A 115,343-nucleotide genomic window follows, 5' to 3' on the forward strand; every position below is an offset into this window, starting at 1 on the left:
TTACAAGGCCGACCAGATGGAATACCAGCAGAACAGTTCACTCGCTTCCAACGGACTTGCTGTGATCCAGCGTAATCCTTCCGAAATAAAAGGCGGGTTCTCTTTTCAGGCGAAAGTACTTGCACACAAACCCATCAGCAGTAAGCTCCGGCTCGGAACCGGAATTCAATACAGTTACCGTTCCTCCCAGGTTAAAATGGGTAAGGTGGTGGATTCCACTTTTGCCCTGTATAATATTGGTCAGGACAGGATCCTCTCTGCTCTGGCGTATGCCGGAGGGACCGCCAACAAAGGAAAAGACTTTACCAATAGTTACCATTATCTCGAAGTGCCCCTTGAGTTGTCCTGGAATATCGACCGCAGGAAGCACTGGTACTTCAATAACGGCGTTTCACTCGGATACCTGGTGAAATCTGATGCCCTGCTGTATGACAAAGACGGTGGCGTGTATTACAGGGATAATGATGCCCTTAACCGCTGGCAGGCCGGATTCTTCAGCAGCATTCAGTATAACATCAATCCAAAGTCTGATATGCAGGTTGCACTGGGTCCGAGTATTCAGTACCAGCTGACGCCGGTTGACCTGACGACTGACCGCAAACACCTGCTTCACCTGGGCTTTTCCGCCAGGCTGCAATGGGTGCGTCAATCCCGCGGTGCGATGAAGTGAAGATTGCGCAGCACACCTGCATATTTCGCACGCTTCAGCGGCGAATGGCGGAACATTTTGCGGAACGCATCTTCTCCCAGTTGTTCCCAGTCTTCGGCAGCCATCGAGAATAAACCTGGTATCGCAGAAAACCCGGGCTCCGTTGCCGGCTGCGAGAAACGATTCCAGGGACAAACATCCTGGCAGGTATCGCATCCGAACATCCAGTTGTCAAATTTGCCCTGCTGCTCTTCGGGAATCAGTTGCGACTTCAGTTCAATGGTAAAATAGGAGATGCATTTATCTCCTGCGACCGTGCCGTCGGGTAAAATGGCACCGGTTGGACAAGCATCGATACAGCGGGTGCAGGTGCCGCAATAGTCCCGCGCAAAAGGAGCATCGTAATCCAGCTCCAGGTCGGTGATCAGTGTGGCGATAAAGAAAAATGATCCCGAGGTCTTGTTGATCAGGTTGCCATTCTTTCCCATCCAGCCCAGGCCGCTTTCTCTTGCCCATGCACGCTCCAGTACCGGTGCCGAATCCACGAACCCGCGTCCCTGCACATCACCAGCCAGTTCACGGATCCTGAACAGCAGCTGATTCAGCTTTTCCCGGATCAGTTCATGATAATCGTTGCCATAGGCATACTTGGAGATCTTTGGTAAGCCTTCCGGCTGTTTCTCCACAGGAAAATAATTCATCAGCACGGTGATCACTGATTTCGCACCAGGGACCAGCTTGCCCGGGTCAACCCGCATGTCAAAATGGTTGGCCATATAACTCATCATGCCATGATATCCTTTGTTCAACCATGCTTCCAGGTGCCGTTCGTCTTCTTCCAGGCGTTTGGATGCAGAAATTCCGCAATACATAAAGCCCAGCTCATAAGCCATCTTTTTGATATGATTACTTAGCGTAGGCATTACCGTTGAAAAATGTTGTATGTTATGGAATTTCAATTATTTTAGTCCCCAAACCTTATACTATGTATCCTCCTTGCAAACCGCATTACCGGCACCTTTTGCCTCCCCTTATCGCTGCAATTTACCTCCATCAGCAGCAATAAAAGCCGTTAATATTTATCTGCAACCCAACTAAACTGTTGATATATGAACCTTATCAGACTTGGTCTGTGCGGGCTTTGCCTGATGGCGGGTATTATTTCCCGGGCCCAGGATAAGCCGTCCTACAAATTCGGAAAAGTATCGCCTGCTGACTTCAAAATGAAAGCGCCTGCTTTTGACACCGGCGCACACGCCATTATCGTCGGTGATGTCGGCACCTGCCGGATCGTGGGCGGCGACAAGGGTGAATTTGAACTTGAATTTGAAAGAAAGATCAGGGCCTATATCCTCGACATCAATGGGGTGGACCTCGGCAAATTTGTGATCGAATACTATATCGGCAGTGACGATAAGGAAGAGGTCAGCAATATCAGGGGATATACCTATAACCTGGAAGGCGGTAAAGTAGTGGAAACCAAATTGGAAAGCAGCCAGGTGTTCACTGAAAAAGCCACAAAAAAATGGACACTCAAAAAGTTCACGATGCCCCAGTTGAAAGCGGGTTCACTTTTTGAACTTTCTTATACGGTTTCGTCCCCGTATATCCGGAATTTCCGGCCATGGGAATTCCAGAGCAATTACCCCAGTCTCTGGAGCGAGTACAACACGGAAATTCCCGAATATTTCGACTTTGTTTTCCTGAGCCAGGGATACTTGCCGTTCCATATCAACAAGAATGAATCCACAGGTCGTACGTGGATGCTGAGTAATGCCGCTGGTACCGGCGCCAGGAGTTCCTTTTCAGTTTCCGGAATAGCCAACCAGAAGCGCTGGGTGATGAAAGACATCCCCTCGATCAGGGAAGAAAGTTATACGACGACAATCGAAAACCATCGCTGCAAAGTCGATTTTCAACTGTCATCGATCAATTATCCCAACCAGGTTGCGCAACCGATATTATCCACCTGGACAAAAGTATCAGAAGAATTGATGGAAAGCGAACATTTCGGTCAGCCGCTGGATCGTAACAATGGCTGGATGGATGATATCGTTAAAACGGCGGTTGGAAATGCTGTTGATCCCATTGAGAAAGCCAAAAGGATTTATGCCTGGGTAAGAGATAATTTTACCTGCACCTATCATGCGGGATTTTACCTGACCAATGCCGGCTTTAAAGATATTGTAAAAACCAAATCCGGGAATGTGGCAGATATTAACCTGTTGCTGATTGCCCTGTTACGCCACGAAAAAATAGAAAGCTACCCGGTCATCCTGAGTACCCGTTCACATGGCTATACCAATGCGGTGTATCCCCTGATGGACAGGTATAATTATGTCGCCTGCGGTGTAATTATCGGGGATAAGGATTTTCTGCTGGATGCCAGCGAACCGGATCTCGGCTTTGGTAAATTACCCGTACAGTGTTACAACGGACACGCGCGTGTGGTCACCAAAGATCCCGCTTCTATCGAACTGGACCCCAACGCCATAGTGGAAAGGAGCCTTACCATGGTAGTCATGCAGCAGGAAGGTAAAGTCATTTCCGGCCGGGTGCAGGCTGATATGGGTTATTTTGAATCACTGCGCAAACGGGGTACTATCCGGGAAAAAGGAAAAGAGACATTTTTTGACGGAATCAGGAAGGAATACGGCTCAGAATACACCCTGCAAAACCTGACAATCGATTCGCTGAAGATATTGGACGAACCGATGAAGGTCAGCTACGATTTCCAATACAGTCCTGAAGACCAGGACGTGTTATACATCAACCCCATCATGGTTGATGCGATGAAGGAAAACCCCTTCAAATCGGCTGACAGGCATTATCCTGTGGAAATACCCTTCTGCATTGATGATAACTACGTACTGAACTTTACCATCCCGGATGGTTACAAAGTGGATGAATTACCCAAGAGTACCAAGGTTGCCTTTAATGAAGATGAAGGGTTATTTGAATACCTGATCAGCGCGGATGCGACCACCATCCAGATGCGCTGCCGGATACAGCTCCGCAAGGCTGTGTTCATGCCGGATGAATACAATGACCTCAGGGAATTCTTTGCTTATGTGGTAAAGAAACAGTCAGAACAGATCGTGTTGAAAAAGAAATAATCTCATGAAAAATATTCTGTTAATTCTTGCGGTGTTCATTGGAAGTGTCAGTTCAGTGCTGGCAGGTGGCGGAGAACCGAACTATTCGATAGTGAACATTCCGAAAGAGCTGCTTAAAAATGCGAGCGCGGTGATCCGCCTGGAAGAGGAAGCGGTTGTAGTCAGTTCCTATAACCGGTATAAGCATAGTATGAAGCGGGTGGTGACGATCCTGAATGAAGCAGCAGACGATGAGGCCGCAGTCTGGCTTTCATACAGCAAATCTGGATCTGTGGATCACCTCGAAGGAGCTTTGTACGATGCGCTTGGCAACAAAATCCGGTCATTGAAAAAAAGTGAAATCGAGGACCGCGCTTCTTCCGGCGGGGGTGTGATGTATAGTGACTCACGGTACAAACACCATAATTTTCACTATAAAGTGTACCCATATACCGTCGAGTATGAGTACGAGCAGACTTCTGACGTTACGATGATTCTTCCTCATTGGAATCCTTATACCAACAAGGGCATAAGTATTGAACGTAATAAATACAGCATAACAGTTGATAAAGACATTGTACTTTACAGGAAGCAGCTGAACTGGAAACAGGAACCTCAGCGGACTGAGAACAGTAAGCAGGTTACTTATACATGGCAATTGAACAACCAGCCGGCATTTATTAAAGAATATTATTCCCCGGCCATAGAAGAAATCGCTCCTGTTGCATTTTTTACCCTGGGAAAATTTAATTTCGGATCTTTTGATGGGTCTTTTAGCAGCTGGGAAAGTTTTGGTGTTTTTATGAGCACGATGTGGGAAGGACTTGATGTGCTGCCGGAAGAAATAAAAAAACAGGTTCATCTGATTACCGATGGCTTGCCATCAGATGAGGCCAAATCCAGGGCATTGTACAGCTTCCTTCAAAAAAATACGCATTATGTTTTTGTAAAACTGGGCATAGGTGGATGGCGTCCGCATCCGGCATCCTATGTTGTTTCCAATGGCTACGGTGATTGCAAGGCGCTGACCAATTATATGGTGGCGTTGTTGAAGGAAGCCGGCGTGAAAGCCTATCCCGCACTGGTGGTAGGGAACTATGACGAACGGAAGCAGTTGCTTGACTTTCCCAACCCATACTTCAATCACGTGATCTGTGCGGTTCCGTTGAAGGGAGATACGCTCTGGCTCGAATGTACCAGCCAGACTGACCCAGCGGGCTATAATGGCTATTTTACCGGCAACAAGCATGCCCTGCTGTTTGCTGCTGGCGGTGGAAAACTGGTGACCACCACCTTTTACGACAAGCAGGTGAACCAGCAGTACCGGAACATTGATGCTGTTGTAGGTGCCGAAGGCGGACTTGAACTTACATCGGTAACACGCTATACCGGGCAAACTGCCGGCCGTCCGCAATATGTGATGACGAACAAATCAAAAGAGGACCAATTAAAATACCTGAAAGAAAACCTCGATCTCCCCAGTTACGATGTTGTCGATTACTCCTACGTGGATGAACAGCAGAAGAACCTGTCGATCAGGGAACAACTCCGGTTAAAACTGGTGCACTATGCGCAGCTGACTGGAAAGCGGCTGTTCGTGACGCCCAATATCATGAACAAATGGGATCAGAAGCTTATCGCTGATACCGCAAGGAAATATGGGCTGGAACTTGATGATGACATTACTGAAACCGATACGGTTAAAATTACCGTGCCGTCAGGTTATCAGCTGGAAGCAACTGTGAAGCCCACTGTCGTATCCACCCCGTTCGGCGCGTACAAGGCCGAAGCCACGATGGCTGGAAACGTCATCACCTATACCCGACGTTTAACATTGAACAGGGGCCGGTTCGAAGCAAAGCAATACAATGAGCTCGCAGCTTTTTATGAACAGCTGTACAAATATGACAGGGCAAGGGTCGTGCTGGTGAAAAGCGACTAGGCGGCTTTTGTGCAATGCGGGCCCTGCGTGAAAAAATAGCCTCAAAAAAACAGCGTGAAACGCTTCGCAGGCTTACGGAATGTTCGCCTCGATCAATTCCCGGATCTCTTCGAAGATTATCCTCTTCTGGTCCGGTGCATTACCCCGCGTGAATACCACAGCCGCATAGCCTTTCGACAGGTTGATCCATGGCCAGGTTCCGGATACACCCGGACAATTTACAAGCGTGCCGTTGCCCTGTGCATCTTTTTCCTGCAACCAGCAACCCAGGCCGAATGAATTGCCCTGCGAAAGGGGGGAAGTGTATACGATTTTTGCATCGCCGGTTTGGACTTTCAGTATTTCGCTCACTGATTTTTCACTCAGCACCTGCTTGCCGTTGGCCATTCCCCTGTTGGCCAGCATGCTGAGAAATTTGATATAGTCGTCTGCGCATGACCTCGCACCCACGGTTGGGTTCTCTGCATAGATATCCTCGCTCATAAAAGTAGTGCGCTTCAACCCGAGGTTTTTGCTGATCCTGTCTTTAAACAGACGGTCATAATCTTTCTTGCCAATAATCTCCACCACGCGGGCAGCAATGGAAGGAGCAAAGGTTCCATAATAAAACTGGGTACCCTGTTTGGCCTGCAACGCACGATCCTTCGCAAGCGCATTCATTTCCACTTCCAGTGATTCGAATTTTTTCTTCTTCAGCAGGTTTTTAACGGTAGATTGATCCGTTTCTATGCCGGTTGTATGGGAAAGGCATTGCCTGATCGTGATATAGCCCTTGCTGTAGCTGACAAAGGAAGGCAGCCAGTTGCTCAGTTTGTCATCCAGCGCAATCTTGCCTTCCTCCACATAGGTCATCACAAGTGCAGCAGTCAGCCACTGACTGGCTTCCCCTACAGGTTCCTGTGAATTGGCCTTCAGATCACCGAATTCCTTCCGGTAAACATCCTTTCCATCTTTCTGAACGATGACCACGAAATCATTTCCCAGGTCTTTTTGGTATTTTTGAAGTCCCTCAGTAATTGCCGGTATGTCTACCATCGGTGCCTTGGTTTGAGCAGAGCCGGCAAGCACTGGCAGCAACAACAGGAACAGGAATCGCATCTTCAACAGGATAGCGTGCATAGAGGATATTTGCTGCTAAAATAAGTATCTGACCCTGAAATATTTACAGGTTAAGGTTAAAAAAACTGCAATGCCGTCATACCGGCCATGATTTTGCTGTCATGCTGACCGTATTTCAGCCAATGGTGTAAGCTTTGCAGTCTGGATGCAGGAGAAATTCAGACTATGAACCTTAATAATTTTACAGTTAAAGCCGCTGAGGTGGTTCAGCAATCCCAGCAGATTGCTTTCAATCACCAGCATGCGAATATCGAAACGGAGCACTTCCTGAAGGCGTTGCTTGACCAGGACGATTCTCCTGTTGAATACCTGCTTAAAAAGAATGCGGTCAACATCAGCCAGGTGGAAACACAGCTGGACCAGTTGTTGGCAAAACTGCCCAAAGCGCAGGGGAGCGAGCCGGCCCAGTCGATCAGCCGGGATGCGAACAATGTCGTATTGCGGGCGGGGTCAGCGCTGAAGTCATTCGGTGATGAATTTGTTACGCCGGAACATTTACTGCTTGCCATTGAGCAGGGCAATGATGCTACGGCTAAATTGCTGAAGGATGCCGGACTCACAGAGAAAGGCCTGATCAGCGCGATTAAAGAATTACGCAAGGGTGGCAATATTACTTCCCAGACCCAGGAAACCCAGTTCAATACCCTGAACAAATATGCGAAGAACCTGAACGAACTCGCCCGGAATGGAAAACTCGATCCGGTGATCGGGCGGGATGAAGAGATCCGGAGAACCCTGCATATCCTCAGCCGCCGGAGCAAGAACAACCCCATTCTCGTGGGTGAACCAGGGGTGGGTAAAACCGCGATTGCAGAAGGACTGGCCATGCGCATCGTGAATGGCGACGTTCCGGAGAACCTGAAAAGCAAAATCATTTTCGCGCTGGATATGGGTCAGCTCATTGCAGGCGCGAAATATAAAGGTGAGTTCGAAGAACGGTTGAAAGGGGTGGTGAACGAAGTTGCCAAAAGCGACGGCGAACTCATTCTTTTTATTGACGAAATCCATACCCTGATCGGTGCGGGTGGTGGAGAGGGCGCTATGGATGCTGCCAATATCCTGAAGCCTGCACTCGCCCGGGGTGAACTGCGGGCGATCGGTGCCACCACGCTGAACGAATACCAGAAATATTTCGAAAAAGACAAGGCGCTGGAAAGAAGGTTTCAGAAAGTGATGATCGACGAGCCGAGCGTGGAAGACGCGATCTCAATTCTGCGTGGTATCAAAGACCGTTATGAAACCCACCACCATGTGCGCATCAAAGACGAAGCAATTATTGCGGCAGTTGAATTGTCGCACCGCTATATTACCGACCGTTTCCTGCCGGACAAGGCGATCGATCTGATCGACGAAAGCGCCGCCAAACTGCGCCTGGAGATGAATTCCATGCCTGAGGAACTCGACAAGCTTGAGCGCCAGATCCGCCAGCTGGAAATTGAACGGGAAGCAATCAAACGCGAGAACGATGATGAGAAGCTGCGTGACCTGAATATAGAGATTGGCAACCGCAGCGTAGAACGCGATACCCTCAAGGCTAAATGGATGCAGGAAAAAGAATTGGTGGAGAAAGTACAGACCGCCAAAGCATCTATTGAAAACCTCAAACTGGAAGCAGAGAAAGCTGAGCGGAATGGTGAATATGGCCGTGTCGCTGAGATCCGCTACGGCAAGATCAAGGAAGAAGAAAAAGCCATCGCTGCTTATTCCGATGAACTCGAAGCATTCAGCAACAACAGCAATCGCCTCATGAAAGAGGAAGTGGATGCTGAAGATATTGCTGAATCTGTAGCGAAAGCAACCGGTATCCCGGTATCGAAAATGCTGCAGAGTGAAAAGGAAAAACTGCTGCACCTGGAAGATCACCTGCATGAAAGGGTGGTTGGCCAGGAAGAAGCCATTACTGCTGTTGCGGATGCGATCCGCAGAAGCCGGGCAGGGTTGAGTGATCCGCGTAAGCCGATTGGATCATTTATTTTCCTGGGTACAACCGGTGTGGGTAAAACGGAACTTGCCAAAGCATTGGCGGAGTACCTGTTTGATGACGAACACCTGATGACCAGGATCGATATGAGCGAATACCAGGAAAAGCATACGGTATCAAGACTGGTCGGTGCCCCTCCCGGTTATGTGGGCTATGATGAAGGCGGTCAGCTGACGGAAGCCGTAAGGCGCAAACCCTATAGCGTGGTGTTGCTGGATGAGATAGAAAAAGCACACCCTGATGTATGGAACATCATGCTGCAGGTGCTGGACGACGGCCGGCTTACCGATAACAAAGGAAGGGTGGTGGATTTCAAGAACACGATCATCATCATGACCAGCAATATCGGTAGCCATATCATCCAGGCAAACTTTGAAGATGTTGATGAAAAGAACATCAACGAGGTGGTGGGACGCACCAAACAGGAAGTGATGTCGCTGCTGCGTGAAACCATCCGCCCGGAGTTTCTGAACCGTGTTGACGAGATCATCATGTTCCAGCCGCTGCTGCGCAATGATATCCGCAAGATTATCCGCATTCAGTTGCAGCAACTGCAGGACCTTGTGGCGAAGAATGGTATCGACCTGCAGTTCAGCGATTACGCGATAGATTATCTTGCTGAAAATGGTTTTGATCCTGTATTTGGCGCAAGGCCACTGAAAAGACTGATCCAGAAAGAGATCGTCAATCAATTGAGCAAGCGTATCCTGATGGGTGATATCGACAAACAGAAAAGAGTACTGGTGGATGTGTTCGACGGCGTGGTCGTTTTCCGGAATGAGTAGTAAATTGTACCATGTGTTATTACAATCGCCTGATCGTTCCGCAGGAACAGGTTTTTGACCTGGATGGTATTCCGGTTGCCTGGGAAGAAGGCAGCCTGGTATCCCGTCCCCTGCAAAGTGGGTTTGAATACAGCGACTGGCCGATCATTATATGGTCTTCCAAAAGAAATATCCCGGTGGGCATTCGTGCACACTGGGAATTTTTTGCGCCCTGGCTGAAAAACCGGCAGGCGATAGAAGCCAGCCGGCAGCAATACACCACGCTGAATGCAGTGGGAGAAAATCTGTTCACCTCGAAACTGTACAAAGATGCCGTGGTGAGGCGCAGGTGCCTGATCCCTTCCAGCGGATTTTACGAATGGCGGCATTTCAAAGGCGAAGGGCAGAAGAAGGAACAGGCTTATCCCTATTTTGTTTCGGTGCGGGAAACTCCCGTTTTTTTTATGGCGGGTCTTTGCCAGGGCTGGACTGACACGGAAACAGGCGAATACCTGATCGGCTTTGCCATAGTTACAACCAAAGCAAACCGCCTGATGGAGTATGTACACAACAAGAAAAAGCGGATGCCGCTGATCCTGCCGCCTGCACTGGCGGGAGAATGGCTCAATCCGTCTACTGCTGAGGACAAGGTGAAAGAACTGACCGCTTTCCAGTATCCTGAATCCCAAATGCAGGCCTATACGCTCGTTAAAGATTTTCGCCAACAACTGGATCCGCTTCAGCAATTCACCTATTCGGAACTCCCGGAAATTGTTTTATGAACAAAGTGGTGTTTACAGTTACCATCGAGAAGTTCGATGCCCAGGGAGAAAAGACCGGTTGGACGTATTTTACGATTCCCGCGGAAAAGGCAAACCGGCTCAAACCCGGCACAAAAACTTCTTTTCGCATTAAAGGCTACCTGGATGCCGTTGAAATCCAGGCCATGGCCATCCTGCCAATGGGCGGTGGCGATTTTATCCTGCCCCTGAAGGCTGACCTCCGAAAACAACTGGGAAAGCGGAAAGGTGACAAGCTGCGTGTGGCACTGGAGGCTGACGATGAGCCCTTTAGGATGAATTCCGATTTCCTGGACTGCCTCGCCGATGCACCGGCCGCGCAGGCCACTTTTGAAAAGATGCCGGGGAGCCACCAGCGGTATTACAGCAAATGGATTGATGCTGCTAAAACAGAAGTCACCCGTACAAAAAGGATTGCGATGGCTGTATCTGCACTGGAAAAAGGGTGGGATTTTGGCAAAATGCTGCGGGTTCAGGCCGGCCGTGAACAATCCTGACCCGATTTTGTTAAACTGGGTATGAATGCGAACAAAATTGAGATCATTGAACCCCGTACCGTATGGATGGGCAATGATTCCGCACCTGTAAGCCTGGTCATGTATGGCGACTACGAAAGTGAAGCCTGTGCCAAAGCCCAGGTGATCGTCGATCAGTTACTCAAAACCTTTGGCAACCAGGTAAAATTCCAGTACCGCCATTTTCCCCTTACCCGGATTCACCAGCATGCCCATAAAGCCGCTGAGGCCGCAGTAGCTGCGGTTCAGGAGGGCAAATTCTGGGAAATGCACCACCTGTTGTTCGAAAACCGTAAAAGGCTGGGATCCATCAGCCTGAAGGAATATGCTTCAGAAGCAGGGGTGAAGGACAAGAATTTTATTCCCAAACTGGTGGACTCGGTTTACGGGTGGACCGTCAGGGCTGACCTCCTCGAAGGAGTCGAAAAAGGTGTGCGGGATGTTCCGGCGCTGTTTATCAACGATCAGTTGTATAGCGGGAACTTCAGCAAACCGGCGCTGACCAGGGCCATCCAGGAGGCTGCACCGGCCAAAAAGAAGCGGGCTTAACCTATAACGGAAGGGCAAAACCAAAAAGCGTACCTTTGTACGCTTATTTTTTGGCCTATGTTATTGTTTAAAGAGTTCACTTTCGATTCCGCCCATTTTCTCCCCAATGTGCCCGAAGGCCACAAATGCAGGGAAATGCATGGCCATACCTACCGCCTCAAAGTCTGGCTGGAGGGACCCCTGCATCCCGAGCTGCAGTGGGTAATGGATTTTGCTGAACTCAAGAAAGTAGTAAAACCAGTAGTCGAAAGGCTTGACCACAAATGCCTGAACAATATCGAAGGGCTGACCAATCCTACCTGCGAACGCATCGCTGTGTATATCTGGGATGCCATCAAACCGTTTCTTCCCCTGCTGGTGAAAGTAGAGCTTCATGAAACACCGACTTCCGGTGTGATTTATCATGGCAATTAATCATCATATCACCTTGTCATATGGTTAAATTGGGTAAATTGACAGACATTTTTTTACCATTAACCATGTGATTATGAGTAACCTTCCGGAAGAACAAAAATCTACATTCGACCAGGCAGCAGACAAGGTAGAAGAGACCTGGGACAAGGTGGAAGATAAAGCTGAAGCGCTGTGGAAATCCTTTCAGGCCAAGACAGGTTTCAGTGATGAAAAGATTGAGGAGCTGAAGTCCAAGGCCTCTCACAAAATCGATGAACTCAAAGCGGAAATGTCTACCTGGGACGATGAAGCCCTGGAAAAATGGGAAGAATTAAAAGCCAGGGCAGGCGGCTGGTGGGCGAAGGTGAAAGACAGATTTGATGGCGACGATGAGCCACCCGGGGAGAAGACGCCACCCGTAGCCTGATCATTCTGCTGCGCAGCTGCTCCACACTGTGGAGAAAATCCTTCAAAGCGTTTATGCACAACCGTTGGCATAATCTTTTGAAGGATTTTTTTATGAATATCAGGTATGCTTTTAGGTTATAAAATAAAAATTCAATTATTTCGTTTCAAGGAATTGTATCCTGTTAAAAACCAAAAGGTTTATGAAGTCTAATATCCTTGTTGCCAGTATACTGGCAGTACCCATGATGTGTGCCGTAGCCTCCTGTGGAAGCGCGTTCTCCGAACAGCGTGACAGTCGGCCGCCTGTTGACACCACCGATAAAGAAAGTACTGCAGCTGCCGTTACGGCCGAACCCCCAGCTTTGCCTGCCGTACCGGATTCCGCCGAATATTTCGCAAAAACAAAATATGTTGCCAATGGAGACACCACTGGCAAATGGCCTGTGCAAACCTCCCTGCCGGTAGCCGGTGCGATCCTTCCCTACAAGCGGATCATCGCCTATTACGGCAACCTGTACAGTACCAGGATGGGTATCCTGGGGGAATATGCCCCTTCCGTAATGCGTGCCAAACTGCAGGATGAAGTGAAACGTTGGGAAGTAGCTGATCCGAATACGCCGGTACAACCAGCCCTGCACTATATCGCGGTAACTGCCCAGGGTAGTCCCGGCAAAGGTGGTAAATACCGTCTTCGTATGCCATTCAACCAGATCGATTCTGTACTCAATATGGCAAAGCCGCTTAACGCTATCGTATTCCTCGATATCCAGGTTGGACTGAGTACATTGCAGGATGAAATTCCCCTGTTGGAGAAATACCTCGCGATGCCGAATGTGCACCTGGGGATTGACCCGGAATTCTCGATGAAAGGAGGAGATGTTCCCGGCAAGCGGATTGGCACTTTTGATGCAGCCGATGTGAACTATGCTTCAGGTTACCTGGCTGACCTTGTGAAAAAACATAACCTTCCTGCCAAAATTCTCGTGGTTCACCGTTTTACCAAGGCGATGGTGACCAATTCGAAGGACATCAAAGTGCGCCCTGAAGTACAGACCGTGATGCATATGGATGGCTGGGGAGCACCTGCCAGGAAGATCAATACTTATCGCCAGTTTATTTACAAAGAACCAGTTGAGTTCACCGGTTTCAAACTGTTTTACAAGAATGACCTGAAAGAGACGCCCGGGCGAATGATGACTCCTGATGAACTGGTGAAACTGAAGCCAATGCCGATGTACATCCAGTACCAATAGATTGTCGTAAACTATAACATTTACTTCGTTTGACCCCTGTAGTTGCCGGTAAGGCGATTCCGGGGGTCTTTTTATTATGCTGCATCTTCCTGCTTGTTCATAAAGTCTTTAATCGCCGAATGGTACACTGATTTTCCCTCACGCACCGGGTAGGCTGCCTTTTTCACAGGGTCGTTGATGATTGACTGTGCGTAGGCCACCGCTTCACTGAATTTGCTTTTATACTTCAGTTGTTCTTCGCTGGGTACTACACCCGACATATCGGGGTATTTACTGACAAATGTTTTCCCCCTGATGGTGCGGATGACGATCTCCTTCCCAATGTGTCCGCTAAGATTCTTTAGCAAAATACTTTTGGATCTGGCCATTTTTAGGTCAAAAATAGGTCTTTTGGTTCATAAAGTATATTTTTATCCTGCGTTAATCCTACGTTATTCTTACGTTTAGTGTGTTCTTTAGGTTCGCAAATGGTCCCCGAAGGCTTTGGGAATAGTCTTCAGACCGTTTACGTGCACGGAAAAGGAATGCCGAAGGCAACTGCTTTGAATCGGGGTTGAACAGGTTTGACTTATGGTTGACCGGAGAAGTGTTGCCGTGTGCTCAGGACACGCCCAGGTAATGCAACACGATATAGGCCAGGATGATCAGGATGAGGATCAGGACGAGCGCGATATAGACAATGGGATTGTCTTTCCACCGTCTTTTCTCCCGGCGTTGCTTTTTTTGTTCGAGGTGTTTTTTAAGGTCGGCATTGAGCTGTTTGACATAGTCATGCAGGGCTGTCTTGTCGTCAAATGCCTGAAGTCCTTCCATGGCGTCAGCAGCGAACGGATTTTCCTCCAGCCACTCTTCCACCAGGTGCTGATCCTGCTGTGACAGCACGCCATTGAGATAATCCATCAACAACTGGTTGTCGATGTCTTTATTGCTATGGGATAATATGTTGAGCAGGTCCCTGTTCATGATTTCTTTGCCATTTGCTGCAGCCTGCGCTGGATAAGCTGTTTCAGGTTGCGCTTACCATTCTGGATAAAACTTTTTACCTGCGGAAGGCTATAGCCGGTTCGCGCTGCGATCTGCTGGTAAGTGTTTTTCTCCAGGTAAAATAAAGTTACGCATTGCTGCTGTTCCTGGTTCAAGTCTTGCAGACCTTCATGCATCCATTCGAGCAGCTGGTCTTTCTCCCGGGCGTGGTTAAGGTTTTCTTCTTCGGCTGCCAGTTGTATGTGTTCAGTGATTTCAACTGGAAACCGGTTCTTATCACGGAACTGCATCAGGCAATGGTTGCGCGCGATCATATAAAGCCATGACTTGATATAATCTACTTTGTATTTTTCCAGTTCCGTGATCGCTTTCAGGAAGATCTGTTGCACGGCGTCACGTGCGGCATCCTCCTGTTTCAGGTACTTCATGCAAACCCCCAGCAACAGCAACGTATACCTTTCCAGCAAGATGCCCAGCCAATCTTTGTTGCGATCGGCATAGTACCGCTGAAGCAGTTCCTGGTCGGTGATATGCGCATACCTTTTGTTGTTCACGCGATCAAGTTATGTATTTTTACCTGAGATGCACCAACACTGCATTTTCCATAAAACTATTCATGAATACCGAAAATTTGCTGATCCCTACGGTAGCTGTTTGCGCAGTGCGTACGGAAGCTGATCACCGCAGCGAAATGTCGAGCCAGCTATTGCTGGGAGAGCAGGTGTTTCTGCTCGATGAGCTGCCCGGCTGGCTGAAGGTGCGCAGTGTGCATGATGGCTATGAAGGCTGGTGCCAGGCGATCCAGCTGGCTGCTTTAACAGGTGATACACCCGCCATCGCGGGATATTACAGCGGTCATACCGGCTTCGCTAACGTCAACGGTCAACCGATGCAGGTTTTTATGGGGACGCCGGTGTATGAAGGCCCGGTCAAAGCGGGTGTTTATGACATCAGGTTCACCGGTCTTGGTTTCGGATATGGAAACACACCCAGTCTGCCTGTCCTGGTGGAAGCCATTGCTTTCCGGTACCTGAATACCTCCTATTGCTGGGGAGGAAGGACACCGGCGGGCATCGATTGCAGCGGATTTGCACAAATGGTTTACCGGCAACTCGGTGTGCACCTGTTACGCGATGCCTGGATGCAGGCAGGGCAGGGGGAGGAGATCGGTTTCCTGCCGGAAGCCCGTTGCGGTGACCTTGCTTTTTTTGATGAACCGGATGGCCGCATTACGCATGTGGGGATTTTGCTTAATGACCATGAGATCATTCATGCGAGCGGAAAGGTGAGGGTGGATGATATCGACCACCAGGGTATAATCAGCCGTGACCAGGGCAGACGCACCCATCGGTTGCGCCTGCTCCGGAGGATCACTGCGGATTAAACTTTATTACCGAAATTTTCCTTGTACGAGTTGATACCATCCTGGATGATCTGCAGGGCTGTGGCTTTGTCCTGGAATTCATTCACGATCACTTCCTTTTTCTCCAGGTGTTTGTATTCTTCAAAGAAATGCCGCAATTCGTCAAAGAAGTGGCGGGGCAGTTCTTCAATGTTGTTGTAATAATTGACACTGGGATCGTGGGCAGCAACGGCGATGATCTTGTCATCGGCATCACCGCTGTCGATCATGCGCATCACGCCGATCACCTTGGCTTCCATAAGGCAAAGCGCCTGAACCGGCTGTGAAGTGATCACCAGGATATCCAGAGGATCCTTGTCGTCGCCGTAGGTGCGGGGAATAAAGCCATAGTTACACGGATAATAAAAAGAAGAATAGATGATGCGGTCCAGTTTTAGCAGGCCGCTGTCTTTGTCGATCTCGTATTTTGCTCTTGAACCCTGGGGGATCTCGATAATGGCAGTTACGATACGCGGAGCCTGTTCGCCGGTGGAAACGCCGTGCCAGGGATGTGCTACAGTCAGCATGTGATGATTCAGTTTAATGAATGTCTTTCAGGTCCACCAGCCATTCTCCCTGAATGCGGACGATCTTCAGCGTGGTGGGACTGTTTTTGTATGAATTGGAATAGGTAAAACTTACTGTGGAGTCGTTGATGTTTTCGATTTTGGAAGGGAGGATATTTGCTTCCTGGTAGCTGACCCTTTCAGCAGCTGACAGGTTGCGGTATTTTGCTTTCCAGGTTTCGAAAACCATCAGGTTGGCGGAATCTTTCAGCAGGTAGAATTCTGCCTTGGGAATATTGCCATCGAGAGAGGCGCGGATAAATTCCCTTCCGGCATCCTGGGCATCTTCTGCCCTGGAATAACCTTCACTTCCGCAGGAGGCTACTACCATTGCGCCCATAAGGGCAAGGAAAGATAATTTCATGGTTGCAAACTTAAATAAAAAAGGCGTCAGGATAGTCCTGACGCCCCGGTCTTTCCGGCAAGGCATCATTAATGCTGCTGCTCTCTTTCTTTTTCGCGGTCGTAAGCCCTGATGATGGCTTTCACCAGGCGGTGACGAACCACATCTTCTTCGTCCAGCGCGATGTGAGAGATGCCATCGACATGCTGGAGGATTCGCACGGCCTTTTCCAGGCCGCTTTTCTGGTTTTTCGGCAAATCCACCTGAGTAAGGTCGCCTGTGATGATGGCCTTCGCATTGGCCCCGATCCTGGTCAGAAACATCTTTAACTGAAGATCAGTGGCATTCTGCGCTTCGTCCAGAATGATGAACGCATTGTCAAGCGTCCGGCCGCGCATGTAGGCCAAAGGCGCAATTTCAATGGTACGGTTGCTCATGTAGTAACCGAGCTTGTCTGCTGGTATCATATCATCCAGCGCATCGTATAATGGGCGTAAGTAAGGGTCAATTTTTTCTTTCAGGTCGCCCGGAAGAAAGCCGAGACTTTCACCTGCTTCCACTGCCGGACGGGTCAGAATGATCTTCTTCACCAGTTTGTTCTTCAATGCACGGACTGCCAGTGCAACTGCCGTATAGGTTTTACCGGTACCGGCGGGACCGATAGCAAAAAGGATATCATTCTTATCCACTCCGCTTACCATGCGTTTCTGATTGGCCGTACGGGCACGGACAGTCTTGCCATTGGGTCCGAACACCAGTATGTCATTCGGATTCCTGTCAACAAAATTGTCAACCGTTTCGGCATCATCGCCGCCAAGGATCTGCTCAAAATAGTTTTCGCTCATATGACCGTTCCTTTCCAGGTACTGTACGATGAGGTTGATTTTCTCTTTTGCAGTATCCACTTGCTCCGGTGCCCCGCTCAACTTGATCTGCGTACCGCGGGAGAGAATTTTTAACAGAGGGAATTTTTTCTTCAGTATATCCAGCTTGCCGTTATTCACCCCAAAGAATTCAATGGGGTTTACGGTTTCGAGATTGATGATTTTTTCTGTCAATTCGCTTCGATTTAATTTTCCAGGGGTATAACCAAATATAACTTAACAGACCCCTATAAAACAAAGTTACTTATACACAGGTTGTGGATATTGTTAATGTTACAGGAAGCCTTTACAGCCTGGCATTCCACAGTTGCAGCGCCTGTTTCCGTCATGATGTGTTTCACCATAGTCGCAGGTGATCTCCTCATTTCTGCGGATAAATTTCAGGGCATACAATTCCACCTTATACTGATAACAACGGAGATATGCATTAGGTTGACAGGAGTGATTGACATAGCGCAACACATTCGCGTGTTTACTGGCATCAAGTGACCATCCGTTGCCTGACTCCACCATCGTGATCTTGTGTTGCTGCTGTACACGTTTACGCCCTTCACGGGCCGTAATCAGTTCGCCGCCGAGTTCGCCGATTTTTTTTCGCGCAGGGATTGTTTCTCCGGCAAAGCAACCGGTACCATCGATGGTGCTGTGTTGCTGATAAAGCCGGAACAAAAGTTTGCCTTCCTGTATTGATGTTTTTTTAGCCAAACAGATCAGAGGACAGGTAGCGGTCGCCGCGGTCGCAGATGATGCAGACGATCGTACCGCTTTTCATTTCTTTTGATAATTCCACCGCTGCATGAACAGCACCGCCACTGCTCATGCCGCTGAATATTGCTTCTTCCCGCGCAAGCCGCACAGCCATGCGCCGTGCATCGGATTCATCCAGTTCGATCACGCGGTCAACCCGCTTCCTGTCAAAGATCCGGGGAAGGTAGGCTTCGGGCCATTTGCGGATTCCGGGTATGCGTGATCCGTCAGTCGGCTGGCAACCGACAATCTGAATGTCAGGATTTTTTTCCTTGAGAAAGCGGGATACGCCCATGATGGTTCCGGTGGTACCCATGGCCGATACAAAATGCGTTACGCCGCCTGCAGTATCGTTCCAGATCTCTGGGCCGGTAGTGTGGTAATGCATCATGTAGTTGTCAGGATTTGCAAACTGGTTCAGCATGAGATAGCCTCCCTTTGCCACCTGTTCATTGGCATAGTCAATGGCGCCTTCCATCGACTTCTCCTTTGGAGTGAGAATTACTTTGGCACCGAATGCCTCCATGCCCAGTACCCGTTCCCGCGTAGCGTCCTCCGGCATCACCAGTTCAATCTCCACACCATAAAGGCTGGCGATCATAGCCAGTGCAATGCCGGTATTACCACTGGTTGCTTCTATCAGTTTGATACCAGGTTTCAGTTCGCCGCGATCGAAAGCACCTTTGATCATGCCATATGCCGCACGATCCTTGACGCTGCCGCCGGGATTATTCCCTTCGAGCTTCGCCAGGATGGTTACAGCGGGATTGACGATTACATGCTTTAACGTAACGAGGGGCGTATTGCCAACAAGGTCCAGGATTCCAGCCATACAGGGTAGTAATTGCTTGCAGGATGGAAAGATATTACAGAAATCTTAATAAACTATCGTAGTAGGATTGTTGAGCTCTTCCGTGATCATTTCGCCCAGTAATTTTTCCTGCTGCTGTACCCAGGCCGGAAGTGGCTGCGGGATGATCACCCAATCATTATCCTGTTTCCGCATCCTGAACATTACCCGGTTTCCGCGGTCATCTACCACATCAATCGAAAAAAGGGTTTCCTGCAGTACCGTCATCTTACGGAAATTGAATTCACGCAACCGGCCTTCTGCTTTAATCAAACGGGTGAATTGGATATTCTTTACAAATTGGATCTGCATATGATTTCAGTAAACGTTAACAAAATGATCACGATATACCTGCAATTCCCGTGCTATTTCCTGATAATAAATCGCTAAAACGCAGAAAGTTTTTAACATTTGCGGGATGTACAGTAAAACGGCCCTTTCTGAACAGAAGAGCAGATTTTTTACTGCCCTCGGCAGGTATATGTCCCCGGTCCCCTCTGCTGGCGGCGACCCGGTAAACTGGATGAATTACCGTACAAAATTACGACATCTTCACATCCGCATGGAACTATTTCCCCGCAACTGCAGGATCAGTTTTGTGCTCTCGGGAAAAGACGAATCTGAACGGCTTACCCATTATGCCATGCTGGAGAGTTTTTTACCGGTATGGGAGGAAACCTGCGGCAGCGGATGGACCTGGCTGCGCCATGACCTCACCCCGGAAGGCGCACCGTGCTGCAGGATCTTCCGGTTGCTGGAGAATGTTTCTGTTATGGACGACCGGCACTGGCCGGAAATGATCAGTTTCTTCAAGCAGCACCTCCAGGAACTGGACGCATTCTGGCAGGAAGTAAAAGACTTTTTCCCGCTGGGCAACTGAGCCCTCCGTTTTACTTAACCCTTTTCCATAATTCGGTCAGGGGAAGGTTGATTTCCCTGCCCATTTTCTGTTCGCCGCGATAAGTCACTATTTTCAGGCTGGAAGCACCTTTGGGAAAAACCAGCGGTTCTGAATAAACAGGGTAAAACTGGTCGGGATAGAATTCATCAAAACTGTAATGTATCTGCAGGTTATCCACTTCCGTGGCAAGGCTTACCTGCAGGGTGCTGTCTGCAATCTTTTTAACAGTTACAATGGGGTCATACATGCTGCGGCTATAGTTGGTACCAGCAAAGCCGGAACGCGCAAAATGCGCTTCTGTGCGGGTCACAAAATCCTTCCAGTCTTTTTGTGCCGGCATGCTCCAGACGGATTCGGCCACAGCCCAGCCCCGTGGCCAGAGCATATACTCCGCATGGCGTACAGTATGCAGTCTTTCGCTCCACAGGTTGGCTTGTCCACCGAGAATATAGGCGGAATCAACACCTGCCGGAACCGGATTGAAGGCATAGGATTTTTTCAGGCGCAGCATGGAATACGTCGGGGGTTCGGCCAGCGGATCGCCCTGGTACAGGTCCACATACGTATAGGTGGATGGAGACATTACCACGGGATGCTTCAGTTTTGCTGCCTCAATGCCTCCTTTTTCACCCTGCCAGCTCATCACTGCTGCTCCGGGTGCAATACCGCCCTGGAGAATCTCATCCCATCCGATCATTTTTTTGCCTTTGGAGGCGATGATCCTGGCTACCCGCTTTACAAAATAGCTTTGTACTTCATCCATGTTCTTCAGTTTCTCCTTCACCATCAGCGCTTTGATCGCATCGGATTTCTCCCAGAAACCCTTGTAGGTTTCATCACCGCCCATATGGATGTATTCGTAAGGAAACAATGCTGCCACCTCTGTGAAGATCTTGTCCAGCACTTCGTACACTTTTTCATTGGCAGGGCAGAGGTTATTGTCTTCCAGTCCGTAAAAGTGTCCGCCTCCGGGCCAGATCATAAACCGGTTGCCCGCATTTACCTGGTAGTATCCCGGTGTGCATACCAGTTCGGGGTAAGCAGCGATCAGTGCCATGCTGTGACCCGGTATATCGATTTCGGGCAGGATGGTCACAAACCGGTCCTGCGCGTAGCGGATAATCTCTTTAATATCTTCCTGGGTATAGTAGCCGCCGTAATCTTTTGCCTCTGTTGAATCAGGCTTGGTGAATTCACCCCAGCGGCCTGTGCGTTGCGGACGGTAGGCGCCTACTTCCACCAGGCGTGGCAGGCTTTTGATCTCTATCCGCCAGCCCTGGTCATCCGTCAGGTGCAGGTGGAGCCGGTTGTACTTGTACTTCACCATATTGTCGATGAAATCCTTTACCTGCTGTTTGGTGAAGAAATGCCGGGCGACGTCCAGCATCAGACCGCGATAACCAAACCTTGGTCGGTCTGTAACAGATGCATAGGGTATGATCCAGCTGATGCCATTCTGGATGGTCTTGCTTTCAATTTGCGGCGGCAGCAGTTGCAACAGGGTCTGACAGCCATAAAATAATCCTGCTGCGGTATTCGCCTGGATCAGTATGCCTTTTTCGTTTACAGTTAACCGGTAACCTTCCGCAGCGAGTGCTGTATCTTTTCTGGCGTTGAGCCGGAAACTAATCTGTGTATTTGCGGTGCTGCCTTTTTCGGGAACAAATTCACTGGAATATCCGGTGGCTGCCTGCAACCTGGCGGATAACTGTGCGGCAATGGGAACTGCGGCACCTTCTGCACTGATCAGAACGGGATTGCGCAGCGTCAGCTGTCCGCTGCCGGCTGCATAGTGCGCGGGCAGCGGGATCAATGCAGGTGAATTGCCGGATGACTGGGAACGGGTAGCGATCGAGAGGGCCATCATGCCCATCAGACAGAGGAATCTTAACATTTGTCTTCGTTTGGTCCTGATGCCTGAAAATAAGGATTTTGTTATTTTAGGGGCATATACCGATACATGAAACTATTATTCTTACCGCTGCTTTTCCTGATTACAACTGTACAGGCACAGGATTGTGCACTTCAGAAAGGCACTGATGATTTTTCCGGGCAACCCAAACTGTTTACCGGTTTTATGGAGTTGCAGGACGTTCAGTTGAATATTGAAGCAAATGCAAAAGAAATCGATTACTTTTTTGTGATCCAGAATTCAGCAGCGAACTGCATCGGAGAGGCGTCTGAAGCGTTGTTTGTTTTCGAAGGCGGAAAACAGAAGATGACGCTGCGCAATACGGGCGGCGATAATTGCAACGGGTATTTTCATATCCTGATGAAAGGCGGCATGTATACACCAACACCCCTGCAGCGATTATCTGCAAAGAAGGTGGTATCCATTACGTTCTCCGACAGGAATGACAAGAAGACTGTTGTTGCGCTGAGCACAGATCAGCAGGAGTTGCTGATGAAGGTGAGCGCCTGTATAGCGCGTGATGCCAAAACACTGGTGAAATAAAAAAAGCCCCCGGAAGGAGGCTTTTCTATGATATTCCGGTACTGATCAGTAACGGTAGTGTTCCGGTTTGAATGGTCCGTTCTGCGGAATTCCCAGGTATTCAGCCTGCTCGTTAGTGAGTTCTTCCAGCACCACGCCGATCTTCGCAAGGTGAAGGCGGGCTACCTTTTCGTCAAGGTGCTTCGGCAGTACATAAACCTTGTTTTCATACTGCGCGTGGTTGCTCCACAGTTCAATCTGTGCCAGTGTCTGGTTGGTGAAGGAATTGCTCATAACAAAGCTGGGGTGGCCGGTAGCGCAACCCAGGTTAACGAGACGGCCTTCAGCCAGCAGGATGATGTCTTTTCCATCTACATTGTAGATGTCAACCTGTGGCTTGATCGTGTCTTTCGTGTTGCCATAGTTTGTGTTCAGCCAGGCTACATCAATCTCGATATCGAAGTGCCCGATATTGCAGACGATCGTTTTGTCCTTCATGAGTTTGAAGTGTGCTCCGGTAATCAGGTCGCGGCAGCCGGAAGCAGTGACTACGATGTCCGCTTCTTTCACAGCATCGATCATTTTCTTCACTTCGAATCCATCCATTGCAGCCTGCAGGGCGCAAATGGGATCGATTTCGGTAACAATTACGCGGCAGCCGGCGCCGGCCAGTGATGCTGCGGAACCTTTGCCTACATCGCCATAGCCACCCACAACAGCAACTTTACCGGCAAGCATCACATCTGTTGCACGACGGATGGCATCCACGAGGGATTCCTTGCAACCATATTTGTTGTCGAATTTGCTCTTGGTAACAGAGTCGTTCACGTTAATGGCAGGAATGGGCAGTGTGCCTTTCGCCATACGCTCATAGAGGCGGTGAACACCGGTAGTGGTCTCTTCACTGAGTCCGCGGATATGGCGGATCAGTTCAGGGTATTTGTCAAAAACAATATTGGTCAGGTCACCGCCATCGTCCAGGATCATGTTCAAAGGACGATCAGCGCCACCGAAGAAAAGCGTTTGCTCGATACACCAGTCAGCTTCTTCCAGGGTCTGTCCTTTCCAGGCGAAAACCCCAATGCCGGCAGCGGCAATGGCAGCGGCGGCATGATCTTGCGTAGAGAAAATATTGCAGGAGCTCCATTTTACTTCTGCACCGAGGGCAACCAGGGTCTCGATCAGCACGGCAGTCTGGATGGTCATGTGCAGGCAGCCGGCAACCCTCGCACCTTTCAGCGGCTGGCTGGCGCCATATTCAGCACGGAGTGCCATCAAACCGGGCATTTCTGCTTCTGCTAAACGGATCTCTTTCCTTCCCCATGCCGCGAGGCTGATATCCTGCACTTTATATTGCAGCGAAAAATCAATATTCGACTTGGCAACAGTTGACATATTTTTTCAATTGGTGAGCGGCAAAAGTACGACAATTCTTCCTTTCTGCTATGGCTTACCCAGTTTTGTAACAATCTCTTCTATTCAGGGGACAAAGGGGGTTCGGGTGAGGTATTCATACGGACAAGGTTGTTGTTTAAGGAGTTGTGTAACGGTCTTATCAATGGGCAGGCTGATCTGCTCCGGTTCAAAATCTTCCCAGTTGATAAAACGGAAAGTTTCGGTTTCGCCGGTAGCTTCGTAACGCTCCAGTTCCCGGGTGTCAAAGTCAAAAGGACGCTCCCTTAAGGGTGCTTTGATAGGCTCAAGCGCCCGCGCAAAATAGTAAATGGAGATAATCTGTTCCGAGGTGCGGAACGCACTCATCTGAAAGTAGTCGGTAGTATAAATATGATCCAGTACCTGTACGTTCAACCCCATTTCTTCCATGAACTCACGCTTCAGGCAATCTCTCGTTCCTTCTCCGAATTCCAGTCCGCCGCCTGGGAACTTGGTATAGTAGTTTCCACGGATCTTTTCATCGCTCACCAGCACCTGCTTTTGTTCATTGAGTAGAATGCCGTAGACGCGGATCGTAAACATGAAGGATAGATTAGAAGAGTTTTTTCCGGAGGAAGAACCAGCCGATCACCAGGGAGATGACCATTGACAGGAACACCGGAATATAGAAGGCATAGGGTGAATTTGCAAACGGTATCGGCACGTTCATGCCGTAAATGGATGCCACCAGTACCGGGAAGGTCAGTACGATCGTGATCACCGACAGCCTTTTCAGTACTTCGTTCTGGTTGTTGGCAATGATGCTGGCAAATGCATCAAGCGTACTCGACAGGATATTTGTATAGATGTTGGCCATTTCAAGGGCCTGGGAGTTGTCTACGATAAGGTCATTCAGGAATTCTTTCTCTTCTTCGTTCAGCATCAGGAAATTGGTGCGTTCCAGTTTGACCAGCAGCAGTTCGTTGCTGCGCAGGGCAGTGACGAAATACACCAGGCTTTTCTGGATCCGCATCAGCTGCAGCAGTTCTTCATTCCGGTTCGCGTCATACAGCCGTTGCTCCAGGAGGTTGCGTTTGTGATTGATCTCCTTGAGGAATTCCATGTAATTCTGCACCACTTTTTCAATGATCTTCAGGCACATCATCTTGCGGTTGTCAGGATGCCTGTTCTGGAAAGTGTTCAGAAATTTTTTGATTGCGTCATTCTCAAAGGAGTTCACCGTCACGATCTGGTTGTGGGTAAGAATGATACAGATCGGAATGGTGATATAAAATGCGTCGCTGTCGTTGAAGGAGTTGTTTTCTGTTGGCGTCTTGATGACCAGCAGTTTGACATTGTCTTCTTCTTCAAAGCGGGTTCTTTCGTCGATATCGAGGGAGTCTGTGAGGAAGTCAAGGGGGATATCCAGTTCCCGGGATAATTCTGTGAATTCCTCCAGTTTGAGCGGAGGAAGAACGTTGACCCATGCGCCGTCATCCGGCCTGGAAATGGCAACGGTCTGGTGATTGATATTTTTGAAATACTGAATCAAACGATAGGGTATGCAAATAAAGGATTTATTCCGGAAGGGTGATCGATCCCTCAAAAACTTTTTCAGCTGGTCCGCAAAGCCATACATTGGTAAAGCTTCCATCTGGCATTCTTTCGAATTCAACGGACAGTTTGCCGCCCCTGGTGGTGACGATCACTTCATTAAAGCCGAGCTCGTTGTGGTAATTGACGATAGCGCTTGCCGTTACGCCGGTGCCGCAGCTGAGGGTTTCGTCTTCCACGCCGCGTTCGTAGGTACGCACCATGATCTCGTCGTCGGAAAGCTGCTCTACAAAGTTCACATTGATGCCGCCAGGTTGAAATTCGCTATGGTAGCGGATTTCTTTGCCTTTATGGAATACGTCATAGTCCATCAGGTTGACTACAGATTTCACATAGTGGGGTGACCCTGTATCAAGCACCATGTCGCCATTATGCTGGTTGATGGCCGTTACGTCCTGCATTTTGAGCCGAACGATGGAATGGCCGTCAATTTCTGCCTCATGCGGTCCGTCAGCTGCTATAAACTTATAGGTGGAGCGGGCGAGTCCGCAATGAAAAGCAAATTTCACCAGGCATCTTCCACCGTTGCCGCACATGGAACTTTCCCTGCCGTCGGCATTATAGTATTTCATGGCAAAATCAAACCCTGGCAGCTGGTTGAGCAGCATGAGACCATCAGCGCCGATTCCGAAGCGCCGGTCACAGATATAGTGGATCTGGGAAAGACTGAGCTGAAGTTGTCCGGCGCGGTTATCCAGGATGACGAAATCATTGCCGGTGCCCTGGTATTTATAAAATGGTAATTGCATGTTTTTCTATAGTGTAACGATAACAGGTAAGGCTTTTTGAATGAGTCGAAGTACGGCAGCCTGACCATCGGATGAAAAGGTGCGGGATACCCGGTTGGCCACAACGGCATTCAGGCTGATGCAGTGGTGGCCCAAAAGTTTTCCCAGTCCGTAGATCGCTGACGTTTCCATCTCAAAGTTAGCGATCCTGTGCGGACCAAACCGGAAACCGGTAAGGCGGTTGACAAGTTCCGGATGTTGAAGTCCGAGGCGGAGAATACGTCCCTGTGGGCCATAGAAACCGGGGCAGGTTACAGTGATGCCATGGTGGAAGTCTTCAACAAAATGACGGAGCAGTCCGGGTGCGGCACCAGCGATATAGGGTTGCGAAATGCTGTGCAGCTGGGTTTGCGTTACAAAGGCCTGGATCAGCTGGAGGTCACCATCGGTGGTATCCTGCCGGTAATAGTGCAGGAGATTGTCCAGCCCGAGACCATAGGTTCCTGCAACAAATCCATCTACCGGTATATCTGCCTGCAGTGAACCGCAGGTGCCCATGCGGATAATGGTCAGTGGCTTCAGGGTGCTATGTACCTGCCGGGTGGCAAAGTCGATGTTCACCAGTGCGTCCAGTTCATTCAGCACGATGTCGACATTGTCGGGTCCGATCCCGGTTGCTACAACAGAAAGTCTTTTGTTGCCGATCCAGCCGGTGTGGGTGACGAATTCGCGATGTTGATTTTTATAGTCAATTTTATCGAAATGCTGACTGACCACCCCAACGCGATCGGGATCACCCACAGTGATAATGGTGTCCGCAATTTCCTCTGGTCTTGTGTCAAGATGATAGATGGCACCACGCTGATTAATTATAAGTTCAGATGATGCAATAGGAATCATACGGTCTGCGTTTAAGGAAAGAATTTTGTGTTCAAATGTGACACGAATGTATAAAAATACATACATTCGTGCCCGATTTGGAACAATGGTCCTGTGGCCGAGTGGCTAGGCAGAGCTCTGCAAAAGCTTCTACAGCAGTTCGAATCTGCTCGGGACCTCAACCATTACCTCCGATAAACCCGTCATTATGGCGGGTTTATTGTTTTAATGAAATTTCCGGTTTCCCATACAATGGTGTTGATGACAGCAGTTGTGCTGTCGCTTCTGTCTTGTTCCAAAGAATCGACAAAACCGGCACCCGGGTCGATTGGTATCGAGGCAGGCGATGAAGTGCGGCTGCTTTCGTCCAGTGGTTTCTTAACCGGAAAGGTTTCTGGAAGTGAGGCGATCACTTCAAAATGGGAACAAATTTCCGGTCCCAGCGAGGTGGAGATCGTTAGTCCGGACAGTCTTACAACCTCCATACGACAACTTACTACGGGAGTATACTGGTTTCGTCTTACTGCAACAGGCAGCAGCGGTGTTGCCGGCAAAGATTCTGTCCGGCTTGTAGCCAAAACTGGTCACTATACCGATACACTGTTTATTTATTTATCTGCAGGGCAGAGCAATATGGATGGCCGGGCAGGGAGTCCTTTTCCCTATGCCAGCGCTGCGATGGTAGTAGACGGTGTTAATGTCTGGCAATGGGGAAGCCCAGCACATAATTCGTTTCAGTCATTTGAATACGACAGGTACAATGGAAGCCAGTCGCCCGGTACACCCAGGTGGGCAGGTGATATTATTGCTGCCCGAAAGATCCGTGACAGTTTGTACCGGCAACAAAGGCCGGTATACCTCCTCAAAGTAACGCGGGGTGGATCAGCTTTATCGCCTTTTACCAGGGAGCCCGCCTGCTGGACGATTCCCCAGGATTCCGTACCGGCAGGTCGCGAACGGATGTTTGATACCCTGAAGAACCGCCTGAATGCAGTCAGACAATGGTCATATGACCAGGACAGTGCCAGGTATATCAAGGTTGTCGGGATGATGTGGCACCAGGGGGAGAGCGACAAATGGGCTACAGCGGCATACCAGTACCGGTTGACCAGACTGTTTGCCGCAATCAGGCAGGAAGTGAATGACCCGGTGATGCCGATTGTTATGGGAACAATTACATCGTCGTCTGCAGATTATAGTCCTTTAATTCACCAGGCACAGCTGAATATTGCAAAGGCCGACCCGCATATTGCTATCGTCGAAATGGATGGACAACCGCTTTTGCCAGACGGTGTTCACTTCAATGCAACAGCACAAACCTATTTTGGCGATCAGCTGTACAGCATCATCAAAACATTTGCACGTTAGTTTACTATTTTCGCCATTGAAATATGAAATACTCCAATGTAATCGGTGTACTCGCAGCTGTCATTATCATTGCAAGCTGTTTTTTTCCATGGATCACCGTGCCTGAAGTAAACATCATCGTCAAAGGTTTCGATGCCGGAAATACCAAATTCGGAAAGCCGGGACTCGTCAACAGCTTTATGAGCGTTTGCGCCATTTTGCTGTTCCTGATCCCAAGGATCTGGGCAAAAAGGTTCAATCTTTTTTTTACAGGTTTCAACCTGGCCTGGGCCATCCGCAATTTTATCCTGCTCGCTACCTGCCGGTCGGGCGATTGCCCGATAAAGCAACCCGCGCTGTACGTGATGCTGGGGGCCTCCCTGTTGATGATCGGCATGGCCATGTTCACCGACCTTCCGCTAAAAGACGAACCCCGGAGCATTTCCGGTAACAGCGCGGGTAATAAAGATGAAAGTGATCTTTAATCCAGCTGCGCAAGGCAGCGCCCGATGATCTCCACTGATTCCAGGATCTGTTCCCTGGTGATCAGCAGGGGTGGTGCCAGGCGGATCTTATCACCATGAGTCGGTTTGGCCAGTAATCCTTCTTCTTTCATCAGCAGGCAAAGCTGCCAGGCTGCTTCCTTGTCTGCATGATCGATTACGATGGCATTCAGCAGGCCTTTTCCCCGGATTTCCCGGATATGGGGCGATCTGAGTTCCGCCAGGGCATTTCGCAACACTTCGCCCATAGCGGCGGCATTTTCCGCCATCTTTTCCGACTTCAATACCTCCAGGGCAGCCATTGCCACTTTACAGGCGAGCGGATTGCCACCATAGGTTGATCCATGTTCACCCGGTTTGATCGTCAGCATGACCTCGTCATTAGCCAGCACGGCGCTGACTGGCAGTACACCGCCGCTTAATGCTTTCCCGAGGATCAGGATATCCGGTTTCACCCCTTCGTGGTCGCAAGCCAGCATTTTGCCGGTGCGGCACAGACCGGTCTGGATCTCGTCGGCGATAAACAGTACATTGTATTGGGTGCACAGGTCGCGTACTCCCTGCAGGTAACCGGCATCCGGTAACACTACACCCGCTTCACCCTGTATCGGCTCCACCATAAAGGCGGCGACGTCCGGGTTCTGCAGGGCGGTTTCAAGCGCTGCGAGGTCGTTATAAGGTATCGTGTCGAAGCCCGGAACAAAGGGTCCGAACCTGCCGTAGCTGCTGGGGTCAGTAGATGCGGAAATTGCAGCGATGGTCCTTCCCCAGAAATTGTTTTCTGCAAAAATGATCCGCGCCCTGTTTTCGGCAACTCCCTTTCGTGTATAGGCCCAGCGGCGGGCCAGTTTGATGGCAGTTTCTCCGCCTTCCACACCCGTATTCATGGGCAAAACTTTATCGTACCCGAAATAGCGGGTGATATATTGCTCGTATTCACCCAGGAGGTTGTTGTAAAAAGCTCTTGAGGTAAGGGTCAGTTTGGATGCCTGGTCCACCAGTGCACTGATGATTGCAGGATGGCAGTGCCCCTGGTTGACTGCACTGTAACCACTCAAAAAATCGTAATAGCGTTTGCCGTCAACATCCCAGAGAAATACGCCTTCGCCCTTTTCGAGCACAACAGGCAGGGGATGGTAATTATGGGCACCGAATTGTTCTTCCAGTTCAAGGAAATAGCGTGATTTTTCGCTGACGGCGATAGACGTTGATGTCATGACAGACAGATTGAAAGATGAAAAAGATCAGCCCGGGGGCTGGATAAAAACAGTGTATGGAATTGTAATAACGATCAGCGTCGATGGTCGAGGAAATCGAGATTGCCGGAGAGGAAGCAGAATATGGTGTTATTGCTGCGGATAGCGCTAATTTTTCACAAGATAGGGAATTCCCAGATACGATATTCCGGGGGGAACAGGCGATGTGCTGCGGGAGGCAGTTCGTTGTAAATGCCATAGAAGGTACTTCCGGAACCGGACATTCCCGCAAATACAGCACCGCTGGAAAGGAGGGTTGTCTTCAGGGTCAGCAGTTCGGGATAAGCAGCCAGCACCGGCGCTTCAAAATCATTCACCAGCATTCCGTTCCAGGAATCAGGTTCAGCAGACAGGATGGTGTTCCAGGCTGTGGCGCTTCCGGAAGGTTGCACCTGTGAGAATGCCCAGGCGGTATTGATATGGATTCCGGGATAGACTACCAGCAGCTTTTTTCCCGACAGGGCAGGAATGGAAACAGGTTCCAGTAATTCTCCGCGGCCGGTGCCAAGGGCGGGCTGGTTGAGCAAGAAAAAGGGGCAGTCACTGCCGATTTGCAGGGCATACTCCTTTAACTGCTGCGGTGTCAGATCAATGCGGCACAGTTCACTGATCAGTTTCAGGGTAAAAGTGGCGTCAGCTGATCCGCCGCCCATGCCGGCTCCCAGGGGAATATTTTTATGAAGGTGGAAACTGATGGCGGGAATATCAAAATCCTTTGACAGCAGTTTGAGTGCCCTGATGCAGAGATTTTTCTCGGGCGGCCCGTCCACCGGTACACCTGACAGCGTAAAGGCAGGTTTTTCCGCCCGGATACCTTCCAGCACATCACACAGGGGAATAGGGTAGAAGATGGTTTCCAGGTTGTGGTAACCATCGGGCCTTTTTGCCATAACCCTCAATCCGAGATTTATTTTGGCATTCGGAAAAACGATCATTACTGATTCTTGCGGCTGTTGATCTCGTCGCGGATAGCAATGGCGCGGATATAATCTTCCTGCTCCAGTACCTCATTCAGCAACACCTGCAATTCTTCCACGCTCAGTGCGCGCAGGTCGTCATTTCCCGATTCTTCTCTTTCAGGTCCGCTGACGGATTTCTTCTTTTTGCCACTGCTGTCTTCCATCAGGATGCCTGCACTCTCAAGGATATTCTCGTAGGTGTAAATGGGACAGCCAAAGCGCACGGCGAGTGCCAGTGCGTCGGAAGTGCGGGAATCGATCTCCACGGTGTCATTTTCCCCCACACAGACCAGTTTTGAATAAAAAATGCCTTCCTGCAGGTCACTGATCACGATTTCAGTGAGGTCCACATTAAAGGCACTCATAAAGTTTTTCATCAGGTCGTGTGTAAGGGGCCTGCTGGGTTGCATCTTTTCCAGGGCTACCGCAATGGCCTGTGCTTCAAACCCACCGATAACGATGGGCAGACGGCGCAAACCATTCACTTCCCCCAGTACTACCGCATAAGAATGGGTCTGCGTAATACTATGGGAGAGGGCGACTATTTCCAGTTCTATCTTCCTCATAATGAATGCACGAAGCTAAGGCATTTTGTTAAAAAAGATAATCTCTGATTTGGCGGAATTATACAGAGAGGAGGTTTGAAGTTTGGGGTTTGGCTTTGCCTACCGGAGCTTCAGCGTAGGTAGGGGTTTGAAGTTGGGCCAGGCACCAGATTTGTCTCTTGAAACGAAGTGCTGTTTTAGCTTTAGCGCATATCCTGAACTGATGGTTTGCCTATAGGTATGTGACAGGCGATAAAAAAACCGGTTTGAAGGGGTACCTGTCAAACCGGAAAGATATTAATGAAGTATGCAAACTATACCGCGTATTAAACCTTTGAGCCCATTATTGAACGCAGGAGCCCATTATTTGCCAGCTCCGGTAGGCAAAGCCAAACTACAAACTTCAAACTGTTTTTTCCCTATTGCTTCAGTTTCTTCACCGCTTCTATGATTTTCGGCATCACTTCAAACGCATCGCCAACAATACCATAGTCGGCCGCTTTGAAAAACGGTGCTTCCGGATCCTTGTTGATCACCACGATTGTCTTGCTGCGGTTCACCCCTGCGAGGTGCTGAATGGCGCCGGAAATACCCACGGCGATATAGAGATTCGGCGCGATAGCCCCGCCGGTTTGTCCAACGTGTTCATGATGCGGACGCCAGTGTGCATCGGCAACCGGCCGGCTGCAGGCAGTAGCGCCATGCAACAGCTTTGCAAGTTCTTCGATCATACCCCAGTTCTCCGGACCTTTCAAGCCGCGGCCACCGCTCACGACGATCTCTGCATCGGCAAGGGAAACTTCTCCTTTCAGCACATCGCGGCTTTCTACTTTGACTTTAGCGGCTGGAACAGCGACGGTGATTTTTTCCACCTGGGCTTCCCCGCTGCCGGATTCGGCACGAATCGCATTGGGACTCACGGTAACTATGCGCTGGGGGGTCTGAACAGCAACATGGGCAAAGGCCTTGCCGCTGAAAACTGCTTTCTTCACCACAAATCCATTCCCGGTATCCGGCAGGCTTACTGCACCGGTAACCAATCCCGCCTTAAGCCGCACTGAAAGGCGGGGTGCAATGGCCTTGCCGGTAAGGTTGGCAGACATCACCAGTGTGTCGGCACCGGCATTCCTGAAGGCCTCTGCAATAACGGTTGTGTACACCTGCGCATCCATGTCATTCAGTGCAGCATCATCCACCTGCTGGATTTTGGTCAATCCGTACTTTCCGAGGCTGCTCAGGTCATCGTCGGTTTGACCCAGCACCAGGCCCGCTGCAGTAGTATTCAGTTGTGCTGCCAGTTTTACGCCATAGGTAATGGCTTCAAAAGATGTCTTTTTGATCTTGCGTTCTGACTGATCGATAAATATGAGGACCATGATAATTGCTGTTTAAGTGGTGGATTAAAAAACCTTTGCTTCTTCGTGCAACAGGCGAACGAGCTCTTCGGGCTGATCTGCCGGAACGAGCTTCACGCCTGCTTTTGCAGGCGGCAGTTCAAATTTTTCGATGCTCGTCAGGCTGTCGACAGCTACAGGCTCAACCACTTTCAGGGGCTTGGACCTGGCGCCCATAATTCCCTTCATGTTGGGAATCCTTTGTTCCGCCACACCTTTCTGGCAACTGATCACAACGGGCAGGCTAGTGGAATCCGTTTCTTCCCCGCCCTCAATTTCGCGGATCACCCGAACGGCACCACCCTCGATATCTACTTTGGTTGCCAGCGACAAATAGGGGAGCTCAAGCAGTTCCGCCACCATTCCGCCGATTGATGCGCCATTAAAGTCGATGGTTTCTTTGCCCGTCAACACCAGGTCATAGCCGCCCTCTTTGGCCACTGCAGCAATCTGGCTGGCGATGGTATAGGCATCATGGCTATCTGTATTGATGCGGATCGCTTCATCTCCTCCCAGCGCAAGCGCTTTCCGGATAATAGGTTCTGCATCTGCAGCGCCCACCGTTACCAGGTGCAATACCGTGGCAGGGTCTTTCTCCTTGAATTCGATGGCACGCACCAGCGCATACCATTCATCATAAGGATTGATGATCCACTGAACACCATCCGCTGCAAATTTCCGGTTGTTATCGGTGAAGGCTATTTTTGCCGTCGTATCCGGCGTTTTACTGATACAAACTAAGATCTTCATATAGCAACAATTGGTAAGAATGAAAGTTGTTTATGCAACTAAGTTCTACAAATATAAAGGATGCGGCATAAGATCGGTCGCCGGGGAAAATATTTTTTAGAAATATGACGGACAGAATACAGAAAATACAGGAATTTCTGAAGGCCCAGCCCGATGATGCTTTTTTGCAGCATGCACTGGCGCTGGAATACATAAAAATGGGAGATGACACCAGTGCGCGGGCGCTGTTTGAGAAAATATTGGCGGCCCAGCCGGGATATGTTGGCAGTTATTATCACCTGGCAAAATTGCTGGAACGGTCTGGTGATCAGGATGAAGCTGTTCGCTGTTATGAACGGGGAATGGAAGCTGCAAAGGCGGCGGGTGACCAGCATGCGTTTAATGAATTGCGGTCAGCCTGGGAGGAACTTACTTACTGATGGCCGAAAGCTTGTTCCTGGGGATGCCGGGACGGGCATACCAGAAAATTACGCCGGCGAACATCATCACGCGGAACAGGAAATAGCTCCAGTAATTTATTTTCCAGGCGTCATTGATGTTTCCGACACCTTTAAAATAGATGTAGCAGATCTCTATGACGATGTAGATAAAGTTGTAAAACACAAAGCCGGTGATAAGCAGAAACCGGCTGCCGTATTTTCTCGTTTGCTGAAAGTCTGCCTTGGTATACATCAGGTAGAAAGCGGTCATGCCAACGATCACATACCAGATGGAAGGCAGCAATAAAGTCCAGGAATGTGCGCCAAAATCGCGCATGATAAAGAAAGTGGCAAACCAGACCAGCAATACTACGGATACGGTATATACCAGGAAGCGGTGATAACGGTTGATGTTCCATAAATAATAGAAAAAACCAAGGCCGCTCAGCGTATCAATATGCATGGTGAGGTTGGAGATGATATCATAGGCGGGGCTGGTAATCGGGTATACAAGGGTGATGAGAACAGTGAACAGGCTGTACAGCGCGTTGATCAGGATGAACCGCAGGGCTTTGTCGGTCCAGGCCTTTTTATAAAGCAGAAAGAAGATGATGCCGGCCAGAACGGCCAGAGTCAGGTTCTCAATTATATTGAATTGCGATGGCATTTCGTAAACAGGATTTGGATATATTGGTTAGCAAAGGCTAAAGTAATTGTAAACACCTACACTAAAAACGTAAAACTACGCGAATTAGTACGCGATTTTTTATTCATATGAATGATCTTGTACAAGCCTTTGATTTTTTTGTCGTCTCGGAAAAGATGTTCGGGAAGAAATCGCGCTTACTGGTAGGAGTTAGTGGTGGACTGGATTCTACGGTGCTTTGTCATGTACTCCGGGCAAACGGAAATAATTTTGAAATGGCCCATGTCAACTACCAGTTGCGTGGGGCTGAGAGTGAAAGGGATGCCGGTTTCGTGATGGCGCTGGCAGAGAAGCTGGGGGTACCCCTTCATTTTACGACGGTGGACATCGGAAATTTACCCAGGCCCACAGGAGTTTCCCTGCAGGAATTCGCAAGGATGATCCGGTACGACTGGTTGGAACAGCTGCATAGTAAAATTGACGGTTTCCCCTTCGATGCAATCCTAACGGCGCATCACGGGAACGATCAGGCGGAAACCATGCTGCTGAATTTTTTCAGGGGTACCGGGCTTGCCGGTCTGAAAGGTATTCCTACGCGACGCGGCCGGATCTGCCGTCCCCTTTTGTTTGCGGAGCGGCAACACCTGGAAGCCTATGCGCAGCAGAACGGCCTGGATTGGGTGGATGACAGTTCGAACGAGAGTGATAAATACCGGCGAAATTTTATCCGCCATGAAGTTTTGCCGTTGCTTACTACACAATATCCCGGCATTACGGGCACCCTGATGCGGGAAGCTGCGCTGTTCAGCGAGATGCGGGCTTTTTACGACAATGCCATGACGCGGCAGCTGCAGAAATGGCTGATCATAAAAGATGGCATTGAAAAGCTCCCTGTTCTGGCCCTGCAGAAAGCAAAGGGTGGGCGCGCGATATTTTTTGCTTGGCTGCAGGCCAAAGGGTTTTCATCATCGGAAATTGCTGCAGCGTGGGAGTTGACGAACAGCCAGACCGGCGCTTTCAGGCCAATGGGAACCTGGCGATTGTTACGCAACCGTGCCTGGATCGAGTTGCATGCAAGCACCGGCAATGATGATGGTGTATTGTTGATGGAAACCGGGTCGGGACACGCAACGATTGGTGGTTTGCCGGTACACTGGGCCCTGCGTGATTACAGCGGGGAGAAAATTCCGGCAGATGCCAGCGAAGCATGGCTTGACGCGGAGATGATTACGTGGCCGCTGCAGATCAGGCGCTGGAAAGCAGGCGACTATTTTTATCCGCTCGGCATGCCCAAAAAGAAAAAAGTAGCACGATTTCTGACTGATTGCAAACTCAGCCGGCAGCAAAAGGAAGCCACCCGGGTGGTGGAGAGCAACAAAAAGATCATTTGGCTGGCAGGTTTGCGAATCGATCACCGGTTTCGTATCACGGAGCACACCAAACAGGTGCTGGTGATCCGGTTTGGTTAGTAGTGTTATCGGGAAACCTGCTCCCAGAATTCCCGGAGTACATCCACATTTGCCATCAGTTTACCGGCGATGATCATGAACAATACACCGAAGATGGCACCGCTGAAGTGCGCACGGTGCCCGATATTGTCACCGCCCCGCTTTGACAGGTATACCGATATGGCGAGGAACAAAGCACCGAATACATATCCCCTGATCGGAATGGCAAAGAACAATTGAAGTTTTCTCGTTGGTTCCAGCATGATAAAGGCAAATATCACGGCAGACACTGCGCCGGATGCACCAAGTGCCCGGTAATTATAATTGTTGCGATAGGAAAAATAGTCAGGTATAACGGAAATGATCAGTGCCAGTACATAGAGCAGCAGGTACATCAGTTTGCCATAGCTTCCAAACAGGGCGGGAGAAGAGAAAAGATATCTTTCAATGTATTCTCCGAAAGAATACAGGGAAATCATGTTGAAGGCAAGGTGCATATAGTCGCCGTGAATGAGTCCGCCGGTCAGAAAGCGGTAATACTGGTTGCGGCTGTTGATCTCGGCGGGCCAGAAAAGCAGGTCTTCTTTCAGTTTGTCGCTGTTGAATGCAGCAAAGGATACGGCACAGGTAATGATAATGATCAGTAGCGTAATGCTAATCATGATGATATTTTTCGTTGCGTAAAATACTGCAAGCGCGGTAAACCTGCTCAGCTAAAATCAGCCGCACGATCTGGTGGGGAAAGACCAGGCGGGAAAGGCTCCAGACAAAGCCCGCTTTTTTCCGCAGCGATTCTTCCACGCCATAAGCGCCACCGATCAGGAAGATCAGTTGCCGGCAGCTTTCATTTGCTTTCTGCTGGATCAGTTGGGCAAGTTCCGGTGAACTGATGTTTTTTCCGCGTTCATCCAGCAGGCAGAGAAAATCACCTTTCTCCAGAAAATCTTCCACCAGCTTTGTTTCTGCTTTGCGGATCGCATCCGGTTCCGTGAATTTCGATGGCGGCAGGAGTTTCCATTCGCAGGGAAAATAGCGTTTGATCCTGTCTGTGAAATCGGCCACGGCTTCCCTGGTGGAAGTATCCTGTTGCCTGCCGATGGTCAGTAAAATGATTTTCACATTAACGCGTTAAGGTGGCAAATTACAGCGAACGGAGGAGTTCCAGTCCATCGGACCATGTTGTATATCCTGATGCCACATTGATATGACCTGCTTCGCCGATATTCACAAAACGGCTTCCCCATGCATCAGCGAATAACTTTGCGCGGTTGATGGTGACCCAGGGGTCGTTGGTGCTGGCTACCACGATGGAGGGAAAGGGCAGCGGTGATAATGGAATTGGCGCGAAGCCTGTTGCCGGGAAATCATACTGTGGTGTTTCAATATCACTGGGTGCCACCAGCAGGGCGCCCCGCACCGGTACCTTGTATGCGTTTGCCCAGTGGGCGATGGCCGTACAGCCGAGGCTGTGGCCGATCAGGATAACAGTGGCGGGATCGTGGCCGGCAACAGCCTGCTGAATATTGCTGACCCAGTCTTCACGGTCAGGTGCATCCCATTCCCGCTGGTTTATCCGCTGGAAACTGCCACCGGATTGTTCAAACCAGGTTTGCCAGTGTTCAGGGCCTGAATTACCCAGGCCGGGTACGATGAAATTGATCAGATTGCTTGCCATAGGCTGCAATGTATTCGCTTTCCGTTAACAGGCCATGGGCTTTATTTCAGGTAATTTTATTCCCTCAAAAAGTGTAACGATGAACAGAGTGAATTGCTGGAAGTGTATTGTGGTGCTTGCTGCCCTGTATGCATTGGCACAGCCCGTATTAGCTTAAGCGTACATCCATATTTGTCAGAAGGCGGAGCTGGTCTCCGCTTTTTTATTTGTCGCCGTCAACGCCATGATCGGGAAGCTTTCGGACAAACAAAAAGGACAAGAGGCGATGCCGTCTTGTCCTTTTTAGTGACTCCGTCAGGATTCAAACCTGAAACCTTCTGATCCGTAGTCAGATGCTCTATTCAGTTGAGCTACGGAGCCATTCCCCGTTAAGGGAGTGCAAAGATAGGAAAATTATTATTCCCACCAACAGAATCTTGCTTTTTAATAATGCCAGCGTACGAAAGCTTCCATGGCAGCATATTGGGTCAGTCCCAGTTGTGCATACAGCTTCGCGGTATTGCCGTTACGGTCTTCCGCACGTTGCCAGAATTCGCGGGAATCTGAACCCTGGAAGGGTACCATGTCTTTCTGCGACTGGTGAATGAAAATGCCGAAGCGTTTTTTCATTACCTGGTCGGGACTCATCGGGATCGCCATTTCGATTTCCTCGATATTCCATTCCTGCCATGCACCTTTGTACAACCAGACCCAGCAATCTTTTACCCAGTCATCTCCTGCGGCTTTCAGGCGACGCATGGATTCGAAAATGATGTCAAGGCATACTTTGTGGGTGCCGTGCGGATCGGCAAGGTCACCTGCGGCAAAAATCTGGTGGGGTTTTACTTCACGGAGCAGTGCCATAGTCAACGCTACGTCTTCTTCACCCATGGGTTTCTTTTCTACCCGTCCTGTTTCATAGAAAGGCAGGTTCTGGAAGTGAATATTTGCGTCTTTGATGCCCACATAGCGGCAGGTAGCTTTTGCTTCTCCTCGGCGGATCAATCCTTTGATGGAACGGATCTCCTGGGTGTCACTTTCACTGGGCTTCTTATGTGCGAGGAATTGCTGGGCCTGCGAAAGGATCTCACGGCTCTTGCTGGCGTCGATACCGGAGATTTCTTCAAATCCTACAGCGAAATCGATGAAACGGGTTACGAACTCATCGGTCACTGCAATATTGCCGCTGGTTTGATAAGCGACATGCACATCATGACCCTGGTCGTGAAGGCGCATGAACGTGCCACCCATGCTGATAATATCGTCGTCGGGGTGCGGGGAGAAGATCAGGCACCGTTTGGGATAGGGGATTGACCTTTCGGGGTGATTCGGTATAACGGCATTGGGTTTTCCGCCGGGCCAGCCGGTAATGCTGTCGCGCAGCAGGTAAAACACCTGCAGGTTGATCTCATAAGCATCGCCTTTTTCAACCAGGAGGTCGCCCAGGCCATGATCATTATAATCGCTGTTGGTTAAGCCGAGAACAGGTTTGCCGAGTTTGAGCGCCAGGTTCACGACAGCCTTTTTAACCATCAGGGAGGTCCATTCGATATCCCCGGTGAGCCAGGGGGAGCGGTACCGGGTCAGTTCGGCGGCAGCCATCTGATCCAGCACAAATACGGTATCATTATGCTGTTGCAGGATAGACGCGGGGATCTGCTCGGTAACATGTTCTTCCACGGCCTTCTGGATTACGGGAGCTTTCATGGGTCCCCAGGCCATCAGGTAGATCTTGCGGGCCTTCATGATCGTGTCGATACCCATGGTGACCGCCAGGCGGGGCACCTGGGAGATATTGGTGAATTCATAGGCATTCGCGATCCGTGTGGAATTGTCAAGCGTGATGAGGCGGGTACGGGAGAAACGGCTTGACCCTGGTTCGTTGAAGCCGATATGTCCGTTGTTACCGATGCCCAGGATCTGAACATCAATGCCGCCGGCCTGTTCGATCAGGTTGTCGTATTCCGCACAGAATTTCTTGATGGCATCTTTGGGCCATTCGCCATTCGGAATATGGATGTTGACCGGATCGATGTCAACATGGTTGAAAAGCTGTTCCCGCATATAACGGTTATAGCTTTGCAGCGCATCGTTATCAATAGGGAAATACTCGTCGAGGTTGAAAGTGATTACATTGGCAAAACTCAGGCCCTCTTCCCGATGGAGGCGTACGAGCTCGGCATAGATCGTTTTGGGAGAAGAGCCGGTTGCGAGGCCCAACACGCAATGCTTCCCTTCTGCCTGCTTTTGCCTGATCTGCGCAGCGATTTCCCTGGCAATAAATACTGATCCGAGTTTTAGACTGTCGAATATCCGGACGGGGATCTTCTCAAAAGAGTCTACCATGCTCATTTGCTTTCTGGTTTTAGTTTGAGTGTGCAAAATTATTGAATAGTGCGGGTACTGGTTCCTTTGTAACGCATAATTATTAAAAGAAAACCGATAATTGGCCCATCAAACGTTTGAGTGCTTTTATGGAATGGTACAACAGGTTGCGTGCGACCTGGTAATTGATGTTCATGATGGTGCTCACTTCCTCGTAACTGAGGTTCTGGTAATATTTGAGGTAGATGATCTCCTGCTGGCGGGCGCTGAGCTGGGTGAGCGCTTGTTTGACCTTGTTTTCCTGTTCTTTCTGGTGTTGCCTGTCGATCAGGAAATCTTCATGGCTGAGTTCAAACATGCTGTCTTCTGAATTCTCGCTGAGCGGGCTGTTCTGATCGCGCCCGAGCTGGCGGATGATCTTGTATTTCAATGCCCTGACAAGATAGGCTTTGATGGAGAGTTGCGGGGTGGCGGTCTGGTTTCGCCAGATATCCGAAAACAGTTCCTGGATGCAGTCTTCCACCAGTGCCGGATTGCGGCAAACCTTTACGCCATATTGAAAAAGCAAAGTATAATGGCCTGAAAAAAGCCTTCCAAGCGCTTCCTTATCTCCGTTAAGGAATGCATCCCATAGGTTAGTATCATCAGTCAAATGATCCAATAGCAGTCAGGGCTAAACTACGCATTTGGCGACATTTTCTCCCATACGAAAATTATTTTTTAAAAAAAACCTAAAATCATCATTACACGAAAGGATAATGCGGCACCTGATTACAGATTAATCTACCGACTATAGTATGGGACAACAATTTAATGACGTATCAGAACTGGTGACAGACCAGGGTTTTCTGGACTGGAGCCAGGGTGCAGTTACTGCGGAATCCGCAATTTTCAGGGAGTGGCTGGAAAATGACCTGGCCCATCACGCGATGGCACTGGAAGGCAAAAAACTCGTGGAATCGATTGTGCTTCAGGAAAAGCCACTGCCGGAGGGTCAGCTGGAAGCAGCGCTGAAAAGGCTGGCAGCCTCCATCAACACACAACAACACCAGGCCCCGGTTATCAGTATTGGCCGGGCCGTAAAACGCTGGTGGTGGGCAGCAGCCATGTTTGTATTGCTGGCAGGTGCCGGTCTCTTTATCTCAAAAATGAAACATCAACCCGTTCAAAGCGGCATCGCTGCCGGATACGGAGAATTGCTTGAACATGAATTGCCCGACGGTTCGATGGTTACGCTGAATGCGAACAGCCGGATTCATATCAGCGAAGGCTTCGAAAATAAAAAGGAAAGGGAAGTGTGGCTTACCGGCGAAGCATTCTTCCATGTGAAGAAGACGACTGATCACAAAAGGTTTGTAGTGCACACCGACCGGTTCGATATCGTAGTGACCGGTACACAATTCAATGTGGTGAACCGGGGTGATAAAACCAATGTATTGCTCACCGAAGGAAGCGTATTCCTGAAAATGCAGGACGGCAGGGAGCTGAAGATGGTGCCGGGTGATTTTGTGGAGCTGACCGGCGCCAATGACCCATCCCGTAAGCATGTAGCTGCTGAGAAAGTGCTTGCCTGGAAAGACAGGAAACTGGTATTTGAAAACACACCGCTCCATGAGGCAGTTCAGCAGATCATGGATCAGTATGGTGTAAAAATCCTGATCCCTGATCAGCAACTCGCCGATACTGCACAGGTATCCGGTATCGTGCCGAGTGACAATCTCGACCTGTTGTTAACACTGCTCGAAGAAGGTAATGGTCTGAAGGCAAGAAAAGAGAATGGTGTACTGGTTATTGAAAAGAAATCGCGATAACACAATACAAAACCAAACGACTCCCAAACTACTGCATTATGAGAAATGCTACCATCGCCAAAAAAATGCTATGGACGTTGCTCGCTGCCAACGTGGGTTATATAGCCGGGGCGCAGGCCCAGGACGGCTATGCACACCTGGCTGCCAACCGGACACCATTCAACAGAGATGCCGGCAACAACAACCAGAGCAACCTGCCTGCTGAAAAAACACTCTTTGACGTGTTAAAGGAACTCAATCAGAAGAAAGGAGTTTACTTCCTTTTTTCAAATCCTGAGCTGGCTAAAAAAACCATTACCACACCTGTTGACCTGAACAAAGATGTAGAGCGCGTACTGCGTGACGTACTGAAAAGCGCCGGACTGAAGTACAAAAAACTGTCGCCGAACACCTATGTGATCACCGACGGCAAGGATGAAAAGAAGACCAGTGATGCGCTTCCGCCGGCCATGGTGGATCAGCTGGCAGCCGGTCAACCGGATGTTTCCGTATTGAAGGCATTTGCTGAAACGATTACGGGTAGGGTAACAACAGCAACCGGACAACCTGTTGCCAATGCTTCCGTTGCAATTAAAGGTACCTCGCGGGGAACTTCAACCAATGAGAATGGTGTGTTCGCCATCCAGGCCGACAAGGGAGATATCATTATTATTTCTTCTGTCGGATATACCAGCCAGATGATCACCGTGGGAGAGGATAAGGATCTTGTAGTGTTCCTGGAAGCGGCAAATCAGCAGATGAACGAAGTGGTAGTTACCGCACTGGGTGTAAAAAAGGAAGCGCGCCGGCTGGGGTATTCTACTGCAAAAGTGGACGGTGACGAACTGACCAAGGCGAGGGAGATCAATGTCGGAAATGCCCTGGTGGGTAAGGTGGCCGGTGTAAACAGCACAGCTCCCTTAACCGGCCCCGGTGGCTCCAGCCGGGTAACTATCAGGGGGAATAGCTCATTAAATGTGAACGCAAACAACCAGCCGCTGTATGTAATTAATGGCATTCCCATGAACAACGACAACCTGGGTAGTGCCGGCAAGTGGGGTGGTGCAGATCTGGGTGACGGGCTCTCCAGCATCAACCCTGACGATATTGATGAAATGACCGTACTGAAAGGTGGTGCTGCGGCTGCATTGTACGGCCAGCGCGGCCGGAATGGTGTAATCCTGATTACAACAAAAAGCAGTAAAGGTAAAAAAGCACTGGGTATTGAATTTAACAGCAATGCCATGTGGGATAAAGCCAATGATTTCCGCGACTTCCAGACTACTTACGGGCAGGGAAAATATAATCTCAAACCTGAAACAGCTAATGCTGCCATGGAATCCGGATTGCTGTCCTGGGGTGCCAAACTGGATGGTACACCATCCTATATTTTTGATGGGTCGCAGCAGCCTTATACCTATGTTTCCGGCGACAATTACAAAGCGTTTTACAATACGGGCTCGACCTACAGCAATACCCTTGCGTTGTCAGGGGGAAGTGACAATGTGGGCTTCCGCCTGTCTTTCGGTGACGTCAGGAATAAGGGAATTTATCCCAATTCCAAATACAACAGGAACAATGTAAACCTTGATCTCAATTTTAAACTTAACGAGAAATGGTCAGGTATGGCGAATGTCACCTATGCGAAAGAGGTTGGACAAAATCGCACCGGACTAAGTGATGCTCCCGGCAATGGTAACTATGCCATCGGCTTTCTTCCACCAAACGTAAATGCCAATTTCCTTGCTCCGGGTTATGATGAAAGAGGAAAGGAGATTGAATTCAACGCCAGTGAATGGACGACCAATCCCTATTTCGCATCGGCAAAATTTGAAAACGATACCAGGAAAGACAGGATCCTTGGTGTTGCCGCACTTCGTTTTGCTCCTGTTGAATGGTTGTATTTCCAGGCAAGGATCGCCAATGATTTTTTCGCCTTCAATGCGCACCAGATCACACCAACCGGAACAGCCTATAAACCTGGCGGAGAATTGAACAATGAAAGTTCCAACACATTCAATGAAATGAATGCTGATTTGCTGGTTGGGTTTAACAAAGAGATCGTAAAGGATCTTACGCTGGGTATTACTGCCGGGGCAAACCTCCTCCGCATGAACGGTAAGAACATTGCGGTAAATGCAAACGGACTTGCCTTCCCTTACCTGTACAACCCCACTGCAGCTACTTCCAGGGGGGCTACAGTCTTCGAGCCGCGTCGTGAAGTGCAATCAATTTATGGCGCTGCAGAGCTTTCTTACCGGAATACATTCTTCCTTAATTTTTCTGACCGGAACGACTGGTCCAGTACCCTTCCCCCCGGGAATAATTCCTACAACTATCCCTCCATCAGTGGCGCATACATCTTTACGGAACATCTCAAATCAAGGATTCTGACATTTGGTAAAATAAGGGCAGGCTTTGCAAAAGTGGGAAGTGACGCAGCTCCCTATCAAACCAAACTTTACTATTCCACCAATGGTGCTGTTACCAGTCAGCCCATCGGCCAGATGCCGAACAGCATTCCCAATGCTGCACTCGAGCCACTGCAGGTTCAGGAACTTGAAATTGGTGCAGACGTGAAATTCTTTAACAACCGGCTGTTTGCAGAGTTCTCCTGGTATAACAAGCAAACACTCAACGATATTGTCAACGGAACAACATCCCTTACTTCCGGATATGCCGATGCGGTAGTAAACGTAGGTAAGCTGGAAAATAAAGGTGTTGAACTGATGGTGGGTGGTACACCAGTTAAAACCAAAAACTTCCGTTGGACCTCAACTTTCAATTATGCCAACAACAAGAGCAAGATTGTGAGTCTTGCTGAAGGGCAATATTTTATGGATATGGCCCAATCACGTACGGAATACGGATACATTCACCAGCGGGTTGGCCTGCCTTATGCCCAGGTAATGGGATTTGATTTCAAACGCAATGCAAAAGGCGACCTGGTATTGAATGGCAGCGGCTATCCGCTTCCTGCTGACACCCTGGTTGCACTGGGAACTGGTGTTCAGCCAATCACCGGTGGCTGGAGCAATGAATTTGTTTATAAGAACTGGGCCCTGGCTTTCCTGATCGATTTTAAATCCGGTGGCGTTATTTACTCCGGTACAGACGCCGTGGCATACTCCAGTGGATTGCACAAAAAGACACTGGAAGGTCGCGAAGAGGGAATTGATGTGTCTGGTGTGGATGAAGCGGGAAACCCCAAAACAGCTCATCTCAATGCACAAGACTACTATAATCAGTTGTTCAAAATTTCTGCCTTGCAGGTGAATGATGCGTCGTTTATCAAATTCCGATCCCTGTCGCTGAGCTATAATTTTCCTGCCAGGATCCTCAAGAACAAAGTGCAGGGATTGTCTATCTCACTCGTAGGCAGAAACCTCTTTTACATCAGCCGGAAAACGGACAATATCGATCCGGAGTCGAACTACAACAACTCTAATGCCCAGGGATTGGAATATGCCGCATTGCCCAGCGTACGGTCCTATGGCTTAAACCTGAACATCAAGTTCTAATCTGAGACATCAAAAAACTGAACGATGAAAGCAATTAATAAATTCATATTCACCGCTTCGCTTGCAGGAGTACTGATGGTTGCCGGTTGTACCAAGGATTTTGAAAGCCTGAATACCGACCGCAACGCTGTAACTTCAGAAGTGTACATACCGGTTTATAACCTGACAAGGGCCCAGCTGGAATATACCGGCAACAGTGATTTCAGTTATGAAACATGGCGCGTAAACATCATTTACTGCGGTATGATGATGCAGCAACTGGCCAATACCAGCTGGTATGCCGGTGATAAATATCTACAGAATGACGGTTGGGCCTCGTCTTATTTTGACGTTGCTTACCGCGACCAGGTAAAGTATGTATCTGACCTGATCGAAATCACTAAAGACAACCCCCTCTATGCGAACCTTCATCAGATAGGAAGAATCATTCGTGTGATGATTATGCACCGCATTACCGATTTGTATGGTGATGTTCCCTATTCACAGGCCGGACGGGGGTATTATGACCGTGTTTTTACGCCGCTTTATGATACCCAGGAGGCTATCTATGACGATATGCTGAAGGAACTTGAGTCAGCAGCAGCTGCTCTTGATCCCGCCGGAGATCAGCCTGGACCTGGTGATCTTATCTACAAGGGTCATGAACAGACTATTGAGAAATATAAGAAGCTGGCCTATTCTCTGATGTTAAGACTGGGGATGCGCCTGACCAGGGCCAAGCCTGATGCTGCCAGAGCCTGGGTAGAAAAAGCTGCTGCAGGTGGCGTGATCCTCAGCAATACAGACAATGCCTTCATCCTGCATGATGAATCCGGCGGCCGTTCAACCGTAAACCGCAACAGCAATATCCTGGCAGGAGAGTGGAGTGCCACTACCAACGGTGAAGTTTTCATTTCCCAGACCTTTGTTGATTTCATGAAAGACAATAACGACCCGCGTCTGCAATGGATCGGGAAGGTGAAATCCACGGGAAGTTCTGCGCTGGCGGATCAGATCGGGATGCCAAATGGCTATGATCAGAATGGTACTGCAACCGATATTAAGAACGCCCCGGATTTTCCAGATGATATCAACAATTACACTACTATCCGGGCAGACATACTCCTGAGCCTGTCGGGACCAACTTTCCTCGTTACTGCCGCACAGAGTAACCTTCTCCTGGCTGAGGCAGCCCAGCTTGGCTGGAGCGTTGGGGGCGATGCCGCCACCTACTACAGGAACGGGGTTAAAGCTTCCATGCAACAACTGGTCCAATACAACACCAGTGCTGTTATTACCGACGCTCAGGCTGATGCTTACCTCACCGCGCACCCTTATGATGGTGCAAACGGTGTTGAGCAGATCAGTACCCAATACTGGGCAGCCAACTTCCTCGACTGGTACGAAACATTCGCCAACTGGAGAAGAACAGGCTATCCGGAACTGGTACCTGTAAACTATATAGGAAACGCCACCGGCGGACAAATTCCGCGCCGCATGGTTTATCCATCTGCTGAAGCTTCAGCCAATGGTCAGAACCTGCAGGAAGCGATCAGCCGCCAGGGCGCCAATACCATGACCACAAAAGTCTGGTGGGATAAATAGGTTCTTTTCATCATTTCAGTCAAGTGACGAAGCCGCCTTTTAAGGCGGCTTCCATTTTTATATCACCTGCACAGTTCAGTAAACGGCAATATCTTTCCTGAAACAGACGCTATTTTCTATTCCTGCATACTGGCCATAGTTGGGGATCTGCTGATAGCCCGACTTCCGGTAAAGCGCAATCGCTTCAGGTTGCTTCTTCCCGGTTTCCAGCACACAATGCAAAACACCCGAATCCCTTGCCCAGGTTTCCAGTTCCTGCAATACCGCTGCCGCAACACCCCTTCCCCGGTACTCCGGCAGCACATACATTCTTTTAATTTCCACGCTTCCGGCATCAAAAGGCTTGAATGCACCGCAGCCGGCTGCACGGTCGCCAAGATATGCCACCACACAATGCTGCAGGGCAGCAATGGTGTTGAACTGATGGTAAAATGCATGATCCGCTCCGTCCCGCACCGCGAGGTCGGCATCCAGCAAACGAACCAGCGTTATAAAATCAGGATGGCCTGAGTCGCATCGGTGCAATCGCAATGGCTCCAGCTCAAGATGCAGGATGGGATAAGGTTTACCCATGCCATCGAACGGGTCCCGACTGACGGTCCTAAACCCCATTTTCTGATAAAAGGCGACGGCCTGGCTGTTTTGTTCGTTCACATCAACCTTACGGATCTTCCGGTCACGAACGGCAAAATCGAGTAGTTGCCTGCCATAGCCACGGCCAAAGGCTGCCGGATCGATGAACAGCATTTCTATTTTGTCTTCGCTGAGTCCCAGGAAGCCGCTGATCTGATCTTCCGGCGACCGCAAACAATACAGGTCCACTGCCTGCAGGTACTGCTGGCGGATCAGTGGTTTAAAGAAAAGGATATCATCTTCAGGTAAAAAATGATGGGAAGCCCTTACGGAGGCTTCCCACAGTTCTATAATGGCATCGTAATCGGCTTCCACAGCGGGTTGTATGGTGAAAGGCATATTACTGTTGTTTTGATCAGATAACTTCGATCTCATCTACAAACAGCCAGGCTTTTTTGCCTTCGCCGTTTGCGCCGGATGGAATCTCGCCAAAATTAACAGCTTTCAGTTTAATATACCGGGCCGCTCCATTGGGAACCTGTATGGACAGAAAACCCATATTGAAGTCCATTTGCAGAAAGGCAGAGGATTTTCCGGCTGGTTTCCATTCTTTACCGTCATTGGATGTCCACAGTTCGAGACTGGTCGGCGCATACACCCAGGAGCCTTTAGCGGCAATGGTATGCAGGTTTACATTGGTGAATTGCTGCACCGCGCCCATATCGATCACTGCTTCAAAATCTTCACCATGCCAGCCCAGCCATTCGGGACTGCTCATGCCTTTGTCTGAACGCAGGCCGTTCACCAGTCCGAATGCACCGCCCTGTCCGCCGTAATTTTTAGATGGGGGAGTGGTAACCTGGATCTTTTTTCCCGTCGCCTTGTTGACGTTGAAATGGAAATTGGCGGGTGCGCCTACAGTTTTTCCACCCATTTCATTCCATGCCGTCAGCAGCCCGCTTTCCGTGATCACCAGCGGTTTCGCATAATGGTTCTTTTTGCCCACCGCTTTGCCGTCTGCAGTGAACTGGTAACTGGCCTGTACATCTGGTGCAACGGATTCCAGGGTTAACTGTACACCCTTGTTATTGCCTGTTTCACCAACCGTGCCTTTGGTATCAAAATAGGCTTTGCTGTAATTGGCTCCCCACTGGTCATAACGATGCATCAATGTAGGTACTTTCTGTTCGAATTGTTTCCAGTTTCTTTTATCCTTTGGTGACCATAGCAGTTCGCTCAGGGCGGCGAGCCTGGGGAAGATCATGTATTCCACTTTCCTGGGATTGTTCATATACTCCGTCCACACATTTGCCTGCGCGCCAAGGATAAAATCGTTTTTGTCTGCCGGAAGTTCGGCAGGGATCGGCTCGTATCCGTAGATCTCTTCCAGTGGTGTAAAGCCGCCGATGGTTACGCTGTCTTCATTACGGCTCTGGCTGTGATCGAGGTAAACATAGTTGCCCGGCGTCATGATGGCCTGGTGGTTTTCTTTCGCAGCTGCAATACCGCCTTCTTCACCGCGCCAGCTCATCACCAGTGCGTTGGGCGCAAGGCCACCTTCCAGGATCTCATCCCAGCCGATAATATTCCGCCCTTTGGAATTGATGTATTTTTCCATGCGGCCGATAAAATAGCTCTGCAGGCCATGTTCATCCTTCAATCCTTTTTCTTTGATCAGCTGCTGGCAGAATTCCGAACGTTTCCAGTTTTCTTTGGGGCATTCATCTCCGCCGATATGAATGTATTTTGACGGGAAAAGCGCCAGCACTTCATCCAGCACATTTTCGAGGAATTTGAAAGTGTTCTCGGAAGGAACGAATACATCGTCATAAACACCCCAGCTCTGGATCACCTGCTTACCTGTGGAGTCACCGGCCCAGGCTGAAGCCTTGGGGTAATACCGGATCGTAGGTTCATCCGGAAAACAGCTCAGTTCAGGGTAGGCGGCAATTGCTGCAGAAGCATGCCCCGGCATTTCTATTTCCGGGATGATGGTCACATAGCGGTCTGCGGCATACTTCACGATCTCGCGGATTTCATCCTGGGTGTAGAAACCTCCGCGGCGGATATTGTCATTTCCTGTACCGGGGAATCTGCCGATGACGGTACCGTTGCGCCAGGCACCCACTTCCGTGAGCCGGGGATATTTTTTGATTTCGATCCGCCAGCCCTGGTCTTCGGTCAGGTGCCAGTGAAAATAGTTCAGCTTGTGAAAGGCGATATAGTCAATATAGCGCTTTACAAAGTCCTTGCCCATAAAGTGACGGCCTTCGTCGAGATGAAGCCCGCGGTATTCAAAACGCGGATAATCTTTGATGTTTACATAGGCAAGGGAAAGATTTTTCGGTTTCCCTTCAGCAGGAAGCAATTGCAGCAACGTCTGTACACCGTAGAAAACCCCTGTTTCATTGTCGCCGGCGATATAAACGCCCTTCTGATTCACCTGCAGGTTATAGGCACCTTCCAGTTTGTACTCAATTTTTTCATAATTGAGTACAATACCGTTTCCTGAGCCGGTTTCCACTTTCAGTTCGAAGCCGTAAATCTTTTTCAGGTAGTCATTGAGGTAACGGGCGGATTTTTCCAGTCCGGACCCATCCAGGAAGATTTTGGTGGAAGGCGTAATGGTGTACCTGGCAGCAATACGTGGCTGGATCATTGATGCCGGTTCAGGTACGATATGTACCGGTTGAGCCTGCAAAATAGTCACAAGGCCGGAAGTCACGGCAAGCAAAACGAAAAATTTGCGCATGGGGATATTTGTTATATATGGTAGTTTATTCCAGAACGGGAAGGATAATGGCCGAAGGATGCATTGAATCGTGGAGAATGGTAATCTCCGCAGGTTTGAAATCGCTGTCTTTGGCCTGGTAAATATTCATGAATTGCTGTGGATTACGGTCCATCAGCGGGAACCAGCTGCTTTGGATCTGGATCATCAGGCGGTGTCCCTTTTTAAAAGTGTGTGCTACATCAGGAAGGTTGAAAGTGACCTGGTCGGGCTGGTTGGGTTTAAAAGGAACGGGGTTGGAAAAGCTTTTGCGGAATTTTCCGCGCATGATCTCGCCGCGAACCAGCATCTGGTACCCTCCCATGGGATAGTCTTTATCTTCTTCATGGTCATCGGCGTAAACGAATTCATCTGGAAAAACATCAATCAGTTTCACCACAAAATCGGCATCAGTGCTGCTGATGGCCACATGCAGATCGGCGGTGAGCACTCCGCCAAGCGTCAGGTCCCTGTCAAGCGCCTCGGTCTGAAACGTGATCACATCCGGTCTCCGTGAAGCAAAGCGCTGATCGTCGGTCATGTATTCCCGCGTGCGGTTGAAGTGGACGTCTTCCGTATAGGGCACTGGTTTGGCCGGGTTGCTGGTATAAGTAGTGCCTGCTTTTGCTGACAGGGGCTTGGTCCAGGCCAGTAGTCCGTTGGGCAAAAGATAAAGGGAACGCTGCCGGCTGTTGGCAGGCGGCCATGTTTTGAAGGTTTGCCATTCATTGCGCCCGGTAAAAAATATCGTTGCTTCCGCGAGGCTGTCCATTGTACCTTTTCCTTTGAGGTGGTAGTTGAAGAAGGGTAGTTCCACCTGGTTCTGGTACCATTCGGAGGTGCGGCTGCCAAAACGGATATTGCCGAGGCTGCTGCCATCCCCGCGGCCGCCCCACTGGCCATGGAACCATGGGCCCATCACCAGGCGGTTGTCGGTACCGGGACTTTGTTTTTCGATTGCCTTATAGAGGTTCCAGGCGCCAAAGCAGTCTTCGGCATCAAACAGTCCGCCGACGACCAGCATGGCGGGTTTGATATTAAACATCGCGGTCCTGGCGTCGCGTGCCATCCAGAAACTGTCGTAATTGGGATGGTTGTACAGGTCTTTCCAGAAAGCGATACTGTCACCAGTAAGCTTCATGAAGTTGGGCAGTGCACCAATGTTGAGAAAGGTCTGGTAATTGTCGTTCCTGGGAATGATCAGTGCGTTACGGGGTCCAACGGTTGTGGGTAACGGCCTGGGATAACCGAAGCCGCCGGCATAGAAATTAAACCCGTCCATCAGGCTGAGTGCACCATTGTGATGAAAGTCATCACCCATGAACCAATCGGTGACCGGCGCCTGCGGGCTGACTGCCTTCAGTGCGGGGTGGCCGCTTGCTGCAGCCATGGTACTGTAGAAGCCCGGATAGGAGATGCCGAATACACCGACCCTTCCATTGTTGCCGGCAACATTTGCCAGGAGCCAGTCGATGGTATCGTAGGTGTCACTTGCTTCGTCGGTTTCTTTGCCTTTTTTGTTTTTGTTAAAGGGACGCACATCCTCGAAGTTGCCTTCACTCATCCATCTTCCCCGCACATCCTGCAACACGATGATGTACCCTTCGCGGAAATAGTAACGCCAGTAGGGGTCCCACAGGTTTCGCCATCTGGTGCTGCCATAGGGCGCGCAGGAATAGGGCGTCCTGTTCATGAGGACCGGATGTTTTTCCGTTTTGTCGCGGGGCGCATAGATCGTTGTAAACAGTTTGATCCCATCCCGCATGGGAATGTAGGTTTCTGTTTTGGTGTAATTGTCGCGGATCCATGCGGAGTCCTGTAAATTCTGGGATTGCGCTAAAATTGAGGCAGGAATGAGCAAAAAGCAACATGCTGCGAATAGCACTCTAATCATGGTAGCCCTTTATTGTATTGACTAGTTATAAATGTAAAGAAATGATTGCTGAATTGGCTTAATTTGACGCCCAAATTAGATGATATGCTGATCAGGAGAAAATTTTTGCAGCAGGGGATCCTGGGATCGCTTGGCGTGCTGCTGGCAAGGAAAGGCGCTGCGGCTGTTCCTGCAACTGAACCTGCGGCAGCCAGGAATGCTGAAGCGGGTAAACCCATTGTCATTTCTACCTGGGCGCCGAATGCGAAGGCAAATGCCGCAGCCTGGAAAGTACTGGCTGCTAACGGAAGTGCCCTGGATGCCTGCGAACAGGGTGTCTGGGTTCCGGAAGCCGATCCTAACGATACCAGCGTTGGTTATGGCGGTTACCCCGACCGCGATGGCAGGGTGACGGTGGATGCCTGTGTAATGGATGAAAACGGCAATTGCGGCGCGGTGATGTGCCTCGAACATATCCTGCATCCTGTTTCGGTTGCCCGCAAGGTGATGGAAAAAACGCCCCATGTGCAACTGGTAGGGGCAGGTGCTTTGCAGTTTGCGCTGTCACAGGGTTTTGAAAAAGTGAACCTGCTGACACCTGAATCGGAGAAAGCCTGGAAGAACTGGTTGAAGACTTCAAAATACGACCCGATGATCACCGTGGAGGAACGTACGCAGAAGAGTAAGAAGATGCTTAATCACGACACTATCGGCATGGTGGCGCTTGACGGCAAGGGTAACCTGAGTGGCGCCTGCTCCACCAGCGGGATGGCTTTCAAAATGGCGGGCAGGGTTGGGGATTCTCCCATTATCGGTGCGGGTCTGTTTGTTGACAATGAAGTGGGTGCTGCTTCCTGTACGGGCGTGGGGGAGGAGATCGTAAAGATCTGTGGAGCACATGTGATCGTTGAAATGATGCGCAACGGGCTGTCACCGGAAGAGGCCTGTAAAAAAGCGTGCGAGCGGATCATCAAAAGGAACGGTCTTGAAAAATCAAAGAACCTGCAGGCAGGATTTGTAGCGGTGAACAAGGCGGGTGAAGTAGGTGGCTATTCTGTTGCCGCCGGTTTCAACTATGCCGTTCATGATGCCAACGGCGCGCGCATCATAGATGCCAAACACGTTTTATAATGTCGTTATGGAAAGTATTCTGGAGATCATCGCTTTCGACCTGGAGAGTTGCCGCCTGATTGAAAAGCATGGCGGTAACCGGATTGAACTTTGTGCCAATCCGCATGAAGGCGGAACTACCGTCAGTTACGGGATGATGCGTGCAGCAAGGGAAGCAACTACGCTGCCCATTTTTCCGATCATTCGTCCCCGCGGTGGCAATTTCCATTATTCGGAATCAGAGATCGATATCATGATGCAGGATATCCGGCTGGCCAGGGACACGGGGCTGGATGGTGTGGTGATCGGTGTACTGGATGCAGCGGGTGCTGTTGACTATGACAAGACGGCAAGAATGGTGGAGCTGGCCTATCCGATGGAGGTCACCTTTCATCGTGCATTTGATGAGATAGCAGATTATCTTCCTGCGCTGGAAACCATTATCCGGGCTGGTTGCAACCGTATTCTGACGTCAGGCGGTGCACCGACTGCGCCGGAAGGCATCGATCGGCTGAAAGCCTGTGTTCAGTCAGCAGATGGCCGGATCATCATCCTGCCGGGAGCGGGGATCCGTTCCCATAATATCGGGCAGTTAAAAACCGGACTGGGATTGTCGGAGTTCCATAGTTCTGCCAGAAAGCTGGATGAAAAAACGGGAACCTATTCCGTGGATGTTCACGAAATCATCGCATTGAGGGCTGCCGTCGACGCTTGATGCAGCATAAAAAAACGCTCCTGCAACCATCGCTGCAGGAGCGTTTTTTATAGACGACCCCAGGGTAGTGCTGGTACTTTATCTGACTTTACTGATCTTCAGCACGTTGGTCGGAAGGTGTTCACTCACCGGCGTACTGCCTGTGCTTACCACCACGTCATCAGCCTTCACAAATCCTCTTTCCTTCAGGATTTCCATCTGGTCTGAAAGGATATCGTCGAGGCTTTCTTCTTCGTCATAAAAGAAAGCGCGTACACCCCATGACAGGCTAAGCTGGTTAACGAGCGATTTTTCCTTGGTGAAAATATACAGCGGGGAACGGGGCCTGTAACTGGAAAGCATGAAACCGGTATAGCCGCTTTGGGTCATGCCCACCAGCGCATCGGCGTTCGTGTCTTTGGCAATTTTACAGGCGTTGTAACAGATGGCGTCGCTGAGGAACGAGGGGGAGTGAGGTTGCGGCGTCAGATCGTCTTCCCTGTTATAGTAATATGCTTTTGTTTCGATTTCACGGATGATCCGGCTCATGGTTTCAATAACCAGTACAGGGTGCTGCCCTGTGGCTGTTTCACCGCTCAGCATCACAGCATCGGCGCCTTCCATCACTGCATTGGCGACATCGGTCACTTCGCTGCGGTTGGGTTTAACGCGGTCGATCATGCTTTCCATCATCTGCGTAGCTACGATTACCGGTTTGGCCCGGTGCATACACTTCCGGATGATATCTTTCTGGATCAGGGGAACCTGCTCCATGGGGATTTCAATGCCGAGGTCACCGCGGGCGATCATCACGCCATCGCTTTCCAGGATAAGGTCCCGGAGATTGGTGATGGCTTCAGGCATCTCGATCTTTGAAATGATTTTTGATTTGCTTTCGTGACGGTTGAGAATGGCTCTCAGGTCACGGAGATCTTCTACACGCTTCACAAAGGAGAGGGCTACCCAATCCAGTTTCTGTTCGATGATGAAATCGAGATCGACCAGGTCTTTCTCTGTGAGTGCAGGAAGCGAGATCTTTGTATCCGGCAGGTTGATGCCTTTTTTGGAAGAAAGGTTGCCACCAAGGGTTACCCTCACCTTCACCTCGTTGTCAGCAGTGATCTCTACCACTTCCACTTCGATCTTGCCGTCGTCGATAAAGATCCGGTTGCCTACCACTACATCTGCATGGAGATTGGGATAGCTCACATAGATTTTCTCCATCGTGCCTACACATTTGGTATTGGTAAAGGTGAGGATATCACCTTCTTTCAGTACCAGCAGGTTGTTGGCGATTTCACCTACCCGCAGTTTGGGGCCCTGGAGATCACCCAGGATCGCGATGTTGTACGGTTCGGTCTTATTGATATTGCGGATATGCGAAATGATCTGGGCCTTGTCTTCATGGGAGCCATGCGAGAAGTTCAGGCGGAATACGTTCACACCGGCTTTTACCAGGGCCAGCAGCTTATCGTAAGTGTCACAGGCGGGACCAACAGTCGCTACAATTTTTGTTCTCTTGAAGGCGTGCTGCCTGCCTGCTTCTTTGTCCATTTGCTGGTGCAGGTATTTCGAAGCGTTCTTTGACATAAAATGCTGTTATTCGTTGCTTGCTTAGGGATGGGGGTCAGGAGGCGAGGATCTTAACGATCTTCATCCATTCCTCGTTGATTTTTTGCTTGGCCTTTACGGCATATTCCAGTTGGGTATAGTGCATCTTGTTGTTCTGGATGCCTACCATTACATTGTGCCTGTTGATGAGGAGCGACTCCACTGCATGATAACCCATCCGGCTGGCGATAAGCCTGTCGAGGCAGGTGGGAGACCCGCCACGCTGGATGTGCCCCAGGATGCAGACACGGGTATCTACATTCGGCAGTTTGGCTTTCACGTGCTTGGCAACTTCTTCTGCACCACCGAATTCATCTCCTTCCGCAACCACAATCAGGTTTACCAGTTTGCGGCGTTTTTCTTTTTCGGCCAGGCTGTTCACCACATCGTCGATATCGGTTTTCTTTTCCGGTATCAGAATGTGCTCTGCACCTGTTGCAATACCGCTGTGCAATGCAATGTAACCGGCGTCGCGGCCCATTACTTCAATGATGAAAAGGCGGTCGTGCGCATCAGCAGTGTCGCGGATCTTGTCGATCGCTTCCACCGCCGTGTTTACGGCTGTATCGAAACCAATAGTGAAATCTGTTCCGGCAATGTCTTTATCAATAGTGCCCGGCAGGCCGATGCAGGGAATGTCAAACTCCTTGCTGAACTTGAGTGCGCCATTGAAACTTCCGTCTCCGCCGATCACGACGAGACCATTGATGCCGCGTTTTTTCAGGTTGTCATAAGCCTTCTTGCGGCCTTCATATTCGAAAAACTCTTTACATCGGGCAGTTTTCAGAATAGTGCCACCCCGTTGAATGATATTGGCTACAGAGCGGGATTCCATTTGGAAAATATCATCTTCCACCATCCCGCTGTAACCGCGCATAACGCCAAATACTTCCAGTCCATGGTACAAACCGGTACGCACTACTGCCCTTACGGCAGCGTTCATACCAGGCGAATCACCTCCAGAGGTCAAAACCCCGATTTTCGTGACCTTTCTGTCGTTCATTTAGATTTAGTTGGTTTGGTTTAACTTATACATAGTGGCGTCTTAGCTTCGTTTGGCGCGCCAAAAATAAGGATTTGCCTCTTACCTTTAACAAATCCGCAGGGCGTTGATGTCTATTTTACACAATTGGGGCTTACGCCTGTTAGTTTTTCTGAAAATGGAATTGTATCGATGGAAAAAATACTGGTAACCGGTGCCAACGGAATGGTGGCGCAGGCACTGATCAAACTGTTGCTGCAGCAGGGATACACCGTGATCGCCACTGGCCGCGGTCCTTCAAGATTAAATATGACTGACCCTTCCCTGCATTATTATCCCGCAGATCTCACCCATCCGTTTGAACTGCAGATGGTGATGGAGAAAGAATTGCCACAGGTGGTGGTGCATCTCGCCGCAATGACGCAGGTGGATGAATGCGCGCTTCGTCAGAATGAAGCACATGTAATGAATGTGGAAGCAACTGCAAGATTGCTCCTCGACGCTGAATCGTTCAGCAGCTTTTTTATCCTGTTGTCTACCGATTTTGTATTTGACGGTGAGAAAGGAATGTATATCGAAACTGATGAACCGGCACCCATCAGCTGGTATGGTCATACCAAGGTGGAAGCGGAGGCGCTGGTGGAAACAGCAGCGATGGACTGGGCGATTATCCGCACCTGCCTGGTGTATGGTGCCGCCACACCAGGGGGCAGGCAGAACATTTTCAGTTGGGTACGGTCATCCCTGGAAGCCGGAAAGCCTATTAACGTGGTGGATGACCAGTGGCGCACACCCACGGCCGTGGAAGACCTCGCAGCCGGTATTCTGCTGGTGATCCGTCAACGCGCAAAGGGCCTCTGGCACCTCTCCGGCGAAGAAAGGATGACGCCTTACCGGATGGCACTGGCCATCGCAGCGCAGGGTGGGTTCGATGGTCAGTTGCTGACACGGGTTACTGCCGATTCATTTACCCAACCGGGAAAACGTCCGCTGCTGACCGGTTTCGATATCAGCAAAGCGAAAAAGGAACTGGGTTTCCAGCCAGGAAAATTTGCCGACCATATCAAAAAAATGACAACGGAAGACGGTCAGTGATCAGCGGGGTTCAAGGTAGATCTCTGCCATCATGCATCTTGCGCTGCCGCCGCCATTGGTTTCGATCGTGTCTAGCGGCGCATGGAGGATGCCGTTGAATTTTTCCAGCATCCTTACCTGTTCCGGCGTCAATGCTTTATAAGCCTGGCTGCTCATTACCAGGAATTTTGTTCCGGATGCGTTGCTTACCTGCAACATGTTACCGGCGAAAGCATTCATCTGATCCATAGTAATAGGGACAATCGCCTTACCACTCTGCCGGATAGTTTCCTGAACCAGCACATGTTCTTCGGGGTCGGTTATGGCATCCAGGCAGATTACCACATATTCATCTGCAACGCACATCATCACATTGGTGTGATAGATCTGCATCCCCTGCTGGTCGGTTGCGGTGAAAGCAACGGTGCGATAGCCCATCAGGCTGCCGAATCTTTCCAGTACTGTTTTGTTGGTGCGGGGAGACAGGCAGGCATAGGCGATTTTATTGTCGCGGTCCAATACCATACTACCGGTTCCCTCCAAAAAGCGGTTATCATTTTCTTCCCCTGTCAGATCTATCGTATTACTGATCAGGAATTTCCGGGAAAGTGTTTCCAGGATATGCGGTTTGCGTTCTGCCCTGCGGTTGGGTGCATACATCGGGTACAGTACGATAGCACCATCACCATGAAAACTGATCCAGTTATTCGGGAAGATGGAATCTGGGGTATAGGGGGAAGGTGTATCTTCTATCACCGTTACGTCAACTCCTTTTGACCGTAACAAGGTGACAAAGTGATCAAATTCTCCGGCAGCATTTTCCTGCGCGCCAGCTGCCTGCCCTGGTACCTGGAAGGCATTATTGACGGCGGTTTCAGCATTGAAACTGAAATTCACCGGACGTATCATGAGTAGATGGGATGTTGCCACAGGCTTGTTTTAAAGGGTGCTCAAATCGGATCGCGGTAGAGGGGCATGCTCATGCAATGAAAGCCACCGCGCGCACGGGATAGTTCTGCTGAAGGCATCAGGATCAGGCAATCGGACAGCTGTTCGGTTTGCGTGGTGCCTGATTCCAGCTGGTCAAGCAGGTCTTTCGCATGCAGGATCCTGAAACCCGCAGCTTCAAAAGCATCCGCTGTTTTGTCGTTGCGGTCATATCCCAACACCACACCTTCTTTCAGTGCCAGCACGTTACAGGAGTCTGTCCACTGCTCGCGCGCATCAAATGGAAACTCGTTATTGCCGGAATAGATAAAACGCACTTTTTCGTCTGATCCAAGGTCATTCCGGCTGATATCTGTCAGCAAATCTTCCAGGGTATCAAAATGTACCGGGTTCTCCAGGTCCTTTTTGCGGAACTGCAGTATTTTAATCTTGTTCTCTTCTTTTTTGCCTTCCAGGATCCGCTGAACGATATCTGCGTCTTCTTTTTTAACAGCCTTCTTGGAGAAGGATCCGAGCATTACCCAGACATTGCGTTTGACCTGGGTGAAAATGGTATCGATGTGCATGTAGTCCCGCTTCTTGGGAATCTTCACAATAGAAACTTTTTTCACGATACTTTTTTCGAACAGGGCATGCACAGCGAGGTGCGCTGCTTCCATACTCGTTCTTTCACTTACCCCGATCAGCACATGATCTTTGCTGACCACCATTACGTCACCGCCTTCAAGGGTAACCTTACGGTCGTCGCCTTCTTTCGGCAGCAGGAAATGCTGGTGGGTGTCCGGTAATTCGATGATGTTGTTGCGGAGCGTTTCAAAAAGCGGGTGATTGAATACAATATAGCGAACGAGCAGCGCTTCGCGGGTGCGGGCCTTTTTGGCTGGTTTGTTCAGCAGCAGGTGATTGTTGATGGTGATGCCAATATCCCTGGTAAAAATGAAATTGGGGATCGGTGCGAACAGCATCTGTTTTTTTGCGTTGGTGCCGCTGATGAAAATGCGGGCCAGTTCAACCGGGGCATAGGCAAGCAATTCCTGCTGCACCGTATACGAACACCCTTCCACAGCACACACGGAAGCAACCAGGGTAAGTTTGATCTCCCGGTCTTCCAGGATCTGTTCAAGCAGCCACTGCAATTCGATCACCTTATCGCTGCGGTAAAAATCTTTATGTCCCGGTTTGTAAAAATTGCGCGAGGCTGATTTGGCGTCGACCTCGTGTAACCTGCCTTTGATCAGTTCAGGATCCAGGAAATAGAGCAAAATCTTGGTATAGTAGTCGTATTCCTTGCGGCGGATGGTGTCGAGGTGTACGATATCCTCAAATAACCAGTCCTGCGCCTTGGAAGGCACCACTTTTCCGATTCCGCTGTCAGGGCTGTGTACAAGTAGTCTTCTTAATGTTCCGATTTCATTGGTAACAAATGCAAATGCTGTTTCTTTTGGCATATGGCGTGATTGAAAGAAAAGAGAGGGTTCCGGCAAATGGGGGAGGGATCGCAGCTAGGCGATCGCTGAATCAGCGAATATGGCAGCCGGTTGTAACATGAAGAAAACAAAGCTAGGGAATTATTCGTGAATAGCCAGCAGCGGTATATGGGTATGATAAGCGAGTTTTCTGGTGTAATGCGGGGCAAAAAGACCCTCGAGGAAAGAGTGATTGCGCGGAACGGTGATCACACAATCCACCTGGTGTGCGGTGGCAAACTGATCGGCAGCTTCCACAAAATCGTCCTGCGGAATAAAGTGGAAGATGGGTTGAAATCCATCCAGCATCTCTTCCAGGTCGGCTTTTTCCTTCAGGTAGCTGGCGCTTTCTGCATATTGGGCATTCTTATCAACGTGCATCACAAGGAGGGCAGGCTTGCTGATCCGCAGGAATGCTTTCAGTTGGTTAATGGGCGTGCTGATCCGTACATCTTTCATATCAGTAGCAAAAACAACCGCTTTCAGTCCGCGGTATTGTGCATCGGGAGGTATGATCATGACGGGTGCTACGGCTTCATTGGCCATCCGGATGGCGTTGCTTCCCATCAGGAGGTGTTCGATGCCACTGGCTCCGGTGAGCCCGATAAACACCATATCAATTCCTTCCTGCTGTACAAACTCTGCCAGGTCGTCGATCAGGAATACGCCATCAGCGGCAATCGTACGGGTATTGGCGGGAGCGCCCAATTCGGTAGCCAGGTTGGAAAGAGCCACCTCTGCTACCTTAATCCGGTCATCAAGGTCAATATCCAGCGGGGTGCCGTCTGACCCTGCAGCGATCGGATCCAGCAGGTGATACAAGGTAACCTGCACATCGTTCAAGTCCCTGGCCATGTCAATTGCGAACTTGGCTGCGTTTTTGGCTGTATGCGAAAAGTCGATGGGAACCAGGAAGTTGTACATAAACCAGTTTTTTTTAAAGATACTGAAAATGAGCAAGGTGTTGGTTACCTTTGCGCCCGTCATGAAATATCATTCCGAGATCAGGCGCCGCCGCAGTTTTGCTATTATTTCCCACCCCGATGCCGGGAAAACGACACTAACCGAAAAGTTACTCCTTTTCGGAGGTGCGATCCAGACTGCCGGTGCGGTGAAAAGCAATAAAATCAAAAAGCACGCCACCTCCGATTTCATGGAGATAGAGCGGCAGCGGGGAATCTCGGTTGCGACCTCCGTGATGACCTTTGAATTCCAGGGCATCCTGATCAACCTGCTGGATACACCGGGCCACAAGGATTTTGCTGAAGATACTTACCGCACGCTTACCGCTGTAGACAGTGTAATACTTGTTATCGACAGTGTCAACGGAGTCGAAGAACAAACCCGTCGCCTGATGGAGGTTTGCCGCATGCGCGACACTCCCGTGATCGTGTTCATCAATAAGATGGACCGTGATGGTAAGGGCCGGTTTGACCTGATCGAAGAAGTGGAAAGGGAACTCAGCATTCAACTGCATCCGATGACCTGGCCGATCAACAGCGGCAAGGATTTCAAGGGGGTGTATAACCTGCACGATAAAAACATCCGGTTGTTCACGGCGAATACGAAGGCCGACGATGATGATGTACTGCAGCTGCAGGACCTCACTGATCCTGTTCTGGATCAGAAACTGGGCGACCGTGATGCCGCTGTTCTCCGGGAAGACGTGGAGCTGGTAGATGGCGTGCATGGTGAACTGAATGTGGATCAGTACCTCGCCGGTAAAGTGGCGCCGGTATTTTTCGGAAGTGCCGTGAATAATTTCGGTGTGAAGGAAATGCTGGATACTTTCATCCGCATCGCCCCGACACCGCGCAGCCGCGAAACGACAAAGCGGCTGGTGAATGTGGAAGAAGACAAATTCAGTGGTTTCATTTTTAAGATACATGCGAATCTTGACCCGAAGCATCGGGACCGGATTGCATTTCTCCGGGTTTGTTCCGGCAAGTTTGAACGCAACAAGTATTTCAAACATGTCCGCCTGCAGAAAGATGTACGATTCAGCAACCCCTACAGTTTCCTTGCCCGGAGCAAGGATGTGATTGAAGAAGCCTACCCGGGGGATGTCGTAGGTCTGTTTGATACCGGGAACTTCAAGATCGGCGACACCCTCACGGAAGGAGAATCATTCTACTTCACCGGCATTCCATCCTTCTCACCCGAGATCTTTAAAGAAGTGGTGAATAAGGATCCGATGAAGACCAAACAGCTGGAGAAGGGTCTTTTGCAGCTGACAGATGAAGGGGTGGCCCAGTTGTTCACACAATTTGGCGGCAACAAGAAGATCATTGGTTGCGTGGGTGAATTGCAGTTCGAAGTTATTCAGTACCGCCTGCTGCATGAATATGGCGCTTCAGTGGATTTCAAGGCGCAGCCCTATTACAAAGCCTGCTGGATCACCAGTGAAAGCGAACAGAAACTCCAGGATTTTACCCGCTTCAAATCAGCCAATATTGCTGAAGACAAAGACGGTCACCTGGTGTACCTCGCGCAAAGTGAATGGTTCCTCAATACCGAGCGTACCAATAATCCCGATATCGAGTTTCATTTCACTTCAGAAATTCACAAAGCGGAATAGTCCGGATCAATATTCCGGAACAACACCGGTATAATTCTGCGGGCTGATCAGTTTCAGTTCTTTTTTCAGTTCTGCACTGATCTTAAGTGAAGAGATGAACTGGTGAATGGCTTTCTTGTCAATGGCGGATTTTCCCCTGGTCAGTTCTTTCAATGCCTCATATGGCTGGGGATAGTTTTCCCGGCGTAAAATGGTTTGAATAGCTTCTGCTACTACCGCCCAGTTGTTTTCAAGGTCTTCATTGATCTTCTTCTCATTGAGCACCAGTTTGGAAAGCCCTTTTTCGATAGACCGGATGGCAAGGATAACATGTGCAAACGGTACGCCGATATTGCGCAGTACGGTACTGTCAGTAAGGTCCCGCTGCAGGCGGCTGATCGGCAGCTTCCCGGCAAGATGTTCGAGCAGCGCATTCGCAATCCCCAGGTTGCCTTCTGCATTTTCAAAGTCAATGGGATTGACTTTATGCGGCATGGCAGATGAGCCTACTTCTCCTTTTTTGGTTTTCTGTTTGAAATAATCCATGGAGATATAGGTCCAGATGTCCCGGCAGAAATCGATCAGGATATTGTTGATGCGTTTCATGGCATCAAAGTGGGCCGCCAGGTTGTCGTAATGTTCGATCTGGGTGGTGAACTGCTGCCGTTGCAACCCGATGGATTCAACAAATGCATTTCCCAGTGTCACCCAGTCTTTTTTGGAATAGGCGACATGATGTGCATTGAAGTTGCCGGTAGCGCCACCGAATTTGGCGGAGAAGGGAACGGCTATGAACAGTTCTACCTGGTTGCCGATCCTTTCCACGAATACCATCAGTTCTTTCCCGAGCCGCGTGGGACTTGCCGGCTGCCCGTGCGTACGCGCGAGCAGGGGAATGTTGCGCCATTCTTCCGCCAGCAGCTGAAACTGGTTGTTGAGGTTCAGCAGCGAAGGCAGGTATTCAAATTCAACAGCGTGTTTCCACGACAGGGGAACGGAGGTATTATTGATATCCTGTGACGTGAGCCCGAAATGCACCCACTCTTTCAGTTGATCCATGCCACAGGCCGACAGTTTTTCCTTAACGAAATACTCCACCGCCTTGACGTCATGGTTGGTGATCTTTTCTGTATCCTTAATGACCTGTGCATCTGCAGTACTGAAATTTTCAGCCACTTCCTTCAGGTATTTCCTGGCTTTCGCAGGCAATTTGAAGAATTGTTTGTCCGCCAGGAAAAGGAAATATTCTATTTCAATGATAACCCGGTATTTCATCAGGGCATATTCAGAAAAATAGTCATCCAGGTGCTGAAGTTGCTGACGGTAACGGCCGTCAATAGGGGAAATCGCAGTAAGTGATTGAAGTTCCATGATAGTAGTGCTGTACATTTGCGAAATTAAATTAAAGCGGGTGGACAGAAAAATAAGAGTAGGAGCGGTTAGCTACATGAATACGAAACCCCTGATATATGGACTGGAACAGGGTTTGATGCTGGACGAAATAGACCTTGTTGTTGATTTTCCCGCCAATATCGCGCAACAACTGATCGACGACGAAATTGACCTCGGGCTGGTACCGGTAGCGGTCATTCCCCGGCTTAAATACCATCATATTGTAGGCGATTATGGCATCAGCTGTGATGGCCCGGTTGCCTCGGTATGCCTTTTCAGTGAAGTACCACTGGCCGAAATCACGGAAGTGTTGCTGGATTACCAGAGCCGTACTTCCGTGCGGCTGGCAAAGATCCTGCTGGAAAAATACTGGAAGAAGAAGGTGACACTGACCGATACCCGGGATGATTTTCGCGACAGGATCAAGGGAACGACAGCCGGTGTCGTAATCGGGGACAGGGCTTTGCAGCAGCGGCAGGTGTCTCCCTATATTTATGACCTTGGTGAAGCCTGGAAGGATTTCACGGGACTGCCCTTCGTGTTTGCAGCCTGGGTGAGCAACAAGCCGCTGGAAGAGGATTTTGAAGTTCATTTCAATGCGTTGAACAGGTACGGACTTGACCGGCTGGAAAGCGTTGTAAAAACGCATCCCTTTACGGACTTTGACCTCATGGAATATTACACGCGGTACATAGCTTATGAATTAACGGAAGAACGCCGTAAAGGCCTGGCTAAGTACCTGGAGTACCTTAAGGAAATGAATCTATGAATCAGCGTTTCAGGTAACGGTCGACGTATTTGTTCGCTTCCTCGGAGATCCGGCTGACATAGATTGCGGTGGCGAAGAAGGCAATGAACAGGATCGACCGGATAATGGCATCCACGATAAAATCCGCCCTGTGCGGCACCAGTTTGACCAGCAGGATCCCTGCAATGGCCAGAACGACGGCGAGCAGATCTTTCCAGGTATACGGTTGCATGTTGAATTTCCACCAGAGGAAGCCGAAACGCATCAGGTTATAGAAGCTCAGGGAGATCAGGGTTGCGTAGGCAGCACCCTTAATTCCGAAATGTGTTATGAGTAAGAAATTCAAAGGCAAGGCGATGATGGTATAGATGACGTTTGTTGTAAAATCAACTTTCCAGTAAGATGATGTACCAATGATCTGGCTGTTCGCACCGGTGCCAAGATCGATCAGTTTTCCGATGCCCATGATCAGTATTGCAGTGTCCACCCCAGAAAAATCCTTGCCTAAAAAACCTGCAATATTGTGAAGATTCAGCCACATCAGGCCAAACATCGTCAGCCCCACCAATAAAAGGTTGGTTACACTTTTTACATAAATACTCCTGATGCGAAGCATCGCCTTGTCTTTCCAGGCTTCGGCCAATACAGGCGTCGTGACGGAATTCATACTGCGTTGCGGAACTTCCATTAGTGTCACCACATAGGTGGCTATGGTAAATACGGCTGCGTCAGCCAATCCACCGGGACTTTTTCCCGTAATGATGAAAGTGTCTGCTGTTTTGGATAACAGGTTCAGGAACTGGGAACCGAATATGAAAAGTCCGAAGCTGATCATCTTTCCCTTGAGCCTGCTGGTGACCGGGCTCATGGTGGTCACGAAACGGAAACGGCCGGTGCCCCTCAATACGATAAAGAGGATCAGTGCCGGCAGCAGGAAGCTCAGGGAAAACAGTTGGTAAAATCCCTTGTCGCTGATGAGTTTCCAGGCATAGAGGGCAAGCAGCAGCGTAAAAAGGATCCGCGGAACGAATTCACGCAATGCATTGGACAGGTTGCTGCGCCTGAAGGAGATCGTAAAACTTTCCAGCCACATAAAGCCCAGTATGCAGACGCAATAGGGATATACGAGGTAGCTGTAGTTGACGAATAAAGGTGACTTCTCAATAAACTTCTTTTCAATCAGGTCCCGGCAAAGCCAACCGATGAAACAACAGACGATCAGCCCGGTGAGGCAGACCATCCCGGTAAAGAACGGAAGGTCGTTCTTCTCAATAGGCAGGTAGGCTTTATAAAAAGGAAAAAACTTGTAGATGATCGGCAGGCAGCCGAGTGTACACATCGTTGCGAGGGTTAGGGCAGCGTCCCCGATCACCCGGGTAAGACCGAACTGTTCAGTGGTCAGGATTCTTGGCGCCAGTACCAGGAGGTTGAATGCACCAATAGCAAAAGCGCCCATGATGATGATCGTCGACTGGATGCTTTTTTTCTGGATGGTGCTCATAGATTTTCTAAGTCAATCTGATTTATCGTTAACCGTTGGTATCCCGGAATCCGAAAATATTAAGTTGTACATCATAAACAGGCTTTTCTGTCCCTCGTGCAAAAGGCGTTGGGTATGAGGGATTCGCCTCTTTGATATAATACTGAAAGCCGGAATCCGTCAGGATGGACAACAGGTGGTTGAGCTCTTTATTCTGCCCAAAACTTCCATGATATTCTACAAAGATTCGCTCCACCTGGCCAAGTACAGGTTGGATGTCTTTTAATACTTCGTATTCAGCGCCCTCAATATCTATCTTGAGCAGGTCCACCTGCTGATTGATCAGGTCTCTCAGGCGAACAGCTTTTATTGACCGTGACGACGTGGTATCTGTATTGATTTTGCTGCTCATTCCTTCCCCTGTACTGAACTGAATAGTCGTATCCTCTTTCCACACGGCTTCCTGCCGCAATTCAATCCCCGGGTAAACAGCAGCAGGAATATTTTTTTCCAGCAACCTGAAATTGGCAGGATCCGGCTCAAAGGCAATGATCCTGGCTTTTGGAAAATGGGAGGCGAAATACAACACGCTTATTCCGATATGTGCACCGCAATCGAAAATGCATGGATCATCAACCGTAATATCCGATTTGTATAATTCCTGGAGGTAGATCTCATCGATGGCATGCAACAGTTCGTTACTATCCCTGAAATGTACCAGTGACCCTTTAAAGCGGAAGCTGTTTTCCTGCGCGGCCGGCAACGCCCTTAACCTTTTCAGGTTCGACCAGCGGATGCCCACCGGTGAATATTTGTTGCGGAAGCTGCCAGCAATTTTTTGCCTGAGATCTGTATAGAGGTTGCCTAAGAGTTTTATTGCTGGCATGTTATTTCTTTTTTCCCATTTGACCGCGCCTGAAATCCGAATACCCTGTAAACAGTGCAGTGGCGACTGCCAACCGGTTTTTGCCGTAGAGCAGGTTGTTTTTGATCCTGTTCAGCAGCGCCTGCTTCCGCCTTGACTTGTCGGCGGTGAACTGCCCGGGATATTTCCTGTTAACATACAAAAAATTGCGTACCATATAGTATAGCCGCACAGGTGCATGCAGGTTCCGTGTAGTGGTTTTAAACGTTTTGAGCGACCTGAACTGATGGTTTTTTCCCAGTTCATGTTCCAGGTGGATATTTTGAAACTGTAAAATGGTAAAACCGTGCGAGATCGCATTGTAACAGAAGTCCAGGTCCACTTCATCTATGAACAGGGCTTCATCAAACCTGTCTGTTTTGGGAAAAGTGGCCAGGTTAACCATACTTCCCGAGGTGATCAGTTGTTCTACGGTGTCTGCCATGCAGGGTTGTCCTTTTTCCTGGCTCAGGTAGTTCACGCCCACCATGGCTGTCGACTGAGGCGATGCGATCGTGGTGAGGCATTGCAGGTACCGGCTGATGTTGTCAGGAGAAAAATAAGAATCCTGGTCCATGGTGAGCAACCAGTCGAAACCTTTTGAAATTGCCCAGTCAGCCGCCTGGTTTAACCGGTGTGCTATGCCGTGATTATTGCTGTCCTGCATGACCGTTATACCGGTAAGTGCAGCCAGTTTTCGGGAGATCTCCCGGTCCGGTTTTTCAGAATTGTCAATTACCAGCACTTCCTGCATGACGGAAGCATAACTTGTGATATTTTTGACGAATGACTCGTCGGGGTTATAAAGTATGACAACTGCAGCGATCTTCATATTTCGTCAAACGGCAAATGTATGCAATGCAAAGTAATGCTACAGGTCCATATATTTCCATTTGCATACCGGCTTTTCAGCGTGCGGGTTACCTGACCCGTCTCCTGGAAAGCATAGCCATTCAGGATTACCGCCACTTTGAAGTAGTGATCAGTGATGATAGCCGGGATGACACGGTAGCGGCACTTGCAGCGGAATGGTCTGCGAAATTTCCTGTCCGCTACCTCCGGAATCAACCGTCGCTCGGAACACCGTCAAACTGGAATGCAGCGATCGGTAATGCTTCGGGAGATTGGATAAAGCTGATGCATGATGATGACTGGTTCAGCCGCCCTGATGCGCTCCGGATCTTCGCCGAAGCTACCAGCCAGGGAAATCACTTTATCTTTTCTGATTATATCAACCGGTTTGAAAAAGCGGGTGATCATATCGAGAAAGTGCCGCTGACAGGAACCTGGAAAAAACGGATACTGGCCGAACCCATGACCCTGCTTGCCTACAACGTGATCGGTCCGCCGAGTGTAACCATGGTACACCGGAGCATTACGGAGCAATATGATGAGCGGCTCAAGTGGCGGGTAGACATGGAATATTATGTCCGGCTGCTAAAACAGGAAAAGGCATTTACTTTTCTGCCGGAAATTTTGGTTAGTGTCGGGATCAGTGATTCACAGGTAACCCAATCCTGTTTGTATCAACCGCCGGTGGAACTCCCTGAAGGAAAGTTGTTGCTGGAGAAGCATGGTGTTGCTGCCTTGCGCAATGTATGGGTATACGACGCCTGGTGGCGTCTATTGCGTAATATGAAAATATTAAAGCCGGAACAACTGGAAGCCTATGCGCCCGGAAAATGGCCGGAAGCGATATTGCGGTTACAGGAAGATCTCTCCGGCAGTCCCGGCTCCTGGTTACAGCATGGACTATTGTCAAAGGCATTGATGTTCCTTTCCTATCTTAAACACGGTAAAAAAGCCTGAAATTCGCCAACTTGAATCTCTCCATCATTATCGTCAACTACCGCTCTGAGCAGCTGATAAAGGATGCGCTGCAAAGTTTCATGCCGGTCAGCGATATCGGGCTTGAGATAATAATTGCAGATAACGGTTCGGATCCCGGCGAACTGGCGGAGCTGAGCACCAGCTTCCCGGAAGTGCGTGTTGTCAGCATGGGGTACAATGCCGGGTTTGCCCGGGCGAATAATGAAGGGATCCGGGCTGCAAGGGGAGAAGTGATCCTGTTGCTGAATCCGGATATCCTTGATCCGTGGCATTCCATCGCTTCCTGCTATCACCGGTTCAAAGCAGATACGGTGATCGCTGCCGGTGTGCAGCTGCTCAATGCGGACCAGAGCCCGCAGATCTCCGGCAATTACTTCATGACCGGGGGACTGAATCATCTCCTCCCGCTGCCGGTGATCGGCTCGCTGGTGAAGGCCGCCGGTTCCCTGGCAGGGGTTAAAAAGACCAACCTTCCCGATAGCGCCGGAAAGGAAATGGTGGACTGGATCAACGGGGCATTTATCATGGTCCGCAAAAATGACCTGGAGACGACAGGCCTGCTTGATGAAGATTTTTTCCTCTATGCAGAAGAGATCGAATGGTGCAGCCGGCTGCGCAAGGCAGGAAAACTTTGTATCTATGGAGACCTGAAGCTCATCCACCTGCAGGGGGCAACCGCCAATGAAGTATTCGGTTCATCCGGCAAAGGCTACTACAACCTGTATGACCGGAAGGGATTACAACTACTCGTGTCAAATTTCCTTCGGATCCGCAAACAGTTTGGAAACGGGTGGTTCCTGGTGCACCTGGCATTTTACCTGCTGGAGATCCCGCTGCTGTGGCTGAAATGGTTGATCGGACAGCTGCCCGGAATCAATGGCATTCCATTCCGGATGCCCAAAGGTTATACGGCCAACATGATGCGCCTCCTGCAGCTAACGCCCAGGATCATGCGCAATGCTCCATACTTTTACAAACTGCTTTGAACCGGGCGATTTTTCCATGACTGCCAGGCGGCGAGCGCCAGCAGCAATAACACAATCAGGGTGGAAACAATAGTGATCAGCCGGCTCGTCGTTACAGACGTGGGTTCAAACCTGAATTCGATCTCGTGATCTCCGGCCGGTACCGGCATTCCCCGTAAGGCATAATTCACCTTCGTATAGGGCACTTGTTTGCTATCGAGATAAGCGTTCCAGCCTTTATCGTAATAGATCTCACTGAATACGGCAAACTGGTTGCCCGCTGCATGAGTCTTATACCGGATTTTGTCATTCCCGTTTTCAATCCACTGGATCGTTGCCGCTGAATCATAAGCCGGTGTTCCCGCGAGAGCGGCAAATTTTTGCTGAACAACAGCTGTTTCCCGCAGGTAGGTGCTGTCCAGTGCTGCCATTTCCTCATCTGCATTCCGCACTGTTTTCACAGACTTTACAAACCATGCCGGCCCGAAGGCGGATTCATTCTTCTGGGCATAAGCCTGACCGGTCTGCGGACTTTGGGTGATGAAATACCTTGTGTTCAGCATGTTGAAGACCTGCATATTTCCTTTCGACAGCTGACGTTTGATCAGGTCGTCGTAAAGGCTCAGTTTTGCCGGGCTGTATCCACCGACATTGTCGTGGAAATAGGAAGCCCTGGAACCATTGAAAGGCCCCTGCGGGTCGGTCTGATCAAATACGCGGAAGGGCTTCTGCGTGTCTTTCAGGATTTCAAGATCTGCGGCATTCGGTGCAAACACTGCATCTGCATTTTCCTTGTCCAGGTAATTATCTGTACCCAGGTAACGGCTCGCGATACCCAGCAGGTCAAACATGGTTAATACCAGGATCCCCGCGAGCAACACGACGGGTTTAATCTTTCCCCTGATATAGGCAAAGCAAAGGCCGCCGGCCAAAGCGATCAGCAACAGGCTGCGGATGAACCCTCCAAAGAAGATCGACTGGCGGTCTTCCTTCAGGGCACTGATGAGCGATTGGCTGAAACTTGCTGCCTGCTGCTGCATCTGTGGGTTTTGCTGCCCCTGGGCACCCTGGAGCATCATACCGGTGAACTGGTCGCGTAAAGCGGCATCGTTGGGTCCGCTGAAATCGGCAGTGAAATAAAAGAACAGCAATAGGGCAAATACCCCTCCCGTTGCATATAAGGCTGTTTTAAAGGATTTCCATTTGGCATCTGCAGTTTCTGCGGAAGATAACAGGTGTTGCAATCCCATCGCGCCGAGCAGCGGAAAAACAAGCTGCGGGATGACCAGCGACATGGATGGTGCCCGGAATTTATTGTACAACGGAAGTACGTCAAAAAGGAAATAGTTCAGGGAGGCGAGGTTTTTACCCCAGGAAAGGAGGAAGGCAAAAACTACAGCTGCCACCATCCACCATTTGTGCCAGGACTTCACCACCACCAGCCCGTAGATGAAGAGGAAGCAGATAATGGCACCCAGGTAAACCGGCCCGGCATGACCAGGCTGTCCGCCCCAGTAGGTATAGCCATTGGCGTAGGCTACCGCATTTTCTTCGGGCATGCCTACTTCGGCCAGTTTGGATGCGAATGCAGAGTTGCCTGCTTTCAGGCTTTTGCTCATGCTGCCCCCGCCATAGATACCGGGCTGGATCACGCTGAAACTCTCGGCAATGCCATAACTCCCGTAATAAAAAGCATAGTCTTTATCGAGACCGCCGGTAGATTTGACCGTGCTGTCCGTTGGGGTAAGTTCAGAAGTACCGCCGCGCATGGTAGCTTTGGAGTATTCTTTCAGCGGCATCCAGGTGACCGCATAGGTGCCAAGGCCAAGTAATGCTGCCACGAGTGCGATACCAAAAGCAGGTACCAGTGTTTTTACTTGTTTGTTCCTGAATTCATGTATGGCATAGGCGACACTCATCAGGCCCATCATGATACAGGTATAATAGACGATCTGGATATGCTGTGTACTGATCTGCAATCCAAAGAACAAGGCGAACAAGGCAGCACCCAACCAGAATTTGCGCTGGTAGATCAACGCGAGGGATCCGATCACGGCAGGTGCGTAAGCGATGGCCATCATCTGGGTATTGTGGCCTACAGCAATAATGATAGGGTCAAATGTCGCATAGGCATAGCCGACAGCGGTGGCAGCACCGATCCAGGGATTGATCCGGAATACGATGCAGAGGAAATAGAAACAGATACAGGCAAGAAAGAAGAAGCTCACCGGTACCGGGAGGCCGAGGGTAAGCAGTGTCTGAAAATAGATGGTCTGCAAAACCGGGCCTTCGTAAGCAACGGTGTATGCGGGCATCCCGCTGAAAAGACTGTTCGTCCACAGCGGAAAGTGACCGTGCTTTTCCCGGAATTCGAAGGACTGCTGTGCCATGCCTTTCCAGCCATCGATATCATGCTGATCGAGCACTTTGCCCTGCAGGGCGGGATGGCAATAGATCGCGGCGATCACCAGAAACAGAAGCATTGCCAGGAGGTGGGGCAGCAATTGGCGGAACCAGGTGGATTTCATAGTCCTAATTTGCAGTTTGGGCGGCAAAATAAGACATCAAAACCACAATCGGGCTTTAACAGACCGTAAATAACGTTTGGTTTCTGTTCCCACGCGTTGTGGTTTAAGTTTTCGGGGGATGGCCGCTACTGCCGACCAGCCGCTGAAAAACCTTTTCCAGTCGTACCCGCTGCGACGCAGGAAGAAGACACTCCAGGCGACAGCAGTGGTAATGAAGTAGATTCCCGGCAGGTATTTGCGGGCCACTTTACTTTTGTTCAGCCACATATGTTGCAGCTGTTCCGCCCTGGGTTTTCTTCCCTGCGGCGACTCTTTGTGCAGGATGACCAGGGAAGCATCGTAGGCGATCCTGTAACCGGCATCGAGCAGGCGGTAGCTTTCATCGTATTCTTCCATACCGTAGAAAAAATCTTCCGGGTAGGGCCCGGCCTTGCGCCAGGCCTCATGAAGAATAGCGTGGGCACATCCCACGTAATAGGAAGTAAGAAAAAATGATTTGTCCCGGTACCCTTCAAACTGTTTATGGGGAAATGCATTTACCTGCATCTCGCGGTTTTCTGCATACAGCACTTTACAACAGATCACACCGAGGGGATGGCCACCCGGAACTTCATGCTTAAAAGCCCCGGCCACTTTGGGCAATAACTCCCTGTCTTCAATCAGCACATCGTCATCCAGGAACAGCAGGATATTGCCTTCGGCTTTTGCCGCAGCATAATTTCTGCCGCGGGACACACCCAGGTTTTCCGGCGCATCCATCAGCCGGAGTGGCCAGCCAGGCTGTTGTGCTGCAAATTGTGAAACAGCAGTGTAATCGACGGTTGAGGCATTGTTCAGCAAAATAATCTCCCGCAGGTATTGCTCCTGGTGGTTGAATTGCCGGAGACATTCCAGCAACGCGAGGGTGTCTTCCGGACGGTTATAGGTGATAATAATTATGCTGATCCCTGCCATGAACTGGCAAATTAAACTGATTTTTATGGCTTATGAATTTTTCCCTGCTGCGCAAGCTGGCCTTTCTCACCAATCTGGCATTTCTAACGGCGATGACAATGCGCCTTTATCCTTTTGCCCGCGGAACGGCAATTGCCTCGGCTATTATCGTCACCGGACTGGTGCTGTCACCGCTGCTCAATATTCTTACCACCGGCCAGGTCATTGGCAGTAGATTGTTTCGGGGTACATGGCCGGCGCGATGGTTTCCGTGGATGGTGAATGCCGTTATTTTGCTCCTTCAGCTGGTGCTGGTTGTTTTCTTTACAGGTTGGCTATCTTTAGGTAACGAGAATTTATGATCCATAATATTATCCGCGACAAACCCACCCGGCTGTTCATTTTCCTGGGTGGCTTTTTTATTACCAATGCGATCCTGGCCGAAATAATCGGTGTAAAGATCTTTTCCCTGGAAGATACCCTGGGCTTTTCCAAAGCAAGTTTCACCCTGCTCGGGCAGAGTGGTCTTTCCTTTGACCTGACGGTAGGCATATTGCCCTGGCCGGTCGTGTTCATCATGACCGATATCATCAACGAATATTACGGGGTAAAAGGCGTCCGGTTTTTGTCGGTACTAACGGCTGTGCTGATCGCTTTTGTATTTGTCGTGTTTTATATTGCCATTCATACGGTACCGGCAGAATGGTGGCGGGTGTCGCAGGAGGCGAAAGGGGTTCCCGATATGCAGGCGGCGTTTACCCAGGTAGTGGGCCAGGGCATGAACATCATCTTTGCATCGCTCACCGCCTTTATGATCGGCCAGCTGACAGACGCCAGGGTGTTCCGGGGGATTAAACGCCTAACCGGCGAGAAGCGGATCTGGATGCGCGCTACGCTATCTACGTTAGTATCACAACTTATTGATACTGTGGTTGTTTCCTATATTTACCTGTATTTCTCCATGGGATTCAGCTTTCCCCGGGTGACCGCCATCGCCCTCGTTGGTTATTCGTATAAATTCACGGTTGCCATCCTTTGCACCCCTCTCATTTACTGGATCCATGACGCCATTGAGCGATACCTGGGCCATGAGCAGGCGGCGGGCATGAAAAAAGCCGCCCTTGAGATGCAAATGAATCGTTAAACCAATGGTGCAACGTAAACGAAATATGCCTGCGGACGTCTAACTTACAACCGCCTTAGGTTAAATCAGTTAAATACCCGGCTATGCTGTACCGTATAATGAAAAGCTGCCTGTTGCTGGTAATGTCTGTCGCCGCCACAACAGGTTTTGCGCAATCCTGGCCCGTTACCCTTACCATGGACAATGGCGATCTGCTGAAAGTCTATGCACCCCAGCCGACACAGTTTTCCGGCAACACCCTGCAGTTCCAGTCTGCCGTTTCCGTTCAGAAGAAATCAGCCGAGCTGCCGGTTTTCGGTACGCTGTGGGCAACTTCAAACACCGGCAATGATGCTGTACACGGCGTTCAGGAACTGGAATCAATGAATATCACCGGCATCCGGTTTCCTGCAGACATCACTGCAGACGAGTCCCAGTACATTCAGCAGTTCCTGGAAAATGCGCTGCCTGGTTCCCATGCTGCTGTAAAGACAGCCGATATCCAGCAGGCCCTGAAGATAAATGAAGAGAAGAAGGCGCTGGATGCCGATTTCGAAACCAAGGCACCGGTGATCTATTTCAGAAACAAACCGGCGATGCTGGTAGTAATTGACGGTGATGCCAGGTTCCAGCGCAACAATGACTGGGGTCTGGATGTGGTAATCAATTCTCCCAATACCATCGTCCGCCTGGATGGCAACCGGTTTTACCTCTATGGCGGCAAACACTGGTATGAGGCACCGGCCGTAACGGGACCCTATCGTTACCAGGCTTACCCGCCGGCTGCCCTGTCAAAAGTAGAGACCGCAGTGGATCAGCAACAGGAAGCCAGCAACGGAAAAGGTAATGGTGACGATAGTTTCGATAATGAGTTTGATAATGCGGACAAACCGGTTGGTGAAGTGCTGGTGAGTACCGTACCTGCCGAACTGATCCAGACCAATGGCGAACCCGCATTCAATCCCATTGACAACACGAGCCTGTTGTATGTGGAAAATTCGCCCAACGATATTTTCATGGATATCCCTTCACAGCAATATTATTTATTGTTATCCGGTCGCTGGTACCGGTCCAACTCCGTTTACAATAACTGGAGTTATGTGGATGCATCCAGCCTTCCTGCTGATTTTGCCAATATTCCCGCAGGCTCGGCAAAGGACAACGTGCTTGCCAGCGTTGCCGGTACACCCGCTGCCAGCAATGCGCTGATGGACGCCCAGTTGCCGCAGACGGCAAGGGTCGACCGGAAGTCTGCCGCTGCCTCCGTAACCTATGATGGTGCTCCGGAATTCCAGAAGATCAGTGGTACCCGGATGAGCTATGCCGTTAATACCGCTTCTACCGTAATCAAATACAGGGGTTCTTATTATCTCGTGGAGAATGGCGTTTGGTTTACGGGCGGATCACCTTCCGGCCCATGGGCAGTGAGCACTTCCCGTCCGGATGAAGTTGACCTCATCTCTCCCCGCTACCCGGTTTATAACGTGAAGTATGTGTATATCTATGATTACACCCCTGACTATGTTTATATGGGTTACACGCCTGGTTACATGAATACTTTCGTGTATGGCCCGACGGTAGTATACGGAACCGGCTATTATTATAGTCCCTGGTACGGATCTTACTATTATGCGCGGCCCTGGACCTGGGGTTTCAACATGCACTATAATCCCTGGTACGGCTGGTCATTCGGCTTCAATTACTCGTCCGGCTGGTTCAACTATGGCTGGGGGTACCGCCCCTGGGGAACCTGGTGCGGTGGCTGGTGGGGACCGGTAAGCTATCGCCCTGCGTACTGCGCGCCCTATTACCGTAACCATGGCTATTATGGCTACCGCAATAACCATTTTTATGTGAGCAATCGTGGACGTTACGGTTCCAACGGCTATTATGGTTACAGCAGGCCCAACAACAATATCTATCGTCAGCGAAACAATATTGCCAGCAATGACATCTACCGGTATTCAAACAATCGCCCGGACAGAACTCCAGGCAGAGTGGACAACCGACCCAACCGTGCTGATAACAGGCCGGGTAACCGCCCGGATAATGGGAGGTCGGATAACGGAAGGCCGGACCGGAACCGGTTCGATAATCCAAGACCTGTAACGGACCAGGGGGGTAACAGGCCCGACAACAGGTTCAATACCCGTCCAAATAATAACAGCGACCGCCCGGCACCAACAGTGGTTGACCGCAATAATAATCCGGAAAGAAGTTACGACAGGATCAATACGCGGCCGGGTGGCAACCCTGAGCGTGTCAATGACCGGAGAGAATCGCCCCGCCGTGAACCGCAGCGTGAACCACAACGCGAACCACAGCGCGACAGCAGGAGGGAAATGCCGCAAAGGAGTTATAATCCCCCGCAAAGGCAACAGCAGGCACCGCAGCGCATGTCACCGCCGCAACGGCAGTTCTCTTCTCCATCAAGAGTTGAAGGGGGAAGCAGCAACAGGGGTGGTGGCGGAAATGGTGGTGGCAGGCCGGACAGGAGGGGGCATTAAACGTTTTTGCCCATGACGAAATCGTCCATCACATAACCGTTGCCGATGTCGATCACTTCGTCTTTCTCGATCCGGAATCCCATCGCTTCATAGAAGCGGATAGCAGGATTATCTTTTTTGACATTCAATATAAGGTGCGCGCCATAGTGGGTGCGCACTTCTTCTTCTACCATATCCAGCAGCGCACGGCCAACGCCCTTACCCTGCACTTCCGGTAACACATATAGCTTTTGCAACTTCCATGTCGCGTCGGTGACCTTACTGAATGAAGCGAAGCCCACTTCTTCCAGTTCAATCTCCGCGATGATGAAACGATGGTCCCATTCCAGGATCTGTTTTTCCAATGCTTCGGGACTATAAAACAGGTCCAGCATATATTCCAGCTGGGGAGCCGGAATCAGTTCACGGTAGGTCTCGGGCCAGATACGATGAGCCAGGTATCCAATTGTCGGAATATCGTCCTGATCTGCGCTTCTTATTACCAATGCTTCGCTCATGAAGGAAAATTATGCTTTGAAATAGCCTGGTGCATCTTGATAGCCTGCCAGGAAAGCCGGATAGCTACCAGGTAAGACAGGATGGCGATGCCAAACAAATATCCACCGGATATATGACTGGTGATCGAATTATCCTGCTGCACCATCAAAAAAAGATCAAAAAGTCCATGAAACAAAACCGCGAGCAAAAAACCCCGCAGTTTCAACCATCGCGCCGCGTTGGAATGGGTGAATTTTGCCAACCCGATATAATACCCCATCAGCACGCCGAATGTGGCATGCGCGGGAACCGATAAAAACATCCGGACCAGGGCAGTTCCCCACCCGAACTGCCATACATAGCCGATATTCTCAAAAGTTGCAAATCCCATCGCCACCATTACAGAATAAATGATGCCATCAAAAGGTTCGTTGAAGAAAGGTCGCGGATAGGCATACAACCTGGTCATCATGAATTTTGATCCCTCTTCCGTCAGTGCTACCGCTACAAAAGACAGCAGCAGGTAATAGGTCCATCCGGAGGCAGGAATGAAGCTGGATAGGAGTGTTGATAAAGTCAACTGCAGTAACAGCGCAGGCAATACTGCGAGCATTCCCAGGAAAAAAGACTTGACCAGTGCGCGTAAGGGCTCACGGTCATATTGGTCCATCGAATAAATAAACCAGATGATGGCAATTCCCGGTGCCAGTGCCAATGCGAGCAAACCCATTCCTTTCTTTTGTTGCGCTGAAATTAGTGAATTAATATTGACTCATAATTGCTACCCGATGGTAAAAAGACTCCTTCCGGTTGGGATGTTGCTGATCACTACTGCTGTTTTTGCACAACATTTTGGCGGCAATCCACCCGCCATCCGCTGGCAGGCCATCGAGCTGAAAAAGACCAGCATTATCTTCCCACAGGGATTTGATTCCACTGGCTCCAGGGTCGCAACTTTGTTGCAGCGTATCGATAACCTGCAGGATTCCAGTATCGGCGACCATCGCAGGAAACTAAGCCTGATCCTTCAGCCGCTGACAACTGTTTCCAATGGCTATGTCGCCCTTGCGCCGTTCCGGTCGGAATTCATGTTGACTTCCCCGGCAAACCCCTTTTCCCAGGGAAGCATAACGTGGACGGATCAACTCGCACTTCATGAATACAGGCATGTTGAACAATACAGCAATTTTAACCGGGGACTGGCCAAAGTCTTCAGCATTTTGCTGGGGCAGCAGGGACAAGCCTTTGCCAATGCACTAACCGTACCTGACTGGTTCTTTGAAGGTGATGCCGTTTACCAGGAAACTTTCCTGAGCAGGCAGGGAAGGGGAAGGTTGCCTAATTTCTATGAAGGCTACCGGGCAATCTGGGAAGCGGGTACCCATTACCGGTATATGAAGCTGCGTAACGGTTCCCTGGTGGACTTTGTTCCCGGCCACTACGACCTGGGGTACCAGCTGGTTGCGTATGGGCGAAACCGGTATGGCAATAATTTCTGGAAGCCGGTAACACAAGACGCAGCCGCGATGAAAGGACTTTTTTATCCGTTGCAGCGCGCTGTCCGGAAGTCAACCGGACGCAGTTTTCCTGAATTTGCCGATAGCGCGCTGAACAAGAGCCGCAGTATCCTTGTAGCCCATGAAGCGGGTCAAAGAGACAAACAACCGGTTGTAAACGAGGAAAATCCCTTTACGACTGAAGCGGGCGAATTACTGTTCCTGAAGTCCAGTTATAAAAGGGTAGCTGCGTTTTACCTGCGAAAAGATGGAAAGGAGGAAAAGATCCGCACTAAAGACAGGGGGCTCGACAATTACTTTTCCTACGCCGGCGGCCTGCTTGTTTACGCTGCCTATCGACCTGATGCCAGGTGGGGATGGAAGGATTATTCTGAACTGCAGCTGCTGGATATACATAGCGGTAAACAGAAACGGATCACCCGGAACACGCGGTATTTCTCGCCCGCATTGTCACCTTCTTCAGACTCCATTGTAGCGGTTTATAACGATCCCGGCGCTGCCAACGCACTCGATCTGCTGGACGCTGCCGGCAGGTTGCTCCGGCGACTTCCCAATACCGGGAATTATGTATACGCGCACCCGGCATTTGCGGGTGATAAAATAGTTGTGGCCGTACGTAATGCCAGTGCACAAATGAATCTACTGGCTATTGATCTTCATACGGGTGTGGAAACGCTGCTTTTCCACTGGGCAAATACAGTTATTGGCTATCCCCGTTTCAGGGAGGGCTCAATTTATTTTACCGCATCAACGGGAGGTGTAGACAGGATCTTCTCCTGCACCACTGATGGTAAAGGGCTGCAGCAATGGGACAATACCATTGCAGACAGCAGCAGGTTGGGGCAGTATCAACCTGATTTTCATAAGGGTGCGCTGACCTGGATGCAGTTCAGTGCCAATGGCCAGAAAATTATTCGTGTGCCAGCTGGTAGCCTGCGGCCAAAGCCGGTTCCGGAAACGGCATTATCGGTTTCAGATCCCTTGCAGGTAGCGGCCCTGGTGTCTTCGTGGAATGATCTTTCCGCACCAGGCCAGGATACGGGGTTTGCTGCACACCGCTATCGGAAGACCACCCGGCTGTTTCAGTTTCACAGCTGGCTGCCGTATTATGAAGAGCCGGAATTCAGCTTCAGTGTCATGAGCCAGAATCCGCTGAATACTTTTCAGAGTGCCTTAAGCTTTGTGTATAACCGCAACGAGGGCTATAAGCAGTTTGGTTTTTCCGGCACCTATGCCGGCTGGTTTCCCTGGCTGCAGGCAGGCGTGAATTATACCATCGACCGAAGGGGCATCTTTCAGCAACGCGAGATTTTCTGGAATGAAACGGAGCTGTCCCTGGGGGTTGGCGTTCCACTCAACCTGAGTCGCGGGCGGTCAATCCGCAACCTGTCCGGATCTGTAAAACTCGTATACGACAAAACTTATTTCCATGAGCCGGAAAAATCCCAGATTGGGAATCCGGATTACTACTACCTCGATGAAGAGGTTAGGTTTACGAATCAATCACTGCAGGCAGTTCAGCAATTCAATCCCCCGTTTGCGCAAACTTTAAGGCTTCATTACCGGCATGCCATCAAGCTGTTTGATTCAGAACAATTGCTTGCCACCACCAATCTTTATTTCCCGGGCCTGTTTCCCAATCACAGTATTGTGCTCAATGGTGCAGGACAATTCAGGGATAGTACCAGCGGCATTCGTTTTACCGATGAAATGCCCTTTGCACGGGGGTACAATGATGTCAACTATTACCGGTCCCTCAAATGGGGCGTCAACTACGCGTTGCCTTTGTTTTATCCGGATGCCGGGTTATTTCAGATCGTTTACCTGCTCCGGGTAAGAGCCAACGTGTTTTATGACCATGCTTATGCGAAAGACGTGCAGTTGTTGCAGTCAGCAGACTACCAGCAATTCCGGTCAACCGGCATCGAACTGTTGATCGATTCGAAATGGTGGAACCAGTTGCCGGTAAGTTTCGGGATACGCTATTCCCGGTTACTGGATCCGGATCGGAATGGTTACACCGGATCCAACCGTTTTGAATTCATCCTACCCGTTAACCTGATTCCGGCTGGTGTGAATTCAAAAACTCCTGTTGTCCAGTAAAAATTGCGGTAGGCTTTGACTGCCGGAGCTTCAGCGCAGGCAGTAGCTTTAGTGAAGGTGGGCTTTGCCCTCCGTAGCCTTGGCGAAGGAGGGAGGTGCTTTTATGAAAAATGGTAATTCATAAAACTGAGTGAAATGAGCCACCAGACTGCGTTTCACAACCCTGCGCGTTTATAGACGGTTGTTGCAAAGATGCAAACCATGCTGCCTTAACCAACTGCATTAACCAACCTGAAGCCAGCCCCCACTAAAGCTTTGGCTGATGAAGCAATGCTGATCCGTATCACATGGTTATGCTGTCAACACTGGCAATTTTCCTGTCGGAGGCTAAATCTTATTTACCCGGTAAACAGAACTACCCGTTTAATAAAACTATACTCTAAACGTTTATTTCACATACGGCTACCAAATGCAGGCTGGCTTTGCCCCGTAGGCTTGGCTAAGAAGGGCTTCGACTGCCGTAACTTCAGCGAAGGCGGGCTTTGCCCACCGAAGCTTTAGCGTAGGTGGGTGGCTCATTTCACTCAGTTTCTGAAATTGCAATATTTTGAAAACTGGATACCTGTCGCCCAATAGCGGCAAAACAGCTGTCAATTCAAGGCCAAAGCCCGCTGTCAATTCAAAACCAAAGACCGTTTTTTAAAATGCTGGTGATTGATCCACTGGTTGGCTTTCAGCGTGAGCCAGGCTGACCCTGCGCCCAGCAGTGCGCCGGCCGCAACATCACTCGGGTAGTGAACGCCGAGGTACATCCTGGAATAACCCACCAGTGATGCCCAGCCGAAAGCCGGAACACCTACATACCATTTGGGATAAGCAATAAACAGGGCTGTCGCCGTGGAGAATGCCTGTGATGTATGCCCAGAAGGAAAAGACGGACTACCTCCTGAACTTTCGGGTATGATCAAACCGGGGTAGTCTTTAGATGGACGCGTCCGGTTGACCGTATGTTTCAACACGGTGGTGAACAGGCTGGAAACGGCAATGCTTTCGCCTATATACAGGGCTTTCCGGGTCATGGCCGGATCGTGCCGCACCTGCGCGGCGACAAACAGGCTTACCGGGACAGCGAAACTGATTGCTCCTGTAGAATTGGAAATGCCCTGGTAAAATTCCATGTGCCCATGGGTGCGGTCCTCCATGAACTCCATCAGGGTTGTTTTATCGATGGCTGGTGCCTGTGCTGTCACCCGCATACTGCTGAATGACAGGGCCAGAAATGCCAGCAGTATGCGGGGTAGTTTCATATAATGTAAACCTACCTAAATAGCATTAAAAAAGCGGCCACCGGCCGCCCTTTTACAATTGATTAAGGAAAAGATCACATGGTGGCGAGACTTTCTTCGATCACTTTGATCTTTCCTTCTGCGTCCTGTTGCTTGCGCCTTTCCATTTCAACGATTTCCGGTTTGGCATTTGACACAAACCGCTCATTGCCCAGTTTCTTTTCTACAGATGCAAGAAATCCTTTCAGGTATTCCAGCTCTTTTAACAGGTCTTCTTTCTGGTTTCCGGTTTCCAGGGGTTGTTCGGTCTGGAGGTAAAACCTTTCCTTCCCGATAACAGCGGTGATGGATTGCGCGATCGCTTCACCGGTGAATTCTACGGATGCGGCATTTACCTGGCGGGAGAGAATAACCCTGATCGCAGTATACTGATCACGATCCGGCGAATCAATAAACAGGCTGACCGTTTCCTTTGGCTTCAGCTGCGCCTTGTTGCGGGCATCCCGCAGGCCGCTGATGATGTTTTTCAGGAGCTGTCCTTCAGCAAGAACAGCGCGGGCTGCATTGTTTTCCAGCGCAGCCACCTGTACTTCCACAGAAGGAAACTGCAGCATGCAAAGGTCGTCGCCATCCTTCCTTTCGGAAAGTGCATGATAGATCTCCTCCGTAATAAAGGGCATATAGGGATGCAACAGCTGCACCAGCGATTCAAAGAAACGGATACACTGCTGCAGGCTGCTATTGCTCATCGGTTCTCCGAAACCGGGTTTGATCCATTCAAGATACCAGCTGCAGAAATCATCCCAGATCAGCGAATAGATCGTTTTCAACGCTTCGCTTAACCGGAACTGTGCCAGCAACTGTTCCACTTCCACCCGAACTTCCATCAGGCGGGTCTCAAACCAGCGGTGTGCCCATGCATCTCCGGAAGGTGCCGCAACATCGGTTGCTTTTTCCTTCCAGAGCTGGATCAGTTTGGCGGCATTCCACATCTTGTTGTTGAAGTTGCGGCCCTGCTCCAGTGCACTCTCATCAAACAACAAGTCGTTGCCCGCAGGAGAGGAGATCATAATGCCGAAGCGTACTGCGTCTGCGCCGTATTTGTCGATCAGTTCGAGCAGGTCGGGCGAATTGCCCAGGCTTTTGCTCATCTTGCGACCCTGCTTATCGCGTACCATCCCGGTAAAATAAACATCGCGGAAAGGGCGCTCCTGCTGGTATTCCATGCCGGCCATCACCATCCGGGCCACCCAGAAGAAGATGATATCCTGACCGGTTACCAAAACAGAAGTGGGATAGTAATATTTGAATTCTTCATTATCCGGTTCCGTAATGCCGTTGAATACTTCCATCGGCCACAGCCAGGAGGAGAACCAGGTATCCAGCACATCGGCGTCCTGGGTAACAGCGCTTTCTTCCACGCTGATTCCTTTTTCCGCGAAGGCTTTTACGGCGCCGGCACGATCGGCAGCAACCACACAAACCCCGTCACTATTGTACCAGGCGGGAATCTGTTGTCCCCACCACAATTGCCGGCTGATACACCAGTCCTTTACATTTTCCAGCCAGTAGCGGTAAGTCGCCAGGAATTTATCACCCGGGTGGATGCGGATATCACCGCTCAATACGGCATTCAATGCCGGCTCGGCCATCTCGCGCATTTTGAGGAACCACTGGGTTGAGATTTTTGGTTCCACCACGACGCCGGTCCGCTGGCTGTAACCCACGCGCGTATGATAGTCTTCCGCCTTGATCAGAAATCCTTTTTCTTCGAGTTCTGCTACGATAAGCTTACGCGCCTTGAAACGATCGGTCCCGATATAGATCTGGGCCGCTTCGCTGAGGGTGCCGTCATCGTTTAGGGTATCCACCACTTCCAGGTTATGTTTCAGTCCCAGGTTGTAGTCGTTGATATCGTGGGCCGGCGTCACTTTCAGGGCCCCGGTACCAAATGCAGGATCAACATAAGTATCGAAGATCACCGGGATGCGGCGGTTGATCAACGGCACGAGGGCATAGGCGCCCTGGAGATTCGCATACCGCGGATCCTCAGGATTCACACAGATCGCCGTATCGCCCATGATGGTTTCCGGACGTTGTGTAGCGATCACCAGTTCACCACCATTTTCGAGCGGGTACCGGATATGATACAATTTGCCCTGAACTTCCTTGTATTCCACTTCTTCGTCGCTGAGGGCCGTCTTTGCTGAGGGGTCCCAGTTGATCATCCTGGCGCCGCGGTAGATCAGTCCTTTTTCATACAGATCAATAAAGACCTTGATGACCGCTTTGTAATAGTGGTCATCCATCGTGAAAGTCACCCGGTCCCAGTCCACACTGCAACCCAGTCTTTCGATCTGGTTGTAGATGATGCCGCCGTATTTATCTTTCCATTCGAAAGCATATTTGAGGAATTCCTCACGGCTCAGGTCGGCTTTGTGAATGCCTTTTTCTTTTTCGAGCATCTGAACCACTTTGGCTTCCGTGGCGATGGAAGCGTGGTCACTGCCGGGTACCCAGCAGGCATTGAATCCGCTCATTCTTGCTTTGCGGACGAGGATGTCCTGTACTGTTTCATTCAGGGTATGGCCCATATGGAGCACCCCGGTAACATTGGGCGGCGGGATCACGACGGTGAAGGGTTGCCGGTGATCGGGTTTGCTGTTGAAATATCGTTTAGCTCTCCAGTGTTGTGTCCAGTGCACCTCTGCTGTGGCCGGGTTAAAATTCTTACTCAATTCCATAAGGAGGCAAAAATACTTAAATTGAACCTATGAACACCTACCGGAACCGGCTGCTTTGGATGATCCTCCTTTGGATGCCGTACCTGGCTTTTGCCCAGGATTCCCTGGCGCCGCAGATCAGCGGCCTTACCGGTAATGATTCCCTGTCTGCACAGCTTGTCAGGAAAATGGAAAAGCTGACGGCGGACATGAACCAGATCAACAGCGTATTGCTGCGCGGGCTCGATACGACAGAGATCAGCGAAAACCTTCCGGGGATCCGGGGCACGCTGCAGAAACTGAAACAGAACCTGTATGATAAAGAGATCCACCTCAATCTCCGGAGCCTGAGTGCCGAACGGGTCATTGTGCACCAGTCGCTCAGCCAGTTGACGGAGTGGCAGAAGACTTTGGAAAAGTTCACGGCAAATCTCCTGCAGTTAAGAGGAAATGTGGTGCGGGATGTGAATGATTCGCTGTTCCGCCAACTCAAAGCGGATACAGCCATTTATCATTTGTACCAGCTTCAGTTCCAGGAGCAGCGTACCCGGTGGCAAACGATGACTGGTGCTTATGCGGTTCAGTCAGGCAATCTTTCCCGGCTGCTGCACAATGTAGGGGAAGCCATTATGGATGGAACGGATGTGCTGGATGAGATCAATTTCCGGATCCGCAACATCAAGCGTTCCATGCTATCCAAAACGGAGCCCTTTCTCTGGGAGAAATCCGGGAAGGAACCGATTAATTTCTGGCAGTCGCTCTGGCGGTCTTTTGATCCTAATATCCGCCTGATCCGGTATTACCTGCGCGATAACTGGGAGCCTGCAGCCTGGATTTTGCTGCTTGCCGGAGGCTGCTTCTGGTGGATCCGGAGAAGCCTGTTCAAGATCAAAAAGCAGCAATTGCCCGGTTTGCTGGAGCCGGTGCTGTATCTCCGCCGCGGCCCGGAATTGTGCTGCCTGCTGGTGTTCCTGACCTTAACGCCGTTTGTTTCTTCCAGTCCGCCGGCCGTATATATCGAATTCCTGTGGGCCGGCATGTTGCTGGTGGCCACGGCATTGGCCTGGTCCGACTGGTCGGAGCGCTACCGGCGCTATTGGATCCTGGTCGTACTGCTATTTATCTGTTTTGGGTATGACAACCTGTTGCCGGTAATCACGAAGGGCGAACGCTGGTGGATGCTGATCCTGTCCGGACTGGCAGTTTTTACTGCCTGGCAATTGTACCAGGAGGTGCGGGTATCTTCTAAAAGTTACCCCGTATTCCAGAACGAAGTAATCATCTTTTTCGGCATTGCCAACGTGCTTTCTTTCCTGTTAAACATACTGGGACGATTTACGCTGGCCAAAGTACTGAGCAACAGCGCAGCCATCGCGTTGGCGCATGCGCTGTCGTTCTACCTGCTGGTAGAAATCCTGATTGAAGCGGTGTACCTCTGGCTGGAAGCCAATAAGAACAGTGCGATCGGCAATTATATCCAGTTCAGTCATATCCGCAGCAAATTGCGGCGCATACTGGTATTTGTGGGTGTGCTGTTCTGGCTCACCGCTTTCGTGTGGAGCCTGAACATGATGGATAGTGTCATAGAGCTGATGACCGGGTTCATGAATACTACCCGGCATATCGGCAATGTTGATTTTACTTTTGGCAGCATCCTCATTTTTATTGCGGTGCTCTGGATTGCCGTTCAGCTGGCGAACCTGATCAGCTTTGTTTTTTCCGGCAGGGAACCACAGATAGGTGTGTCCGGAAAGAACAGGATAGGATCCTGGATGTTGCTGATCCGTTTGCTGATCCTTTCTGTCGGATTTTTTCTTGCCATGGGGGCAGCCGGAATTCCGTTGGATAAGCTGGCTATCATCATCGGCGCGCTTGGTTTGGGTATCGGGTTCGGCCTGCAGAATATCGTCAATAACCTGGTGAGTGGTGTTATCCTCGCCTTTGAGAAACCTATGGATGTGGGTGATGTGATTGAAATAGGGCAACACTCGGGCCGGGTGAAGGAGATCGGGATCCGCGCCAGCAAGATCGCTACGGCCGACGGCGCAGATATCATTGTGCCCAATGGCGATTTCATTTCGCAACGCCTGATCAACTGGACCCATAGCAATACTTTCCGGCGGATAGAGATTGTGATCGGTGTCGCCTACGGTACCGACCTGGATAAAGCGGAAAAAATTGTGCAGCAAAAACTGCTGGAAGCGAAAGATATCCTGGCGCAGCCGGCACCTTCCATTATCTGGTCGGAAATGTCGGCCAGTTCCGTGAACATGCGGGTGTTGTTCTGGACCAATGAATTCGATCAATGGGTGTCGCTGCGCAGCACCATGCTGAAAGTGCTGTATAAGGCACTGGAAGAAAACGAAATCGAAATTCCCTATGCCCAGCAGGATCTTCATATCCGTTCCATTGATGAAAATGTACTCCGGAATATTACTAAATAATTTAGCTTTGCAGGGTGTATGCCATTGTAGATATTGAAACGACCGGTGGTTTTGCCGCTTCCAACGGCATTACCGAGATTGCTATTATCCTGCATAATGGAAAAGAAGAGGAGGGCCGTTATGCCACCCTGGTAAACCCGCTGCGGACCATCCCCCGTTATATCACCGCACTCACCGGAATCGATGACCGCATGGTTGCCGAAGCACCGCTGTTCAAAACCATTGCCCCGCATATTCATGAACTGCTTCGGAACAGGGTCTTTGTAGCCCACAATGTGAATTTCGACTTTTCCTTTATCCGGCATCACCTGGAGGAATGCGGTTATTCCCTGCCGGTGAAAAAGCTGTGTACGGTAAGGCTGGCCAGGAAGATCATGCCGGGGTTGCCCAGCTATTCCCTGGGCAATATCTGCCGGCAGCTGGAGATCACCAACAACGACCGCCACCGCGCGATGGGAGATGCTGCAGCCACAGCCATTTTATTTGAAAGGCTGGTGAACGCCGATCACCAGCAGGAATTGACAAAAATGATCCGGGGTAAGAATGCAGAGCAGTTCCTGCCGCCGCACCTGCCCGTGGAGTGCCTGGTCAACCTGCCTGGGCAACCCGGCGTATACTATTTCGAGAACCAGAAAAAAGAGGTGATCTATGTGGGCAAGGCCATTAACCTGCAGAAGCGGGTGCGCAGTCATTTTTCCAATAATGACAGCAGCAGGCGGAAGCAGGAGCTGCTGCGGCAGGTTTACAATATCCGGTTCCAGACCTGTTACAGCGAACTGATGTCGTTGATCCTGGAAAGTCATGAGATCAGGAAGCTCTGGCCTGTGTTCAACCGGAGCCAGAAGAAGTATCACCACAAATACGGCCTGTACCGCTTCCATGATAACAGTGGTTACCTGCAACTGGTGATCGAAAAGAAGAAAGCCTACCTGCCCGCGATCTATACATTTGATTTCATCCCCGAGGGACAAAACTACCTGCGCCGGATGCTGGGGTCCGCCAGTGACGAGCTGATTGCATCCCGGCTGGAGGAATCGCCGGAATCCTATAACAGTAAAATAGAAGCAGCCATCAGTGAGGTGGAGGCAAACCTGCCGACCTTCCTGTTACTGGAAAAGGATCCTTTGCAACCGGAGTCAGCGGCTGCCTACCTTGTTGAAAAAGGAAGATTCTGGGGGATGGGGTGCGTCGGACAGGACGAGGAATTAACGCCGGAACTGGCTTACTGGAAAGAAAAGCTTTCACCGTCCCCAGATAATGATTATATCAGGGGGCTACTTTACCAGTGCTCGGGCAAAAAAAACTTCACTCGCCTTGACCTGGTCTGAACAGGTTCCTGTCTTTCGAACCGAACTGTCGGTGACCGTTACCTCCAAACCAGCCAGGTAATGGCTGCGATGGTACCATAAAGGGCCAAAACGATCAATAACAGTTTTCCGGTACTAGCTTGAGATAGGTCAAACAAACGTCTCATAGTAAACCATTTATTCGTAAATAATGATTGCACGGGTGGATGGTTTCAAGGGATGGGTGGAATCGAGGTGCCGGGACGGACTATTGCTCAACAATATAGGGTAAATTACCCAAATGCCCAAATTTTTACCGCCGGCTGGCCGCACAATTTCTTGTATTTTACAATAAAGATGCAACATGGAAAGACAGCTCACGTCCTGGTTCAGTCCGGCCCTGCAAAAGGAGATGCCGATGGCAGTTTACGGTCATTATGGTATGGCGTTGTTGCTGATTCCGACGGCGGCGGCAGACTACCTCGAGTACGAACGTTTCCAGCTGATTGAATCGATCCGGCCATTTATTGATGCGGGACGGGTAAAAGTTTTTTCTATAGACAGCATCAACCGGGAGAGCTGGATGAACCCGGCAGTGGAGCCCCGCACGCAGTCGATCCGCCACCAGCAGTGGAACCAGTATGTTTTTGCGGAGGTCATTCCCTTTATCCGGCAGCATACCAGTCCCGATACCATGATCATCGTTTCAGGAGCCTCCTTTGGTGCCCTGCATTCCGCCAACCTGTTTTTCCGGCGGCCCGACCTGCTGAACGGCTGTATCTGCATGAGCGGGGTGTACGACCTCACCGAATACACCAAGGGCTATTTCGATGAAGATGTTTATTATAACAGTCCCGCGCACTACCTGCCCAACCTGGCCGATCACAACATCCTCGAACAAATTCGCAGCAGTCATCATATCCACCTGCTCAGTGGCAGCGGCGATCATGAAGACCCCGATGCGGCGAGGCGGCTGGCGGGTATTCTTTATAGTAAAAATATCTGGTATGAACTGGATATCTGGGGGCATGACATCAGGCACGACTGGCCGACCTGGCGGCAGATGCTGCCGCATTACCTGGGCACCCGGTTCTGACCGGTATAGCAGGTTCTGACCAGTTCTGATCAGCAGTATTGGTCCAGCATTGTTGTAAATGATTCGCGGGAAATAAACCTCGCACCGAGGCTTTCCAGGTGCTCCGTGTGCACCTGGCAGTCAATCAATACAACGCCTTCGCTTTCGAGTTGCCGCACCCATTGAATAAAGGCAAATTTGCTGGCATTGGATACCGCGGAGAACATGCTTTCGCCAAAAAAGACTTTCCCCAGCCGGATGCCATACAGTCCGCCCACCAATTGGCCCTGTTGCCATGCTTCGGCGCTCCAGGCATAACCCTGTTCGTGAAGTGCCGTATAGGCGTCGATGATCTCTTCATTGATCCAGGTACCATCCTGTCCGCGGCGCCTGGCCTGCTGGCAGGCTGTCATTACTTCCCGGAAGGCATAATTTACCCTGAATTCGAAACGGCCGTTCTGCAACACCGTGCGCATGGATTTACTCACTTTCAGTTCAGCAGGGAACAACACGAAACGCGGGTCGGGGCACCACCAGCAGATCGGCGGTTCATCATACCAGGGAAAGATCCCGAGGCGGTATGCTTTTAACAAACGTTCCGTGGAGAGGTCGCCGCCGACGGCCAGCATGCCGTCGGGTTCGGCCAGTTCAACAGGAGGGAAGGTCAGCGTATGATCCAGCAGGTAAAGCGGCATCTAGGCAGTGATTTCGATCGTTGCGCCGATGCCGCGTTCCGTAATGGCATCACACATGGGTTTCAGTTCGTCATACTCGCCATTTTTCACCCCGTATTTACCCTTGGTATGTATAAAAAGGGCACATTGCTCTGCCTGTTCCGGTGTGTGCCCGCATACAGCGATCAGTGTTTCAATCACCCAGTCGAAAGTATTCACTTCGTCATTCCATACGATCAATTGGTAGGGCGAACCTGTTTCCGTCAAAACTTCAACCTCTTCGTGGAACTCGTGATCATGGTCTTCCTTATAATTCAGCATCAGCGTTTCTTTGCCGGTAAAATTAGCCAACAATTGTAATTTTGAAAGCGATCGGCAGGATAATGTCAACGTATGGCTTATAGCGAAAACTCTACAGAAGATGTGTCACCAGGAAACAAAACCTCAGTTCCACCAACGGAAAACCCGTCTCCACCAGCCGGTGGACTGGATTTCCTGGTGGAATGGGTGAAGCAGATCCGTCCCTCGCGGCCGGGTCGTATTGCCGAGGCGGAGGAAAAATTCCAAAAGCAACTGTTGCGGTTGCAGGAAGATGTTTCGGTATTGATCGCCCTGCGGGAAGCGCTCCGCAGCCAGTTTATCAACAGTGAATTGCTGCCGGCGCTGATTGAAAGCGGGCTGATCGGCTCCCGTGGCTTTGTGCAGGAACTGGGCAGCAAGCTCAAGCACAAGGTGTTGCCGGAGATCCAGGAAAAGACAGATTTCCTGTACGTGATCAGTCACGTTTTTTACAAATCAACCGATCATATCTGGGTGGAAGGCGTGCACCGCGATTACTGGAAGCGGTTGTTCCGGATGCTGCGCATCTACATCAACATGAATGACCGGCAGCTCTTGCAGCAGTTGGAGCAAGCTTTCCGGATCCTTTCTTTCCGGTTAACGACACTGGGACTGGAAAAGGAAGTGGCCCAGCGGTATGGGCATCACCCGGAGGCGGTGGCGCCTTTCCTGGAGCAGAATCGACTCGTGATCCGGTTCCTGGATGGGCAACGGGCTGATGGGCCCACTGTTTCGCAGCACCAGCAAACCATGCTGCTGTACAATATCCAGGAGCAATTGTACAACTGCCGCCAGAGTGTGATCTGGCTGCGGGAACAGAAACTGTATCATGGCACCAGCCTGGCGCAGACCTTTCTGACCACGCGGATACTGCAGCATGTGGACAGGATGCTGATCATTTCGGATGTGCTTGACCGTGACCACCAGCTGGATGAGGACAGGTTCATCACCTATTTTATCACGGTTGTCACCAATGAGAACAAGAAAAACAGCCTGCGGGAGTTTTTGTCCGACAACCTTGGCTTACTAGCCTACCAGATCGCGGAACATAAGGGGAAGAAGGGGGAGAAGTTTATCACCACCAACCGTGGGGAGTACCGGCGGATGTTTCGCAGTGCAGCCGGGGGCGGTGTGATCGTCAGTTTTGTGGCGGTGATCAAGAACCTGATCGGCAAGTTGCCTTTTGCGCCCTTTTGGATGGGGTTTACCTATAGCATCAACTATGCAGCGGGTTTCGTGCTGATGGATCAGACCAATACCACGCTGGCGACCAAGCAACCTGCCTATACCGCTTCAGCCGTAGCCGGCTCACTCGACAGCAAAAAGAATGTGGGGCAGCCTGATCTCAGGCATTTTGCGATCGCGATGGCGAATATTGTGAGGAGCCAGACGGCCTCCTTCGCGGGGAACCTGCTCGTGGTGTTTCCCTTTACCTATGCCATCGTATGGGCGATGGATCATTTCACCGGGTATAAGATCGTTGATGGCGCACATGCATTCCAGCTATTAGAGGCACAGCATCCGTGGCATTCTTTTTCGTTGCTGTATGCCTGTTTCACTGGGGTGTTCCTGTTTTTAAGCGGCATTATATCCGGCTATGTAGAAAATCACGTGGTATTTGGGCGGCTGAATGAGCGGATCCGGCAGCACCCGGTGTTGAGTCATTCCATGAAGCCGCGGCGGCTGAACAGGCTGGTGGATTTTGTGAACCGGAATGCCGGGTCGATGACCGGAAGCATTTCTCTTGGCTTTTTCCTCGGCATGTCGGCCTCGGTTGGCAAGATCTTCGGGATCCCTTTTGATATCCGGCACATCACGATCTCGGCCGGAAATACAGCGATCGGCTATTTCGGCGTGGACCATAATGTATCCTGGACTTACCTGCTGACGGTGGTACTGGGCGTACTGGGCATCGGCTTCCTGAACTTTTTCGTCAGTTTCTCCCTGGCCTTTTTCGTAGCCGTCAAATCCCGCGGCATTCACCTGCGCGACTATCCCGAAATCTTCGGTCATATCTGGCGCTATTTCAGAAAATACCCGGGCGACATGTTCTTCCCCCCGAAAAAACCTAGAAGGGTAGAGGATGTGTAGTTGACGGAACCATTTTATTTCCATGATTGAGCGTCACGAAAAGAAAATATCAGGTCATATATTTTTTCCAACTCGTCTGGCCCGCTTGGCCCGTAATCTTCAATTGTCTTGACGCGCCCATTTTTATCTTTAATCGTCAAAGTGTATCTCGGATGGTCTGTCACTATAGTTGAGTAATTGTCATCTAAAATAAATACCTCTGCATTTTGAAGTAGGGTTTTTAGACTGTCCATTTGCTCTTTCCTGATAATAGTTCGGAAATGACCCCGGTGACTATTATATATTTGCGCATCGTAAGTAGTAGCAGTTCCGTCATTTGAAATTGCCATTGAAAAATTAGGCAAGTCCCCAAACAAGCTTCCGCAGCGAAGTCAATTTGTGAAAACTCAAGCTTATTATTTGAACAGCCTGTAATCATCAAAATGATGGGCAAAAATGAAATCAGCTTCATGGTATTGCCGGAAAGACGCAGAGATGGCTGGCTTCCATAAAGTTTTTTCGTTTTTGTTTTCCAGCCCAAAGCTTAGAATATATTCTTCACCGTCAATTTTGACCATCACACCGAAACCCAATCTTGAGCCAGGGAATTGATAAAGTTAAATACTAAGATCTAAAGCTTGATTTTGTTCGTCGAGCCCGAACCGAAGTACAGTAGAATTACGGCGGCATTCTGCTCCAATTTCAAGCCCTACTATTGGCAATACCAATGTTGAATGCCTTATTTATTCAAATTTTAGTAATCCCCTTTTTATTACTGGTGTTACAAAATTTTCGATAATGTCTTTCGGCACTTTTTCTAATGGCAATAAATTTTGTTTTAGGTCTTCGAGTGCTTCATCTTTTACATCTTCAGGAAATGAGTATAAGATTTGCTCTAACAAATCAATTTCAAAATCTATTGCTTTCCCTCCAAAGTGAGGAATTGCAAACGAACAGAAATCCTTCAAAAGTTGTTTCCCCTTATCACCTTTAGCATACTTGCCTATTGTAGAAAAAGTTTTATCAGCTGCCAACTCTCTATAGTTTTCAAGTATGTTTCCTAAAAGACTAAACATGTAGGTGACTACCATAAACTGGTCATCTTCAGACAGTAAATGTAAATCTTCATGAAACAAATTATAAAGAGATACAGCTTGAAGACTATGTCCAGATGTTACGGATATTATAAGCTCTTTCAAATAGGATTTGATCGTTTCCTGTCTCAATAATGGCTTCAATTCGATAACATAGCCTTTGACATCACTTATTTCTGGGTACTTCTCGGCGTATTCAAACTTTCCTTCATAATGAATGAACTTTGATTTTTCCTTATTTTCAATATCAACAAAAGCGTCGATAAGGTTATTTTTTTCACCAGTACTCAGTCTTGTTATTACTGTTGAATATATCGAATTATAGTTCCAATCTTCATTTAAACTATTTAATATATCTTCCGCTGTGTAAGCAAATTTCTCTCGGTATTTTCTTTGAATTTTTCGAATAAGCAAATTCAATATTTGAAATGCAAGTTGAGCCGTCTCAAAATCAAATTGCTCATTTTTTCTAACTTCTCTTCCTGGGTGAATAAGATTTCTATAATCTTTAATAACAGTAGCAAGGTTTTTTTCACTTCTTGTAATTATCGCCTCTGCTTCGGCCATGTCAAGTAATGCTGCAAGCGTCGTAGCTAGTATTGTAGCTTGGGTTTGTCCCGCTGGCAAATTCTCGATAAAATAGTCAGACAGCAGGGCTTCAACGATGCTTCCTGAAAGTACAAGTACTGATTTAGCTGACTTTGTCTCTATGCATTTCTGAACTTCCTCATAATCTCTTTCGAGTATCATTTGGAATGTATCATCGCTTACGAATTCAAATTGCATAGATTTAATTTAAGAAGTGGGGTGTTGATTTAATATGGCATACAACGACGGAGTATTTTCCAAGGCTTGGTGTTGTTATTTGTCCAGCCCGGAACCGATGCCGATTAGTGATTAAAAATACAGGCTAACAACTAATTGCTGAGTAAAATTCCGTCCAGCTCAGATGTAGTACAGAGCAATTTACAGTCGATTGATCTTCCGTCCGACAAGCTTTGCAAATACTTTTGTTGTGAGTTAGTTTTATTTGTGACTACTTAGTAAGGCAATATTAAAATGTTTTTCCATTTTCTACAAAATCAATGTAATTCAAAAAACCTTTACCTAGTTCATTAAGTGATAATTGTAACCTAAAGTCTGCAACTTCATCCATTTGGACCCTATATGGATAAAACTCTTGCTTGTAAAGCCAATCTAAATTATACGTTCCGGATAATGAGTCTTCATCGAGATGCTCATCATAAAAATCCTCGTCAATTGTTGCCTCTGCCCAAGGAAAAATCAACCTCATTATCTCTTCAGTTTCATATCCAGCATAAGCTACGGCCCATTCTCTTGCCGTACTTTCTTTCCCTTTTTTCGTAATGATAATACTTATTTGTGTTCTATTTAAAGATTTATGAAGCCATTCCATAAACACTACAGACACCTTTCCCTCTTGCTTAATCACATCCATTAGCGGCTTATCTATGAATAGTTTTCTCTTTCTCAGCATCTCTTCTGTACCACCTCCAATTTGCATTAATTCATCAAGAAATATAGAGCTTAGAACTTGCTTACGAGGGATATTAATTTTCCAAGCCTTTTTTGTAAAATTTACATTCTTTAATGTAACTAACTCCCAAAATGTTTCATTTGTATTAGGTAGATGAGCGATTAAGATTACGGGCAATGAATGATTAACCCAATATTCAAGATGTCTTGAACTTCCATAATAAATTAAATGGTCCTCATTCGATTGAAAGTGACTTTCACCAGTTTTGATTTGTAAAGATATCAACTGTCCTGTGGGAATACCTTCGTTAGCTATTTCAACATGTGCATCAATACCCATGTCAGATATTGGCTGTTCTCGAAATATCCATTTGAAGTCTTTTAAAAATATCGCTTCAACTGCATTTACTCCTATTCTTTCTGTTGGGTTAAATTCTGGCATAGATATAACAAGTCATTAAAAATTACGCACAATGACCAGGTATTAGCGAAGGCTGAGAAATAGTATTTCGTCAAGACCGGCCTACCGATGTTGAAGATAGAAATTAGATTTGATGAATTTACTTGGCTCAAAGTTGCTTGTCCTGCCCGAACCGATGCTGAACTATAATTGCGTGCAACGAGTAGGTATTGCTGCAGGTGGGATATAAATAACGTCCAGCTCGGAACCACTGCCCAGTTGAAAACATAAAGTTGAAGTTAACAAAAAAAAGCCAAATTGATATTCTTCTGCTGGAACTAAAGTACAGCGATGCAAACATACGAAGTTTCAACATCCAGCCCCACTCAGCATTACCAATGTTGTGTGCCGTTTATTGTCATGGATCAGAATTTACTAACAAGATATCTGTCTTTGTAGATAGTAAAAGGCTCCCAATTAATAGCCTTATTACATGCTTCATTTATTTCATTTACTTCGTCAATTATTGTATCTAATGGTTGTTTAGTATTCTCAGAATAAGTAATTAAGTCCCACGTTCTGCATCCAGTCCATAAAGACCATTTCGCAACTTTTTCAAATAATTTATTGAGTATAGTATGAAAGCCTTTGTCACTTAATTTTTTACAAACTTTTAGAGAATCTTCAGAATTTCGTACGAAGGCAAGTTGCCCATAAACACCTAAGATATATTTGTCAGCTTCATTTTCATTATGTTTAATGTTTCTTTTTAGTTCAGAATTTTCATCAATAAATTTAAACTCACTTATTTTATTCTTAAGCTTTATAATTTCAGGATAAGCTGGAAACGAATCATATTCTTCGATTAGATTATTTGCATTCCATTCTACTAAAATCGGGTCAAATATTGCGACTGGGATATTACCATCGGTAATTATCACAATTGGCTTATACTCTGTCATGGATAAAAATGCTTCTACAGTTCCTAAATACTTTCCTTTTTCTAATTTTTCTATCGTAGGTATAGTTGCATCCCCAAATTTTGAAAATAACATTATCTGCTTGGTAATGCCATCACATTCAAACCTTACTCTTTCTTCTAATGAATAGCGTAATTCTTTTCTAAATTTAAATATTTTAGGGAAGTAGATATTTAATGAAAGTGAAGCATGTCGTATCCCGCCTATTATACTATAATCATTTTTGAATTCAATATTTCTATAAGAAGGTTCAGTTTGATTTTTCTTTGTTAAATAGTTTTCACACTCTTCAATATAACTTTCAATATTTCTAAATAGCAAGTCCCATTTGTCTTGAATGTATTCACTTAAGATATGGGTTGTGTATTGTGCCTCAATAGAATAATCGTTATCTTTTTGTAACGAACCTAATATGATATGTTCTATTTTATAATCTTGAAACCAGAAATCATTCATAAGTACTACAAACAAATCAGGGTCTTCTGCAATTTTTCTACACTTAAAACAAAGTCTTTGATATGTAGATTTTATAGCTAAATATCCCAAGAGATAGTAAGGCCTTTGTTCAATTGATAATTTTAAAATTTCTTCCTTCGAGCATTGCCAGTTTACGGACTTAGTTCTTAATTCTTTTAAATGGGTTTCTAAGAAAGTATAAATATTGAACTCATGGTTTATTGGTTGTTTTAATGAAAGCTCAAAAACTGCTCTTGCCAAAAATAAAGTTGTATTTGTTGCACATGATGAAGTACCTGGAATGACATCATGTTCTTGGAATAACGCCAAACCTTCAAATAAAGGTTCAAATAAACGCCACGCAAAATGATAAACTAATATGTCTCTTGTTGCTAAGTTGTATTTTTCTTGCCCAGCACCAACTTCCAAAAAAAAACATTGACAACTTAATGCTAATTTAGAGAAAGCGCCTCCAACTGGTCCAGTAAATGAAGAATGATGTGTACTCTCATGCAGAAAGTATCGTAAAAATTTAGGGTCTTTAAATATTTCGACTTGTTTCTCCCAATTCTCTAAAGCATTGATTTCTCCTATGTATGCCATGTTAGCTAAAGGGTCAACAAAAGGATTTTTACTTCCACTAGAAATTGCATTTGATATTTCATCTAAGATGGAATCCATATTTCATATTTATATAGTTGTTACCCACCTGCCATCTGTTGTTTTTGCAACTAATGAAACATTAGTACCTATTAAAGATTTCTTTTGAGAAAGGTCTCCAATTATTATTAAAAGCTCTTTTTCCTCTATGTCTATTTTTTTGCCTAATAATTGTTCTCTTAAAACACTTATCTCAGTTGCACCATCTTTTTTTAATATAACTAAAAGTAACAGCTCTCTTGAATTTAGTCTCACTCCTTTTAATAAGTCCCTGCCCAGTTTTATTAAAGCTGCAATTACACCAGTAATTGCAGGTATTGTTTTGTCGGGTGGGCTTCCTTGAAAATAGTTAACAGATGCAGCAGCTTTTAGTCCATCTAAAATGGCATCCAAAAGTTTTATATCCTCATTTTTTATAGCATATCTAAGCTTAGGTAGAAGTAACTCAGCTGTATCTTCTGCATTTTCAATGTCAATTGAAATTTGTGTGATTACGTTTGTTTGTTGGACAAATTCCTCTGTCTGGTTAAGCAAGCCAAATATTGAATCTGTGTCGTAAATCCCTGCAAATACTTTGTTCTGTATAAATAGTATTGCTTCTTTTTCGTAGTCAAAAATTATGTCGTCGTTCATTGTATAATTTTTAGGGTCGTCGTTTTAACTGGCACACAACGAACCAGTATTGCTGCAGGTGGGATATTCATTGTTTGTCCTGCCTGGAACAACAGCTGATTGAAAATATTTTGTTAAAGTTATGAACTAATGTCCAGCGTTGCTTGTCAAGCCCAAACCAAAGTACAGCTATGAATACTGCTGATTATTCTTCCGTCCGCCCCACTTGCCAGCATTATTTTTGTTAGCGGCAGTTAATATAGAAGAAGTCTAAACTTAGTCTATTTTTTTTAGTTCCTCCCACAGTTCCAATAAGAGTAATCAAGGCGCCAAACAACGTAACATATTTTAAAATATCTTCCATATCAGATTGGGTGTCTTCATATTCATGCAAACGTTGTTGTATCATGTATATTTTTGGTTTCGTGACACTGTCATACCTGTTTCTAACTCTTGTTAAAAGCATTTCAAGAGAGTCAATATATTTATTCTTAGCAATGAGTTTAAAAGGCCCTCTTGCAGAGTCTCGACGAATAGAAGAAGTATCTTTGTACCAATTATCATGGTAAGACATCATTTCATCATAAAGTAGTTTATTTTCATTGATAATACTATCCATGGTCACTTTACTCATTCGGTCTTTTTTTTAATTATGGGACCTTTTGAGAGTATCTCTACCAAATTGTATTCGAGCATCAAATAAGGTAGTATTGTATTATAATAAGCATTTCTACAAGAGTCAAAAGCTCGAAAATTAGTTAGATTGGTCTCATAAATCATTTTCAATTCTCTCATTTGCCACCATACAAACTCTCATTATTTTCATGATAATCATTTTTATATTTGGCATCAGGTATCAAATACTTTTCAATGAAAGTGGAAAGGAAAACAACGATTGCTCCTAATATTGTTATATAAAGAAATAAATTACTTCCTTTTTTATTTAGGTTTTCATTTATAGATTTTAATTGGCTTTCTATATTAGAGAGTCTGGCTTCAATTTTCCTATTGATAAATGGAGGGAGTTGTCTCTTGGAGGATAGAAAATGTCTCATTATTAGAAGGTGTCTTTTAGTAAAGCCATTTCATTAAGACCCAATTTTAGGTTTTTTTGCAATTGCCGCTAACGGACAAGGCTTTCTGCTGAGGCGGCATTCATTGAACATCCATCCTCGAACCGCTGCCCGGTTCTATTTTGTTGTCGAATATTGGAACCCAAAGGCTGGATTTATTCGTCAGCTCGAACTACTGCTGATGCATATTCATAGTTGAAATTTATTCAGTCGCCGCGCCATAGCAGTAAACCCCAAGTTATAGGGCATTCTATTTGCTTCTAAAATTCTTCCAGATTATATACAGCTCTTCAACTTCAGATTGACTAAAGTACTTGTCCCACAGTCTGCAGTTGGTTGCATAAGCCATACACTCACCAAATTTCAAATACTGTGACTGAGGAATTTCTTTTTTTCTTAAGCACTTTTTCAAAATTTCAATTCTACTGTTTTCGTCTTTTGAAATTATGTCTTCAATCTCCTGGATTTCTGTTATGGAAAACCGTTGTTGAATTTCTTTCTGATTTTTTAATTCAATCCAATGATTTCGTGCGTCAATTCCTTGTTCAACTTGTCTAAACCGTTTTTTGTCTAAAGCAAATTTCAAAGGTTCTTTCCTTTCGAAGTCAATTCCGTTTAATTTCAGTTCTGTCCAAAATTTTTCAGTATCGGGCTTAATGCTTTCGTTCCAATATGTCAGCAAAGAGTTCTTTAATGTGTTTAAGCCATAAGAAGTAATCTTCGGTTCATTTAGCAGAATTTCCTTTATTTGTTTCGAAAGCCTTTTGAATGCATTTTTAGTTTTGGTGTCAAAAAGCATTGAGCTATCAACAACCTTGTCATTAATTTCTGCAGTCAACCTAAGTTTCTCTATGTTGCTTAAAATAATCATCACTTTTTGAGTGTCGAATTAAAATGCCCTATAACGTTTTCGGGCTTTGCGTTCGGGCGGATTTCGAAGCACAAAGTTTCAGTTTATTACTAATGTTTAATAGTTGCACACAGCCCAAAGCTTGCACGTCCGCCCGCCTAACGCAAAACCCGTGTTACCAGTAGTGCTTCGTACATTTATACAATTGGTCTTTCATTTATTGATTGATACAAATACATAAGGAATCTGTCCAGATACTGCCTAATAGACAAAATATGATTAATTGATAACACAATTTCTCTGTTTGCATTGAAAAGTGGGGAATTTGCCATAGCAAAATGTTTCCGTTTGTTTGGTGTATTTGCTAAGTTATCTTGCAACTTTTGATGATTTTTGTCAGACAACTTTCCATTGGTATGCAATAAAGAGTGTCTTAATATACGTAACTCTGAATAACGCATAAATGCTTCCGAAAATTCAGTTTGCTTGTCATTTGGTTTTTGCAGATGAACACTACCTGGGTTGGTTAGAAAGGTCAATAAATTATCATTCGTCCAAGCGTTACGAATTTGCTTTTCTAATTCGGCTTCTGTGATGGCAGGATTGTAAACTTTTATGAAATGCTCATAAAGGTCTTCCAAAGTAGCATCTACAAGTGAAACAGAAGCAATTACATAATTTTGAAAAACAATGTTCTGAACGTCCAAACTGTACTTTCTTACTAAATCTTCGTTTGTATATTGAACATCGATTTCGTTGTCAAGTCGCAATTCAACTGGAATGTTTACTGTAGTCGAGAGTCCTGTGGTGCCAGTAATTGTCCGATACCTATCAGCAGCAACAAAGCATGAATTAATGAGCAAAGCATTTTCACTGTAATTATTTACAATTTTAGCAAGTCCATTGCCTAAGATACTTAATGCATCTTGTTTATTTTGTTCTGTCATATACCAACAATTCTGTAATATATTTCACCTGTTTGTGCAGCATGCCGCCTTTTAATATAAAGCATGTCAGTTAATTTAATACGACCTTCAAGTATTTGCATTAGGTCTGAACCGTCCATCAGAATAATTGCTTTTACTGAGGGATTTTCTGTCTTTGTGCTTTCAACTGAGTAGCCCTCCAAGGAAACGTATAGCCCCAAAGTATTTTTTAGTTTACCTTGAATTTTCCCACCAAATCCATAAAGCTCTTGTGCATCAATTTGTTTCTTCTGCCACTTAGCTTCAAGCAAGTAGTCAGTGTTGTCGAATGTAAATGAGCCATCAATTTGTTCGCCTGTTATTTTAAAAGAACTTTTGGGGTCTAAGTCAAAGAATGTAAAAAGTTCATTCAGGAATTTTTCTAATTGATGTCCTCTATTTTGGTGGTTGTCGTTAATTGCTATTTCAAAGAATTTCGATTTTAATTCATCTAACCTTTGCTGGTAAGTAATGCTTTCTTTTATTTTCGCCTGATTAGTTGCTCTTGCTTGTTCAGCTTTTTTTAGTTCTTCAATCGTATCAAAATATCCTTTTGTATTGTTTCTTAGTTTCTCGACCGCAGTTTTTGCTTTCTTGATTTTAGTTTCAGCATCATCCCACATTTTCAGGTGAGAAAAGTCATTGAAATTGCCTGTCTCTTGAATTAGTTTTAATAAGTCCGTCTGATACAAATCTTGTCGCTTAGCCATTCGGTCAATGATTTGAGAAACACTTTCAAGTTTCGTGTTTTCAGTCCAATCAATGGTCGAAACGATTAAGGGATTTTCAAGAGTTAACTCAATAAATTGCCGAAGGTCTTTTTTTGTCCAAAAAATGTTTGTTAGAGCATCTTTTAGAGCTAGCAATGTTTGAACTGATATTTTCTTTTCTGTAAAACTCATTTGTTGTTTTCGGTTGTCATAGCATTACTGGTAACGTATGTGTTTATGTAATTATAAGCAAATAGCCGCATGGGGCTTTTTTTGTTAGTAATCTGATGGTCAGTGTAAAAAACTGCGCATTTTGTATTGTACAGTTGCGGCAATGCGCAAGGTGATATTTTTAAAGTTTGAGGTGATTTTCCGTTGATAGTCGCGAATGCTTCGCCTCCTCACTCACAGGTAGACAATGCAGGTCGACCATGAGCCGGGTGCCAATATTTACGCTATATGTTTTTGCAAAAACCTTCCGGAAAACTAATTTGCTCACTGTCATCTAAACATGTGTAGCTGTAGGTTTACCGCCTACCAGGATGTTGAAACAGGGCTGGAATTTTGCTGGTCTACCAGTAAAATTTGGTTGTATCTTCTTTACGTCCCCAAATGCAACTGTGGGTGAGAATAGCGACCTACCAGATATTATTCCGGTCAAATGATGACGGTATGAGACTTGTTTAACCAGGATTAAGGTTTAGCATTTCTAAGATAATAATTTCGGATTGTATTTCGCAACTACTATGCGCGATGCTCCTGTGTCTCCGGTGTTTTGGGAAGAGTACGGAGCAAGTCGGATAGATATCGATATCAAGACCACCGAGGAATCGATTGGCAATCCGGGAGAATGCAAAAACCGGAGCCAGGTTTGATCGTTACAGGGATATTGTTTGACCTCGTTGGTAAGTCTGTTCAAAGTCTGTTGGACCTCAAATTTACCTCGCTGGGTACTCGGGATTGCCTCTAAATTCGAAGTGTACACCTCGGAATTCGAGGTAAACGTGTGGTCCTGCATAGGGAGCAAAGACCGTTTTCCGAGTTCTTTCCGAGGTGTAATTGACTCTCTGTCCCGGCAAATATCTGAGACCGTCCCTGGAAATATCTGAGACCGTCCCAAACCTCTTTCCCGGATCAGATTACTGGCTAATTTTGTATCCAGGTCATTGAAAATGCGGGAAATTGAAGGAAGCCGGGAGGTGCTATCCCTGGCTGGGGGCAGGGCTGGTTGGCAGGCAGACGGACGTAATTCGGGTAGATGATGGGAATGGGCAAATCGGCATTCCGGTGGCAGTTAAAAGGCGGAAAAAGACGAGAAGAGGAGTTGATGACAGTTGAGCATTTTGTCCTTGCTTTAAAGTTCCTTTAAATTTCCTTTATCATTGCTTTATCCTTGCTTTAATATGGGGTCTCCCCCAATATAAACACGCTTCCAAAGCAAGGGTAAAGCAAGGGTAAAGTAACCTTAAGGTAAGTATCAGGCTGATTTACAGGGAGATATAAGCTCTGGTGAAACTTTTCGCTTTTGCTTGAAAGGGGCGCCTTAAAAAATCCTGATTTTCAGCCAAAATTGGCGGAGCACCAGCCGGGCATTTTAAGTTGTGTTTTCTGACCGGTGCGGGGATCGATCCTTTCTACGGTAACAGCATAAACGCCATTGCCGGGGATTAGTTTTTTCGTTATCGGTCAGCGCTATAAAACGAAAAAGGCCCGGATAATTCCAGGCCTTCTGCGAGTTGTTTGTGGGAGCACACGGATTCGAACCGCGGACCCGCTGCTTGTAAGGCAGCTGCTCTGAACCAGCTGAGCTATGCTCCCTAAGTCTACTGTTAAAAAGATCTGTTGATTTCGTAACGACTTTCTGTTGTTGATTTCCTGTCTGATACCTTTCGGTAGTGGGAGCACACGGATTCGAACCGCGGACCCGCTGCTTGTAAGGCAGCTGCTCTGAACCAGCTGAGCTATGCTCCCAGGATGCTTTTTCTTAACAGTAAACTTTCAAATAACTACCCATTCGTTAAACGGGATTGCAAAGATAAGGGCTACAAGGTTTCAGCAAAATATTTTTTGAACTATTTCGCGTAAAAAATGGCGTTTGCTACAGTGTCCATTCTACCACCTGGTTCACCCACTCTTCGCGGTAAGGCGTCGTTACGCGTATGTAATTGTCGGTATAGCCTTCCATCATCCCGTTCTTCGCATTTCCCTCAAACAATACTTTCCGCTGCTGCCCCGCATGGTGCTGCTGAAAATACTGCTGCTTCATATAACTCAGGTTGCGCAACACTTTATTCCGCTCATGCCGCTTTCCCACCGCCACCACGGGTTCGATCTCCAGCGCAACGGTATTCGCCCGCTCAGAATACGTGAATACATGCAGGTAACTCAATTCAAGGGAATGAATGAATTCAAAGGTCTCCTGGAAGATCTCGTCGGTCTCACCCGGAAACCCTACAATCACATCGGCCCCGATCGACGCATGCGGCATCAGCTCCCGGATCACCTTCACCCGGTCCGCATACAATTCGCGCTTATAACGGCGACGCATCAACGCCAGCAAGGTATTGCTGCCGCTTTGCATCGGGATGTGAAAATGCGGCATGAACTTCTTACTGCCTGCCACAAATTGTATGATCTCATTGGTCAGCAGGTTGGGTTCGATGGAAGAAATGCGATAGCGGTCAATTCCTTCCACTTCATCCAGCTGCTGGATCAGGTCGTAAAAGCTTTCTGAATTCTTTTTGTTGCCATCCGGTCCCTTGCCAAAATCACCGAGGTTTACACCGGTCAGCACGATCTCCCGCACGCCTCCGGCTGCGAGGTCTATAGCATGCTGCACCACATTCGCCACCAAATCCGACCGGCTCTTGCCCCGCGCCATCGGGATGGTGCAAAAGGAACAATTGTAATCACAGCCATCCTGCACTTTCAGGAAGGTCCGCGTGCGGTCATTCACCGACCACGACGCATTGAACCCGCTCACGGTCTCAATATCACAACTGCAGATCTTCGCGGAATCTCCCTTGGTCAGGTTGGAAAGATGCTCAACAATATTGAACTTCTCCGCCGCACCCAGTACCAGGTCGACACCGGGTATCGCGGCAATTTCCGCCGGTTTCAGCTGCGCATAACAGCCCGTGATCACGACCATGCTTTCCGGCGCCTTCCGCTGGATCCTGCGAACCAGCTGCCGGCATTCCTTATCGGCATTGTCCGTCACCGAACAGGTGTTGATCACATACACATCAGCGTGCTCCTCAAAGGGCTTCTTCTCAAAACCTTCCTGCTCCAGCAACCTGCTGATCGCGGATGTCTCGGAAAAGTTGAGTTTGCACCCCAAAGTATGAAACGCCACTGTTCTTTTTTCGGCCATAGGGCGGCAAAGATACGTAGATTTGAGGCTATGCGTTTCAAAAGAAGCTATGGCTGGGTACTGATCGTGGTGCTCGCCATTGTATTGATAATCAGGCTGCTGCAAGGCAACAAGGCAGGAAACGCTACCCTGGAAGACCGTAATCCTGCCCATTTGTCCTTCACCCGCCATGCCCGTTGCCGGATGGAATGCCGCGAGATCTCCGAGGCCGATGTGCGCTATATCCTGCAACACGGCACTATCAACAACCGGAAATCTGACCCGGACGACCGGCCCTGTCCCAGTGTTGCTGTTGAAGGCTATAGTCCCGAGGACAAGCACCATCTCCGGATCGTCGTAGGCACCTGCGACAAAGAAACCCGCGTCATCACCTGTATCGATCTCGACCAGGACTTCACCTGTAACTGCCCCTGACCATGCGCTTTATCTATAGCATCTATGCTTTCCTGTTGTTTACGGTGTTGCTGTTGTTGCTGCTGCCGGCGTTTTTTATCGCTTCTTTTTTTGGCAGGATCCGCGGCGGCAATGCGATCTACCGGATCTGCAGTTTCTGGGCAGATTGCTGGCTCTTCCTGCTGGGCATCCGCGTGCCGGTCACCCACCTGGCCGCACCTTCCGAAAAACGTCCCTGCATCTTTGTCGCGAATCATATTTCCTACCTGGATATCCCCATGATCGTGAAAGTGATCCGCGAACCGGTGCGGGTACTGGGCAAACAGGAAATGGCTTCGATCCCCGTCTTCGGTTTCGTTTACCGGAACGCGGTGGTACAGGTGAATCGCAAAGACGCCCACCAGCGGGCGAAATCGGTGTCCATCCTGAAAAGGGTACTCGCGCGAAACGTTTCCATCTTTATATTTCCGGAAGGTACTTTCAATGAATCCGGAACACCCCTGAAGTCCTTTTACGACGGTGCTTTCCGCATTGCACTCGAAACCGGAACGCCCATTCAACCCATTCTTTTTCCGGATACCGTGAAAAGACTGCACTATAAATCGGTGTTTTCCATGAACCCGGGAATATGCCGCGCTGTATATTTACCGATGGTGGAAACTTCAGCGTACAACAGCAACGAAGTTGCCCGGCTGAAACAGGATGTTCACGCCATCATGGAAAAAAACCTGGTCGACCTGAAATGAATGAATCGCTCCCTTTTGAACCATCACCGGTTTTGTTTGCGGAAGTCCTGATCCCGCTTGCATTGCCCCGCAATTTCACCTGGGCATTGCCCCCGGAATTGCAGGATAAGGCGATGCCGGGGATGCGCGTGGAAGTCGTACTGGGCCGCAATAAAAAATATGCGGGCATCATCAAAAAGCTGCACGACAAAAAACCGGCTGCTTTTGATCCGAAGCCTGTGCTCAACCTGCTGGACGAAACGCCGATCCTGCATGCCCAGCAATTGCTGTTCTGGGAATGGATGGCGCATTATTATCTCTGCAGTGAAGGCGAAGTGATGCAGGCCGCCCTGCCCACCCATTTCAAACTGAGCAGCGAAACGATCCTGCTCTTCAACGATGCCGCCGGGGAAGATTTCAGTCACCTCGATGATGAAGAGTTCGTGGTGGCGGAAGCGCTCCTGATCAAAAAGGAATTACGCATCACGGAAGTGCAGCAGTTGCTCGATGCTTCCCATGTCTACCCGGTGATCCAGCGGCTCCTCGAGAAAAAGGTCTGCCTCGTCTGGGAAGAACTGAAACAGACCTACAAGGAAAAGAAAGAAACCTTCATTCTCCTGCACCCGCAATACAATACGGACGAAAAACTGGCAGACCTTCTGAACAACTGGACGGCCAAAGCGCCCAAACAACTGGAACTGCTGCTGGCCTACCTGCACCTGGAAAAGACCGAAGGAGAGGTTACCAAAAGTGCCCTGTTGTCCAAGTCAGGCGCTTCTGCCGATCAGTTGAAAGGCCTGGTGAGCAAAGCCATCCTGCTGGAAGAAAAGCGAACCGTCGACCGGCTCAAGTCCCTTCCGGCAAACGTCTCCATAAATTTCACGTTGACACCCGCCCAGGAAACGGCTCTTGCACAGTTGCAGGACCAGTTCTCCCAGAAAGCTGTCTGTCTCCTGCAGGGCGTTACTTCCAGTGGTAAAACGCTCCTGTATATCCGCCTGATGGAAGAAGCCCTCCGCAACGGCAAACAGGTGTTGTACATGCTCCCGGAGATCGCACTGACGGCCCAGGTCATCCGGCGGTTGCGTGAACATTTCGGCGGACATATCGTGATCTATCATTCGAAGTTTAATGCCAACGAAAGAGTAGAGTTGTGGCACAAGGTAAAAAGCGGGGAAGCGAAGATTGTGCTTGGTGCACGTTCTTCCGTATTCCTGCCTTTCCGCGACCTGGGTCTCGTGATCGTGGATGAAGAACACGATTCTTCCTTCAAGCAACAGGATCCTGCCCCACGGTATAATGGTCGTGATGCTGCGGTTTTCCTCGCATCCCTCTACCAGGCGAAAGTGTTGCTCGGATCTGCGACGCCGTCATTGGAATCCTGGTACAATGTAAAGCAGGGCAAATATGGACTGGCGCAGCTGACCGAACGCTATGCGGGTATCGATATGCCGCAGATCGGCATCGTGGATACCACGGGCCTCCGGCAGGCCGATAAATCACGGGTCATCCTGTCGCCTGCGCTGGAAGAAGCCATCACGCAAACGCTGCAGAAGAACAAACAGGTCATCCTGTTCCAGAATCGCCGCGGTTATTCGCCCTACCAGGTGTGCCAGTCCTGCGGCTGGATCCCCCATTGCAAACACTGTGATGTTTCGCTGACCTTTCACAAACTGCACAACAAACTGGTGTGCCACTATTGTGGCACCATCTACCCGCCCGTGGTCATCTGTGAAGCCTGTGGCAACCACGATTTCCAGCAACAGAATTTCGGTACGGAACGCATCGAAGAGTCGCTGGTAGAAAGGTTCCCGCATGCCAAGGTCGCCCGGATGGACATTGATGCGATCAAAGGCAAACATGCCCACGATGCCCTGATCCAGTTATTCGAACAGCAACGCATCGATATCCTCGTCGGTACACAAATGGTAGTGAAGGGACTGGACTTCGACCACGTGCAACTGGTAGGGATCCTGGACGCCGACGCGATCATGGGCTTTGCTGATTTCCGGGTGAATGAAAGAGCCTTCCAGCTCATGGAGCAGGTGAGTGGCCGTTCGGGCAGGAAAGGGGAACAGGGATTGGTGCTCGTCCAAACGCGTAACCCCCGGCACCCGGTGCTGGCTTGGGTTAAGGCGCACGATTTTGAAACTTTTGCCCAGGCTGAAATGAGCAGCCGCCAGCAATTCGGTTACCCGCCATTTACAAGGCTGATCCAGTTATCCTTCAAACATAAAACGGCTGATGTGGTGCAGGCTGCTGCAAGGCAATTTGCTGCCTGGATGACACCTAATTTCGGCGCTTATCTTGTAGGTCCGGCGGCACCGGTGGTGAACCGGGTACGCAACCAGTATATCATGGATCTCCTGATCAAGTTGCCGCGCGACCTTCATCTCCTGCAGCAATGTAAGGATCAGATCCAGCTGCTGACAGCGCACCTTCACCAGCAACCACCTTTTAAGTCGGTAATTGTTACGCCTGATATCGACCCGATCTGATCGCCCATTCGCGGATCTCATCATACTCATGGATAAAAATGCCTTTGCGCGGATCTTTAGCCGCAGCCAGCATGGCAAAGGCCACTTCTATGGCTTTGATGGGCCGGTATTTTTTATAGCGGCCACGTAGTAAGGGTGAGATAACAGGGGCCAATCCGGTAGCGAGGTTTTCAGCAAACCGTTTTTCCCCGCGATCACCCAATAACAGGGATGGCCGGAAGATATGCACCTGTGGTATATTCTGCTTGCTCACCGCTTCTTCCGTAACGCCTTTAAGCTTCAGGTAAAAACTATTGTTGTTGGCAGGATCCGCACCGATCGCAGATACCAGTGAATAACCGAATACGCCATACTTCGCGGCCACTTCAGCAGCATTCACGGCAATGCCATAATCAATATCCCGGTAAGCATTCCGGTCACCCTGCACTTTTTTCATGGTGGTGCCTACACAACAGAAAACGGTTTCTGCACTCGCAATGCCGGGTTCGTATGCTTTCTGATTGGAAAAATCGATCAGGTGCTCCGTCAGTTTGGGGTGTTGCTGATTGAGTGAACGACGCAGGATCACATGAACGGAATCGTAGTAGTCATCTTCCAGCAAGGCATCCAGCAATAATCCGCCGATTAATCCGGATGCGCCGAGTATCGTTGCTTTTCTCCCCATAACTTTGAAATTATGGAATTATGGCAAGATTACCCGCTGCAAAACCTGAACACTTTCGGCATCGCAGCCAAAGCCGCTACCTTCTCCCGGTTCCGTTCAACCGAAGAACTGGAAGCTTTGCTGGAACAGAAAGCGGCACAGGCACACCATTCGCCCCTGCTGGTACTCGGCGGCGGCAGCAACCTCCTCCTTACCAGTGATGTTAAAAGCTGGGTACTGAAGAATGATGTTCCGGGTATTGCAAAACTGCACGAAGACGACGAAGCCGTATATGTGCAGGCCGGGGCAGGGGAGAACTGGCATGGCTTTGTGCAACACTGCATTACACAGGGTTGGGGCGGACTCGAAAACCTGTCGCTTATCCCGGGCAATGTTGGCGCCAGTCCCATGCAGAATATCGGCGCGTACGGCGTGGAGATCAAGGATTGTTTCTGGGACCTGGAAGCGTATCACCTGGAAGAAAAAGCGATTCACACCTTTACTGCTTCGGATTGTGCCTTCGGTTACCGCGAAAGTGTATTTAAGCATCAGCTGAAAGGCCAGTATGTTATTTTAAACGTCACCTACCGGCTGCAGAAGCATCCCGTGGTCAATACCAGCTACGGTGCCATCCGGCAGGAACTGGAAAAAATGGGGGTACACGAGCCAGGCATCAAAGAGGTGTCGCAGGCGGTGATCCGGATCCGCCAATCCAAATTGCCTGATCCTGCCGTCATTGGGAATGCCGGCAGTTTCTTCAAAAATCCCGCTGTTGATAAGGCGGTGTTTACCGACCTGCAGGAACGGTTCCCGGAGATTGTCGGTTATCCCTTACCCCATGACCAGGTGAAACTGGCTGCCGGCTGGCTCATTGAATCCTGTGGCTGGAAAGGTTTCCGCCGTGGGGATGCCGGTTGCCATGCCCAACAGGCGCTGGTGCTGGTGAACTATGGCCATGCCACCGGAAAGGAAATCTATACGCTGAGCCAGGAGATCCTGGACAGCGTACAGTTTCGCTTTGGCGTTGTGTTGGAACGGGAAGTGAATATTATCTAGTTGTCCTCGCTGTCGAAGTCATCGTCATCTTCAACGGTAGTACCGAGGTTCACCATGGAGCCGATCAGGTCCTTGAACTCGATCTTGTTTTCCGTCATCTTCTTGCTGATCATGGAATAGGCAGCAAGGCCGTGTAGCACAAATTCCATCAGCAATACCGTATCACGGGTGCCCGCCTTGGGAAAGTATTTCTTGACCAGCGCATGCAGCCCGTCTACTTCGTATAATTTGATCTCCTTTTCCTTATCGGTCGTATTGAACGGCATGTCCAGGTGTTTGCCTGCATCAAACCAGCGTGTAATGGGACGGTAAGGGTTTTCTTCTTCCCGCATGGATTCCTTGCCGGTGGACCGCCGCTTTTTCATGGTCTCCGGGTTCGGGAAATATTGCACGAACTGCGAGCGGACGGCTTTGTCCAGCAGGTTCATCGCCACCTGGAAGGGACCTTCCTGTTCGCCTTCATACACCAGTTCGATCTTGCCTGTGAGGGAAGGAATAATGCCGGCGAGATCTCCCATCCATACCTGCGTATGTGCCTCACTGTTCATGATGGCCCTGCGTTCGGCAGCACTGACGGCATTTTCATACGCACTGATGGTCAGGCGCGCACTCACGCCGCTTTTCTTGTCCACGTACTCGTTGTTTCTCGCTTCAAAAGCAACCTGTTCGATCAGTTTGCGCACCAGGTCACTGACATGCACGCGGCTGATCTGCTCTTCCAGTACATCGGCTTCCTGCTCCGTGATCGCCAGCGAATGTTCGAGGGATTTCGGGTAGTGGGTGAGGATCTGGCTTTCGATCCTGTCTTTCAGCGGCGTCACGATAGAGCCGCGGTTCGTATAGTCCTCGGGGTTGGCGGTAAACACAAACAGGATATCCAGCGGCATACGCAGTTTGAACCCACGGATCTGGATATCGCCTTCCTCGAGGATGTTGAACAGCGATACCTGGATGCGTGCCTGCAGGTCGGGCAGTTCGTTGATCACAAAGATGCCCCGGTTGCTCCGCGGAATGATGCCATAGTGAATCACGCCTTCGTCTGCAAAACTCAGTCGCAGGTTGGCGGCTTTGATGGGATCGATATCGCCGATCAGGTCAGCGACACTCACATCGGGCGTTGCGAGTTTCTCCCCGTAGCGTTCACTGCGGTGCAGCCAGTGAATGGGCGTGTCGTCGCCTAGTTGCACCACCAGTTCGCGCGCATGTTTCGAGATCGGGTTCAGGGGATCATCATTGATCTCCGAGCCTGCGATCACCGGGATGTATTCATCCAGCAGGTTGACCATCTGTCTTGCCATCCTTGTTTTTGCCTGCCCGCGCAGACCCAGGAAAAGTATATTGTGCCGGCTCAGCAGCGCGCGCTCTGTATCCGGGATCACGGAATCTTCATAACCGATGATGCCATCGAAGCGGGGCGTATTTTCTTTTAATGCTTTTACGAGGTTGGAGCGGATCTCGTCTTTCACAGATCTGCTTACATATCCGGAAGCTTTCAATTGTCCAAGTGTCAGTATCTTGTTCTGATTCATTAATACACAGTTTTCCTTTTTCCGCTTTCAAAATCCTTAAAGATGAAAGCGCCGAGATGATCCAGGGATGCGAAATAGGCTTTGCCCTGGTTAGTTTCTGTAAACTCATTCACAAATCGCTGCAGGTAAGGGTCTGATGCGATCATGAAAGTGGTGATGGGGATTTTCAGTTTTTTACATTGGGCCGCAAGGTTGAGACAGCGCGTGGTGATCTTGCGATCCAGCCCGAAGCTGTTCTTGTAATACCGTTTGCCCAGCTTGAGGCAGGTGGGTTTACCATCGGTGATCATAAAGATCTGCTTGTTCGGGTTGCGCCGCCGCCGCAGGAGATCGATCGCGAGTTCGAGTCCCGCTACCGTGTTGGTATGATAGGGGCCTACCTGCAGGTAGGGAAGGTCTTTGATCTCTACTGGCCACGCATCATTGCCGAATACCACGATGTCGAGCGTATCTTTCGGATACTTGGTTGTAATCAGCTCGCTCAGGGCCATGGCAACTTTCTTTGCCGGAGTGATCCGGTCTTCCCCGTACAGGATCATGGAATGCGAAATATCGATCATCAGCACCGTAGAAGTCTGTGCCTTGAAATCGGTTTCCCGGATCTCCAGATCTTCCTCTCTCAGGTTGAATGCATCGATGCCATGATTGATCTGGGCATTGCGGATACTCTCGGTGAAGTCGATCTGTTCCACCATATCCCCGAAGCGATAAGGCCGCGTTTCGGGATTGATCTCATCACCCTGGCCGGGCTTGAAAGTCTGGTGATTGCCCTGCCTGGTTTTTTTCAGCTTACCGAAAATCTCTTCGAGTGACCGCTTGCGGATCCCCTGTTCTGTTTTCGGTGTGATCTTAATGCTGCCATTGCCGGGATTCTCATCGATATACCCTTTGTCTTTCAGGTCGTCGATGAAGTCACCCATGCCGTATTCGGAATTCGTGAGCTCGTATTCCCTGTCGAGCTGGTTGAGCCACTGCAATGCTTCCGCTACATCGCCATTGGTGTAGGTGAGCAACTGCATGAAGATCTCCAGCAACTGGTCAAATTTGGACTTTCCCTCATCTTCCGGGCGGAAGCCCGTAAACAGATATCCCTTCATAAATACCTCCTCTGACACAATATAACAAAAAAGCAGGGCTGGTGTTCAGCCCTGCTTGATGCGTTATTGTTTTGCCGGGGAATCGGTCGCCGGACCGATCGGTACACTGCCTTCCAGGGAAGGTTTCAGCGAACTGCCACCCTTGTATTGCGCATCGAGCGCGGTCAGCATCTGCATGAGCTGCTGGGTTGCGCCGATCTCATTCCGGAGACCATCCTGCTTGCTGTCACCTAACTGGTTGTAATAAGCCATCTGCTGTTCAAAATCTTTGTGTAAAGCTTTGGACACACGGTCTGCCAATTCAGTATGACCCGCCTTATAAGCGGCTTCCAGGAACTTGAAGTTAAAATAATTGTGCTGGTTGTTCTTGCTCACCATCGCATACGGCAGGTTCGTGGTCAGGATGCCTTTATCGGCCTTGTCCAGCACCTGTTTGGCTTCATCTTTACGGTTGGCATCAGCAAGGCTGGCAGCACCATCGGCAAAGGCTGCGCGGATGGTATTCAGATGAAGCCTGTTCTGCTCATCAAAATATACCCCCGGAATATCTGCGCTGCCGAAACCGAACTTGTTCTTCAGCTTATCCACCATCCAGTCGGTATTCATGCCGGTGTTGTTGGATACCGGTACCAGGCGGTAGGTAAGACCGTCTTTGCGCATGTAATTGCCGAAGCCGAGTTCAGATGCAGTATAAGGTGCTGTAAAGCAGATGGGTCGTTTCCATTTGTTGGCGGCGATGATGGTCAGGATGGCCAGGTCGTTCTTCAGCAGGGTGTTCCTGTTCTCTGGGATCACTACCGGTACCTGGCTCAGCACGCTGTCGCCTGCATTCACTGTGCCGTTGCTGCGCACCAGCTGTTCGTCTACCGGCAATACAAATTTCTTCGCCGGGAGATAGTTGATGGTCTCACCGCCCTGCAGGGGAACTTTAAAGGCGGGATCATCACTGCCCACGATATTTTTCAGTACATCGTACAGGTCATAGAATTTGTCCTGGTTCACATCAGTGCGTGGATTATATACCACATAATCGCGGTTGCGGCCTCGGATCTGATCTGCTGACCAGATCACATCGATGGGGGCGCTTTCATTCACCTTGTATCGCAGCTGGTTGATGTACCAGTCGATGCCCAACAGGCTGTTGTTGATCACGCGGATGTCAGGACGGATATTTTCCACTTCCTGCGCATACCATAAAGGATAAGTATCATTATCACCGTAGGTGAAGAGGATCGCATTCGGCGGACAACTTTCGAGGTAGTCTTTTGCGAGATCGCGGGCCAGTACTTTTTTGCTGCGGTCATGGTCGTCCCATTCCTGGTTGCCCATGATCACGGGAACAGCCAGGAAGCAAAGGATTGCGGCTGACCAGTTGGAAGTGGATTCGCTGGCTTTTTTACGGATCCATTCGCGCA

General features: G+C 49.0%; 102 protein-coding genes and 4 tRNA genes (2 of these 106 cut by a window edge). 40 read left to right on the forward strand and 66 right to left on the reverse strand.

Annotated features, from left to right (window positions below):
- Window positions 1–670: the end of an outer membrane beta-barrel protein gene (locus FPE01S_RS13625; RefSeq protein WP_046369491.1), read on the forward strand. It extends 845 nt beyond the left edge of the window; 670 of the gene's 1,515 nt are visible here — the last part of the coding sequence; its start codon lies off the left edge, out of view; its stop codon occupies window positions 668–670.
- Here the strand turns inward: FPE01S_RS13625 and queG are convergent.
- On the reverse strand, window positions 646–1,572 hold the full coding sequence (gene queG, locus FPE01S_RS13630; protein WP_046369492.1) for a tRNA epoxyqueuosine(34) reductase QueG: 927 nt from the start codon (window positions 1,570–1,572) through the stop codon (window positions 646–648). The two genes, FPE01S_RS13625 and queG, sit on opposite strands and share 25 nt — an antisense overlap.
- A gap of 186 nt (window positions 1,573–1,758) precedes the next feature.
- Between queG and FPE01S_RS13635 the strand changes: the two genes are divergently transcribed.
- Together FPE01S_RS13635 and FPE01S_RS13640 are read left to right on the forward strand one after the other, a co-directional pair.
- Entirely contained in the window at window positions 1,759–3,765 is a 2,007-nt protein-coding gene (locus FPE01S_RS13635) for a DUF3858 domain-containing protein (protein ID WP_083990254.1), read from the forward strand.
- A gap of 4 nt (window positions 3,766–3,769) precedes the next feature.
- Window positions 3,770–5,686 (forward strand): DUF3858 domain-containing protein, encoded by a 1,917-nt coding sequence (locus FPE01S_RS13640; RefSeq protein WP_046369494.1) that lies wholly within the window; start codon window positions 3,770–3,772, stop codon window positions 5,684–5,686.
- Between the two features lie 72 nt (window positions 5,687–5,758).
- Here FPE01S_RS13640 and FPE01S_RS13645 read toward each other — a convergent pair whose 3' ends face one another.
- Window positions 5,759–6,805: a serine hydrolase domain-containing protein gene (locus FPE01S_RS13645; RefSeq protein ID WP_046369495.1), complete on the reverse strand. Its 1,047-nt coding sequence runs from the start codon at window positions 6,803–6,805 to the stop codon at window positions 5,759–5,761.
- A gap of 165 nt (window positions 6,806–6,970) precedes the next feature.
- On the opposite strand from FPE01S_RS13645, the gene clpB reads away from it, so the two are divergent.
- The 7 genes from clpB to FPE01S_RS13680 all read left to right on the forward strand — a co-directional run bounded on the left by clpB (window position 6,971) and on the right by FPE01S_RS13680 (window position 13,468).
- Window positions 6,971–9,571, forward strand: a complete 2,601-nt coding sequence (gene clpB / locus FPE01S_RS13650; RefSeq protein ID WP_046369496.1) for an ATP-dependent chaperone ClpB — start codon at window positions 6,971–6,973, stop codon at window positions 9,569–9,571.
- 11 nt (window positions 9,572–9,582) lie between these two features.
- Window positions 9,583–10,332 (forward strand): SOS response-associated peptidase, encoded by a 750-nt coding sequence (locus FPE01S_RS13655; protein ID WP_046369497.1) that lies wholly within the window; start codon window positions 9,583–9,585, stop codon window positions 10,330–10,332.
- Window positions 10,329–10,847, forward strand: coding sequence for a YdeI/OmpD-associated family protein (locus FPE01S_RS13660; RefSeq protein WP_046369498.1), 519 nt, complete (start codon window positions 10,329–10,331; stop codon window positions 10,845–10,847). The genes FPE01S_RS13655 and FPE01S_RS13660 overlap by 4 nt, the downstream gene beginning before the upstream one ends.
- A gap of 21 nt (window positions 10,848–10,868) precedes the next feature.
- Window positions 10,869–11,414 carry a DsbA family protein gene (locus tag FPE01S_RS13665; RefSeq protein WP_046369499.1) on the forward strand — a complete coding sequence of 182 codons (546 nt, stop codon included), beginning with the start codon at window positions 10,869–10,871 and terminating at the stop codon, window positions 11,412–11,414.
- 57 nt (window positions 11,415–11,471) lie between these two features.
- On the forward strand, window positions 11,472–11,828 hold the full coding sequence (queD, locus tag FPE01S_RS13670) for a 6-carboxytetrahydropterin synthase QueD (protein ID WP_046369500.1): 357 nt from the start codon (window positions 11,472–11,474) through the stop codon (window positions 11,826–11,828).
- A gap of 73 nt (window positions 11,829–11,901) precedes the next feature.
- Window positions 11,902–12,234 carry a YtxH domain-containing protein gene (locus FPE01S_RS24940; RefSeq protein WP_052955773.1) on the forward strand — a complete coding sequence of 111 codons (333 nt, stop codon included), beginning with the start codon at window positions 11,902–11,904 and terminating at the stop codon, window positions 12,232–12,234.
- Between the two features lie 181 nt (window positions 12,235–12,415).
- Window positions 12,416–13,468, forward strand: a complete 1,053-nt coding sequence (locus FPE01S_RS13680; protein ID WP_157474026.1) for a hypothetical protein — start codon at window positions 12,416–12,418, stop codon at window positions 13,466–13,468.
- A gap of 74 nt (window positions 13,469–13,542) precedes the next feature.
- Here FPE01S_RS13680 and FPE01S_RS13685 read toward each other — a convergent pair whose 3' ends face one another.
- The 3 genes from FPE01S_RS13685 to FPE01S_RS13695 form a co-directional block, all read right to left on the reverse strand.
- The gene (locus tag FPE01S_RS13685; protein WP_046369501.1) at window positions 13,543–13,836 is read right to left on the reverse strand and encodes a hypothetical protein; all 294 of its coding nucleotides are present in this window, start codon (window positions 13,834–13,836) and stop codon (window positions 13,543–13,545) included.
- Window positions 13,837–14,068: 232 nt separating this feature from the next.
- Window positions 14,069–14,431 (reverse strand): anti-sigma factor family protein, encoded by a 363-nt coding sequence (locus tag FPE01S_RS13690; RefSeq protein WP_046369502.1) that lies wholly within the window; start codon window positions 14,429–14,431, stop codon window positions 14,069–14,071.
- Entirely contained in the window at window positions 14,428–15,006 is a 579-nt protein-coding gene (locus FPE01S_RS13695) for an RNA polymerase sigma factor (protein ID WP_052955774.1), read from the reverse strand. The genes FPE01S_RS13690 and FPE01S_RS13695 overlap by 4 nt, the downstream gene beginning before the upstream one ends.
- 62 nt (window positions 15,007–15,068) lie before the next feature.
- On the opposite strand from FPE01S_RS13695, the gene FPE01S_RS13700 reads away from it, so the two are divergent.
- A complete protein-coding gene (locus FPE01S_RS13700; RefSeq protein ID WP_046369909.1) occupies window positions 15,069–15,836 on the forward strand; it encodes a C40 family peptidase in 768 nt (255 codons plus the stop codon).
- Here the strand turns inward: FPE01S_RS13700 and FPE01S_RS13705 are convergent.
- The 6 genes from FPE01S_RS13705 to FPE01S_RS13730 form a co-directional block, all read right to left on the reverse strand.
- The gene (locus FPE01S_RS13705) at window positions 15,833–16,381 is read right to left on the reverse strand and encodes an inorganic diphosphatase (protein ID WP_046369503.1); all 549 of its coding nucleotides are present in this window, start codon (window positions 16,379–16,381) and stop codon (window positions 15,833–15,835) included. The genes FPE01S_RS13700 and FPE01S_RS13705 overlap by 4 nt on opposite strands.
- A gap of 13 nt (window positions 16,382–16,394) precedes the next feature.
- The gene (locus FPE01S_RS13710; RefSeq protein WP_157474027.1) at window positions 16,395–16,784 is read right to left on the reverse strand and encodes a hypothetical protein; all 390 of its coding nucleotides are present in this window, start codon (window positions 16,782–16,784) and stop codon (window positions 16,395–16,397) included.
- A gap of 68 nt (window positions 16,785–16,852) precedes the next feature.
- On the reverse strand, window positions 16,853–17,821 hold the full coding sequence (locus FPE01S_RS13715; protein ID WP_046369505.1) for a PhoH family protein: 969 nt from the start codon (window positions 17,819–17,821) through the stop codon (window positions 16,853–16,855).
- Between the two features lie 99 nt (window positions 17,822–17,920).
- Window positions 17,921–18,352, reverse strand: coding sequence for an SET domain-containing protein (locus FPE01S_RS13720; RefSeq protein ID WP_046369506.1), 432 nt, complete (start codon window positions 18,350–18,352; stop codon window positions 17,921–17,923).
- Window positions 18,345–19,226, reverse strand: coding sequence for a cysteine synthase CysM (cysM, locus tag FPE01S_RS13725; RefSeq protein WP_046369507.1), 882 nt, complete (start codon window positions 19,224–19,226; stop codon window positions 18,345–18,347). The genes FPE01S_RS13720 and cysM overlap by 8 nt, the downstream gene beginning before the upstream one ends.
- A 45-nt stretch (window positions 19,227–19,271) precedes the next feature.
- Window positions 19,272–19,556 carry a hypothetical protein gene (locus FPE01S_RS13730; protein WP_046369508.1) on the reverse strand — a complete coding sequence of 95 codons (285 nt, stop codon included), beginning with the start codon at window positions 19,554–19,556 and terminating at the stop codon, window positions 19,272–19,274.
- Between the two features lie 106 nt (window positions 19,557–19,662).
- On the opposite strand from FPE01S_RS13730, the gene FPE01S_RS13735 reads away from it, so the two are divergent.
- Window positions 19,663–20,124, forward strand: coding sequence for a DUF4268 domain-containing protein (locus tag FPE01S_RS13735; protein WP_046369509.1), 462 nt, complete (start codon window positions 19,663–19,665; stop codon window positions 20,122–20,124).
- A gap of 10 nt (window positions 20,125–20,134) precedes the next feature.
- On the opposite strand, the gene FPE01S_RS13740 is transcribed toward FPE01S_RS13735, so the two are convergent.
- A complete protein-coding gene (locus FPE01S_RS13740) occupies window positions 20,135–22,039 on the reverse strand; it encodes a beta-N-acetylhexosaminidase (RefSeq protein WP_046369510.1) in 1,905 nt (634 codons plus the stop codon).
- 66 nt (window positions 22,040–22,105) lie between these two features.
- On the opposite strand from FPE01S_RS13740, the gene FPE01S_RS13745 reads away from it, so the two are divergent.
- Window positions 22,106–22,600 carry a hypothetical protein gene (locus tag FPE01S_RS13745; RefSeq protein WP_046369511.1) on the forward strand — a complete coding sequence of 165 codons (495 nt, stop codon included), beginning with the start codon at window positions 22,106–22,108 and terminating at the stop codon, window positions 22,598–22,600.
- 45 nt (window positions 22,601–22,645) lie between these two features.
- On the opposite strand, the gene ahcY is transcribed toward FPE01S_RS13745, so the two are convergent.
- From ahcY to FPE01S_RS13770, 5 genes are all read right to left on the reverse strand, one after another.
- A complete protein-coding gene (gene ahcY / locus FPE01S_RS13750; protein ID WP_046369512.1) occupies window positions 22,646–23,974 on the reverse strand; it encodes an adenosylhomocysteinase in 1,329 nt (442 codons plus the stop codon).
- Window positions 23,975–24,058: 84 nt separating this feature from the next.
- A complete protein-coding gene (locus FPE01S_RS13755) occupies window positions 24,059–24,556 on the reverse strand; it encodes an NUDIX hydrolase (RefSeq protein WP_046369513.1) in 498 nt (165 codons plus the stop codon).
- A gap of 10 nt (window positions 24,557–24,566) precedes the next feature.
- Window positions 24,567–25,505, reverse strand: a complete 939-nt coding sequence (locus FPE01S_RS13760) for a magnesium transporter CorA family protein (protein WP_046369514.1) — start codon at window positions 25,503–25,505, stop codon at window positions 24,567–24,569.
- 25 nt (window positions 25,506–25,530) lie between these two features.
- Entirely contained in the window at window positions 25,531–26,316 is a 786-nt protein-coding gene (gene dapF, locus FPE01S_RS13765) for a diaminopimelate epimerase (protein WP_046369515.1), read from the reverse strand.
- 6 nt (window positions 26,317–26,322) lie between these two features.
- Window positions 26,323–27,195 carry a nucleoside phosphorylase gene (locus FPE01S_RS13770; protein WP_046369516.1) on the reverse strand — a complete coding sequence of 291 codons (873 nt, stop codon included), beginning with the start codon at window positions 27,193–27,195 and terminating at the stop codon, window positions 26,323–26,325.
- Window positions 27,196–27,282: 87 nt separating this feature from the next.
- Here FPE01S_RS13770 and FPE01S_RS13775 point away from each other — a divergent pair.
- The 3 genes from FPE01S_RS13775 to FPE01S_RS13785 all read left to right on the forward strand — a co-directional run bounded on the left by FPE01S_RS13775 (window position 27,283) and on the right by FPE01S_RS13785 (window position 29,006).
- Window positions 27,283–27,353, forward strand: a tRNA-Cys gene (locus tag FPE01S_RS13775).
- 82 nt (window positions 27,354–27,435) lie between these two features.
- Window positions 27,436–28,542, forward strand: coding sequence for a sialate O-acetylesterase (locus FPE01S_RS13780; RefSeq protein ID WP_169749167.1), 1,107 nt, complete (start codon window positions 27,436–27,438; stop codon window positions 28,540–28,542).
- 23 nt (window positions 28,543–28,565) lie between these two features.
- On the forward strand, window positions 28,566–29,006 hold the full coding sequence (locus FPE01S_RS13785) for a hypothetical protein (protein ID WP_052955776.1): 441 nt from the start codon (window positions 28,566–28,568) through the stop codon (window positions 29,004–29,006).
- Here FPE01S_RS13785 and rocD read toward each other — a convergent pair.
- The 5 genes from rocD to FPE01S_RS13810 form a co-directional block, all read right to left on the reverse strand.
- Window positions 29,003–30,241 (reverse strand): ornithine--oxo-acid transaminase, encoded by a 1,239-nt coding sequence (rocD, locus tag FPE01S_RS13790; protein WP_046369518.1) that lies wholly within the window; start codon window positions 30,239–30,241, stop codon window positions 29,003–29,005. The two genes, FPE01S_RS13785 and rocD, sit on opposite strands and share 4 nt — an antisense overlap.
- Before the next feature lie 155 nt (window positions 30,242–30,396).
- Window positions 30,397–31,215: a 4-(cytidine 5'-diphospho)-2-C-methyl-D-erythritol kinase gene (gene ispE, locus FPE01S_RS13795; RefSeq protein WP_046369519.1), complete on the reverse strand. Its 819-nt coding sequence runs from the start codon at window positions 31,213–31,215 to the stop codon at window positions 30,397–30,399.
- Window positions 31,215–31,805: a bifunctional nuclease family protein gene (locus FPE01S_RS13800; protein ID WP_046369520.1), complete on the reverse strand. Its 591-nt coding sequence runs from the start codon at window positions 31,803–31,805 to the stop codon at window positions 31,215–31,217. The genes ispE and FPE01S_RS13800 overlap by 1 nt, the downstream gene beginning before the upstream one ends.
- 398 nt (window positions 31,806–32,203) lie before the next feature.
- On the reverse strand, window positions 32,204–33,160 hold the full coding sequence (locus FPE01S_RS13805) for an electron transfer flavoprotein subunit alpha/FixB family protein (RefSeq protein ID WP_046369521.1): 957 nt from the start codon (window positions 33,158–33,160) through the stop codon (window positions 32,204–32,206).
- Between the two features lie 24 nt (window positions 33,161–33,184).
- Window positions 33,185–33,928 (reverse strand): electron transfer flavoprotein subunit beta/FixA family protein, encoded by a 744-nt coding sequence (locus tag FPE01S_RS13810; RefSeq protein WP_046369522.1) that lies wholly within the window; start codon window positions 33,926–33,928, stop codon window positions 33,185–33,187.
- A 104-nt stretch (window positions 33,929–34,032) separates the two neighbouring features.
- Between FPE01S_RS13810 and FPE01S_RS13815 the strand changes: the two genes are divergently transcribed.
- Complete coding sequence (locus FPE01S_RS13815; protein ID WP_046369523.1) at window positions 34,033–34,347, forward strand: tetratricopeptide repeat protein; 315 nt, start codon at window positions 34,033–34,035, stop codon at window positions 34,345–34,347.
- Here the strand turns inward: FPE01S_RS13815 and FPE01S_RS13820 are convergent.
- On the reverse strand, window positions 34,337–35,014 hold the full coding sequence (locus FPE01S_RS13820) for a hypothetical protein (RefSeq protein WP_046369524.1): 678 nt from the start codon (window positions 35,012–35,014) through the stop codon (window positions 34,337–34,339). The two genes, FPE01S_RS13815 and FPE01S_RS13820, sit on opposite strands and share 11 nt — an antisense overlap.
- Before the next feature lie 107 nt (window positions 35,015–35,121).
- Here FPE01S_RS13820 and tilS point away from each other — a divergent pair, with 107 nt between their 5' ends.
- Window positions 35,122–36,462, forward strand: coding sequence for a tRNA lysidine(34) synthetase TilS (tilS, locus tag FPE01S_RS13825; RefSeq protein WP_046369525.1), 1,341 nt, complete (start codon window positions 35,122–35,124; stop codon window positions 36,460–36,462).
- Between the two features lie 5 nt (window positions 36,463–36,467).
- Here the strand turns inward: tilS and FPE01S_RS13830 are convergent, their stop codons facing one another.
- The 6 genes from FPE01S_RS13830 to FPE01S_RS13855 form a co-directional block, all read right to left on the reverse strand.
- Window positions 36,468–37,103, reverse strand: coding sequence for a rhomboid family intramembrane serine protease (locus tag FPE01S_RS13830; RefSeq protein WP_052955777.1), 636 nt, complete (start codon window positions 37,101–37,103; stop codon window positions 36,468–36,470).
- Window positions 37,096–37,560, reverse strand: coding sequence for a 23S rRNA (pseudouridine(1915)-N(3))-methyltransferase RlmH (locus FPE01S_RS13835; RefSeq protein WP_046369526.1), 465 nt, complete (start codon window positions 37,558–37,560; stop codon window positions 37,096–37,098). The genes FPE01S_RS13830 and FPE01S_RS13835 overlap by 8 nt, the downstream gene beginning before the upstream one ends.
- 22 nt (window positions 37,561–37,582) lie before the next feature.
- Window positions 37,583–38,116, reverse strand: a complete 534-nt coding sequence (locus FPE01S_RS13840; protein ID WP_046369527.1) for an RBBP9/YdeN family alpha/beta hydrolase — start codon at window positions 38,114–38,116, stop codon at window positions 37,583–37,585.
- Between the two features lie 286 nt (window positions 38,117–38,402).
- A tRNA-Arg gene (locus FPE01S_RS13845) sits at window positions 38,403–38,476 on the reverse strand.
- 63 nt (window positions 38,477–38,539) lie between these two features.
- On the reverse strand, window positions 38,540–40,477 hold the full coding sequence (gene nagB / locus FPE01S_RS13850; protein ID WP_281176209.1) for a glucosamine-6-phosphate deaminase: 1,938 nt from the start codon (window positions 40,475–40,477) through the stop codon (window positions 38,540–38,542).
- A 46-nt stretch (window positions 40,478–40,523) separates the two neighbouring features.
- Complete coding sequence (locus tag FPE01S_RS13855) at window positions 40,524–41,072, reverse strand: RNA polymerase sigma factor (RefSeq protein WP_046369529.1); 549 nt, start codon at window positions 41,070–41,072, stop codon at window positions 40,524–40,526.
- A gap of 145 nt (window positions 41,073–41,217) precedes the next feature.
- Here FPE01S_RS13855 and FPE01S_RS24945 point away from each other — a divergent pair, with 145 nt between their 5' ends.
- The 3 genes from FPE01S_RS24945 to FPE01S_RS13870 are packed head-to-tail and all read left to right on the forward strand — an operon-like array spanning window position 41,218 to window position 47,315.
- Window positions 41,218–42,231, forward strand: a complete 1,014-nt coding sequence (locus FPE01S_RS24945) for a FecR family protein (protein WP_052955779.1) — start codon at window positions 41,218–41,220, stop codon at window positions 42,229–42,231.
- Window positions 42,232–42,269: 38 nt separating this feature from the next.
- Window positions 42,270–45,731: a SusC/RagA family TonB-linked outer membrane protein gene (locus tag FPE01S_RS13865; protein ID WP_052955780.1), complete on the forward strand. Its 3,462-nt coding sequence runs from the start codon at window positions 42,270–42,272 to the stop codon at window positions 45,729–45,731.
- Window positions 45,732–45,755: 24 nt separating this feature from the next.
- Window positions 45,756–47,315, forward strand: a complete 1,560-nt coding sequence (locus FPE01S_RS13870; protein ID WP_046369530.1) for a SusD/RagB family nutrient-binding outer membrane lipoprotein — start codon at window positions 45,756–45,758, stop codon at window positions 47,313–47,315.
- Window positions 47,316–47,390: 75 nt separating this feature from the next.
- Here FPE01S_RS13870 and FPE01S_RS26250 read toward each other — a convergent pair whose 3' ends face one another.
- The 3 genes from FPE01S_RS26250 to FPE01S_RS13885 are packed head-to-tail and all read right to left on the reverse strand — an operon-like array spanning window position 47,391 to window position 52,552.
- On the reverse strand, window positions 47,391–48,287 hold the full coding sequence (locus tag FPE01S_RS26250; RefSeq protein ID WP_245624001.1) for a GNAT family N-acetyltransferase: 897 nt from the start codon (window positions 48,285–48,287) through the stop codon (window positions 47,391–47,393).
- Window positions 48,288–48,303: 16 nt separating this feature from the next.
- On the reverse strand, window positions 48,304–50,640 hold the full coding sequence (locus FPE01S_RS13880; RefSeq protein ID WP_046369531.1) for a glycoside hydrolase family 20 protein: 2,337 nt from the start codon (window positions 50,638–50,640) through the stop codon (window positions 48,304–48,306).
- Window positions 50,641–50,665: 25 nt separating this feature from the next.
- Window positions 50,666–52,552 carry a CocE/NonD family hydrolase gene (locus tag FPE01S_RS13885; protein WP_046369532.1) on the reverse strand — a complete coding sequence of 629 codons (1,887 nt, stop codon included), beginning with the start codon at window positions 52,550–52,552 and terminating at the stop codon, window positions 50,666–50,668.
- Window positions 52,553–52,636: 84 nt separating this feature from the next.
- Between FPE01S_RS13885 and FPE01S_RS13890 the strand changes: the two genes are divergently transcribed.
- Window positions 52,637–53,662, forward strand: coding sequence for an isoaspartyl peptidase/L-asparaginase family protein (locus FPE01S_RS13890; protein WP_046369533.1), 1,026 nt, complete (start codon window positions 52,637–52,639; stop codon window positions 53,660–53,662).
- Between the two features lie 7 nt (window positions 53,663–53,669).
- Window positions 53,670–54,356, forward strand: coding sequence for a copper homeostasis protein CutC (locus FPE01S_RS13895; protein WP_052955781.1), 687 nt, complete (start codon window positions 53,670–53,672; stop codon window positions 54,354–54,356).
- A gap of 78 nt (window positions 54,357–54,434) precedes the next feature.
- Here FPE01S_RS13895 and pyk read toward each other — a convergent pair whose 3' ends face one another.
- Both pyk and pfkA read right to left on the reverse strand, forming a co-directional pair.
- Window positions 54,435–55,925 (reverse strand): pyruvate kinase, encoded by a 1,491-nt coding sequence (gene pyk, locus FPE01S_RS13900; protein WP_083990257.1) that lies wholly within the window; start codon window positions 55,923–55,925, stop codon window positions 54,435–54,437.
- Between the two features lie 37 nt (window positions 55,926–55,962).
- The gene (gene pfkA, locus FPE01S_RS13905) at window positions 55,963–56,949 is read right to left on the reverse strand and encodes a 6-phosphofructokinase (RefSeq protein ID WP_046369534.1); all 987 of its coding nucleotides are present in this window, start codon (window positions 56,947–56,949) and stop codon (window positions 55,963–55,965) included.
- 171 nt (window positions 56,950–57,120) lie between these two features.
- Here pfkA and FPE01S_RS13910 point away from each other — a divergent pair, with 171 nt between their 5' ends.
- The gene (locus tag FPE01S_RS13910) at window positions 57,121–58,023 is read left to right on the forward strand and encodes an SDR family oxidoreductase (RefSeq protein ID WP_046369535.1); all 903 of its coding nucleotides are present in this window, start codon (window positions 57,121–57,123) and stop codon (window positions 58,021–58,023) included.
- Here the strand turns inward: FPE01S_RS13910 and ctlX are convergent, their stop codons facing one another.
- The 3 genes from ctlX to FPE01S_RS13925 form a co-directional block, all read right to left on the reverse strand.
- Window positions 58,024–58,932: a citrulline utilization hydrolase CtlX gene (gene ctlX / locus FPE01S_RS13915; protein WP_245624002.1), complete on the reverse strand. Its 909-nt coding sequence runs from the start codon at window positions 58,930–58,932 to the stop codon at window positions 58,024–58,026.
- A gap of 20 nt (window positions 58,933–58,952) precedes the next feature.
- On the reverse strand, window positions 58,953–60,398 hold the full coding sequence (locus FPE01S_RS13920; RefSeq protein WP_046369537.1) for an arginine deiminase family protein: 1,446 nt from the start codon (window positions 60,396–60,398) through the stop codon (window positions 58,953–58,955).
- Window positions 60,399–60,518: 120 nt separating this feature from the next.
- Window positions 60,519–61,340, reverse strand: coding sequence for a universal stress protein (locus FPE01S_RS13925; protein WP_169749168.1), 822 nt, complete (start codon window positions 61,338–61,340; stop codon window positions 60,519–60,521).
- A gap of 28 nt (window positions 61,341–61,368) precedes the next feature.
- On the opposite strand from FPE01S_RS13925, the gene FPE01S_RS13930 reads away from it, so the two are divergent.
- A complete protein-coding gene (locus FPE01S_RS13930) occupies window positions 61,369–62,994 on the forward strand; it encodes a peptide chain release factor 3 (protein WP_245624003.1) in 1,626 nt (541 codons plus the stop codon).
- A gap of 6 nt (window positions 62,995–63,000) precedes the next feature.
- Here FPE01S_RS13930 and purB read toward each other — a convergent pair whose 3' ends face one another.
- Entirely contained in the window at window positions 63,001–64,362 is a 1,362-nt protein-coding gene (purB, locus tag FPE01S_RS13935; RefSeq protein ID WP_245624004.1) for an adenylosuccinate lyase, read from the reverse strand.
- Window positions 64,363–64,384: 22 nt separating this feature from the next.
- Here purB and FPE01S_RS13940 point away from each other — a divergent pair, with 22 nt between their 5' ends.
- Complete coding sequence (locus FPE01S_RS13940) at window positions 64,385–65,134, forward strand: menaquinone biosynthetic enzyme MqnA/MqnD family protein (protein ID WP_052955783.1); 750 nt, start codon at window positions 64,385–64,387, stop codon at window positions 65,132–65,134.
- 1 nt (window position 65,135) lies between these two features.
- Here FPE01S_RS13940 and FPE01S_RS13945 read toward each other — a convergent pair whose 3' ends face one another.
- Genes FPE01S_RS13945 through FPE01S_RS13955 form a run of 3 tightly spaced genes read right to left on the reverse strand, consistent with a single transcriptional unit; the run spans window position 65,136 to window position 68,329 of the window.
- Entirely contained in the window at window positions 65,136–66,614 is a 1,479-nt protein-coding gene (locus tag FPE01S_RS13945) for a lipopolysaccharide biosynthesis protein (protein ID WP_046369542.1), read from the reverse strand.
- 28 nt (window positions 66,615–66,642) lie between these two features.
- Window positions 66,643–67,479 (reverse strand): FkbM family methyltransferase, encoded by an 837-nt coding sequence (locus tag FPE01S_RS13950; protein WP_052955785.1) that lies wholly within the window; start codon window positions 67,477–67,479, stop codon window positions 66,643–66,645.
- A gap of 1 nt (window position 67,480) precedes the next feature.
- Window positions 67,481–68,329, reverse strand: coding sequence for a glycosyltransferase (locus FPE01S_RS13955; RefSeq protein ID WP_046369543.1), 849 nt, complete (start codon window positions 68,327–68,329; stop codon window positions 67,481–67,483).
- Window positions 68,330–68,355: 26 nt separating this feature from the next.
- On the opposite strand from FPE01S_RS13955, the gene FPE01S_RS13960 reads away from it, so the two are divergent.
- Together FPE01S_RS13960 and FPE01S_RS13965 are read left to right on the forward strand one after the other, a co-directional pair.
- Window positions 68,356–69,306, forward strand: a complete 951-nt coding sequence (locus FPE01S_RS13960) for a glycosyltransferase family 2 protein (RefSeq protein WP_169749169.1) — start codon at window positions 68,356–68,358, stop codon at window positions 69,304–69,306.
- 11 nt (window positions 69,307–69,317) lie between these two features.
- The gene (locus FPE01S_RS13965) at window positions 69,318–70,313 is read left to right on the forward strand and encodes a glycosyltransferase family 2 protein (protein ID WP_046369545.1); all 996 of its coding nucleotides are present in this window, start codon (window positions 69,318–69,320) and stop codon (window positions 70,311–70,313) included.
- Here FPE01S_RS13965 and FPE01S_RS13970 read toward each other — a convergent pair.
- Together FPE01S_RS13970 and FPE01S_RS13975 are read right to left on the reverse strand one after the other, a co-directional pair.
- Window positions 70,298–72,820, reverse strand: a complete 2,523-nt coding sequence (locus FPE01S_RS13970; RefSeq protein WP_046369546.1) for a YfhO family protein — start codon at window positions 72,818–72,820, stop codon at window positions 70,298–70,300. The two genes, FPE01S_RS13965 and FPE01S_RS13970, sit on opposite strands and share 16 nt — an antisense overlap.
- Before the next feature lie 36 nt (window positions 72,821–72,856).
- Entirely contained in the window at window positions 72,857–73,774 is a 918-nt protein-coding gene (locus FPE01S_RS13975; RefSeq protein ID WP_046369547.1) for a glycosyltransferase family 2 protein, read from the reverse strand.
- Window positions 73,775–73,806: 32 nt separating this feature from the next.
- Between FPE01S_RS13975 and FPE01S_RS13980 the strand changes: the two genes are divergently transcribed.
- From FPE01S_RS13980 to FPE01S_RS24950, 3 genes are all read left to right on the forward strand, one after another.
- Window positions 73,807–74,115, forward strand: coding sequence for a hypothetical protein (locus FPE01S_RS13980; protein ID WP_046369548.1), 309 nt, complete (start codon window positions 73,807–73,809; stop codon window positions 74,113–74,115).
- A complete protein-coding gene (locus tag FPE01S_RS13985; RefSeq protein ID WP_046369549.1) occupies window positions 74,112–74,897 on the forward strand; it encodes a queuosine precursor transporter in 786 nt (261 codons plus the stop codon). Before FPE01S_RS13980 ends, FPE01S_RS13985 begins: the two co-directional genes overlap by 4 nt.
- An 83-nt stretch (window positions 74,898–74,980) precedes the next feature.
- Window positions 74,981–77,383, forward strand: a complete 2,403-nt coding sequence (locus FPE01S_RS24950) for a pilus assembly protein (RefSeq protein ID WP_052955787.1) — start codon at window positions 74,981–74,983, stop codon at window positions 77,381–77,383.
- Here FPE01S_RS24950 and FPE01S_RS13995 read toward each other — a convergent pair.
- Window positions 77,380–77,880 carry a GNAT family N-acetyltransferase gene (locus FPE01S_RS13995; protein WP_046369550.1) on the reverse strand — a complete coding sequence of 167 codons (501 nt, stop codon included), beginning with the start codon at window positions 77,878–77,880 and terminating at the stop codon, window positions 77,380–77,382. The genes FPE01S_RS24950 and FPE01S_RS13995 overlap by 4 nt on opposite strands.
- Window positions 77,877–78,590, reverse strand: coding sequence for a PrsW family intramembrane metalloprotease (locus tag FPE01S_RS14000; RefSeq protein WP_046369551.1), 714 nt, complete (start codon window positions 78,588–78,590; stop codon window positions 77,877–77,879). The genes FPE01S_RS13995 and FPE01S_RS14000 overlap by 4 nt, the downstream gene beginning before the upstream one ends.
- A gap of 58 nt (window positions 78,591–78,648) precedes the next feature.
- Between FPE01S_RS14000 and FPE01S_RS14005 the strand changes: the two genes are divergently transcribed.
- Complete coding sequence (locus tag FPE01S_RS14005; RefSeq protein WP_046369552.1) at window positions 78,649–81,480, forward strand: TolB family protein; 2,832 nt, start codon at window positions 78,649–78,651, stop codon at window positions 81,478–81,480.
- A 614-nt stretch (window positions 81,481–82,094) separates the two neighbouring features.
- Here FPE01S_RS14005 and FPE01S_RS26345 read toward each other — a convergent pair.
- Together FPE01S_RS26345 and FPE01S_RS14020 are read right to left on the reverse strand one after the other, a co-directional pair.
- Entirely contained in the window at window positions 82,095–82,727 is a 633-nt protein-coding gene (locus FPE01S_RS26345; protein ID WP_046369554.1) for a phosphatase PAP2 family protein, read from the reverse strand.
- Window positions 82,728–82,801: 74 nt separating this feature from the next.
- Complete coding sequence (locus FPE01S_RS14020; RefSeq protein ID WP_046369555.1) at window positions 82,802–85,450, reverse strand: valine--tRNA ligase; 2,649 nt, start codon at window positions 85,448–85,450, stop codon at window positions 82,802–82,804.
- Window positions 85,451–85,479: 29 nt separating this feature from the next.
- On the opposite strand from FPE01S_RS14020, the gene FPE01S_RS14025 reads away from it, so the two are divergent.
- From FPE01S_RS14025 to FPE01S_RS14035, 3 genes are all read left to right on the forward strand, one after another.
- Entirely contained in the window at window positions 85,480–87,873 is a 2,394-nt protein-coding gene (locus FPE01S_RS14025; protein ID WP_046369556.1) for a mechanosensitive ion channel family protein, read from the forward strand.
- A gap of 14 nt (window positions 87,874–87,887) precedes the next feature.
- Window positions 87,888–89,201, forward strand: a complete 1,314-nt coding sequence (locus FPE01S_RS14030) for an exonuclease domain-containing protein (RefSeq protein ID WP_046369557.1) — start codon at window positions 87,888–87,890, stop codon at window positions 89,199–89,201.
- 322 nt (window positions 89,202–89,523) lie between these two features.
- Entirely contained in the window at window positions 89,524–90,255 is a 732-nt protein-coding gene (locus tag FPE01S_RS14035) for an esterase family protein (RefSeq protein ID WP_046369558.1), read from the forward strand.
- A gap of 29 nt (window positions 90,256–90,284) precedes the next feature.
- On the opposite strand, the gene aat is transcribed toward FPE01S_RS14035, so the two are convergent.
- A complete protein-coding gene (gene aat, locus FPE01S_RS14040) occupies window positions 90,285–90,929 on the reverse strand; it encodes a leucyl/phenylalanyl-tRNA--protein transferase (protein WP_046369559.1) in 645 nt (214 codons plus the stop codon).
- The gene (locus tag FPE01S_RS14045; RefSeq protein WP_245624005.1) at window positions 90,930–91,259 is read right to left on the reverse strand and encodes an ATP-dependent Clp protease adaptor ClpS; all 330 of its coding nucleotides are present in this window, start codon (window positions 91,257–91,259) and stop codon (window positions 90,930–90,932) included.
- Window positions 91,260–91,301: 42 nt separating this feature from the next.
- Between FPE01S_RS14045 and FPE01S_RS14050 the strand changes: the two genes are divergently transcribed.
- Window positions 91,302–93,338: a site-specific recombinase gene (locus tag FPE01S_RS14050; protein ID WP_046369560.1), complete on the forward strand. Its 2,037-nt coding sequence runs from the start codon at window positions 91,302–91,304 to the stop codon at window positions 93,336–93,338.
- A gap of 14 nt (window positions 93,339–93,352) precedes the next feature.
- Here FPE01S_RS14050 and FPE01S_RS14055 read toward each other — a convergent pair whose 3' ends face one another.
- The 13 genes from FPE01S_RS14055 to mtaB all read right to left on the reverse strand — a co-directional run bounded on the left by FPE01S_RS14055 (window position 93,353) and on the right by mtaB (window position 105,987).
- Window positions 93,353–93,694 carry a DUF6438 domain-containing protein gene (locus tag FPE01S_RS14055; RefSeq protein ID WP_369403729.1) on the reverse strand — a complete coding sequence of 114 codons (342 nt, stop codon included), beginning with the start codon at window positions 93,692–93,694 and terminating at the stop codon, window positions 93,353–93,355.
- Window positions 93,695–94,060: 366 nt separating this feature from the next.
- Window positions 94,061–95,197 carry a hypothetical protein gene (locus FPE01S_RS14060; protein WP_046369562.1) on the reverse strand — a complete coding sequence of 379 codons (1,137 nt, stop codon included), beginning with the start codon at window positions 95,195–95,197 and terminating at the stop codon, window positions 94,061–94,063.
- Between the two features lie 268 nt (window positions 95,198–95,465).
- Entirely contained in the window at window positions 95,466–96,350 is an 885-nt protein-coding gene (locus FPE01S_RS14065) for a DUF4365 domain-containing protein (RefSeq protein WP_046369563.1), read from the reverse strand.
- 383 nt (window positions 96,351–96,733) lie between these two features.
- Window positions 96,734–98,425 carry a hypothetical protein gene (locus FPE01S_RS14070; RefSeq protein WP_157474028.1) on the reverse strand — a complete coding sequence of 564 codons (1,692 nt, stop codon included), beginning with the start codon at window positions 98,423–98,425 and terminating at the stop codon, window positions 96,734–96,736.
- Window positions 98,426–98,434: 9 nt separating this feature from the next.
- Window positions 98,435–99,037 (reverse strand): hypothetical protein, encoded by a 603-nt coding sequence (locus tag FPE01S_RS14075; RefSeq protein WP_046369565.1) that lies wholly within the window; start codon window positions 99,035–99,037, stop codon window positions 98,435–98,437.
- A 223-nt stretch (window positions 99,038–99,260) separates the two neighbouring features.
- Window positions 99,261–99,650 (reverse strand): hypothetical protein, encoded by a 390-nt coding sequence (locus FPE01S_RS14080; RefSeq protein WP_046369566.1) that lies wholly within the window; start codon window positions 99,648–99,650, stop codon window positions 99,261–99,263.
- Between the two features lie 157 nt (window positions 99,651–99,807).
- Window positions 99,808–100,071 carry a hypothetical protein gene (locus FPE01S_RS14085; RefSeq protein ID WP_046369567.1) on the reverse strand — a complete coding sequence of 88 codons (264 nt, stop codon included), beginning with the start codon at window positions 100,069–100,071 and terminating at the stop codon, window positions 99,808–99,810.
- A gap of 268 nt (window positions 100,072–100,339) precedes the next feature.
- Window positions 100,340–100,963 (reverse strand): hypothetical protein, encoded by a 624-nt coding sequence (locus FPE01S_RS14090; RefSeq protein WP_157474029.1) that lies wholly within the window; start codon window positions 100,961–100,963, stop codon window positions 100,340–100,342.
- A 173-nt stretch (window positions 100,964–101,136) separates the two neighbouring features.
- Entirely contained in the window at window positions 101,137–101,886 is a 750-nt protein-coding gene (locus FPE01S_RS14095; RefSeq protein WP_046369569.1) for a hypothetical protein, read from the reverse strand.
- Window positions 101,883–102,806, reverse strand: coding sequence for a restriction endonuclease (locus FPE01S_RS14100; RefSeq protein WP_046369570.1), 924 nt, complete (start codon window positions 102,804–102,806; stop codon window positions 101,883–101,885). The genes FPE01S_RS14095 and FPE01S_RS14100 overlap by 4 nt, the downstream gene beginning before the upstream one ends.
- A 1,551-nt stretch (window positions 102,807–104,357) precedes the next feature.
- Window positions 104,358–104,432, reverse strand: a tRNA-Val gene (locus FPE01S_RS14105).
- Window positions 104,433–104,510: 78 nt separating this feature from the next.
- Window positions 104,511–104,585: transfer RNA gene (locus FPE01S_RS14110), tRNA-Val, on the reverse strand.
- A gap of 127 nt (window positions 104,586–104,712) precedes the next feature.
- Complete coding sequence (gene mtaB / locus FPE01S_RS14115) at window positions 104,713–105,987, reverse strand: tRNA (N(6)-L-threonylcarbamoyladenosine(37)-C(2))-methylthiotransferase MtaB (RefSeq protein ID WP_046369571.1); 1,275 nt, start codon at window positions 105,985–105,987, stop codon at window positions 104,713–104,715.
- 30 nt (window positions 105,988–106,017) lie between these two features.
- On the opposite strand from mtaB, the gene FPE01S_RS14120 reads away from it, so the two are divergent.
- Genes FPE01S_RS14120 through priA form a run of 3 tightly spaced genes read left to right on the forward strand, consistent with a single transcriptional unit; the run spans window position 106,018 to window position 109,603 of the window.
- On the forward strand, window positions 106,018–106,401 hold the full coding sequence (locus tag FPE01S_RS14120; protein WP_052955788.1) for a DUF4258 domain-containing protein: 384 nt from the start codon (window positions 106,018–106,020) through the stop codon (window positions 106,399–106,401).
- A 2-nt stretch (window positions 106,402–106,403) separates the two neighbouring features.
- Window positions 106,404–107,126: a lysophospholipid acyltransferase family protein gene (locus tag FPE01S_RS14125; protein WP_046369572.1), complete on the forward strand. Its 723-nt coding sequence runs from the start codon at window positions 106,404–106,406 to the stop codon at window positions 107,124–107,126.
- A complete protein-coding gene (priA, locus tag FPE01S_RS14130; RefSeq protein ID WP_046369573.1) occupies window positions 107,123–109,603 on the forward strand; it encodes a replication restart helicase PriA in 2,481 nt (826 codons plus the stop codon). The genes FPE01S_RS14125 and priA overlap by 4 nt, the downstream gene beginning before the upstream one ends.
- On the opposite strand, the gene FPE01S_RS14135 is transcribed toward priA, so the two are convergent.
- Entirely contained in the window at window positions 109,578–110,267 is a 690-nt protein-coding gene (locus FPE01S_RS14135) for an NAD(P)H-binding protein (RefSeq protein WP_046369574.1), read from the reverse strand. The two genes, priA and FPE01S_RS14135, sit on opposite strands and share 26 nt — an antisense overlap.
- A gap of 12 nt (window positions 110,268–110,279) precedes the next feature.
- Between FPE01S_RS14135 and murB the strand changes: the two genes are divergently transcribed.
- Window positions 110,280–111,302, forward strand: coding sequence for a UDP-N-acetylmuramate dehydrogenase (gene murB, locus FPE01S_RS14140; RefSeq protein ID WP_046369575.1), 1,023 nt, complete (start codon window positions 110,280–110,282; stop codon window positions 111,300–111,302).
- Here the strand turns inward: murB and FPE01S_RS14145 are convergent.
- From FPE01S_RS14145 to FPE01S_RS14155, 3 genes are all read right to left on the reverse strand, one after another.
- Window positions 111,299–112,831 (reverse strand): MoxR family ATPase, encoded by a 1,533-nt coding sequence (locus FPE01S_RS14145; RefSeq protein WP_046369576.1) that lies wholly within the window; start codon window positions 112,829–112,831, stop codon window positions 111,299–111,301. The two genes, murB and FPE01S_RS14145, sit on opposite strands and share 4 nt — an antisense overlap.
- Window positions 112,831–113,928: a vWA domain-containing protein gene (locus FPE01S_RS14150; protein ID WP_046369577.1), complete on the reverse strand. Its 1,098-nt coding sequence runs from the start codon at window positions 113,926–113,928 to the stop codon at window positions 112,831–112,833. The genes FPE01S_RS14145 and FPE01S_RS14150 overlap by 1 nt, the downstream gene beginning before the upstream one ends.
- A gap of 63 nt (window positions 113,929–113,991) precedes the next feature.
- A protein-coding gene (locus FPE01S_RS14155; RefSeq protein ID WP_046369578.1) for a glycosyltransferase family 117 protein crosses the window boundary here: on the reverse strand, window positions 113,992–115,343 show its 3' portion. It continues 1,687 nt past the right edge of the window; the window shows 1,352 of its 3,039 coding nt (coding positions 1,688–3,039); the start codon falls outside the window, past its right edge; it ends in the stop codon at window positions 113,992–113,994.

The sequence above is a fragment of the Flavihumibacter petaseus NBRC 106054 genome (assembly GCF_000974785.1).
GTDB classification, from domain to species: domain Bacteria; phylum Bacteroidota; class Bacteroidia; order Chitinophagales; family Chitinophagaceae; genus Flavihumibacter; species Flavihumibacter petaseus.

Bases quoted from the DNA above. Each gene is read 5' to 3' on its own strand.
- queG (WP_046369492.1), bottom strand. From the start codon at position 1,572: ATGCCTACGCTAAGTAATCATATCAAAAAGATGGCTTATGAGCTGGGC.
- FPE01S_RS13635 (WP_083990254.1), top strand. From the start codon at position 1,759: ATGAACCTTATCAGACTTGGTCTGTGCGGGCTTTGCCTGATGGCGGGT.
- FPE01S_RS13640 (WP_046369494.1), top strand. From the start codon at position 3,770: ATGAAAAATATTCTGTTAATTCTTGCGGTGTTCATTGGAAGTGTCAGT.
- FPE01S_RS13645 (WP_046369495.1), bottom strand. From the start codon at position 6,805: ATGCACGCTATCCTGTTGAAGATGCGATTCCTGTTCCTGTTGTTGCTG.
- clpB (WP_046369496.1), top strand. From the start codon at position 6,971: ATGAACCTTAATAATTTTACAGTTAAAGCCGCTGAGGTGGTTCAGCAA.
- FPE01S_RS13655 (WP_046369497.1), top strand. From the start codon at position 9,583: ATGTGTTATTACAATCGCCTGATCGTTCCGCAGGAACAGGTTTTTGAC.
- FPE01S_RS13660 (WP_046369498.1), top strand. From the start codon at position 10,329: ATGAACAAAGTGGTGTTTACAGTTACCATCGAGAAGTTCGATGCCCAG.
- FPE01S_RS13665 (WP_046369499.1), top strand. From the start codon at position 10,869: ATGAATGCGAACAAAATTGAGATCATTGAACCCCGTACCGTATGGATG.
- queD (WP_046369500.1), top strand. From the start codon at position 11,472: ATGTTATTGTTTAAAGAGTTCACTTTCGATTCCGCCCATTTTCTCCCC.
- FPE01S_RS24940 (WP_052955773.1), top strand. From the start codon at position 11,902: ATGAGTAACCTTCCGGAAGAACAAAAATCTACATTCGACCAGGCAGCA.
- FPE01S_RS13680 (WP_157474026.1), top strand. From the start codon at position 12,416: ATGAAGTCTAATATCCTTGTTGCCAGTATACTGGCAGTACCCATGATG.
- FPE01S_RS13685 (WP_046369501.1), bottom strand. From the start codon at position 13,836: ATGGCCAGATCCAAAAGTATTTTGCTAAAGAATCTTAGCGGACACATT.
- FPE01S_RS13690 (WP_046369502.1), bottom strand. From the start codon at position 14,431: ATGAACAGGGACCTGCTCAACATATTATCCCATAGCAATAAAGACATC.
- FPE01S_RS13700 (WP_046369909.1), top strand. From the start codon at position 15,069: ATGAATACCGAAAATTTGCTGATCCCTACGGTAGCTGTTTGCGCAGTG.
- FPE01S_RS13705 (WP_046369503.1), bottom strand. From the start codon at position 16,381: ATGCTGACTGTAGCACATCCCTGGCACGGCGTTTCCACCGGCGAACAG.
- FPE01S_RS13710 (WP_157474027.1), bottom strand. From the start codon at position 16,784: ATGAAATTATCTTTCCTTGCCCTTATGGGCGCAATGGTAGTAGCCTCC.
- cysM (WP_046369507.1), bottom strand. From the start codon at position 19,226: ATGGCTGGAATCCTGGACCTTGTTGGCAATACGCCCCTCGTTACGTTA.
- FPE01S_RS13730 (WP_046369508.1), bottom strand. From the start codon at position 19,556: ATGCAGATCCAATTTGTAAAGAATATCCAATTCACCCGTTTGATTAAA.
- FPE01S_RS13735 (WP_046369509.1), top strand. From the start codon at position 19,663: ATGTACAGTAAAACGGCCCTTTCTGAACAGAAGAGCAGATTTTTTACT.
- FPE01S_RS13740 (WP_046369510.1), bottom strand. From the start codon at position 22,039: ATGTTAAGATTCCTCTGTCTGATGGGCATGATGGCCCTCTCGATCGCT.
- FPE01S_RS13745 (WP_046369511.1), top strand. From the start codon at position 22,106: ATGAAACTATTATTCTTACCGCTGCTTTTCCTGATTACAACTGTACAG.
- ahcY (WP_046369512.1), bottom strand. From the start codon at position 23,974: ATGTCAACTGTTGCCAAGTCGAATATTGATTTTTCGCTGCAATATAAA.
- FPE01S_RS13755 (WP_046369513.1), bottom strand. From the start codon at position 24,556: ATGTTTACGATCCGCGTCTACGGCATTCTACTCAATGAACAAAAGCAG.
- dapF (WP_046369515.1), bottom strand. From the start codon at position 26,316: ATGCAATTACCATTTTATAAATACCAGGGCACCGGCAATGATTTCGTC.
- FPE01S_RS13770 (WP_046369516.1), bottom strand. From the start codon at position 27,195: ATGATTCCTATTGCATCATCTGAACTTATAATTAATCAGCGTGGTGCC.
- FPE01S_RS13780 (WP_169749167.1), top strand. From the start codon at position 27,436: ATGACAGCAGTTGTGCTGTCGCTTCTGTCTTGTTCCAAAGAATCGACA.
- FPE01S_RS13785 (WP_052955776.1), top strand. From the start codon at position 28,566: ATGAAATACTCCAATGTAATCGGTGTACTCGCAGCTGTCATTATCATT.
- rocD (WP_046369518.1), bottom strand. From the start codon at position 30,241: ATGACATCAACGTCTATCGCCGTCAGCGAAAAATCACGCTATTTCCTT.
- ispE (WP_046369519.1), bottom strand. From the start codon at position 31,215: ATGATCGTTTTTCCGAATGCCAAAATAAATCTCGGATTGAGGGTTATG.
- FPE01S_RS13800 (WP_046369520.1), bottom strand. From the start codon at position 31,805: ATGAGGAAGATAGAACTGGAAATAGTCGCCCTCTCCCATAGTATTACG.
- FPE01S_RS13805 (WP_046369521.1), bottom strand. From the start codon at position 33,160: ATGGTCCTCATATTTATCGATCAGTCAGAACGCAAGATCAAAAAGACA.
- FPE01S_RS13810 (WP_046369522.1), bottom strand. From the start codon at position 33,928: ATGAAGATCTTAGTTTGTATCAGTAAAACGCCGGATACGACGGCAAAA.
- FPE01S_RS13815 (WP_046369523.1), top strand. From the start codon at position 34,033: ATGACGGACAGAATACAGAAAATACAGGAATTTCTGAAGGCCCAGCCC.
- FPE01S_RS13820 (WP_046369524.1), bottom strand. From the start codon at position 35,014: ATGCCATCGCAATTCAATATAATTGAGAACCTGACTCTGGCCGTTCTG.
- tilS (WP_046369525.1), top strand. From the start codon at position 35,122: ATGAATGATCTTGTACAAGCCTTTGATTTTTTTGTCGTCTCGGAAAAG.
- FPE01S_RS13830 (WP_052955777.1), bottom strand. From the start codon at position 37,103: ATGATTAGCATTACGCTACTGATCATTATCATTACCTGTGCCGTATCC.
- FPE01S_RS13840 (WP_046369527.1), bottom strand. From the start codon at position 38,116: ATGGCAAGCAATCTGATCAATTTCATCGTACCCGGCCTGGGTAATTCA.
- FPE01S_RS24945 (WP_052955779.1), top strand. From the start codon at position 41,218: ATGGGACAACAATTTAATGACGTATCAGAACTGGTGACAGACCAGGGT.
- FPE01S_RS13865 (WP_052955780.1), top strand. From the start codon at position 42,270: ATGAGAAATGCTACCATCGCCAAAAAAATGCTATGGACGTTGCTCGCT.
- FPE01S_RS13870 (WP_046369530.1), top strand. From the start codon at position 45,756: ATGAAAGCAATTAATAAATTCATATTCACCGCTTCGCTTGCAGGAGTA.
- FPE01S_RS26250 (WP_245624001.1), bottom strand. From the start codon at position 48,287: ATGCCTTTCACCATACAACCCGCTGTGGAAGCCGATTACGATGCCATT.
- FPE01S_RS13880 (WP_046369531.1), bottom strand. From the start codon at position 50,640: ATGCGCAAATTTTTCGTTTTGCTTGCCGTGACTTCCGGCCTTGTGACT.
- FPE01S_RS13885 (WP_046369532.1), bottom strand. From the start codon at position 52,552: ATGATTAGAGTGCTATTCGCAGCATGTTGCTTTTTGCTCATTCCTGCC.
- FPE01S_RS13890 (WP_046369533.1), top strand. From the start codon at position 52,637: ATGCTGATCAGGAGAAAATTTTTGCAGCAGGGGATCCTGGGATCGCTT.
- FPE01S_RS13895 (WP_052955781.1), top strand. From the start codon at position 53,670: ATGGAAAGTATTCTGGAGATCATCGCTTTCGACCTGGAGAGTTGCCGC.
- pyk (WP_083990257.1), bottom strand. From the start codon at position 55,925: ATGTCAAAGAACGCTTCGAAATACCTGCACCAGCAAATGGACAAAGAA.
- pfkA (WP_046369534.1), bottom strand. From the start codon at position 56,949: ATGAACGACAGAAAGGTCACGAAAATCGGGGTTTTGACCTCTGGAGGT.
- FPE01S_RS13910 (WP_046369535.1), top strand. From the start codon at position 57,121: ATGGAAAAAATACTGGTAACCGGTGCCAACGGAATGGTGGCGCAGGCA.
- FPE01S_RS13920 (WP_046369537.1), bottom strand. From the start codon at position 60,398: ATGCCAAAAGAAACAGCATTTGCATTTGTTACCAATGAAATCGGAACA.
- FPE01S_RS13925 (WP_169749168.1), bottom strand. From the start codon at position 61,340: ATGTACAACTTCCTGGTTCCCATCGACTTTTCGCATACAGCCAAAAAC.
- FPE01S_RS13930 (WP_245624003.1), top strand. From the start codon at position 61,369: ATGAGCAAGGTGTTGGTTACCTTTGCGCCCGTCATGAAATATCATTCC.
- purB (WP_245624004.1), bottom strand. From the start codon at position 64,362: ATGTACAGCACTACTATCATGGAACTTCAATCACTTACTGCGATTTCC.
- FPE01S_RS13945 (WP_046369542.1), bottom strand. From the start codon at position 66,614: ATGAGCACCATCCAGAAAAAAAGCATCCAGTCGACGATCATCATCATG.
- FPE01S_RS13950 (WP_052955785.1), bottom strand. From the start codon at position 67,479: ATGCCAGCAATAAAACTCTTAGGCAACCTCTATACAGATCTCAGGCAA.
- FPE01S_RS13955 (WP_046369543.1), bottom strand. From the start codon at position 68,329: ATGAAGATCGCTGCAGTTGTCATACTTTATAACCCCGACGAGTCATTC.
- FPE01S_RS13960 (WP_169749169.1), top strand. From the start codon at position 68,356: ATGCAAAGTAATGCTACAGGTCCATATATTTCCATTTGCATACCGGCT.
- FPE01S_RS13970 (WP_046369546.1), bottom strand. From the start codon at position 72,820: ATGAAATCCACCTGGTTCCGCCAATTGCTGCCCCACCTCCTGGCAATG.
- FPE01S_RS13975 (WP_046369547.1), bottom strand. From the start codon at position 73,774: ATGGCAGGGATCAGCATAATTATTATCACCTATAACCGTCCGGAAGAC.
- FPE01S_RS13980 (WP_046369548.1), top strand. From the start codon at position 73,807: ATGAATTTTTCCCTGCTGCGCAAGCTGGCCTTTCTCACCAATCTGGCA.
- FPE01S_RS13985 (WP_046369549.1), top strand. From the start codon at position 74,112: ATGATCCATAATATTATCCGCGACAAACCCACCCGGCTGTTCATTTTC.
- FPE01S_RS24950 (WP_052955787.1), top strand. From the start codon at position 74,981: ATGCTGTACCGTATAATGAAAAGCTGCCTGTTGCTGGTAATGTCTGTC.
- FPE01S_RS13995 (WP_046369550.1), bottom strand. From the start codon at position 77,880: ATGAGCGAAGCATTGGTAATAAGAAGCGCAGATCAGGACGATATTCCG.
- FPE01S_RS14000 (WP_046369551.1), bottom strand. From the start codon at position 78,590: ATGGGTTTGCTCGCATTGGCACTGGCACCGGGAATTGCCATCATCTGG.
- FPE01S_RS14005 (WP_046369552.1), top strand. From the start codon at position 78,649: ATGGTAAAAAGACTCCTTCCGGTTGGGATGTTGCTGATCACTACTGCT.
- FPE01S_RS26345 (WP_046369554.1), bottom strand. From the start codon at position 82,727: ATGAAACTACCCCGCATACTGCTGGCATTTCTGGCCCTGTCATTCAGC.
- FPE01S_RS14020 (WP_046369555.1), bottom strand. From the start codon at position 85,450: ATGGAATTGAGTAAGAATTTTAACCCGGCCACAGCAGAGGTGCACTGG.
- FPE01S_RS14025 (WP_046369556.1), top strand. From the start codon at position 85,480: ATGAACACCTACCGGAACCGGCTGCTTTGGATGATCCTCCTTTGGATG.
- FPE01S_RS14035 (WP_046369558.1), top strand. From the start codon at position 89,524: ATGGAAAGACAGCTCACGTCCTGGTTCAGTCCGGCCCTGCAAAAGGAG.
- aat (WP_046369559.1), bottom strand. From the start codon at position 90,929: ATGCCGCTTTACCTGCTGGATCATACGCTGACCTTCCCTCCTGTTGAA.
- FPE01S_RS14050 (WP_046369560.1), top strand. From the start codon at position 91,302: ATGGCTTATAGCGAAAACTCTACAGAAGATGTGTCACCAGGAAACAAA.
- FPE01S_RS14060 (WP_046369562.1), bottom strand. From the start codon at position 95,197: ATGCAATTTGAATTCGTAAGCGATGATACATTCCAAATGATACTCGAA.
- FPE01S_RS14065 (WP_046369563.1), bottom strand. From the start codon at position 96,350: ATGCCAGAATTTAACCCAACAGAAAGAATAGGAGTAAATGCAGTTGAA.
- FPE01S_RS14070 (WP_157474028.1), bottom strand. From the start codon at position 98,425: ATGGATTCCATCTTAGATGAAATATCAAATGCAATTTCTAGTGGAAGT.
- FPE01S_RS14075 (WP_046369565.1), bottom strand. From the start codon at position 99,037: ATGAACGACGACATAATTTTTGACTACGAAAAAGAAGCAATACTATTT.
- FPE01S_RS14080 (WP_046369566.1), bottom strand. From the start codon at position 99,650: ATGAGTAAAGTGACCATGGATAGTATTATCAATGAAAATAAACTACTT.
- FPE01S_RS14085 (WP_046369567.1), bottom strand. From the start codon at position 100,071: ATGAGACATTTTCTATCCTCCAAGAGACAACTCCCTCCATTTATCAAT.
- FPE01S_RS14095 (WP_046369569.1), bottom strand. From the start codon at position 101,886: ATGACAGAACAAAATAAACAAGATGCATTAAGTATCTTAGGCAATGGA.
- FPE01S_RS14100 (WP_046369570.1), bottom strand. From the start codon at position 102,806: ATGAGTTTTACAGAAAAGAAAATATCAGTTCAAACATTGCTAGCTCTA.
- mtaB (WP_046369571.1), bottom strand. From the start codon at position 105,987: ATGGCCGAAAAAAGAACAGTGGCGTTTCATACTTTGGGGTGCAAACTC.
- FPE01S_RS14120 (WP_052955788.1), top strand. From the start codon at position 106,018: ATGCGTTTCAAAAGAAGCTATGGCTGGGTACTGATCGTGGTGCTCGCC.
- FPE01S_RS14125 (WP_046369572.1), top strand. From the start codon at position 106,404: ATGCGCTTTATCTATAGCATCTATGCTTTCCTGTTGTTTACGGTGTTG.
- priA (WP_046369573.1), top strand. From the start codon at position 107,123: ATGAATGAATCGCTCCCTTTTGAACCATCACCGGTTTTGTTTGCGGAA.
- FPE01S_RS14135 (WP_046369574.1), bottom strand. From the start codon at position 110,267: ATGGGGAGAAAAGCAACGATACTCGGCGCATCCGGATTAATCGGCGGA.
- murB (WP_046369575.1), top strand. From the start codon at position 110,280: ATGGAATTATGGCAAGATTACCCGCTGCAAAACCTGAACACTTTCGGC.
- FPE01S_RS14145 (WP_046369576.1), bottom strand. From the start codon at position 112,831: ATGAATCAGAACAAGATACTGACACTTGGACAATTGAAAGCTTCCGGA.
- FPE01S_RS14150 (WP_046369577.1), bottom strand. From the start codon at position 113,928: ATGAAGGGATATCTGTTTACGGGCTTCCGCCCGGAAGATGAGGGAAAG.